Annotated in this window: 131 protein-coding genes, 1 tRNA gene and 2 pseudogenes (2 of these 134 only partly in view); 106 read left to right on the top strand and 28 right to left on the bottom strand. The window is 71.8% G+C overall.

Annotated elements, in window-relative coordinates; genetic code table 11:
• Both RI578_RS07140 and map read right to left on the bottom strand, forming a co-directional pair.
• Nucleotides 1-2232, bottom strand: the 5' portion of a protein-coding gene (locus RI578_RS07140; protein WP_310870294.1) for an ATP-dependent Clp protease ATP-binding subunit. It extends 297 nt beyond the left edge of the window; 2232 of the gene's 2529 nt are visible here — the first part of the coding sequence; the start codon lies at nucleotides 2230-2232; its stop codon lies beyond the left edge, outside the window.
• Nucleotides 2233-2363: 131 nt separating this feature from the next.
• Entirely contained in the window at nucleotides 2364-3140 is a 777-nt protein-coding gene (gene map, locus RI578_RS07135; RefSeq protein ID WP_310870293.1) for a type I methionyl aminopeptidase, read from the bottom strand.
• Nucleotides 3141-3218: 78 nt separating this feature from the next.
• Between map and RI578_RS07130 the strand changes: the two genes are divergently transcribed.
• The 9 genes from RI578_RS07130 to RI578_RS07090 all read left to right on the top strand — a co-directional run bounded on the left by RI578_RS07130 (nucleotide 3219) and on the right by RI578_RS07090 (nucleotide 14067).
• Nucleotides 3219-3470 carry a helix-turn-helix transcriptional regulator gene (locus RI578_RS07130; protein WP_310870292.1) on the top strand — a complete coding sequence of 84 codons (252 nt, stop codon included), beginning with the start codon at nucleotides 3219-3221 and terminating at the stop codon, nucleotides 3468-3470.
• A 125-nt stretch (nucleotides 3471-3595) separates the two neighbouring features.
• On the top strand, nucleotides 3596-4996 hold the full coding sequence (locus RI578_RS07125) for a hypothetical protein (RefSeq protein ID WP_310870291.1): 1401 nt from the start codon (nucleotides 3596-3598) through the stop codon (nucleotides 4994-4996).
• A 178-nt stretch (nucleotides 4997-5174) separates the two neighbouring features.
• Nucleotides 5175-6017, top strand: coding sequence for a nitrilase-related carbon-nitrogen hydrolase (locus RI578_RS07120; protein WP_310870290.1), 843 nt, complete (start codon nucleotides 5175-5177; stop codon nucleotides 6015-6017).
• A complete protein-coding gene (locus RI578_RS07115) occupies nucleotides 6014-7297 on the top strand; it encodes an aspartate aminotransferase family protein (protein WP_310870289.1) in 1284 nt (427 codons plus the stop codon). The genes RI578_RS07120 and RI578_RS07115 overlap by 4 nt, the downstream gene beginning before the upstream one ends.
• A 31-nt stretch (nucleotides 7298-7328) precedes the next feature.
• A complete protein-coding gene (locus RI578_RS07110; protein WP_310870288.1) occupies nucleotides 7329-8951 on the top strand; it encodes a PucR family transcriptional regulator in 1623 nt (540 codons plus the stop codon).
• A 102-nt stretch (nucleotides 8952-9053) separates the two neighbouring features.
• The gene (locus RI578_RS07105; RefSeq protein WP_310870287.1) at nucleotides 9054-9896 is read left to right on the top strand and encodes a nitrilase-related carbon-nitrogen hydrolase; all 843 of its coding nucleotides are present in this window, start codon (nucleotides 9054-9056) and stop codon (nucleotides 9894-9896) included.
• Nucleotides 9897-9971: 75 nt separating this feature from the next.
• Nucleotides 9972-11372: a dihydropyrimidinase gene (gene hydA / locus RI578_RS07100; protein ID WP_310870286.1), complete on the top strand. Its 1401-nt coding sequence runs from the start codon at nucleotides 9972-9974 to the stop codon at nucleotides 11370-11372.
• 11 nt (nucleotides 11373-11383) lie between these two features.
• Complete coding sequence (locus tag RI578_RS07095) at nucleotides 11384-12406, top strand: TIGR03842 family LLM class F420-dependent oxidoreductase (protein ID WP_310870285.1); 1023 nt, start codon at nucleotides 11384-11386, stop codon at nucleotides 12404-12406.
• Nucleotides 12407-12522: 116 nt separating this feature from the next.
• Nucleotides 12523-14067: an NCS1 family nucleobase:cation symporter-1 gene (locus RI578_RS07090; RefSeq protein ID WP_310870284.1), complete on the top strand. Its 1545-nt coding sequence runs from the start codon at nucleotides 12523-12525 to the stop codon at nucleotides 14065-14067.
• Here RI578_RS07090 and RI578_RS07085 read toward each other — a convergent pair.
• The 3 genes from RI578_RS07085 to RI578_RS07075 all read right to left on the bottom strand — a co-directional run bounded on the left by RI578_RS07085 (nucleotide 14058) and on the right by RI578_RS07075 (nucleotide 16725).
• Nucleotides 14058-14720, bottom strand: a complete 663-nt coding sequence (locus RI578_RS07085; RefSeq protein ID WP_310870283.1) for a hypothetical protein — start codon at nucleotides 14718-14720, stop codon at nucleotides 14058-14060. The two genes, RI578_RS07090 and RI578_RS07085, sit on opposite strands and share 10 nt — an antisense overlap.
• 152 nt (nucleotides 14721-14872) lie before the next feature.
• Nucleotides 14873-15715: a class I SAM-dependent methyltransferase gene (locus RI578_RS07080; protein WP_310870282.1), complete on the bottom strand. Its 843-nt coding sequence runs from the start codon at nucleotides 15713-15715 to the stop codon at nucleotides 14873-14875.
• Nucleotides 15712-16725, bottom strand: coding sequence for a carboxymuconolactone decarboxylase family protein (locus RI578_RS07075; protein ID WP_310870281.1), 1014 nt, complete (start codon nucleotides 16723-16725; stop codon nucleotides 15712-15714). Before RI578_RS07075 ends, RI578_RS07080 begins: the two co-directional genes overlap by 4 nt.
• Nucleotides 16726-16892: 167 nt before the next feature.
• Between RI578_RS07075 and RI578_RS07070 the strand changes: the two genes are divergently transcribed.
• Complete coding sequence (locus tag RI578_RS07070; RefSeq protein WP_310870280.1) at nucleotides 16893-18005, top strand: sensor histidine kinase; 1113 nt, start codon at nucleotides 16893-16895, stop codon at nucleotides 18003-18005.
• Nucleotides 18002-18673 carry a response regulator transcription factor gene (locus RI578_RS07065; protein ID WP_310870279.1) on the top strand — a complete coding sequence of 224 codons (672 nt, stop codon included), beginning with the start codon at nucleotides 18002-18004 and terminating at the stop codon, nucleotides 18671-18673. Before RI578_RS07070 ends, RI578_RS07065 begins: the two co-directional genes overlap by 4 nt.
• Here the strand turns inward: RI578_RS07065 and RI578_RS07060 are convergent.
• Nucleotides 18670-19734, bottom strand: a complete 1065-nt coding sequence (locus tag RI578_RS07060; protein ID WP_310870278.1) for a biotin/lipoate A/B protein ligase family protein — start codon at nucleotides 19732-19734, stop codon at nucleotides 18670-18672. The genes RI578_RS07065 and RI578_RS07060 overlap by 4 nt on opposite strands.
• 113 nt (nucleotides 19735-19847) lie before the next feature.
• On the opposite strand from RI578_RS07060, the gene RI578_RS07055 reads away from it, so the two are divergent.
• The 9 genes from RI578_RS07055 (at nucleotide 19848) to RI578_RS07010 (ending at nucleotide 30308) form a co-directional block, all read left to right on the top strand.
• Nucleotides 19848-20618, top strand: coding sequence for a helix-turn-helix transcriptional regulator (locus RI578_RS07055; RefSeq protein ID WP_310870277.1), 771 nt, complete (start codon nucleotides 19848-19850; stop codon nucleotides 20616-20618).
• A gap of 221 nt (nucleotides 20619-20839) precedes the next feature.
• On the top strand, nucleotides 20840-21880 hold the full coding sequence (locus tag RI578_RS07050; protein ID WP_310870276.1) for an iron-siderophore ABC transporter substrate-binding protein: 1041 nt from the start codon (nucleotides 20840-20842) through the stop codon (nucleotides 21878-21880).
• Entirely contained in the window at nucleotides 21877-22920 is a 1044-nt protein-coding gene (locus RI578_RS07045; RefSeq protein WP_310870275.1) for an iron ABC transporter permease, read from the top strand. Before RI578_RS07050 ends, RI578_RS07045 begins: the two co-directional genes overlap by 4 nt.
• Nucleotides 22917-23969 (top strand): iron ABC transporter permease, encoded by a 1053-nt coding sequence (locus RI578_RS07040; protein WP_310870274.1) that lies wholly within the window; start codon nucleotides 22917-22919, stop codon nucleotides 23967-23969. The genes RI578_RS07045 and RI578_RS07040 overlap by 4 nt, the downstream gene beginning before the upstream one ends.
• On the top strand, nucleotides 23966-24883 hold the full coding sequence (locus RI578_RS07035) for an ABC transporter ATP-binding protein (protein ID WP_310870273.1): 918 nt from the start codon (nucleotides 23966-23968) through the stop codon (nucleotides 24881-24883). Before RI578_RS07040 ends, RI578_RS07035 begins: the two co-directional genes overlap by 4 nt.
• A complete protein-coding gene (locus RI578_RS07030; protein WP_310870272.1) occupies nucleotides 24880-26184 on the top strand; it encodes an MFS transporter in 1305 nt (434 codons plus the stop codon). Before RI578_RS07035 ends, RI578_RS07030 begins: the two co-directional genes overlap by 4 nt.
• A 92-nt stretch (nucleotides 26185-26276) precedes the next feature.
• Complete coding sequence (locus RI578_RS07025; protein WP_310870271.1) at nucleotides 26277-26849, top strand: DM13 domain-containing protein; 573 nt, start codon at nucleotides 26277-26279, stop codon at nucleotides 26847-26849.
• Nucleotides 26850-27454: 605 nt separating this feature from the next.
• On the top strand, nucleotides 27455-29290 hold the full coding sequence (locus RI578_RS07015) for a gamma-glutamyltransferase family protein (RefSeq protein WP_399063045.1): 1836 nt from the start codon (nucleotides 27455-27457) through the stop codon (nucleotides 29288-29290).
• A 172-nt stretch (nucleotides 29291-29462) separates the two neighbouring features.
• Nucleotides 29463-30308, top strand: a complete 846-nt coding sequence (locus tag RI578_RS07010; protein ID WP_310870269.1) for an inositol monophosphatase family protein — start codon at nucleotides 29463-29465, stop codon at nucleotides 30306-30308.
• Here RI578_RS07010 and RI578_RS07005 read toward each other — a convergent pair.
• On the bottom strand, nucleotides 30244-30651 hold the full coding sequence (locus tag RI578_RS07005) for a hypothetical protein (protein WP_310870268.1): 408 nt from the start codon (nucleotides 30649-30651) through the stop codon (nucleotides 30244-30246). The genes RI578_RS07010 and RI578_RS07005 overlap by 65 nt on opposite strands.
• Nucleotides 30645-30917: a hypothetical protein gene (locus tag RI578_RS07000; protein ID WP_310870267.1), complete on the bottom strand. Its 273-nt coding sequence runs from the start codon at nucleotides 30915-30917 to the stop codon at nucleotides 30645-30647. The genes RI578_RS07005 and RI578_RS07000 overlap by 7 nt, the downstream gene beginning before the upstream one ends.
• Nucleotides 30918-31019: 102 nt before the next feature.
• Between RI578_RS07000 and RI578_RS06995 the strand changes: the two genes are divergently transcribed.
• Nucleotides 31020-32429, top strand: coding sequence for an NAD(P)/FAD-dependent oxidoreductase (locus tag RI578_RS06995; RefSeq protein WP_310870266.1), 1410 nt, complete (start codon nucleotides 31020-31022; stop codon nucleotides 32427-32429).
• 57 nt (nucleotides 32430-32486) lie between these two features.
• Entirely contained in the window at nucleotides 32487-32996 is a 510-nt protein-coding gene (locus RI578_RS06990; protein ID WP_310870265.1) for an O-acetyl-ADP-ribose deacetylase, read from the top strand.
• Nucleotides 32997-33007: 11 nt separating this feature from the next.
• Here the strand turns inward: RI578_RS06990 and betT are convergent, their stop codons facing one another.
• On the bottom strand, nucleotides 33008-35131 hold the full coding sequence (gene betT, locus RI578_RS06985; protein ID WP_310870264.1) for a choline BCCT transporter BetT: 2124 nt from the start codon (nucleotides 35129-35131) through the stop codon (nucleotides 33008-33010).
• Nucleotides 35132-35345: 214 nt separating this feature from the next.
• Here betT and RI578_RS06980 point away from each other — a divergent pair, with 214 nt between their 5' ends.
• The 8 genes from RI578_RS06980 (at nucleotide 35346) to RI578_RS06945 (ending at nucleotide 47252) form a co-directional block, all read left to right on the top strand.
• The gene (locus RI578_RS06980; RefSeq protein ID WP_310870263.1) at nucleotides 35346-36959 is read left to right on the top strand and encodes an ABC transporter substrate-binding protein; all 1614 of its coding nucleotides are present in this window, start codon (nucleotides 35346-35348) and stop codon (nucleotides 36957-36959) included.
• 32 nt (nucleotides 36960-36991) lie between these two features.
• Nucleotides 36992-37960: an ABC transporter permease gene (locus RI578_RS06975; RefSeq protein WP_310875691.1), complete on the top strand. Its 969-nt coding sequence runs from the start codon at nucleotides 36992-36994 to the stop codon at nucleotides 37958-37960.
• A 5-nt stretch (nucleotides 37961-37965) separates the two neighbouring features.
• Nucleotides 37966-38859, top strand: coding sequence for an ABC transporter permease (locus tag RI578_RS06970; RefSeq protein WP_310870262.1), 894 nt, complete (start codon nucleotides 37966-37968; stop codon nucleotides 38857-38859).
• A complete protein-coding gene (locus RI578_RS06965) occupies nucleotides 38856-39842 on the top strand; it encodes an ABC transporter ATP-binding protein (protein WP_310870261.1) in 987 nt (328 codons plus the stop codon). The genes RI578_RS06970 and RI578_RS06965 overlap by 4 nt, the downstream gene beginning before the upstream one ends.
• A complete protein-coding gene (locus tag RI578_RS06960; RefSeq protein WP_310870260.1) occupies nucleotides 39835-40494 on the top strand; it encodes an ATP-binding cassette domain-containing protein in 660 nt (219 codons plus the stop codon). The genes RI578_RS06965 and RI578_RS06960 overlap by 8 nt, the downstream gene beginning before the upstream one ends.
• A 149-nt stretch (nucleotides 40495-40643) precedes the next feature.
• A complete protein-coding gene (locus RI578_RS06955) occupies nucleotides 40644-42239 on the top strand; it encodes an alkaline phosphatase D family protein (protein WP_310870259.1) in 1596 nt (531 codons plus the stop codon).
• A gap of 179 nt (nucleotides 42240-42418) precedes the next feature.
• Entirely contained in the window at nucleotides 42419-46333 is a 3915-nt protein-coding gene (locus RI578_RS06950) for a glycoside hydrolase family 2 TIM barrel-domain containing protein (protein ID WP_310870258.1), read from the top strand.
• A 40-nt stretch (nucleotides 46334-46373) separates the two neighbouring features.
• Nucleotides 46374-47252 (top strand): DUF72 domain-containing protein, encoded by an 879-nt coding sequence (locus RI578_RS06945; protein ID WP_310870257.1) that lies wholly within the window; start codon nucleotides 46374-46376, stop codon nucleotides 47250-47252.
• On the opposite strand, the gene RI578_RS06940 is transcribed toward RI578_RS06945, so the two are convergent.
• The gene (locus tag RI578_RS06940) at nucleotides 47233-47595 is read right to left on the bottom strand and encodes a metalloregulator ArsR/SmtB family transcription factor (RefSeq protein WP_310870256.1); all 363 of its coding nucleotides are present in this window, start codon (nucleotides 47593-47595) and stop codon (nucleotides 47233-47235) included. The genes RI578_RS06945 and RI578_RS06940 overlap by 20 nt on opposite strands.
• A gap of 57 nt (nucleotides 47596-47652) precedes the next feature.
• Between RI578_RS06940 and RI578_RS06935 the strand changes: the two genes are divergently transcribed.
• The 3 genes from RI578_RS06935 (at nucleotide 47653) to RI578_RS06925 (ending at nucleotide 51682) form a co-directional block, all read left to right on the top strand.
• Entirely contained in the window at nucleotides 47653-49563 is a 1911-nt protein-coding gene (locus RI578_RS06935; RefSeq protein WP_310870255.1) for a heavy metal translocating P-type ATPase, read from the top strand.
• A gap of 133 nt (nucleotides 49564-49696) precedes the next feature.
• A complete protein-coding gene (locus tag RI578_RS06930) occupies nucleotides 49697-51181 on the top strand; it encodes an AlkA N-terminal domain-containing protein (protein WP_310870254.1) in 1485 nt (494 codons plus the stop codon).
• 18 nt (nucleotides 51182-51199) lie between these two features.
• On the top strand, nucleotides 51200-51682 hold the full coding sequence (locus RI578_RS06925; RefSeq protein WP_310875690.1) for a methylated-DNA--[protein]-cysteine S-methyltransferase: 483 nt from the start codon (nucleotides 51200-51202) through the stop codon (nucleotides 51680-51682).
• A 272-nt stretch (nucleotides 51683-51954) separates the two neighbouring features.
• Here RI578_RS06925 and RI578_RS06920 read toward each other — a convergent pair whose 3' ends face one another.
• The 3 genes from RI578_RS06920 to RI578_RS06910 are packed head-to-tail and all read right to left on the bottom strand — an operon-like array spanning nucleotide 51955 to nucleotide 53582.
• Nucleotides 51955-52293: a glyoxalase superfamily protein gene (locus RI578_RS06920; protein ID WP_310875689.1), complete on the bottom strand. Its 339-nt coding sequence runs from the start codon at nucleotides 52291-52293 to the stop codon at nucleotides 51955-51957.
• 4 nt (nucleotides 52294-52297) lie between these two features.
• Nucleotides 52298-53047, bottom strand: coding sequence for a Sir2 family NAD-dependent protein deacetylase (locus RI578_RS06915; protein ID WP_310870253.1), 750 nt, complete (start codon nucleotides 53045-53047; stop codon nucleotides 52298-52300).
• Nucleotides 53048-53087: 40 nt separating this feature from the next.
• A complete protein-coding gene (locus RI578_RS06910; RefSeq protein WP_310870252.1) occupies nucleotides 53088-53582 on the bottom strand; it encodes an NUDIX hydrolase in 495 nt (164 codons plus the stop codon).
• Nucleotides 53583-53746: 164 nt separating this feature from the next.
• Between RI578_RS06910 and RI578_RS06905 the strand changes: the two genes are divergently transcribed.
• Nucleotides 53747-54889 carry a glycerate kinase gene (locus tag RI578_RS06905; RefSeq protein WP_310875688.1) on the top strand — a complete coding sequence of 381 codons (1143 nt, stop codon included), beginning with the start codon at nucleotides 53747-53749 and terminating at the stop codon, nucleotides 54887-54889.
• A 232-nt stretch (nucleotides 54890-55121) separates the two neighbouring features.
• Here RI578_RS06905 and pssA read toward each other — a convergent pair whose 3' ends face one another.
• The 9 genes from pssA to RI578_RS06860 form a co-directional block, all read right to left on the bottom strand.
• Nucleotides 55122-55940 (bottom strand): CDP-diacylglycerol--serine O-phosphatidyltransferase, encoded by an 819-nt coding sequence (gene pssA, locus RI578_RS06900; RefSeq protein ID WP_310875687.1) that lies wholly within the window; start codon nucleotides 55938-55940, stop codon nucleotides 55122-55124.
• A 22-nt stretch (nucleotides 55941-55962) separates the two neighbouring features.
• Complete coding sequence (locus RI578_RS06895; RefSeq protein ID WP_310870251.1) at nucleotides 55963-56619, bottom strand: phosphatidylserine decarboxylase; 657 nt, start codon at nucleotides 56617-56619, stop codon at nucleotides 55963-55965.
• A gap of 170 nt (nucleotides 56620-56789) precedes the next feature.
• Nucleotides 56790-57995 (bottom strand): acyl-CoA dehydrogenase family protein, encoded by a 1206-nt coding sequence (locus tag RI578_RS06890; RefSeq protein ID WP_310870250.1) that lies wholly within the window; start codon nucleotides 57993-57995, stop codon nucleotides 56790-56792.
• Nucleotides 57996-58508: a MaoC family dehydratase gene (locus RI578_RS06885; protein ID WP_310870249.1), complete on the bottom strand. Its 513-nt coding sequence runs from the start codon at nucleotides 58506-58508 to the stop codon at nucleotides 57996-57998.
• 5 nt (nucleotides 58509-58513) lie between these two features.
• Entirely contained in the window at nucleotides 58514-59488 is a 975-nt protein-coding gene (locus tag RI578_RS06880) for a CoA ester lyase (protein WP_310870248.1), read from the bottom strand.
• Nucleotides 59485-61512: a protein meaA gene (locus tag RI578_RS06875; RefSeq protein WP_310870247.1), complete on the bottom strand. Its 2028-nt coding sequence runs from the start codon at nucleotides 61510-61512 to the stop codon at nucleotides 59485-59487. The genes RI578_RS06880 and RI578_RS06875 overlap by 4 nt, the downstream gene beginning before the upstream one ends.
• A gap of 18 nt (nucleotides 61513-61530) precedes the next feature.
• On the bottom strand, nucleotides 61531-62868 hold the full coding sequence (ccrA, locus tag RI578_RS06870; RefSeq protein ID WP_310875686.1) for a crotonyl-CoA carboxylase/reductase: 1338 nt from the start codon (nucleotides 62866-62868) through the stop codon (nucleotides 61531-61533).
• A 387-nt stretch (nucleotides 62869-63255) separates the two neighbouring features.
• Nucleotides 63256-64071, bottom strand: a complete 816-nt coding sequence (locus RI578_RS06865; RefSeq protein ID WP_310870246.1) for a TetR family transcriptional regulator — start codon at nucleotides 64069-64071, stop codon at nucleotides 63256-63258.
• Between the two features lie 139 nt (nucleotides 64072-64210).
• Nucleotides 64211-66016: a 3-hydroxybutyryl-CoA dehydrogenase gene (locus RI578_RS06860; RefSeq protein ID WP_310870245.1), complete on the bottom strand. Its 1806-nt coding sequence runs from the start codon at nucleotides 66014-66016 to the stop codon at nucleotides 64211-64213.
• Between the two features lie 385 nt (nucleotides 66017-66401).
• Here RI578_RS06860 and RI578_RS06855 point away from each other — a divergent pair, with 385 nt between their 5' ends.
• Nucleotides 66402-66995, top strand: a complete 594-nt coding sequence (locus tag RI578_RS06855; RefSeq protein WP_310870244.1) for an adenylosuccinate lyase — start codon at nucleotides 66402-66404, stop codon at nucleotides 66993-66995.
• 4 nt (nucleotides 66996-66999) lie between these two features.
• On the opposite strand, the gene RI578_RS06850 is transcribed toward RI578_RS06855, so the two are convergent.
• From RI578_RS06850 to RI578_RS06840, 3 genes are all read right to left on the bottom strand, one after another.
• Nucleotides 67000-67503, bottom strand: coding sequence for a GNAT family N-acetyltransferase (locus RI578_RS06850; RefSeq protein WP_310875685.1), 504 nt, complete (start codon nucleotides 67501-67503; stop codon nucleotides 67000-67002).
• 56 nt (nucleotides 67504-67559) lie between these two features.
• Nucleotides 67560-67958 (bottom strand): RidA family protein, encoded by a 399-nt coding sequence (locus RI578_RS06845; RefSeq protein WP_310870243.1) that lies wholly within the window; start codon nucleotides 67956-67958, stop codon nucleotides 67560-67562.
• A gap of 61 nt (nucleotides 67959-68019) precedes the next feature.
• Nucleotides 68020-69615, bottom strand: a complete 1596-nt coding sequence (locus RI578_RS06840) for an alpha/beta hydrolase (protein WP_310870242.1) — start codon at nucleotides 69613-69615, stop codon at nucleotides 68020-68022.
• Between the two features lie 356 nt (nucleotides 69616-69971).
• On the opposite strand from RI578_RS06840, the pseudogene RI578_RS06835 reads away from it, so the two are divergent.
• A pseudogene (locus RI578_RS06835) lies at nucleotides 69972-70544 on the top strand (N-acetylmuramoyl-L-alanine amidase); the annotation flags it as partial.
• Nucleotides 70545-71005: 461 nt separating this feature from the next.
• Here the strand turns inward: RI578_RS06835 and RI578_RS06830 are convergent.
• A pseudogene (locus tag RI578_RS06830) lies at nucleotides 71006-71839 on the bottom strand (radical SAM protein); the annotation flags it as partial.
• Nucleotides 71840-71848: 9 nt separating this feature from the next.
• Here RI578_RS06830 and RI578_RS06825 point away from each other — a divergent pair.
• On the top strand, nucleotides 71849-73291 hold the full coding sequence (locus RI578_RS06825; protein WP_310870241.1) for a recombinase family protein: 1443 nt from the start codon (nucleotides 71849-71851) through the stop codon (nucleotides 73289-73291).
• 37 nt (nucleotides 73292-73328) lie between these two features.
• Here the strand turns inward: RI578_RS06825 and RI578_RS06820 are convergent, their stop codons facing one another.
• Both RI578_RS06820 and RI578_RS06815 read right to left on the bottom strand, forming a co-directional pair.
• On the bottom strand, nucleotides 73329-74132 hold the full coding sequence (locus RI578_RS06820; RefSeq protein WP_310870240.1) for a hypothetical protein: 804 nt from the start codon (nucleotides 74130-74132) through the stop codon (nucleotides 73329-73331).
• 317 nt (nucleotides 74133-74449) lie between these two features.
• Nucleotides 74450-74950: a hypothetical protein gene (locus RI578_RS06815; RefSeq protein WP_310870239.1), complete on the bottom strand. Its 501-nt coding sequence runs from the start codon at nucleotides 74948-74950 to the stop codon at nucleotides 74450-74452.
• Between the two features lie 152 nt (nucleotides 74951-75102).
• On the opposite strand from RI578_RS06815, the gene RI578_RS06810 reads away from it, so the two are divergent.
• The 69 genes from RI578_RS06810 to RI578_RS06470 all read left to right on the top strand — a co-directional run.
• Nucleotides 75103-75342: a helix-turn-helix transcriptional regulator gene (locus RI578_RS06810; protein ID WP_310870238.1), complete on the top strand. Its 240-nt coding sequence runs from the start codon at nucleotides 75103-75105 to the stop codon at nucleotides 75340-75342.
• Between the two features lie 118 nt (nucleotides 75343-75460).
• Nucleotides 75461-75592 (top strand): hypothetical protein, encoded by a 132-nt coding sequence (locus tag RI578_RS06805; protein ID WP_310870237.1) that lies wholly within the window; start codon nucleotides 75461-75463, stop codon nucleotides 75590-75592.
• A gap of 74 nt (nucleotides 75593-75666) precedes the next feature.
• Entirely contained in the window at nucleotides 75667-75888 is a 222-nt protein-coding gene (locus RI578_RS06800; protein ID WP_310870236.1) for a hypothetical protein, read from the top strand.
• Nucleotides 75881-76189, top strand: a complete 309-nt coding sequence (locus RI578_RS06795; protein WP_310870235.1) for a hypothetical protein — start codon at nucleotides 75881-75883, stop codon at nucleotides 76187-76189. Before RI578_RS06800 ends, RI578_RS06795 begins: the two co-directional genes overlap by 8 nt.
• On the top strand, nucleotides 76179-76847 hold the full coding sequence (locus tag RI578_RS06790) for a LuxR C-terminal-related transcriptional regulator (RefSeq protein WP_310870234.1): 669 nt from the start codon (nucleotides 76179-76181) through the stop codon (nucleotides 76845-76847). Before RI578_RS06795 ends, RI578_RS06790 begins: the two co-directional genes overlap by 11 nt.
• On the top strand, nucleotides 76844-77212 hold the full coding sequence (locus RI578_RS06785; RefSeq protein WP_310870233.1) for a hypothetical protein: 369 nt from the start codon (nucleotides 76844-76846) through the stop codon (nucleotides 77210-77212). The genes RI578_RS06790 and RI578_RS06785 overlap by 4 nt, the downstream gene beginning before the upstream one ends.
• Nucleotides 77209-77658: a hypothetical protein gene (locus RI578_RS06780; protein ID WP_310870232.1), complete on the top strand. Its 450-nt coding sequence runs from the start codon at nucleotides 77209-77211 to the stop codon at nucleotides 77656-77658. The genes RI578_RS06785 and RI578_RS06780 overlap by 4 nt, the downstream gene beginning before the upstream one ends.
• A 404-nt stretch (nucleotides 77659-78062) precedes the next feature.
• Nucleotides 78063-78425 (top strand): hypothetical protein, encoded by a 363-nt coding sequence (locus RI578_RS06775; RefSeq protein ID WP_310870231.1) that lies wholly within the window; start codon nucleotides 78063-78065, stop codon nucleotides 78423-78425.
• Nucleotides 78422-78622, top strand: coding sequence for a hypothetical protein (locus RI578_RS06770; protein ID WP_310870230.1), 201 nt, complete (start codon nucleotides 78422-78424; stop codon nucleotides 78620-78622). Before RI578_RS06775 ends, RI578_RS06770 begins: the two co-directional genes overlap by 4 nt.
• Nucleotides 78619-79104, top strand: coding sequence for a RusA family crossover junction endodeoxyribonuclease (locus RI578_RS06765; RefSeq protein ID WP_310870229.1), 486 nt, complete (start codon nucleotides 78619-78621; stop codon nucleotides 79102-79104). Before RI578_RS06770 ends, RI578_RS06765 begins: the two co-directional genes overlap by 4 nt.
• Nucleotides 79101-79610: a hypothetical protein gene (locus RI578_RS06760; RefSeq protein ID WP_310870228.1), complete on the top strand. Its 510-nt coding sequence runs from the start codon at nucleotides 79101-79103 to the stop codon at nucleotides 79608-79610. The genes RI578_RS06765 and RI578_RS06760 overlap by 4 nt, the downstream gene beginning before the upstream one ends.
• A gap of 1 nt (nucleotide 79611) precedes the next feature.
• Nucleotides 79612-79767: a hypothetical protein gene (locus tag RI578_RS06755; protein ID WP_310870227.1), complete on the top strand. Its 156-nt coding sequence runs from the start codon at nucleotides 79612-79614 to the stop codon at nucleotides 79765-79767.
• Between the two features lie 38 nt (nucleotides 79768-79805).
• The gene (locus RI578_RS06750) at nucleotides 79806-80963 is read left to right on the top strand and encodes a hypothetical protein (RefSeq protein WP_310870226.1); all 1158 of its coding nucleotides are present in this window, start codon (nucleotides 79806-79808) and stop codon (nucleotides 80961-80963) included.
• On the top strand, nucleotides 80960-81268 hold the full coding sequence (locus tag RI578_RS06745) for a hypothetical protein (protein WP_310870225.1): 309 nt from the start codon (nucleotides 80960-80962) through the stop codon (nucleotides 81266-81268). The genes RI578_RS06750 and RI578_RS06745 overlap by 4 nt, the downstream gene beginning before the upstream one ends.
• A gap of 19 nt (nucleotides 81269-81287) precedes the next feature.
• Nucleotides 81288-81704 carry a hypothetical protein gene (locus RI578_RS06740; RefSeq protein ID WP_310870224.1) on the top strand — a complete coding sequence of 139 codons (417 nt, stop codon included), beginning with the start codon at nucleotides 81288-81290 and terminating at the stop codon, nucleotides 81702-81704.
• Nucleotides 81701-82036: a hypothetical protein gene (locus tag RI578_RS06735; protein WP_310870223.1), complete on the top strand. Its 336-nt coding sequence runs from the start codon at nucleotides 81701-81703 to the stop codon at nucleotides 82034-82036. The genes RI578_RS06740 and RI578_RS06735 overlap by 4 nt, the downstream gene beginning before the upstream one ends.
• Nucleotides 82033-82299 (top strand): hypothetical protein, encoded by a 267-nt coding sequence (locus tag RI578_RS06730; protein WP_310870222.1) that lies wholly within the window; start codon nucleotides 82033-82035, stop codon nucleotides 82297-82299. Before RI578_RS06735 ends, RI578_RS06730 begins: the two co-directional genes overlap by 4 nt.
• Nucleotides 82296-83528: a phage Gp37/Gp68 family protein gene (locus tag RI578_RS06725; RefSeq protein WP_310870221.1), complete on the top strand. Its 1233-nt coding sequence runs from the start codon at nucleotides 82296-82298 to the stop codon at nucleotides 83526-83528. Before RI578_RS06730 ends, RI578_RS06725 begins: the two co-directional genes overlap by 4 nt.
• Nucleotides 83525-83764: a hypothetical protein gene (locus RI578_RS06720; protein WP_310870220.1), complete on the top strand. Its 240-nt coding sequence runs from the start codon at nucleotides 83525-83527 to the stop codon at nucleotides 83762-83764. The genes RI578_RS06725 and RI578_RS06720 overlap by 4 nt, the downstream gene beginning before the upstream one ends.
• Nucleotides 83761-84204, top strand: coding sequence for a hypothetical protein (locus RI578_RS06715; protein ID WP_310870219.1), 444 nt, complete (start codon nucleotides 83761-83763; stop codon nucleotides 84202-84204). The genes RI578_RS06720 and RI578_RS06715 overlap by 4 nt, the downstream gene beginning before the upstream one ends.
• Nucleotides 84205-84278: 74 nt before the next feature.
• Nucleotides 84279-85025, top strand: coding sequence for a VWA domain-containing protein (locus RI578_RS06710; protein WP_310870218.1), 747 nt, complete (start codon nucleotides 84279-84281; stop codon nucleotides 85023-85025).
• The gene (locus RI578_RS06705; protein ID WP_310870217.1) at nucleotides 85022-85420 is read left to right on the top strand and encodes a hypothetical protein; all 399 of its coding nucleotides are present in this window, start codon (nucleotides 85022-85024) and stop codon (nucleotides 85418-85420) included. Before RI578_RS06710 ends, RI578_RS06705 begins: the two co-directional genes overlap by 4 nt.
• 3 nt (nucleotides 85421-85423) lie before the next feature.
• Entirely contained in the window at nucleotides 85424-86140 is a 717-nt protein-coding gene (locus RI578_RS06700) for a WhiB family transcriptional regulator (RefSeq protein WP_310870216.1), read from the top strand.
• A gap of 154 nt (nucleotides 86141-86294) precedes the next feature.
• On the top strand, nucleotides 86295-86540 hold the full coding sequence (locus RI578_RS06695; RefSeq protein ID WP_310870215.1) for a hypothetical protein: 246 nt from the start codon (nucleotides 86295-86297) through the stop codon (nucleotides 86538-86540).
• Entirely contained in the window at nucleotides 86540-86767 is a 228-nt protein-coding gene (locus tag RI578_RS06690; protein WP_310870214.1) for a hypothetical protein, read from the top strand. The genes RI578_RS06695 and RI578_RS06690 overlap by 1 nt, the downstream gene beginning before the upstream one ends.
• Complete coding sequence (locus tag RI578_RS06685; protein ID WP_310870213.1) at nucleotides 86764-88413, top strand: hypothetical protein; 1650 nt, start codon at nucleotides 86764-86766, stop codon at nucleotides 88411-88413. Before RI578_RS06690 ends, RI578_RS06685 begins: the two co-directional genes overlap by 4 nt.
• Nucleotides 88414-88416: 3 nt before the next feature.
• Entirely contained in the window at nucleotides 88417-88674 is a 258-nt protein-coding gene (locus RI578_RS06680) for a hypothetical protein (protein WP_310870212.1), read from the top strand.
• On the top strand, nucleotides 88671-88976 hold the full coding sequence (locus tag RI578_RS06675) for a hypothetical protein (protein ID WP_310870211.1): 306 nt from the start codon (nucleotides 88671-88673) through the stop codon (nucleotides 88974-88976). The genes RI578_RS06680 and RI578_RS06675 overlap by 4 nt, the downstream gene beginning before the upstream one ends.
• Nucleotides 88973-89290, top strand: coding sequence for a hypothetical protein (locus tag RI578_RS06670; protein WP_310870210.1), 318 nt, complete (start codon nucleotides 88973-88975; stop codon nucleotides 89288-89290). Before RI578_RS06675 ends, RI578_RS06670 begins: the two co-directional genes overlap by 4 nt.
• A complete protein-coding gene (locus RI578_RS06665) occupies nucleotides 89287-89622 on the top strand; it encodes a hypothetical protein (protein WP_310870209.1) in 336 nt (111 codons plus the stop codon). The genes RI578_RS06670 and RI578_RS06665 overlap by 4 nt, the downstream gene beginning before the upstream one ends.
• Nucleotides 89619-89921, top strand: a complete 303-nt coding sequence (locus RI578_RS06660) for a hypothetical protein (RefSeq protein WP_310870208.1) — start codon at nucleotides 89619-89621, stop codon at nucleotides 89919-89921. Before RI578_RS06665 ends, RI578_RS06660 begins: the two co-directional genes overlap by 4 nt.
• Nucleotides 89911-90159, top strand: a complete 249-nt coding sequence (locus RI578_RS06655; protein ID WP_310870207.1) for a hypothetical protein — start codon at nucleotides 89911-89913, stop codon at nucleotides 90157-90159. The genes RI578_RS06660 and RI578_RS06655 overlap by 11 nt, the downstream gene beginning before the upstream one ends.
• The gene (locus RI578_RS06650; protein ID WP_310870206.1) at nucleotides 90146-90724 is read left to right on the top strand and encodes a hypothetical protein; all 579 of its coding nucleotides are present in this window, start codon (nucleotides 90146-90148) and stop codon (nucleotides 90722-90724) included. Before RI578_RS06655 ends, RI578_RS06650 begins: the two co-directional genes overlap by 14 nt.
• Before the next feature lie 139 nt (nucleotides 90725-90863).
• Nucleotides 90864-91220, top strand: a complete 357-nt coding sequence (locus RI578_RS06645; RefSeq protein WP_310870205.1) for a hypothetical protein — start codon at nucleotides 90864-90866, stop codon at nucleotides 91218-91220.
• 30 nt (nucleotides 91221-91250) lie between these two features.
• Entirely contained in the window at nucleotides 91251-91493 is a 243-nt protein-coding gene (locus RI578_RS06640; RefSeq protein WP_310870204.1) for a hypothetical protein, read from the top strand.
• Nucleotides 91494-91522: 29 nt separating this feature from the next.
• Complete coding sequence (locus tag RI578_RS06635) at nucleotides 91523-92728, top strand: DUF932 domain-containing protein (RefSeq protein WP_310870203.1); 1206 nt, start codon at nucleotides 91523-91525, stop codon at nucleotides 92726-92728.
• A 109-nt stretch (nucleotides 92729-92837) separates the two neighbouring features.
• Nucleotides 92838-92909: transfer RNA gene (locus tag RI578_RS06630), tRNA-Ile, on the top strand.
• Nucleotides 92910-92941: 32 nt separating this feature from the next.
• Nucleotides 92942-93298, top strand: coding sequence for a hypothetical protein (locus tag RI578_RS06625; RefSeq protein WP_310870202.1), 357 nt, complete (start codon nucleotides 92942-92944; stop codon nucleotides 93296-93298).
• 94 nt (nucleotides 93299-93392) lie between these two features.
• A complete protein-coding gene (locus RI578_RS06620) occupies nucleotides 93393-93767 on the top strand; it encodes a hypothetical protein (RefSeq protein ID WP_310870201.1) in 375 nt (124 codons plus the stop codon).
• 5 nt (nucleotides 93768-93772) lie between these two features.
• Nucleotides 93773-93952, top strand: a complete 180-nt coding sequence (locus RI578_RS06615; protein ID WP_310870200.1) for a hypothetical protein — start codon at nucleotides 93773-93775, stop codon at nucleotides 93950-93952.
• On the top strand, nucleotides 93952-94524 hold the full coding sequence (locus RI578_RS06610) for a hypothetical protein (RefSeq protein WP_310870199.1): 573 nt from the start codon (nucleotides 93952-93954) through the stop codon (nucleotides 94522-94524). The genes RI578_RS06615 and RI578_RS06610 overlap by 1 nt, the downstream gene beginning before the upstream one ends.
• Nucleotides 94524-95126 carry a hypothetical protein gene (locus RI578_RS06605; protein WP_310870198.1) on the top strand — a complete coding sequence of 201 codons (603 nt, stop codon included), beginning with the start codon at nucleotides 94524-94526 and terminating at the stop codon, nucleotides 95124-95126. The genes RI578_RS06610 and RI578_RS06605 overlap by 1 nt, the downstream gene beginning before the upstream one ends.
• On the top strand, nucleotides 95126-95419 hold the full coding sequence (locus RI578_RS06600; RefSeq protein WP_310870197.1) for a hypothetical protein: 294 nt from the start codon (nucleotides 95126-95128) through the stop codon (nucleotides 95417-95419). The genes RI578_RS06605 and RI578_RS06600 overlap by 1 nt, the downstream gene beginning before the upstream one ends.
• A gap of 44 nt (nucleotides 95420-95463) precedes the next feature.
• Entirely contained in the window at nucleotides 95464-96204 is a 741-nt protein-coding gene (locus tag RI578_RS06595; protein WP_310870196.1) for a hypothetical protein, read from the top strand.
• On the top strand, nucleotides 96201-96572 hold the full coding sequence (locus tag RI578_RS06590) for an HTH domain-containing protein (protein ID WP_310870195.1): 372 nt from the start codon (nucleotides 96201-96203) through the stop codon (nucleotides 96570-96572). Before RI578_RS06595 ends, RI578_RS06590 begins: the two co-directional genes overlap by 4 nt.
• Nucleotides 96569-97375, top strand: a complete 807-nt coding sequence (locus tag RI578_RS06585) for a hypothetical protein (RefSeq protein WP_310870194.1) — start codon at nucleotides 96569-96571, stop codon at nucleotides 97373-97375. The genes RI578_RS06590 and RI578_RS06585 overlap by 4 nt, the downstream gene beginning before the upstream one ends.
• On the top strand, nucleotides 97372-98157 hold the full coding sequence (locus RI578_RS06580; protein ID WP_310870193.1) for a hypothetical protein: 786 nt from the start codon (nucleotides 97372-97374) through the stop codon (nucleotides 98155-98157). Before RI578_RS06585 ends, RI578_RS06580 begins: the two co-directional genes overlap by 4 nt.
• On the top strand, nucleotides 98154-98375 hold the full coding sequence (locus RI578_RS06575; RefSeq protein ID WP_310870192.1) for a hypothetical protein: 222 nt from the start codon (nucleotides 98154-98156) through the stop codon (nucleotides 98373-98375). Before RI578_RS06580 ends, RI578_RS06575 begins: the two co-directional genes overlap by 4 nt.
• Nucleotides 98372-98587 carry a hypothetical protein gene (locus RI578_RS06570; protein WP_310870191.1) on the top strand — a complete coding sequence of 72 codons (216 nt, stop codon included), beginning with the start codon at nucleotides 98372-98374 and terminating at the stop codon, nucleotides 98585-98587. Before RI578_RS06575 ends, RI578_RS06570 begins: the two co-directional genes overlap by 4 nt.
• Nucleotides 98577-98999: a DUF6221 family protein gene (locus RI578_RS06565; protein ID WP_310870190.1), complete on the top strand. Its 423-nt coding sequence runs from the start codon at nucleotides 98577-98579 to the stop codon at nucleotides 98997-98999. The genes RI578_RS06570 and RI578_RS06565 overlap by 11 nt, the downstream gene beginning before the upstream one ends.
• Nucleotides 98996-99193 (top strand): hypothetical protein, encoded by a 198-nt coding sequence (locus tag RI578_RS06560; RefSeq protein ID WP_310870189.1) that lies wholly within the window; start codon nucleotides 98996-98998, stop codon nucleotides 99191-99193. The genes RI578_RS06565 and RI578_RS06560 overlap by 4 nt, the downstream gene beginning before the upstream one ends.
• Nucleotides 99190-99405, top strand: coding sequence for a hypothetical protein (locus RI578_RS06555; RefSeq protein ID WP_310870188.1), 216 nt, complete (start codon nucleotides 99190-99192; stop codon nucleotides 99403-99405). Before RI578_RS06560 ends, RI578_RS06555 begins: the two co-directional genes overlap by 4 nt.
• Before the next feature lie 150 nt (nucleotides 99406-99555).
• Nucleotides 99556-99933, top strand: coding sequence for a hypothetical protein (locus RI578_RS06550; protein ID WP_310870187.1), 378 nt, complete (start codon nucleotides 99556-99558; stop codon nucleotides 99931-99933).
• Between the two features lie 140 nt (nucleotides 99934-100073).
• The gene (locus tag RI578_RS06545; protein ID WP_310870186.1) at nucleotides 100074-100490 is read left to right on the top strand and encodes a hypothetical protein; all 417 of its coding nucleotides are present in this window, start codon (nucleotides 100074-100076) and stop codon (nucleotides 100488-100490) included.
• Nucleotides 100491-100495: 5 nt separating this feature from the next.
• A complete protein-coding gene (locus RI578_RS06540) occupies nucleotides 100496-100780 on the top strand; it encodes a hypothetical protein (RefSeq protein WP_310870185.1) in 285 nt (94 codons plus the stop codon).
• 657 nt (nucleotides 100781-101437) lie between these two features.
• On the top strand, nucleotides 101438-101788 hold the full coding sequence (locus RI578_RS06535) for a hypothetical protein (RefSeq protein ID WP_310870184.1): 351 nt from the start codon (nucleotides 101438-101440) through the stop codon (nucleotides 101786-101788).
• Between the two features lie 84 nt (nucleotides 101789-101872).
• Nucleotides 101873-102103: a hypothetical protein gene (locus RI578_RS06530; protein ID WP_310870183.1), complete on the top strand. Its 231-nt coding sequence runs from the start codon at nucleotides 101873-101875 to the stop codon at nucleotides 102101-102103.
• Between the two features lie 11 nt (nucleotides 102104-102114).
• Nucleotides 102115-102879 carry a DUF5677 domain-containing protein gene (locus RI578_RS06525; RefSeq protein WP_310870182.1) on the top strand — a complete coding sequence of 255 codons (765 nt, stop codon included), beginning with the start codon at nucleotides 102115-102117 and terminating at the stop codon, nucleotides 102877-102879.
• Between the two features lie 13 nt (nucleotides 102880-102892).
• Nucleotides 102893-103108, top strand: a complete 216-nt coding sequence (locus RI578_RS06520; protein WP_310870181.1) for a hypothetical protein — start codon at nucleotides 102893-102895, stop codon at nucleotides 103106-103108.
• A gap of 173 nt (nucleotides 103109-103281) precedes the next feature.
• Nucleotides 103282-103557, top strand: coding sequence for a hypothetical protein (locus RI578_RS06515; RefSeq protein ID WP_310870180.1), 276 nt, complete (start codon nucleotides 103282-103284; stop codon nucleotides 103555-103557).
• A gap of 539 nt (nucleotides 103558-104096) precedes the next feature.
• A complete protein-coding gene (locus RI578_RS06510) occupies nucleotides 104097-104825 on the top strand; it encodes a hypothetical protein (protein ID WP_310870179.1) in 729 nt (242 codons plus the stop codon).
• Complete coding sequence (locus RI578_RS06505; protein WP_310870178.1) at nucleotides 104809-105090, top strand: hypothetical protein; 282 nt, start codon at nucleotides 104809-104811, stop codon at nucleotides 105088-105090. Before RI578_RS06510 ends, RI578_RS06505 begins: the two co-directional genes overlap by 17 nt.
• Before the next feature lie 13 nt (nucleotides 105091-105103).
• Nucleotides 105104-105571, top strand: a complete 468-nt coding sequence (locus tag RI578_RS06500; protein WP_310870177.1) for a P27 family phage terminase small subunit — start codon at nucleotides 105104-105106, stop codon at nucleotides 105569-105571.
• Nucleotides 105572-105638: 67 nt separating this feature from the next.
• A complete protein-coding gene (locus RI578_RS06495) occupies nucleotides 105639-107045 on the top strand; it encodes a terminase large subunit domain-containing protein (protein ID WP_310870176.1) in 1407 nt (468 codons plus the stop codon).
• Nucleotides 107027-107230, top strand: coding sequence for a hypothetical protein (locus tag RI578_RS06490; protein WP_310870175.1), 204 nt, complete (start codon nucleotides 107027-107029; stop codon nucleotides 107228-107230). The genes RI578_RS06495 and RI578_RS06490 overlap by 19 nt, the downstream gene beginning before the upstream one ends.
• The gene (locus tag RI578_RS06485; RefSeq protein WP_310870174.1) at nucleotides 107227-108624 is read left to right on the top strand and encodes a phage portal protein; all 1398 of its coding nucleotides are present in this window, start codon (nucleotides 107227-107229) and stop codon (nucleotides 108622-108624) included. The genes RI578_RS06490 and RI578_RS06485 overlap by 4 nt, the downstream gene beginning before the upstream one ends.
• A gap of 11 nt (nucleotides 108625-108635) precedes the next feature.
• Nucleotides 108636-109628, top strand: a complete 993-nt coding sequence (locus RI578_RS06480; protein WP_310870173.1) for an HK97 family phage prohead protease — start codon at nucleotides 108636-108638, stop codon at nucleotides 109626-109628.
• Nucleotides 109628-111115 carry a phage major capsid protein gene (locus RI578_RS06475; protein WP_310870172.1) on the top strand — a complete coding sequence of 496 codons (1488 nt, stop codon included), beginning with the start codon at nucleotides 109628-109630 and terminating at the stop codon, nucleotides 111113-111115. The genes RI578_RS06480 and RI578_RS06475 overlap by 1 nt, the downstream gene beginning before the upstream one ends.
• 70 nt (nucleotides 111116-111185) lie before the next feature.
• Nucleotides 111186-111321 carry the 5' portion of a hypothetical protein gene (locus tag RI578_RS06470; RefSeq protein WP_310870171.1) on the top strand. It continues 224 nt past the right edge of the window, so 136 of the gene's 360 nt are visible here — the first part of the coding sequence; its start codon is at nucleotides 111186-111188; its stop codon lies beyond the right edge, outside the window.

Here is a 111321-nt window from a genome sequence, read left to right as displayed (position 1 = left end):
GCTGAGCTGGCGGAAGACGACGATCTCGTCGATGCGGTTGAGGAACTCGGGCCGGAAGTGCTCGCGCAGCGGGCGCAGCACCTGCTCGCGCCGGGCCTCCTCGTCCGCCTCCGAGCCACCGGCGCCGAAGCCGATGCCCGCGCCGCGCCGGGTGATCACGTCGGACCCCAGGTTGCTGGTCATCACGACGACCGTGTTGGTGAAGTCGACCGTACGGCCCTGGGAGTCGGTCAGGCGCCCGTCGTCGAGCACCTGGAGGAGGATGTTGAAGACGTCCGGGTGCGCCTTCTCCACCTCGTCCAGCAGGAGCAGCGAGTACGGGTGACGGCGCACCACCTCGGTGAGCTGACCGGCCTCCTCGTGCCCGACGTAGCCGGGCGGGGCGCCGACCAGGCGGCTGACCGTGTGGCGCTCCTGGTACTCGCTCATGTCGAGCCGCACCATCCGGTCCTCGCTGCCGAACAGCGCCTCCGCCAGCGCCCGTGCCAGTTCGGTCTTGCCGACGCCGGTCGGGCCGAGGAAGAGGAAGCTGCCGATGGGCCGGTCGGGGCTGGAGAGTCCGGCGCGGGAGCGGAGTACGGCGTCGGAGACGACCCGTACGGCCTCGTCCTGGCCGACGACCCGTTCGTGCAGGTGGGACTCCAGGCCCAGCAGGCGGTCCTTCTCCTCCTGGGTGAGGCTGCTGACCGGGATGCCGGTCTGCCGGGACACCACCTCGGCGATGGACTCGGTGCCGACCACCAGATTCAGGCCCTCGTCGGCCTCGTCGCCGCCGTCGGCCTCGGTGATCCGCTGCTTCAGCTCGGTGATCCGGTCCCGCAGCTGCATGGCCTGCTCGTACTGCTCGTCCGTGACCGCCTGGTCCTTGTCCCGGATCAGCTGGTCGACCTCGCGCTCCATGGCGCGTACGTCCGTGCCCTTGGTGCGGGCCCGCAGCCGCACCCGGGCGCCGGCCTGGTCGATCAGGTCGATGGCCTTGTCCGGCAGCCGGCGGTCGGTGAGGTAGCGGTCGGACATCTCCACGGCCGCCACCAGCGCCTCGTCGGTGTAGCGGACCTGGTGGTGGGCCTCGTAGCGGTCGCGCAGGCCGCGCAGGATCTCGATCGCGTCCGCGGTGGTGGGCTCCGGGACCAGGATCGGCTGGAAGCGGCGGGCGAGGGCCGCGTCCTTCTCGATCCTGCGGTACTCCTCCAGCGTGGTGGCGCCCACGATGTGCAGCTCGCCGCGGGCCAGGGCCGGCTTGAGGATGTTCCCGGCGTCCATCGAGCCGCTCTCGCCGCCTCCGCCCGCGCCGACGACGGTGTGCAGCTCGTCGATGAAGATGATCAGCTGGTCGGAGTGGGCGCGGATCTCGCCCACGATGTTGTTCATCCGCTCCTCGAAGTCGCCCCGGTAGCGGGTGCCGGCGACCACGCCGGTCAGGTCCAGCGCGACCACCCGGCGTCCGACCAGGATGTCGGGCACGTCGCCGTCGGTGATGCGCTGGGCCAGCCCCTCCACGACGGCGGTCTTGCCGACGCCCGCGTCACCGATCAGCACCGGGTTGTTCTTGCCGCGGCGGGAGAGCACCTCGACGGTCTGCTCGATCTCCTCCTCGCGCCCGATCACCGGGTCGATCCGGCCCTGCTGGGCCAGGTCGGTGAGGTCGCGGCCGTACTTGTCCAGGGTCGGCGTGTTCGTGGACCGCGGCCCCTCCGTGCGGGCCTTCGCGGCGTCCGGCGGCTCCGTCGGGAGACCCGAGGGCGCGAACCGGGCGGCGTTCAGGATGTGTCCGGCGGCCGAGTCGGGGTTGGCGGCGAGGGCGCTGAGCACGTGCTCCGGGCCGATGTACCCGGTGCCGGTCGACCGGGCCAGCTCGTGCGCGTCCAGCAGGGCGCGCTTGACGGCCGGGGTCAGGGAGAGCGAGGTCGGCGGCGGGACCTCGCCCGGCGGATGCTGCACCGGGCCGGTCCGCTCGTCGATCTGCGACGCCATCGCGTCGGGGTCGGCACCGGCCCGGCTGAGCAGGCCCCGGGTCGGTTCGGTGGCGAGCGCGGCCCGCAGCAGGTGCTCGGTGTCCAGGTCCCGGCTGCCGTGCTCGGCGGCGTACTGGGCGGCACCGCGCACCAGCTCCCGGGCGGGCTGGCTGAGCAGCCGCCCGATGTCGATCTGCCTCGGCCTGGGCCCGCCGAAGAAGCGTGCCAGGAATTCCGCGAACGGGTCACCCTCCGGGCCCATGAAGCCGCTGCTCATCGTTTCCGGTCCTCCGCTGCTTCGCTGATCGACGTGCCGGGGCCGGGTAACCCGGGCGGGGTGCGCTCATGCCCAACATGACACGTTCTGTTCCTGCGGGCATGTGCGGCGACCCCGTTCCCCGGACCGCCTCAGAGGCCGTCCCGCGAGGTCAGGACGCGCGGACCGGCCTCCGTGATCGCCACCGTGTGCTCCACGTGCGCCGCCCGGGAGCCGTCGTTCGTGCGCAGGGTCCAGCCGTCCGGTGCGCAGTGGTAGTCGTCCCGGCCGCCGCCGATCAGCATGGGCTCGATGGCGATGACCATGCCGTGGCGCAGGGGCAGTCCGCGCCCCGGCCGGCCCTCGTTGGGGACCCCGGGGTCCTCGTGCATGTGCCGGCCGATGCCGTGGCCGCCGAAGTCCTCCATGATCCCGTAGCCGGCCGTCCGGCACACCGAGCCGATGGCGTGCGCGATGTCGCCGATGCGGTTGCCGACGACGGCCGCGTCGATGCCCGCCGCCAGGGCCCGCTCCGCGGTCTCGATCAGCGTCACGTCCGCCGCCCGCGGGGTGCCCACGGTGAAGCTGACCGCCGAGTCGCCGGCCCAGCCTTCCAGGATCGCGCCGCAGTCGATGGAGACGAGGTCGCCGTCGCGCAACCGGTAGCCGTCCGGGATGCCGTGCACGATCGCGTCGTTCACGGACGCGCAGATGACGGCCGGGAAGGGCGTCGGGGCGAAGGAGGGCCGGTAGCCGAGGAACGGTGAGGCCGCCCCCGCCTCCCGCAGCACCTCGTGCGCCACCGCGTCCAGCTCCAGCAGGGACACCCCCACGTCCGCGGCCTGCCGTACGGCGGTCAGGGCGCGTGCGACGACCTGGCCGGCCTCGTACATGGCATCGATCGACGTGTCTGTCTTCAGTTCCACCATGCCAATTACTATACCGGTATTTTAATTGGCCTCGACTCGGCCCGGTCCGGTACGGGAGACCGGTATTAGAATGACGGCATGGTACGCACCCCCCTGACCCCCGAAGAGCGTGAACGCGGCGAGCGGCTCGGACGGCTGCTGCGTGCCGCCCGCGGCGACCGGAGCATGACGGTGGTCGCGGCCGAGGCGGGCGTCTCCGCCGAGACCCTGCGCAAGATCGAGACCGGCCGCGCGCCGACCCCGGCGTTCTTCACGGTGGCCGCGCTGGCCCGTGTGCTGGGGCTGTCCATGGACGAGCTGGCGGGGCTGTGCGCACTGGCGCCGGTGTGAGGGTGGTGTGACGACACTCCCCGAAAACTCGCTGTAGCGGCGTCGTAACACGGCTGGTGTTCCCTACGTGACCGATGGACCGGATGGACCGGACCGGAGTCCTCCAGTGGGGCGGGAGCCGAGCGATGGCCGTGGAACAACTGCCGGGTCGGGTGCGGCGGTTCGCCCGGTACCTGACCGACCTGCTGACGCGCCTGGACCAGGAGAGCGGCTGGTGCGGGGTGTTCCGGCAGCGCGACCCCGACGGCATGCGGGCCTGTCTCGACGGGCGTGAGGTGCCGCCCTGGGACGTGGTAGAGGCTCTGCTCCAGGACTTCGCCGGCCGGTACGGCGTCCCCGCCGCCACGGCGGAGACGGACCGGGCCCGTGCTCTCCACGCCGCCGCGCTCACCGCGTACGACTCCCTTCCCGACGCCCGGGACGCCCTCGCTGACCGGCTCGACGTGATGCTCCGCGAGCAGCGGTACGCCGCCGACCGCCAAATGGAACTGGGACGCCTGCTCGCTTCGGCCACCGACCGGCAGGCGGCCGACGCCCTCCGCCTCGACCTGGCCTGGGCCCGCGACGACCACGCCCGGGCAACGGCCCGGTGCGCCGAGATCCGGGCCCGGACGGCGGAGCTGGACCGCCGCACGGAGGCCGTCCGGCCGGGAGAGGCCGAGGACGGCACCGCGATCCGCGCGGGCGTTCCCGAAGGGCTTGCCGGGCCCGCGGGGGAGGGGCGAGTGCGCGGGTCGGCAGGATCGGTGCGCGGGGCGGCCGGTTCCGAAGGTGCGGGGTCACGCAGACGCCGTCGGGGTGGCGCGCGTTTCGCCGGGGTCTTCGACGAGGACGCCGTCCCTGCCTCCGTAGCGCCGGACGACGTACCGAGCCCCGTCGCCGCACCGGCGGGCAGACGCACCCCGCGCGGCGCGCGTTTCGCCGGCACCGCGGAGACCGCGGAGACCGCGGAGACCGCTGAGCAGCGGGCACCACGGCCCGAGCCGCCGATCGCGGCGGCGGACCGCGCGGCGGCCGGCCGGCTCGTCGAGGCGCTGACGCGGCTGCGCGCCGAGGGGCGCAGTGGGGAGGCGCACGCCCTGCTGGCCGAGGCCGCGCACGGGCCCGCCACCCGCTTCCCGCTGCTCGCCGCGCGGCTGGCACAGGCCGGACTCGGCGCCGACTGGACGACCCTGCTGTGGGAGACCGCCTCCCTGCCCGCCGAGAGCCTGGTCGCCGCCGCCGACGCGCTGACCGCGGCCGGACGCGGGGCCGACGGGGAGCAGGTCCTGCGGCAGGGCGTGGTACGTCCCGCCGCCGAGATCGGCACGGCCGTCCTCGGCCTGGTCGCCGCGGGCCGGCACCGCGAGGGCCGCGCGCTCCTCGACGCCTGCGTCCGCGCCCGCACCCCGGAAGAGGCCGCCCGCAGTGTCGAACCCGCCCCGCCGGTCCTCGTACCGCTGCTGCTGGCGGCGGCCCACGAAGTCTCCGACGAACGCCACTGGGACCTCGTCCACGCCCTCCGCGTCGCCGGATTCGCCACCTGAAGCCCGCCCCGGCCACCCCACCAGCCCCACCACTCACCCACAGGAGTGCGAATCACGATCGACACCACGGCTTGGCGACGATGGTCTTGGCAAGCCCGTCCGGCCAGGCTTACGTTCGTCCCTCTACTGCCTGCTCTACGGGCGTAGAGGCTCTGACGTCGTGTCGAAGGAGCAGCTCATGGCCAACGTCGTACGTGCCGCTCTCGTCCAGGCCACCTGGACCGGCGACACCGAGTCCATGGTGGCGAAACACGAGGAGCACGCCCGCGAGGCGGCCCGGCAGGGGGCCAAGGTCATCGGCTTCCAGGAAGTCTTCAACGCCCCCTACTTCTGCCAGGTCCAGGACCCCGAGCACTACCGCTGGGCCGAGCCCGTGCCCGACGGCCCGACCACCCGCCGCATGCAGGCCCTCGCGCGCGAGACCGGCATGGTGATCGTCGTCCCCGTCTTCGAGGTCGAGCAGTCCGGCTTCTACTACAACACCGCGGCCGTGATCGACGCCGACGGCACCGTCCTCGGGACGTACCGCAAGCACCACATCCCGCAGGTGAAGGGCTTCTGGGAGAAGTTCTACTTCCGTCCCGGAAACCTCGGCTGGCCCGTCTTCGACACCGCCGTCGGCAAGGTCGGCGTCTACATCTGCTACGACCGGCACTTTCCCGAGGGCTGGCGGCAACTCGGCCTCGGCGGCGCCCAGCTGGTCTACAACCCCTCCGCCACCCACCGCGGCCTCTCCGCCCACCTGTGGCGGCTCGAACAGCCCGCCGCGGCCGTCGCCAACGAGTACTTCGTCGCCGCGATCAACCGGGTCGGACAGGAGGAGTACGGGGACAACGACTTCTACGGGACGTCGTACTTCGTCGACCCCCGCGGGCAGCTCGTCGGCGAGACCGCCAGCGACACCAAGGAGGAACTCGTCGTCCGCGACCTCGACTTCGACCTCATCGACGAGGTGCGGCAGCAGTGGGCCTTCTACCGCGACCGCCGCCCCGACGCCTACGAAGGGCTGGTACAGCCGTGACCAAGGACCTGTTCGGCCGACACCGCGCCGTCCTGCCCGACTGGCTCGCCCTGTACTACGAGGACCCGCTGGAGATCACCCACGGCGAGGGCCGCCACGTCTGGGACGCCGCCGGCAACAAGTACCTCGACTTCTTCGGCGGCATCCTCACCACGATGACCGCGCACGCCCTGCCCGAGGTGACCAAGGCGGTGAGCGAGCAGGCCGGGCGGATCATCCACTCGTCCACGCTCTACCTCAACCGGCCCATGGTCGAACTCGCCGAGCGCGTCGCCCACGTCTCCGCCATCCCGGACGCCCGCGTCTTCTTCACCACCTCCGGCACCGAGGCCAACGACACGGCTCTGCTGCTCGCCACCGCCCACCGGCGCAGCAACACCGTCCTGGCGATGCGCAACAGCTACCACGGCCGCTCCTTCGGCTCGGTCGGCATCACCGGCAACCGCGGCTGGTCCCCGACCTCCCTCTCCCCGCTCCAGACGCTCTACGTCCACGGCGGCGTCCGCACCCGCGGTCCCTACGCCCACCTGGACGACCGCGACTTCATCGACGCCTGCGTCGAGGACCTCAAGGACCTCCTCGGCCACACCCGTCCGCCCGCCGCGCTGATCGCCGAACCCGTCCAGGGCGTCGGCGGCTTCACCTCCCCGCCGGACGGCCTGTACGCCGCGTTCCGCGAGGTGCTGCACGAGCGGGGCATCCTGTGGATCGCCGACGAGGTGCAGACCGGCTGGGGCCGCACCGGCGAGCACTTCTGGGGCTGGCAGGCCCACGGGCGCAGCGGCCCGCCGGACATCGTGACCTTCGCCAAGGGCATCGGCAACGGCATGTCCGTCGGCGGCGTGATCGCCCGCGCCGAGATCATGAACTGCCTGGACGCCAACAGCATCTCCACCTTCGGCGGCACCCAGGTCACCATGGCGGCCGGCCTCGCCAACCTCACGTACCTGCTGGAGCACGACCTCCAGGGCAACGCCCGGCGCGTCGGCGGCATGCTCATCGAACGGCTGCGGGCCGTCGCCGCCCAGGTGCCGCACGTACGGGAGGTGCGCGGGCGCGGGTTGATGATCGGCATCGAGCTGGCCCGGCCCGGCACCGACGAGGCCGCCCCCGAGGCCGCGTCCACCGTGCTGGAGGAGGCCCGCGCGGGCGGGTTGCTCATCGGCAAGGGCGGCGGCCACAGCACCAGCGTCCTGCGCGTCGCCCCGCCGATGTCCCTCACCGTCGCGGAGGCCGAGGAGGGCGCCGCGATCCTCGAACGCGCTCTGCGGAGCATCTGACGGCCGCGTCCCCAGCGGAGGAGGCGCCGCCATGACCACCACCTGGGACCAGGACCAGCAGCCTTGGGAGCCCGCTCTGTCGGTCCGTCAGGTCCTCACTCTGGAGCGGGTGCTCGCCGGGCAGCCCGAGGTGGTGGCCGGTGCGCACCGGCTCGACCGGCCGGTGCGCTGGGTGCACGTCGCCGAGGCCGCCGACGTCGGCGTGATGCTCAGCGGCGGCGAGATGGTGCTCACCACCGGGGTGCTGCTCGCCGGCGACGAGGACAAGCAGGGCGACTACATCCGCTCCCTGCACCGCGCGGAGGCCGCCGCCGTCGTACTCGGTCTCGGCCGCGCCTTCCCGGCCCCGCCGGACGTGATGCGCCGGGTGGCCGAGCGGTGCGGGCTGCCCCTGGTCGTCCTGCACCGGCCCTTCCCCTTCGCCGAACTGACCGAGGAGGTGCAATCCCGGCTGCTGCGGCGCAAGTTCGCCGCCGTCAGCCTCTCCGAGGCCGTACGCACCGAACTGACCGGGCTGATCACCGCGGGCGCCCCCGTGCAGCGCCTCCTCGACGAGGTGGCCCGGCACGGCGGCTGCCCGGTCGTCGTCACCAACCTCGCCCACCGCGTCCTCGCCACGGCGGGGGAGCGGCCCGCGGTCGACGACGTGCTCCGGGACTGGGAACGCATCGCCCGCCAGGCCGGCGCCGGAACCGCCGACGGCTGGATCCGCGCCGAGCTGAGCGGCCGCGGGGAACGCTGGGGGCGGCTGGTGCTGTGCGGCTACCGCGGTGACCGGGCCGCCGGACGGCTGCTCGCCGATCGCGCCGCCGAGGCCCTCGTCCTGCACCGCATGCTCGGCGGCGACGGCACCCACGCGGGAGGCCCCGGGACCCCTGGCGGCTCCTGGGACTCCTGGGACTCCTGGGAGGCGCAGTCCGCGCGGAGCCTGCTCACCGACCTGGTCAGCGGTGCCGTACCGGCACGGCAACTCCTGCCCCGGGCCCGCGCCGCCGGACTGCCGGTCAACCGGCGCGTCTTCGTCCCGCTCGTCGTCCGCGACCAGGAGCCCGCCCGGCTGAACCGCGTGCTGCGGCTGCTGGGCCTGCCCGGGATCGTGGCGGAACTCGCCGACGGTGCCGGCGCCGTCCTGCTCAGCCTCGCCCCCGACCAGGACGCCAGGGCGCTGACCGCCCACTTCGCGGCCCGGCTGCGGTCGGAGCCGGAGTCCGCCCACGCCGTGGTGGCGGCGGCCGACGCCCGCGCCGCCTGGGACGACGTACCGGCCGGCCTGCGCGAGGCCCAGCACGTCGCCGACGCCGTGGCCGACTCCGCGACCGCCCTCGACCCGCCGCCCGTCGTGCGGCTGCGCGACATCCACCTGCGCGGACTGGTCCGGCTGCTGCGCGACGACCCCCACGTGCAGTCCTTCGCCGAGCGGGAGCTGGACGGGCTGCTGCGCGGCCCCGACGAGGACCTGCTGTCCGTACTGCGCACCTACCTCGCCACCGGCCGCAACAAGTCCCGCACCGCCCAGCTCCACCACGTCTCCCGGCCCGCCCTCTACCGCCGTCTGGAAGCCATACAGGGCCGCCTCGGCGTCGACCTCGACGACTTCGAGCAGGCCGCCTCCGTCCACATCGCGCTCCTCGCCCACGACGCACAACAGGGGTGACACCGTGCAATGCCCGACCCCCGCAAACGTGACACCGTGCCACTCAATTCGGCCACCCGCCCTTCCTAGGCTCGCAGCACACCGAGCGAGTGGAGGCCGAAGATGAGCCGAGTGATCCGTGCCGCGCTCTTCCAGACCGCCTGGACGGGCGACAAGGAATCGATGATCCAGGTCCACGAGCAGGCGGTGCGTGACGCCGCCGCGCAGGGGGCACAGATCATGTGCTTCCAGGAGCTGTTCTACGGACCGTACTTCTGCCAGGTCCAGGACCCCGAGTTCTACGCCTACGCCGAGCGCGTCCCCGACGGCCCCGTAGTCGAGCGCTTCCAGCGGCTCGCCCGCGAGCACGGCATCGTCCTGGTGCTCCCGATGTACGAGGAGGAGCAGCCCGGCGTCCTCTACAACACGGCCGCCGTCATCGACGCCGACGGCTCCTACCTCGGCAAGTACCGCAAGACGCACATCCCGCAGGTGCGCGGCTTCTGGGAGAAGTTCTACTTCCGTCCCGGCAACTCCGGCTGGCCGGTCTTCGACACGGCGGTCGGCAAGGTCGGCGTCTACATCTGCTACGACCGGCACTTCCCGGAGGGCTGGCGGGCGCTGGGCCTGGAAGGCGCGGAGCTCGTCTTCAACCCGTCGGCCACCTCGCGCGGCCTGTCCGGCTACCTGTGGCAGCTGGAGCAGCCGGCGGCGGCCGTCGCCAACGAGTACTTCGTCGGCGCCATCAACCGCGTCGGCGTGGAGGAGTACGGCGACAACGACTTCTACGGCACCTCGTACTTCGTCGACCCCGAGGCGCGGTTCGTCGGCGAGGTCGCGAGCGACAAGGAGACCGAGTTGGTAGTCCGGGACCTGGATATGGCCAAGCTGCGAGAAGTGCGAGACCGCTGGCAGTTCTACCGTGACCGCGCGCCGGCGTCGTATGCACCACTGACGGCTCCATAGACGACTTGAGGGGCGCGGGGAACTGCGCGACCAGCCACCCACAACCGTCACTTACCCACAACGAGGAGCGACCCCATGAGCCGTACGGCAATCCGCGGCGGCCTCGTCGTCACCGCGTCCGACGAGATCCACGCCGACGTCCTGATCGAGGACGGCCGGATCGCCGCCCTCGCCGCGACCGGAACCCCGGCCGCCCAGGCCTTCACGGCCGAGCAGGTCATCGACGCGAGCGGCAAGTACGTCATCCCGGGCGGCGTCGACGGCCACACCCACATGGAGATGCCCTTCGGCGGCACCTACGCCGCCGACACCTTCGAGACCGGCACCCGGGCCGCCGCCTGGGGCGGCACGACCACCATCGTCGACTTCGCCATCCAGAGCGTCGGACACTCCCTGCGTTCCGGCCTGGACGCCTGGCACGCCAAGGCCGAGGGCAACTGCGCGATCGACTACGCCTTCCACATGATCGTCTCCGACGTGAACCAGAAGACGCTCAAGGAGATGGACCTGCTGGTGGAGGAGGGCGTCACCTCCTTCAAGCAGTTCATGGCCTACCCCGGTGTCTTCTACTCCGACGACGGCCAGATCCTGCGCGCCATGCAGCGCGCCGCCGACAACGGCGGCCTGATCATGATGCACGCCGAGAACGGCATCGCGATCGACGTCCTGGTCGAGCAGGCCCTCGCCCGCGGCGAGACCGACCCGCGCTTCCACGGCGAGGTCCGCAAGGCCCTCCTGGAGGCCGAGGCGACCCACCGCGCCATCAAGCTCGCCCAGGTCGCCGGCGCGCCCCTGTACGTCGTGCACGTCTCCGCGACGGAGGCGGTCGCGGAGCTGACCCGGGCCCGCGACGAGGGCCTGAACGTCTTCGGCGAGACCTGCCCGCAGTACCTCTTCCTGTCCACCGACAACCTCGCCGAGCCCGACTTCGAGGGCGCCAAGTACGTGTGCAGCACCCCGCTGCGCCCGCGCGAGCACCAGGCGGCCCTGTGGCGGGGCCTGCGGACCAACGACCTCCAGGTGGTCTCCACCGACCACTGCCCCTTCTGCTTCAGCGGCCAGAAGGAGCTGGGCCGGGGCGACTTCTCCAAGATCCCCAACGGCATGCCGGGTGTCGAGAACCGCATGGACCTGCTCCACCAGGCCGTCGTCGACGGGCACATCACCCGGCGCCGCTGGATCGAGATCGCCTGCGCCACCCCGGCCCGCATGTTCGGCCTCTACCCGAAGAAGGGCACCATCGCCCCGGGCGCCGACGCCGACGTGGTCGTCTACGACCCGCACGCCGAGCAGGTCATCTCCGCCGAGACCCACCACATGAACGTCGACTACTCGGCGTACGAGGGCAAGCGGATCACCGGCCGCGTGGAGACCGTGCTCTCGCGCGGCGTGCCGGTCGTCACCGAGCGGGAGTACACCGGGCGCAAGGGCCACGGCGTCTACACCCCGCGCGCCACCTGCCAGTACCTGAACTAGGAGCCGCGCCCATGGACTTCGGACTCGTCCTGCAGACCGACCCACCCGCCTCCCGCGTGGTCGACCTGATGAAGCGGGCGGAGAGCAACGGCTTCAGCCACGGCTGGACCTTCGACTCCGCCGTGCTCTGGCAGGAGCCGTTCGTGATCTACAGCCAGATCCTGGCCAACACCACGACACTGAAGGTCGGCCCGATGGTCACCAACCCGGGCACCCGCACCTGGGAGGTGACCGCCTCCACCTTCGCCACCCTCAACGACATGTTCGGCAACCGCACCGTCTGCGGCATCGGCCGCGGCGACTCCGCGATGCGCGTCGCCGGCCGCAAGCCCAACACCCTGGCCCGCATCAGCGAGGCCATGAAGGTCATCCGGGCGCTGGGCCGGGGAGAGGAGGCCGACCTCGGCGGCGGCACCGTCGTCAGGTTCCCCTGGATCAAGCCGGGCGCCGAAGTGCCCGTGTGGATGGCGGCGTACGGACCGAAGGCGCTGAGGATGACCGGCGAGGAGGCCGACGGCTTCATCCTCCAGCTCGCCGACCTCTACCTGACCGAGTACATGGTCAAGGCCGTCAAGGACGCCGCCGTCGCCGCGGGGCGCGACCCGTCCGAGGTGCGGATCTGCGTCGCCGCCCCGGCCTACGTCACCGCCGACGACTCGCCCGAGGCGCTCGCCCACGCGCGCGAGCAGTGCCGCTGGTTCGGCGGCATGGTCGGCAACCACGTGGCCGACCTCGTCGACAAGTACGGCGTCCACTCCGCCGCCGTACCCGACGAACTCACCGACTACATCAAGGCCCGCGAGGGCTACGACTACTCCCACCACGGGCGCAGCGGCAACCCGGACACCCGGTTCGTGCCGGACGAGATCGTCGACCGGTTCTGCCTGATCGGGCCGGCCGAGAAGCACATCGAGAAGCTGAACGCCCTGCGCGCCCTCGGCGTCGACCAGTTCGCGCTCTACGACATGCACGACGCGCAGGAAGCCGTGATCGACGCGTACGGCACCCAGGTGATCCCGGCCGTCAACGGCTGACCCCACCCCACCACGCCCCCCTTCCCGCTCGGGAAGGGGGCCCAGGGCGCACCCGCGCACCCCCCTCGGCACCGCCCGCACGGCCTCTCCCGTCCCACCGCACGATTGGCCTGCCCATGACCGACACCGCGCCCACGGCGATACCGCCGTCCGCCCAAGTCACCCTCCCCGACGGGCGCGTGGAGCTCGCCCCCGGCTCCCCGCCGCCGAGCGGCCCCTACGCTAACGAGGACCTGCTGCCCGTCCCCGTCGGGGGACGCACCTGGACCACGTACAACTTCTCCGCCCTGTGGGTCGGCATGGCCCACAACACGGCCTCCTGGACCCTGGCCTCCGGTCTGATCGCCGTCGGCATGGACTGGAAGCAGGCGGTGTTCACCATCGCCCTGGCCAACGTGATCGTGCTCCTGCCGATGCTGCTCACCGGACACGCGGGACCCAAGTACGGCATCCCCTTCCCGGTGTTCGCCCGCGCCTCCTTCGGCATCCGCGGCGCCAACCTGCCCGCCGTGGTGCGGGCGCTGGTGGCGTGCGGCTGGTTCGGCATCCAGACCTGGATCGGCGGCGAGGCGATCTACTACCTGGCCGGCAAGCTGATCGGCGACGGCTGGACGAACGCGGCGACGTTCGGCGGCCACGCCTGGACGATGTGGCTGTCGTTCGCCATCTTCTGGGCGATCCAGGTCGCCATCATCTACCGGGGCATGGAGACGATCCGCCGCTTCGAGAACTGGGCGGCGCCCTTCGTGCTGGTCGGCGCGTTCGTGATGCTGTGGTGGATGGCCGACAAGGCGGGCGGCTTCGGCCCGCTCTTCGACCAGCCGTCGAAGCTGGGCTGGGGCGGCGACTTCTGGAGACTGTTCTGGCCCTCCCTCATGGGCATGATCGGCTTCTGGTCCACGCTGTCCCTCAACATCCCCGACTTCACCCGCTACGGAAAGAGCCAGAAGGCGCAGACGCGCGGCCAGGCCCTCGGACTGCCGACCACCATGACGCTGTTCGCCTTCCTCTCCGTGATGGTCACCTCCGGTTCGCAGGCGGTGTACGGGGAGGCCATCTGGGACCCGGTGAAGCTCGCCGCGAAGACGGACAACGTGGTGGGACTGCTCTTCGCCCTCGTCACCGTCCTGGTGGCGACCCTGTCCGTGAACATCGCCGCCAACCTGGTCTCACCGGCCTTCGACTTCTCCAACGTCGCCCCGCGCAAGGTGAGTTTCCGGGCCGGCGCGCTCATCACCTGCGTCCTCGCCGTGCTGATCTTCCCGTGGAAGCTGTACTCCGACCCGCAGGGCTACATCTTCACCTGGCTCGGCCTGGTCGGCGGGCTGCTCGGCACGGTCGCCGGCATCCTCATCGCGGACTACTGGATCCTGCGCCGCGCCCGTCTCGACCTCGTCGACCTGTACCGCACGGGCGGACGCTACTGGTACGACCGGGGCTGGAACTGGCGGGCGGTCGTCGCCTTCCTCGCCGGCGGCGTCCTGGCCATCGGGGGCGCCGACTTCCACCCGCTGATCGACGGCCGTCCCGTGCCGTTCCTGGAACCGCTGGCCGACTACGGCTGGGCGGTGGGCCTCGGCACCTCCACGGTGCTCTACCTGGCGCTGATGCTGCTGCCCGCCACCCGGCCCCGTACGGCGGCCGGCCCGGCTCAGCCCTGACCGCCCTCCAAGGCGGCCACCGCCTCCTTGGCCGCCTTGATGGCGCCCTTGTTGATCGTCTCCGTACTCGGTGCCTTCTTCGACTCGAAGTCACTGCCGTTGTACGTGATCATCACCAGGGCGTTGGACGCGCGGACCAGCACGGTGCCCTCGCGCGTCTGCTGCTTGTCCTCGGTGGTGAGGTTCACGACGGAGTACGCCGCGTCGCCGAGCCCCGGGACCTCGCCACCGCCGCTCCGGTCGGCGACCCGCTCCTCGTACGACTTCAGCGCCGCCTCGTCCGACTTCATCACCTCGTAGGAGACGTCGAGCCACCGGTAGTCGTACCCCTTGAGCGCGTTCCAGGAACAGGTGCGGCGCACACCGGTGTCCGTCGAGGGGATCTCCTTGCCGGCCGCCTCGGCACCCGGCACCAGTGAGGTGACCGTCTTCCGGGCCAGGCTCTCGCAGGGTGCCGGAGCGGCGGCGTACGTCTTCGTCACCGCCTCGGTCGCCGGTGCGGAGGCGGACCGTTCGGTGGTGTCGGGCGGCGTCTTGTCCTTCGCGGCCGGTGACGTGTCCGGCCCGGACGACAGCGCCCAGCCCGCCGTGGCGAGCACGGCGACCGGCGCCAGACGCGCGGTCAGGGCGAGCGGCAGGGGAAGAGAACGCACGGCGCACTTCTCGTGGGGGACGGTGCGGAGAGGGTCCGCACTGCGGACGGGACGCCAGTGTCACACGACTCCCCGTGGGGCGGAAGGGCGAACTCGGTGCGTGGCCGCGCGGTGACGCAGACGAACGGGAGCACCTGGTCCGGGCGGGGGCGTCAGGGCCGGACCGCCGTCACCAGCCACACGTCGGCCCGCATCCGCACGCCGGTGCCGGTGTGGAACGGGCGCAGGGCCTCCTCCAGACCGGCGAGCCGAGAGGCGGGGAGCGCGCCGCCCGGTACGCGCGACAGGAGGAACTCGGCGGCATCGCGCACGTCCCGGCCCCAGACCGTCTCGACGGTGACCGGGGCGACCGTCACCCCCTCGTACCCGGCCAGTGCCTCCCGGACGCGCGCCGGATCCGACAACGAGGCCATCGCCGTGCGCGCGGCGACCCGGTCCGGGCCCGTCCTCTCGTCGACGAGCCGGGCGAGCGCCCGGCCCTGCTCCGACTCGGGTCCCGGCGGCCGGGGGCAGACGAACGCGAGCCGGCCGCCCGGCCGCAGGGCGCGCGCCAGGTTCCGGAAGGCGGCGGCACGGTCGGCGAAGAACCTCACCCCGCCCCGGCTGACGACCACGTCGTACCCACCGGCCGCGAACGCGTGCGCCTGAGTGTCCGCGCACTCGTACGTCGCGTTCGCGATGCCCTCGGCCGCCGTGCTCGCGCGTGCCCGTGCCAGCAGAGGCGCCGAGACGTCGACGCCGACGGCGTACCCGGGGGCGGCGAGCCGCGCCGCGATCCGGGTCGTCGCGCCGGCCCCGCAGCCGACGTCGAGGACACGGTCGCCGGGGGCGATGGCCGCCGCGCCGAACAAGGCGTCGTCCACGCCCGCCGGCATCGCGTCGTAGCGCCGGGCGTCGCAGCGCAGGGCGTCGTAGCGGTCCTGGTGGCCGGCCCGGTGCGCGCCGGCGGGGCCGTTCCAGGCCTCGGCCCGGCGGGGGTCGGCGACGAGGGTCATGAGGTCTCCTGGATGGTGGGCGGGGTGACGGGTGTGCTCAGGGCGGTCTCGATGCGGTCCACGGCGGCGAACGCGCCGTACGCGACGAGGTGCACCAGGCAGTGGTCGGTGTGCTCGGGCCGGCGCCATGCCGCGACGTCCGCGTCCGTGATCCCGCCCGGCGCGAGCGCGGCCAGCAGCGCCAGCCGTGCGCCGGGCCGCTCCCGCCGGTCGGGGAAGGGGCCTCGGGCGAGGGGAGGGTGAGACCCGTCCCAGTCACGCAGGGCGGCGCGTACGAGGGCCTGGTCGTCGGCGTCGAGGAGCCCGGCGCCCATGGTGGCGGTGGTGCTCAGCGCCGCGTACGCGGGGCCGACCGGTGTGCCCGCCGCCCACGCCGGTCCCGGGCCGGGGTCGTCGAGCAGGGACAGGGCGGCACCGGGGACGGCCGGGCGGCGTACGGTCCGGGACAGCGACCGGCCCGCCAGGCTCCGCACCGGACGCAGCCGCTGCGCGTCGGCCGGGAGCAGGTTCTCGGTCACCAGGGCCGACATGACGCGGTTGATGAAGTGGAAGGCCAGCGCGGTGCCGAGATAGCCGGGGGCCTCCTCGCGCGGGAACGGATACGGCTCCCGCGCGGCCCCCGGGACACGGGTGCGCCGCGCCCAGTCGAGCACGCGCGCGTGCTGCTCGTCGGCCGGTTCCTGGCCCCGGGCCAGCCGCTCGGCGAGGGCGTGGTCGCCGGTGGCGTGCAGCAGCATGGTGTGCGCGTCCACGCAGAACCGGCACTTGTTGGCCTGCGACACCCCGAAGGCGGCGACCTCCTTGCCGGTCCGGCCGCCGGGCCCGGCGATCAGGGACTCGCGCATCAGCGCCCAGGCCGGGGCGACGAGTGCGGGCGCGGAGGAGAGGACCACGAACGGGGCGGGCTCGGGGATGCCGAAGTCCCGCGCCGCCTGGGCGTAGACCTCGGCGACGCGGCCGGTGGCCGCCTTCGGCGGAAGGGGTTCGGTGTGACGGAAGGGTGTGGGCATGGACAGCAGCGTGTGCCACCGGGGTGCCCGCGGTCGTCGTACGGCCGGATGCGGTCGGCGCTGCGCCCCGCGGTCCGGTCCCGAGGGGCAACTACTTCGCCGGGAGTACTCCGCAAGCCGTCCACAGGGCCGACGCGACCGCCGTCGGGGCCGTCTAGGGTGCGGGTATGAGTGAGCGTCAGGCCGAACGCAGGTGGCTCGCCGACGCGGTCCTCGCGGTCGTGGTCGGTGCCCTCGGCATGACCGTGGCCGCCTTCGACGACGACACCACGGCTCTCGACCACGCGCTGATCGCCCTCGCCTCGGCGGCGCTCGCCTTCCACCGTGCCGCCCCGCGCGCGGTGCTCGCCGTCGCCACCGTGCTCGGTACGGCCTACGTCCTGCACGCCCACCCCGGGCCGCTCTCCGCGCTGCCCGTCCTGGGCGCCGTGCACACCGCGGCCCGGGTCGGCCACCGGGGCGTCGCCGCGGCCGGCGGCGCGGTGTTCCTGGCCGGGTACGTGGCGACGGGCCCCGGGACCCAGGAGGTGGCCGAGCGGGCCGGGTTGCTCGCCGGCTGGTTCCTGTGCGCGGTGGTGACCGGGCTCGCCGACCGGAACTGGCAGGCGTACCTGCGCCAGACCGAGCAGCGCGCCCTGGAGGCGGAGCGCACCCGGGAGGAGGCGGCCCTGCGCCGCGCCGGTGAGGAACGCCTGCGCATCGCCCGGGAGTTGCACGACTCGCTCACGCACAGCATCTCCATCGTCAAGCTCCAGGCCGGCGTCGCCGTCCACCTGGCCCGCAAGCGCGGCGAGGAGGTGCCGCCGGCGCTGCTCGCCATCCAGGAGGCCAGTGGCGAGGCGATGCGCGAGCTGCGCTCCGCCCTCCAGGTGCTGCGCGCCGACGAACCCACCGGCACCCCGGCCCTGCTCGTGGAGCGGGCCCGCGCCGCCGGTCTCGCCGTCGACCTGACGGTCACCGGCGACGAACGCCCGCTGCCGCAGGCCGTCGACCGGGCCGCCTACCGCATCGTCCAGGAGGCCCTCACCAACGCGGCGCGGCACGCGGGACCGGCGAAGGTGACGGTCCTCATCGACTACGGCAGGGGGAGCGAGGGGCGGTTGGCGATCGACGTGGACGACGACGGAGCCGCCGATCCGGCCCGCCCGCCGACGCCTGGCACCGGCCTGACCGGCATGCGGGAACGCGTGACGGCTCTCGGCGGCACCCTGGGCGCCGCCCCGCGCGCGGAGGGCGGCTTCTCGGTGCGGGCCCGGCTGCCGCTGGGGGAGACGGTATGAGCGAGGTCCTGCGGGTGGTGCTCGTCGACGACCAGGCGCTGATGCGCGCCGGCTTCCGGGCCCTTCTCGACGCCGAGGAAGGCATCGAGGTGGTCGGCGAGGCGGCCGACGGTGAGCAGGGCGTGGCACTGGTGCGGGACCGGGTGCCCGACGTGGCGCTGGTCGACGTGCAGATGCCCGTGATGTCGGGCATCGAGGCGACCCGCCGCATCGCCGCCGACCCGGCCCTCGCCGCCGTCCGCGTGGTCATCCTCACCAACTACGGCCTGGACGAGTACGTCTTCGAGGCGCTGCGGGCGGGAGCGAGCGGCTTCCTGCTGAAGGACACCGAGCCCGCCGACCTGCTCCAGGCCATCGAGGTGGTGGCCCGCGGTGAGGCGCTGCTCTCCCCTTCGGTCACCCGCACCCTGATCGGCGAGTTCGTCTCCCGGCCCCCGGACCGTGCCACCGCCCCCGGCCTGGACCGCCTCACCCGCCGCGAACGCGAGGTCACCGCGCTCGCCGCCCGCGGCCTGAGCAACGAGGAGATCGCCGTGCACATGGTGATCAGCCCGTTGACCGCCAAGACGCACATCAGCCGCGCGATGACCAAGCTGGGCGCCCGGGACCGGGCCCAACTCGTGGTGTTCGCCTACGAGTCGGGCCTGGTGGAGGCGCGTCTCCGTTAGGGGACGCGCGCCGTCCACCCGTCGGAGCCGAACTTGGTGTCGGCCAGCTCCCGCGCCCGGGCCAGCTCCTCGTCGGTCACCTTCCCCTGGGCGAGCCTGTACCGGCCGGCGAACGACTCGATCATCCGCTCGATGACGGCCTCCCGCGCCAGCCCGGTCTGCCGGCGCAGCGGGTCCACCCGCTTCCTCGCGCTCTTGATGCCCTTGTCGGACATCTTCTCCCGCCCGATGCGCAGCACTTCCAGCATCTTGTCGGCGTCGATGTCGTACGACATGGTCACGTGGTGCAGCACGGCGCCGGGACCGCCGCCCGGCCCCACGACGCGCTTCTGGGCGGCTCCCGCGATCTTGCCCTGGTCGGTGGCGATGTCGTTCAGCGGCTGGTACCAGGCGCGGATCCCCAGCTCGCCGAGGGCGCCGAGCACCCAGTCGTCGAGGTAGGCGTAGCTGTCCTGGAAGGAGAGCCCCTGTACCAGGGCCTCCGGCACGGACAGCGAGTAGGTGATGGTGTTGCCGGGCTCCACGAACATCGCGCCGCCGCCGGAGATCCGGCGCACCACCTCGATGCCGTGGCGGGCGGCGCCCTCGGCGTCCACCTCGTTGCGCAGCGACTGGAAGCTGCCGATGATCACCGCCGGGGCGCCCCACTCCCACACCCGCAGTGTCGGCGGGCGCCGGCCCGCGGCGACCTCGGCGGTCAGCACCTCGTCAAGGGCCATGTGCAGCGTCGGGGCCTGGGGGCCCTCGTGGATCAGCTGCCAGTCGTAGTCCGTCCAGTCCGTGGCGTGCGCCAGGGCCCGGCGCACGGCGATGCCGACGCCCTCCGAGGTCAGCCCGTACATCACGGTGCCCTCGGGCAGCGCCGCGTCGATCCGCGCGGCGAGTCCGGCGGCGTCGGTGTCCGCGGGGGCGCCCTCCAGCGCGCGGTTCACGGCGTCCAGCGCGTCGTCCGGTTCCAGGAAGAAGTCGCCCGCCACGCGCACGTGCCGCAGCACACCGCCGTCGGCCTCCACGTCCACGACGACCAGCTTGCCGCCGGGGATCTTGTATTCACCGTGCACCGATCCGCCTCCGTTTCCGCACATGAGGGGCAACAGCGGAGCCGATCACGGTGTTCCCGGGGCCGTCCCACCCGCGTACGGGGCGGGCGGCCGGTGCCGGTTAGCCTGACCGCATGCGGGTCACCAGGGAGCTGCCGGCGCTCGCCGCCGGCGAGGTGGACGTGCCCTTCGTGATCAAGGGGTACGAGGAGGTCGTCGCCGACGACACGGCCTGGAACGAGCACTCGCACCCGTGGCACGAACTCCTCTGGAACGAGCACGGCGCGTCCACGGTCGTGGTGGGCTCCCGGGTGTGGTGCGTCACGCCGACGCTGGGACTGTGGATGCCGGCGGGGCAGTTGCACTCCGCCTCCGCGGTCGCGGGCACCGCGTACCGGGCCCACTTCTTCCGGCACGGCACGGTGTCGGCGCTGCCCGACGTACCGGTCGCCGTGGACATCACCCCGCTGCTCCGGCTCCTGCTGGAGCGGCTGGAGGAGGAGGACCTGACGTCGCGGTCCCGGGCCGTGACCGAGACGATGGTCCTCGACGTCCTGCGGCCGTCGCCCCGGGCGCTGCTGGTGCAGCTGCCCACGTCCCCGTTGCTGCGGCCGATCGTGGACGCGGTACGGGCCGATCCAGCCCACCAGCGGACGCTGGCCGGCTGGGCGTCCTCCCTCGGGTGCAGCGCCCGCACCCTGACCCGGGCGTTCCGGACCGAGACGGGCACGAGTTTCGCCCGTTGGGTCGCCGCGGTACGGGCCCAGCACGCCGTGCAGCTCCTCTCCCGCGGATTCGAGGTCGACGTGGTGGCCGACGCGGTCGGCTACCGCTCGGCGAGCGCCTTCGGGGCGGCTTTCCGGCGGACCACCGGGACCACTCCGGGCAGCTTCCGGACCCGCTGACGGACCCGCTGGCAGACCCGCTGACGGACCAAGGATGTCCCGATCGCTACACGGCCTGTCCAAAAGACTCGATTGATGCGCGCGCGCCGACTCCATAACCTGTGCAGGTAAGCCTTACCTAACTAGCTGGCGCGCGTGCTGTGCCCTGCTTCCCGGCCGCCGAGTCCGCGTGCCGGAGCCTGGGCCCCGGCACCGCCGACCGAAAGTGACACCACGGGTCGATGAGAACTCCACGCCTTCGTGTGCTCGCCCTCGCGGCGGCCCTCCTGTTCGGCCTCACCGCCTGCGGCGGCCAGGACGGTGACCAGGACGACAGCGGCGCCGCCGGCGCCGACGGCTCCGGCTTCCCCGTGACGGTGAGGCACGCGCTCGGGACCACCGTCATCGACTCCGAGCCCAAGCGCGTCGCCACCGTGAACTGGGCCAACGAGGAAGTACCGCTCGCTCTCGGCGTCGTCCCCGTCGGCATGGCCAAGGCCACCTTCGGCGACGACGACGGGGACGGCGTGCTGCCCTGGACCGAGAAGCGGCTCAAGGAACTCGACGCCAAGACGCCGGTCCTGTTCGACGAGACCGACGGCATCGACTTCGAGGCCGTCGCCGACACCAGGCCCGACGTCATCCTCGCCGCGTACTCCGGACTGACCGAGCAGGACTACGAGACCCTCAGCCGGATCGCCCCCGTCGTGGCCTACCCCGAGGCCGCCTGGGCCACCCCGTGGCGCGACATCATCCGCCTGAACAGCAAGGCCATCGGACTCGCCGACGAGGGCGACAAGCTGATCGGCGACCTGGAGGGGCGGATCGACGAGACGGTCGCCAAGTACCCCCAGCTCAAGGGCAAGTCGGCGATGTTCATGACGCACGTGTCCTCCAAGGACGTCAGCCAGGTCGGCTTCTACACGACCCACGACACTCGCACGCAGTTCTTCACCGACCTCGGCATGAAGATCCCCGTGAGCATCTCCGAGCCGTCCGAGTCGACGAAGAAGTTCGTCCTCACCAAGAGCGCCGAGCGCATCGACGACTTCAACGACGTCGACATCATCACCGGCTACGGAGACTCCACGGGCGAACTGCTCAAGGCGCTCAAGGCCGACCCGCTCACCTCGAAGCTGGCCGCGGTCAAGCGGGGTTCCATCTACCTGCTGCCCGACAGCACCCCACTGGCCACCGCCGCCAACCCCACCCCGCTGTCGATCCCGTACGTCCTGAACGACTACCTGGCTGCGCTCGCCAAGGCCGCGGACAAGGTCAAGTGACCGTCACCGACACCCCGGTCGCGCCGGACGCCGTCCTGGTACGGCGTCCGGCGCGCGCCCACGTCTGCCGGCTCCTCGTCCTCGCCGCGGTCCTGATCGCCGTCATGGCGGCCTCCCTCGCCTTCGGCTCCCGCGCCGTCGCCTGGTCCGACGTGTGGGCGGCGCTCGGCGGGGCGGAGTCCACCCTGGAGGAGGCGGCGGTCGCCAAACGAATACCCCGTACCCTCCTCGCCGTCGTCGTGGGCGCCGCCCTCGGACTCTCCGGCGCGGTCATGCAGGGCGTCACCCGCAACCCGCTGGCCGACCCCGGCATCCTCGGCGTGAACATGGGCGCCTCCCTGGCCGTGGTCACCGGCATCGCCCACTTCGGCCTCGCGTCGGCGTCCGGCTACATCTGGACGGCGATGCTCGGGGCGGCGCTGACCGCCGCCTTCGTGTACTCCGTCGGCTCGCTGGGCCGCGGCGGCGCCACCCCGCTGAAGCTGGCCCTCGCCGGCGCCGCCATCTCGGCCGCGCTCGCCTCGCTGGTCAGCGCCGTCGTACTGCCCCGCAACGACATCTCCGACACCTTCCGGCTGTGGCAGATCGGCGGCGTCGGAGGCGCCTCCTACGACCAGCTCGGCAGCGTCCTGCCGTTCCTCGGCGCCGGGTTCGTCATCTGCCTGGCCGCCGCCCGTGCCCTCAACTCGCTTGCACTGGGCGACGACCTGGCCGCCGGTCTCGGTGAGCGGGTCGCCCTCGTCCGGGCCGGCGCGGCGCTCGGCGCGGTCGTGCTGTGCGGCGCGTCCACCGCCGTCGCCGGACCGATCGTCTTCGTCGGTCTCGTCGTACCGCACACCTGCCGGCTCCTGGTGGGCGTCGACCACCGCTGGCTGCTGCCGTTCTCCGCGCTGGGCGGCGCGACCCTCCTGACGGCCGCGGACGTGCTGGGGCGGATCGTGGCCCGGCCGGCCGAGATCGACGTGGGCATCCTGACCGCGATCATCGGCGCCCCCTTCTTCATCCACATCGTCCGCCGGCAGAAGGTCAGGTCCCTGTGAGCGCCCCAGCCGTCCGCGCCCCGTCCACGACGGCGGCCGTCACCCGGGCGCGGGTCCGCGGCGCGTACCGGCGCCGGCTCCTCGCCCTGACGCTCCTGCTGCTGGTCGTCGCCGCGTTCGTCACGACCCTCATGGCCGGCCACACCTTCTACCCGGCCGGCGACGTGCTGCGCGTGGTCATGGGCGAGCAGGTGCCGGGCGCCTCCTTCACCGTGGGCACGCTGCGGCTGCCGCGGGCGGTGCTGGCCCTGACCGCCGGGTTCAGCTTCGGCATGGCCGGCGTCACCTTCCAGACGATGCTCCGCAACCCGCTCGCCAGCCCCGACGTCATCGGCATCAGCGCGGGAGCGAGCGCGGCGGCCGCCATCGCCATCGTGACCTTCTCGCTGGGCGGGACCGAGGTGTCGGTCGTGGCGATCGCCGCCGCCCTCGGCGTGGCGCTGCTCATCTACACCCTCGCGTTCCGCGACGGGGTCGCCGGCACCCGGCTCATCCTGATCGGCATCGGCGTCGCCGCGCTGCTCGACAGCGTCACCTCCTACGTCCTGTCGCAGGCCGGTGAATGGGACCTCCAGGAGGCGATGCGCTGGCTCACCGGCAGCCTCAACGGCACCACCTGGGAAGAGACCGTGCCCGCCGTCGTCGCCGGACTCGTGTGCGGCCCGGTACTGCTGTGCCGCGCCCGCGACCTGAGCGCGCTGAGCCTGGGCGACGACATGGCGTCCGCGCTCGGCGTCCGCGTCGAACGCACCCGCGTCACGGTGATCGTCGCGGCCGTCGGGCTGATCGCGTTCGCGACGGCGGCCGCCGGACCGATCGCGTTCGTCGCGTTCCTCTCCGGGCCGATCGCCGCCCGCCTGGTGGGGCCCGGCGGATCCCTGCTGGTGCCCGCGGGGCTGGTCGGCGCCCTGCTCGTCCTGGTCGCCGACTTCACCGGCCAGTACGCCTTCGACACCCGCTACCCCGTGGGCATCGTCACCGGCGTCCTGGGCGCGCCCTACCTCGTCTACCTGATCGTCCGCACCAACCGGGCCGGAGGCTCACTGTGACCGCGTCCCACACCCTCGCCACCGAGGACCTCACGCTCGGCTACGGCGACCGTGCCGTCATCGAGGGCCTGGACCTGACCCTGGCGGCCGGGCGGATCACGGTGATCGTCGGCGCCAACGCCTGTGGCAAGTCGACGCTGCTGCGCGCCATGTCCCGGCTGCTCGTCCCGCGCACCGGCCGCGTCGTCCTGGACGGCAGGGAGGTCCACCGCACCCCCGCCAAGGAACTGGCCCGCACCCTGGGCCTGTTGCCCCAGTCACCGGTCACCCCCGAGGGCATCACGGTGCTGGACCTGGTCGGCCGGGGCCGCCACCCCCACCAGCGTGCCTTCGCGCGCTGGACGGCGAAGGACGACGCGGCGGTGGCCGCCGCGCTGGAGGCCACACAGACGACCGACCTGATGGACCGGTCGGTCGACGAACTCTCCGGCGGCCAGCGCCAGCGGGTGTGGATCGCGATGGCGCTGGCCCAGCAGACCGACCTGCTGCTGCTCGACGAGCCCACCACGTTCCTCGACATCAGCCACCAGATCGAGGTCCTCGACCTGCTGACCGACCTGAACCGGACCCGCGGCACCACGATCGTCATGGTGCTGCACGACCTCAACCTGGCCGCCCGCTACGCGGACCGGCTCATCGCCCTGGCGTCCGGACGGCTGCACGCCGCCGGGACGACCGAGGACGTGATGACCGAGGACACGGTCCGGGCCCTGTACGGAATGGAGAGCCGCGTCATCGAGGACCCGGTCTCCGGCAAGCCCCTCGTCCTGCCGATCGGCCGCCACCACACGACGGACGCCGCGGAGACCCTCCGGACCACCGCGTCGGACGCCTCCCGCACCGGCACCGAGGCCCGGACCACCGTCTCGGACACCTCCCGCGAGGGCACCCCGAAGTCCGGAGCGAGGCCGTGACCCCGAGACTCGCGGCGCTGCTGCCCGACCTCGCGCCCTGGCGCTCCTCCCGCGACTTCCGCCTGCTGTGGACGCAGGGCCTGGTCACCTACCTCGGCAGCGTGATGGCGCTGATCGCGCTGCCGCTCCAGATCAAGGACCTGACCGGCTCCCCGCTCGCGGTCGGTGTGATGGGCGCCGTCGAACTCGTCCCGCTGGTGGTCTTCGGACTGTACGGCGGTGCGCTCGCGGACGCGGTGGACCGGCGCAAGGTCATCGTGCTGACCGAGGCGGGACTGGGGCTGCTGGCGGCCGTCCTGCTCGTGAACGCGCTGCTGCCGACGCCGTTGCTCTGGCCGCTGTACGTGGTGGCGGCCGGGGTGGCGGCACTCGCCGGACTCCAACGACCCGCGCTCGACTCCCTGCTGGCCCGCATCGTCCCGCACGACCAGCTCGCCGCCGCGGCCGCCCTGAACGCCCTGCGCTGGCAGGCCGGCGCCATCGCCGGCCCCGCGCTGGCCGGCCTCGTCGTCGCCTACGCCGGCAACGTCCCCGCGTACGCCACCACGGTGGTCTGCTTCTGCCTGTCGGTCCTGATGTGCCGTCGGCTCTCGTCCGTGCCGCCCGTCGAGCACGCGACCAAGCCGTCGTTGCGCGGCATCGCCGAAGGGGCCCGGTACGCCTGGTCGAGGCCGGTACTGCTGGGCACCTACGCGATCGACCTGGCGGCGATGTTCTTCGCCTTCCCGAACACCGTCTTCCCCTTCCTCGCCGACGAACTCGACGCCGACTGGTCGCTGGGGCTGATGTACTCGGCGGGCGCCGTCGGGTCGCTGCTGGTCAGCCTGACCAGCGGCTGGGTGTCCAGAACGCGGCGGCACGGCCTGCTGGTGGTGTTCGGCGCCGCCGGCTGGGGCCTGGCCATGGCGGCGGCCGGCTGGACGTCGCACGTCTGGCTGGTGCTGGGGTGCCTGGCGCTGGCCGGAGCGGGGGACATGCTGAGCGGGCTGGGCCGCTCGACCATCTGGAACCAGACCATTCCCGACCGCCTGCGCGGCAGGCTCGCCGGCATCGAGGTCCTGTCCTACAGCATCGGTCCGCAACTCGGCCAGGTCCGCGCCGGAGCGATGGCCGGCTGGACCGGCGCCCGCCCGGCGATCTGGACCGGCGGACTCGCCTGCGTCGCCGCGGTGGGCCTGCTCACCACGGCGCTGCCCAAGCTGCTCAGCTACGACGCCCGAACCGACGAGGACGCCGCACGCCGCCGAGCCGCCGCGGGCGGCCCCGTGGACCCGGGCCCGGTCGTGGGCGACGCGGCGTAAGAGATCCGTCATTCTTTTCGGCCCCTGTGCGCGCCACCGGCCGCGTTGAATGGGGGTGTCGACGGAGGATCATCGAAAGGCGGGGCGGGACAATGGCGCGTGGGCTGAGGAGACCGGGCAGGCGGCTGGTCGTCGCGGTACTGGCGGTGGTCGTCGCCGGGGCGGGCCTGGGGCTGTACTGGTTCCAGCCGTGGAAGCTGTGGCAGGACGAGACCGTGGACGAGGCGCTGCCGGCCGTGCAACCGGCGACGTCCTCCCCTCCGGCCGCCCCCGCCACCGGCCCGGCCCCGTCGCCGAGCGTGGCCGCGGGGCCCCGGACACTGGCGGGCGGCGAGCTGATCAGCCACGAGCACAGCACCTCCGGCACGGTCGGGCTGGTGCGGCTCGCCGACGGCTCCCATGTCGTACGGCTGGAGAACCTGGACACCAGCAACGGCCCGGACCTGCGGGTGTGGCTGACCGACGCGCCGGTGAGGGAAGGCCGGGCCGGCTGGCACCTCTTCGACGACGGTGAGTACGTCAGCCTCGGCAAGCTCAAGGGCAACAAGGGCAGCCAGAACTACGTCGTACCCGACGACGTCGACCTGTCCCGATACACCAGCGTGAGCATCTGGTGCGACCGCTTCGACGTCTCCTTCGGCGCCGCGGAACTCGCCCGCGTCTGATGCCTGCCGCCGGGCGCGGGCGGCGTAAGGGGAGCCGGGCGGCCAGGACGGCGGCGTCGCGCACCAAGGGCGTGGCCATGATCCCGGCCACGCTGGTGCGGCCGGCGATGTAGGCGTCGAGTCGGCGCCATGCCGGAGGCAAACGGACCTCCCGTGCGTGTAGTGGCCGGCGGCGGTGTCCGCCTCCGCCTCGCCGGCGGCGGTGACGAGACGGGCGCAGGCGCGGCCCGCGAGGTCTCCCGAGCACAGCGCGTAGGAAATGCCCTCCCGGGACCAGTGGTCGAGGAGAGCGGCGGCGTCACCGGCGACGAGGACGCCGCCGCGGGCCAGCTCGGCGAAGAAAGCGGTGCGGCAGGTGGCCGGGCCCGGACCAAGGACGTACGGGGGCCGAGTGGTAGCGCGTCGCGGGCTGCCAACGCTCCAACGCATCGGGTTCAGCAGCTTGGACGGGTGCTTAAAAGATCATCCTGTGACGGGCGATAGTCTGCCGGGGGAGCGGATGGGGAGGCTCCGGCCCGAACTCCCCGGACTCTCCCCGGGACCCGTCTCGCGCGCTGACGACCGGTCCTCCCTTTCCGGCACGCGGACACAGCGAGGTGAGAGGCATCTTCACCACCCGGCCCACGCTCCAAGGAACCTTCGGCATGGTGTCGTCCACCCACTGGCTGGCCTCGCAGTCGGCCATGGCGGTGCTGGAGGACGGGGGCAACGCCTACGACGCCGCCGTGGCCGGTGCCTTCGTGCTGCACGTCGTCGAGCCGCACCTCAACGGGCCCGCCGGAGAGGTGCCGATCCTGCTCGCGCCGGCGGGCGGCGAGGTGCGGGTGCTGTGCGGACAGGGAGTGGCACCGGCCGGGGCGACGGTCGCGCACTACCAGGGGCTCGGTCTGGACCTCGTCCCCGGCACCGGGCCACTCGCCGCCGCCGTGCCCGGTGCCTTCGACGCCTGGCTGCTCCTGCTGCGCGACCACGGCACCAAACCGCTGGCCGACGTCCTGAAGTACGCCATCGGCTACGCCGAGCACGGACACGCGCCCGTGGAGCGCTTCACGGAGACCGTCGAGACCGTGCGGGCGCTGTTCGAGACCGAGTGGACGTCCTCGGCCGAGGTCTACCTGCCGGACGGACACCCGCCGCGCCCCGGCGAGCTGTTCCGCAATCCCGCCCTCGCCGCCACCTGGAAGCGGCTGCTCGCCGAGGCCACCGGAGCGGGGGACCGGGTGGCGGAGATCGACGCGGCGCGGGAGGTCTGGCGCACCGGGTTCGTCGCCGAGGCCCTCGTACGGCAGGCCGGGCGGCCCACCCTGGACACCAGCGGCGAGCGCCACACCGGCACCCTCACCGCCGCCGACCTCGCCGGCTGGTCCGCGTCCTACGAGGCTCCCGCGACGTACGACTGGAACGGCTGGACCGTGTGCAAGGCGGGCCCTTGGAGCCAGGGCCCCGTCCTGCTCCAGCAACTCGCGCTGCTCCCGCCCGAGCTGCCCCGCTACGGTTCCGCCGACTACGTCCACCTGCTGGTCGAGGGCTGCAAGCTCGCCATGGCCGACCGGGAGGCCTGGTACGGGGACGCGGACGGCGCGGCCGGGGTGCCGCTCGACGACCTGCTGTCGCCGGAGTACAACGCGGCACGGCGGGCGCTCGTCGGTGACAAGGCCTCCTTCGAGCTGCGGCCCGGCAGCCCGGGCGGACGCGCCCCGCGGCTGAGCGCCCACGCGCGCGGGGCGGCCGTGGAGGGCGAGGGCTTCGACGCCCTGGGGGTCGGCGAGCCGACGGTCGCCAAGAGCCCGACGTCACCGGTGCCGGGTGAACCGGACGTCACCGCCGACGGGGGCACCCGCGGCGACACCTGCCACCTCGACATCGTGGACCGCTGGGGCAACCTGGTCTCGGCCACGCCCAGCGGCGGCTGGCTCCAGTCCAACCCCGTCGTGCCCGAGCTGGGCTTCCCGCTCGGCACCCGGCTCCAGATGACCTGGCTGGAGGAGGGCCTGCCCAACTCGCTCACCCCGGGCCGTCGGCCGCGCACCACGCTCACGCCCTCCATCGCCCTGCGCGACGGGGTGCCCGTCATGGCGTTCGGGACGCCCGGCGGCGACCAGCAGGACCAGTGGCAGCTGCACTTCCTGCTGGCGGTCGCGCTGCGCGCCCCGGTGCGCGGCGGCCTCGACCTCCAGGGCGCGATCGACGCGCCGAACTGGCACAACGACAGCTTCCCCGGGTCGTTCTTCCCGCGCGGCATGCGGGCCGGGAGCGTCACTGTGGAGTCCCGCGTGCCGACGGAGGTGGTCGAGGAGCTGCGGCGCCGCGGGCACGACGTGACGGTCGGCGAGGCCTGGTCGGAGGGGCGGCTGTGCGCCGTCGCGCGGAACCCGGAGACGGGCGTGCTGTCGGCGGCGGCGAACCCGCGCGGGATGCAGGGCTACGCGGTCGGCCGCTGACCTCCGAGCCTCAGCTCGTGGACCCCGCCCTTCAGCTCGTCGACCTCCGCGCTTCAGCTCGTCACCCCCGTGCCTCGTGTCCGCGGACACCGGCACCCCATGTTCGTGCCGATTCCACCCGGAGCACACCACCCGGGTGGGGATTGTCAGTGGGGCGTGCTCTCATGGAGGCATGATCGAGAACAACGAAACCATCGACGAGTTTCTCGCCCGGCACGCCGACGAGGTGGAGGAGGCCGTCCGCAAGGCGGCCGCCCTGGAGATCATGCCGCGCTGGCGCCGGCTCGCGGCACACGAGGTCGACGAGAAGGCCGGCCCGCACGACCTGGTGACGGACGCCGACCGCAAGGCCGAGCTGTACCTCACCGACGTCCTGTCCGCCCTGCTGCCCGGCTCGGCCGTGGTCGGCGAGGAGGCGGTGCACGCCAACCCCGCGTCGTACGAGGCGATACGCGGCGAGGCACCGGTGTGGATCATCGACCCCGTGGACGGGACACGGCAGTTCGTGCACGGCGACCCGGGCTTCTGCACACTGGTCGCGCTCGCCCACCACGGCGTCGTGCACGCCTCCTGGACCTACGCCCCCGCCGACGACCGGCTCGCCACGGCCGTGCGCGGCCGGGGCGCCTTCCTGGACGGCGAGCGGCTGTACGCCGGCCCGCCCGAGCCCGGCCGCGACCTACGGGTCGCCACGTCCCACCCGGACTACACCACCGACGAGCAGAAGCACGCCCTGCTCGGCCTGCGCACCCCGGGCGTGGCACCCCGCGCCTGCGGCTCGGCCGGACTGGAGTACCTCGCCGTCGCCCGGGGCGAGTCCGACGCCACGGCCTTCTCCTGGGAGGCCGCCTGGGACCACGCCGCGGGGCTCCTCCTGGTGGAGGAGGCGGGCGGGACCCACCTGACCCGCACGGGCGAGCCCTTCCGGATCACGGGCGACAACGACCTGCCGTTCACCGCGGCCCGCGACGCGGCCACGGCCCGCCAGGTGGTGGCACTGCTGTCGGGCGAAGCCTGATCTCCAGGTCGGGGCGCTCCGGCCGGACGTCGAAGTGGATCCGGACGACCTCGAACTCGGTCACGGTCCCGACGGGCGGCCGGTCCTCGCCGCGCGGGGGCAGCTGTCCGATGTCCACGAAGGCCCGTCCGGGCCGGTCGATGTCCACCACCAGCCCCGTCAGGCCGGGACCCCACGGCAGGGCGGTGACCGTGCCCGTGACCAGCGACCCCTCGGGCACCGGGCCCGTGCGGCGGCGCGTGAAACGCCGGTGCCGCCTCGCCGTCTCCCAGGCCCGCTCGAACTCGGCCCCGGTGACGTCCTCCGCGCCGGGCGGCACCTCGACCGGGCCGTCCGTCAGCACGCCGTACACGGTCTCGTAGAACCGCAGGCCGTCCGGCCGAACTGATCCAGCGTCGAGCGGAGATCGTCGCGAGAGGCCGCCACCGAGGCGCCGCCGCCGGCGATCCCGCCCGTGCGGCAGTCCGTGCGGTACAGGGGACCCCCGGCGGGCGGGACCGGCAGTGACCGGTCGAAGGCCGCCTGCCGCAGCGCATGCCCGTCCTCGCCGATCTCGTACCAGAGCCAGAGCCCCTCCCGGGGGCCGGGGAAGCGTGTGCGACGCGTCATCCGTCGGACCCTGTCCCGCCGCCCCGTCCGTCCGGCCTGCTGCCGGGCATATCCTGATCCTCAGTGGCCATCGGCTGACGAAGGGGTCCGAAGGTGCCGTCGATGCTCGATGCGGTCGTAGTGGGTGCGGGGCCGAACGGACTGACCGCTGCCGTGGAGCTGGCCCGGCGCGGCTTCTCGGTCGCCGTGTTCGAGGCGCGGGGCACCGTGGGCGGCGGGGCCCGCACGGAGGAGCTGACCCTGCCGGGCTTCCGGCACGACCCGTGCTCCGCCGCACACCCGCTGGGCATCAACTCGCCGGCGTTCCGTGCCCTGCCCCTGGAGCGGTACGGGCTGGAGTGGCTGCACGCCGGGCTGCCCATGGCGCATCCGTTCCCGGACGGCTCGGCCGCCGTCCTGTCCCGGTCGGTCGGTGAGACGGCCGCCTCCTTCGGAGCGCGCGACGCGGGCGCGTACCGCAGGCTGGTCCAGCCCTTTCTCCCCAGGTGGGACACGCTCGCCCGCGACTTCATGTCCCTCCCGCTCACCGCGCTGCCGCGCGACCCGGTCACCCTCGCCCGGTTCGGCCTGACCGGCCTGCCCCCGTCGACGTGGCTGATGCGCCGCTTCCGCGACGACAAGGCCAAGACCCTCTTCGCCGGGCTCGTCGCGCACGTCATGGCCCCGCTCGGCGGCTTCGCCACCGGCGCCATAGGCCTGGTCTTCGCCCTCGCCGCGCACGCCCGCGGCTGGCCCGTGGCCCGCGGCGGCTCACAGGGCATTTCCGACGCCCTCGCCGCCTACCTCAAGGATCTCGGCGGCACCGTCCACACCGACTACGAGGTGAAGCGCCTCGACGACCTGCCGCCCGCGCGCGCCTACGTCTTCGACACCTCGCCCACGGCCCTGGCCCGCATCGCCGGCCTCGGCAACCACTACGCCGACTACCGGTACGGCCCCGGCGTCTTCAAGATCGACTACGCGCTGGACGGCCCCGTCCCGTGGACCGCCAAGGAGCCCCGCACCGCCGGCACCGTGCAGATCGGCGCCGACAGCGCGGAGATCGGCGCGGCACTGCACGCGGCCGCCCGCCAGGGCCGGGCACCCGACGCACCGTTCCTCATCACCGTGCAGCCGAGCGTCGCCGACCCCACCCGGGCACCGGAGGGCAAGCACGTCTTCTGGGCGTACGGACACGTCCCCAACGGCTGGACCGGCGACCTCACCGACGCCATCGAGCGTCAACTGGAGCGCTTCGCCCCCGGCTTCCGCGACCGCGTCCTCGCCCGCGCCACCGCGGGCCCGCCCGAACTCGCCGCCCGCAACGCCAACTACGTCGGCGGCGACATCGCCTCCGGCGCGGTCTCCGGCCTCCAGCTCCTGCTCCGTCCCAAGCTGTCCCTCTTCCCGTACGCCACCCCGCACCCGGCCGTCTTCATCTGCTCGTCGGCAACCCCGCCGGGCCCCGGAGTGCACGGCATGTCGGGGCACAACGCGGCAAAGGCCGTCTGGCGCAGGCTGCGGCAGACGTGACCGGCGTGACCGGGTAGCAGGCGTGACGACGAAACCGCACCGATCGGGGGAACAGCCATGACCACCATCACGCTCGTCCAGGGCGACATCACCCGCGAGAGCGCCGACGCGATCGTCAACGCGGCCAACTCCTCCCTGCTCGGCGGAGGCGGCGTGGACGGCGCCATCCACCGGCGCGGCGGCCCCGAGATCCTCGCGGAGTGCCGCAAGCTCCGCGCGGGGCACCTCGGCAAGGGCCTGGCCACCGGCCGGGCCGTCGCCACCACGGCCGGTGCCCTGGACGCGCGCTGGGTGATCCACACGGTGGGCCCGGTGCACAGTGAGACCGAGGACCGTTCCGAACTCCTCGCCTCCTGCTACCGCGAGTCACTCCGGGTCGCCGACGAGCTGGGCGCCCGCACGGTCGCCTTCCCGGCGATCTCCACCGGTGTCTACCGCTGGCCGATGGACGACGCGGCCCGTATCGCCGTGACGGCCGTACGGGAGGCGGACACCGAAGTCGAGGAGGTCAGGTTCGTGCTCTTCGACGACCGGGCACACGCGGCGTTCGCCGCGCAGCTCGGCTGACCGTCGGGTGCCTACTCCGGCAGGTGTGCCTCCGGCGCGTCCGGGCGGTGGTCGGGCAGAGCGGACCGGTCGGCCGCCTCGCGGTGCATGCGCAGGAACTCCAGATGCCGCTCGTACTGGTCGAGGCTGTCGCCGATGAGCTGCTCCTTGGTGTACCCCATCACGTCGTAGCCCTGGTCGCCCTCGGCGAGCCGGACCTCGAAGCGCACGTAGGTGTCGTGGGTGGTGACCGACCTGGTCGCGAAGCCCGGGGTCGGCTTCTCGACGGGCCAGACCTCGTACACGAACGTGTCGCTCGGACCGATCGGCACGCTGAGACCGACGTGCGCCAGTCCGTTCTCCTCGTTGACCCCTTCCAGGAGTTCCGCCTCCGTTCCCTGTTCCCGCAGCGCCTGGCCGACCTCCTGGAAGGCGGGGCGGCACACGTCCTCGACGAACCTGGCGGCGGCCCGCCTGCCCGGGAACGCCATCGCCCGCGCCAGCCGCTGTCGCCAGTTCCGTGCTCCCGTGGGGCCCTGCTGCGTCGTACGTCCGGACAGCGACGCCGGCAGCGTGATGGCCAGCGCTTCCTCCCGCATGTACTCGGTACGCAGCGCCAGATAGAGCCCCACCATGATCAGGAACATCACGAAGGAGAAGGGCAGGCCCATGATGATGGTGGCGTCGGTGAGTGCCTGCACGCCGCCCACGATGAGCATGGCGAGCGTGAGCAGCCCTGTCGTCAGGGCCCAGAAGATGCGCAGCCACGGGGCCGCGTCGGTCACCGGGGTGGGCAGATGGGAGCTGAGGTTGCCCATGACCAGGGCTCCGGAGTCGGCCGAGGTGACGTAGAGCAGGAGCCCGACGAACGTGGCGAGTCCGGCGCTGAACAGTGCGCCCGGGTACTGCTCCAGCAGGCCGTAGAAGCCTTGCTCGGGGACGTTCATCGCGGTCTGGCCGAACTCGGAGTTGCCGTCGCGGACCACGAACAGCGCACTGTTGCCGAAGACGGCCAGGAAGAGACCGGTGAAGATGAACGGGATGATCAGCGTCGCCGCGACGAACTGGCGCAGGGTGCGGCCGCGGGAGATCCGGGCCAGGAACAGCCCGACGAACGGCGCCCAGGCGATCCACCAGGCCCAGAAGAACAGCGTCCACGCGTCCAGCCACTCGGTGGGCTGGTCGTAGGCGAAGGTGTTCAGAGTCATCGAGGGGAAGCGGCTGACGTAGTCGCCGACGTTCTGGACGAGGGAGTTGAGCAGCCGGAACGGTTCGCCCACGACCAGGATGAAGAGCATCAGCAGCACGGCGAGCAGGACGTTGAGCTGGGACAGCCGGCGGATGCCCTTGTCCACACCGGCCACCGCGGACACCGTGGCCATCACCACCGCCACGGCGATCAGGCCGATCTGGGCGGGGAGCCCTTCCGGTACGTCGAAGAGCACCCTCAGTCCGTAGTTCAGCTGCACGACACCGATGCCGAGCGACACGGAGATGCCGAACACGGTGCCGATGATGGCCGCCAGGTCGACGGCGTCACCGATCCGCCCGTGGATCCGGCGCCCGATGATCGGGTAGAGCGCGGAACGGATCGCGAGCGGCAGCCGGTACCGGAAGGCGAAGAAGCCGAGTGCCATGCCCATCAGCGCGTACATGGCCCAGCCGGTGATGCCGTAGTGGAAGAGTGTCCACACCACGGCCTGCCGGGCCGCCTCCACCGTCTCCGGGTCGCCCTCCGGCGGCGCGAGGTAGTGGCTGACGGGACCGGAGACGGAGAAGAACATCAGATCGATACCGATGCCCGCCGCGAACAGCATCGCCGCCCACGCGAAGAGCCCGTAGTCGGGCTTGTAGTGCTTGGGACCCAGCTTGATCGTGCCGTACTTGGACACGCCGATGAAGACGACGAACCCCAGGTAGACGGTCGCGGCGAGGAAGTAGTACCAGCCGAACCAGGACGAGATCCTGTCGACCGCCACCCCGATGGCGGATTCGGCACCGGAGGGCGTGACGATCGCCCAGATCGAGATCGCCAGGATCAGCGCGGCCGATCCGAAGAAGACCGCGCGTTTGAGCGTGCCCGTACCCGTCGGTCCGGTGTCCGCCGACGCCCCTTCCGGCTCGGTTCCGGCGCTTTCGTCTCCTGCGGTCGACACGGCCGTTTCCTCCTGGTCGGTGCCCACATGTGCTGGGGCTCAGGCGATAAGGCAGTGTGCTGCTGATCACACGCTCCGTCCAGTACCGGCCGGTCGTGTCGGCCCCGAGCGCCAGTGGTGAGCCGGTGGGCGGGCGCGCCTCGATCACCTGGCTTGACCTTCTATTGCGACTGATGTGCAATAACCACGCATCAATAACAAGCGTGGGGGAGACATGACAACCCGTCGGATCCGTCCGATACGAAGCGCCGCCGCCGCGGCGGCGTTCGCCGCCGGCGTCACCGCCGGCGTCACCGCCTGCTCCGCACCCGGGGACGGAACGGGCGGCGACGACGCCAAGGCCGCCGAGTCCGTCGTGATCGGTGTGGCCTCCGAGCCGGACACGCTGAGCCCGCTGCTCGGCTACGGCAAGGACGGGAACTCCAAGATCTTCGACGGGCTGCTCGCCCGCGACACCGACCTGAAGCTGAAGCCCGCGCTCGCGACCGCGCTGCCGAAGGTCGCCGACGGCGGCAAGACGTACACGTACACCCTGCGCGACGGCGTGAAGTTCAGCGACGGCGAACCGCTGACGGCCCAGGACGTGGTCTACACGTACCGCACCGTCCTCGACGCGAAGACCAACAACACCGCCCGCAGTGAACTGGACGCCGTCAAGAACGTCCGCGCGAGCGGCGACGACACCGTCGTCTTCACCCTCAAGTACCCGTACGCGGCCTTCGCGGCCCGCACGGTGCTGCCCATCGTCCCCGAGCACATCGCGGGCGAGCAGGACCCCAACACCGGCGCCTTCAACACCGAGCCCGTCGGCACCGGCCCGTACGTGCTCGCCGGCTGGAGCAAGGGCGAGAAGCTCACCTTCAAGGCCAACCCGCACTACTGGGGCGGCGAGCCCGCGGTGAAGTCGTTCACCATGGCGATCATCGCCGACGACAACGTCCGCGCCACCCGGCTGCGCTCCGGCGACCTCGACGGCGCCGTCCTGCCGCCCAACCTCGCCACGACCTTCAAGAAGGACGACGGCAGGCGCACGTACCAGGCCAGGTCCTACGACTTCCGGGCCGTCACCCTGCCCACCACGGGCAAGGTCACCGGTGACCGCGCCATCCGGCAGGCGCTGGACGCCGCCGTGGACCGCCAGGCCATGGTCGACAAGATCCTCGACGGCGCGGGCCGGCCGGCGTACGGGCCGCTGCCCGCCGACGACCCCTGGTACGCGCGCGGCATCGAGCGCCCGCACGACCTCGACAAGGCCGAGCGCATCCTGGACGAGGCGGGCTGGACGGCGGGCTCCGGCGGCGTCCGTGCCAAGGACGGACAGCGCGCCTCGTTCACCCTGTACTACCCCTCCGGCGACAAGGTCCGCCAGGACCACGCGCTCGCCTACGCCTCCGACGCCAAGAAGGCCGGCATCGAGGTGAAGGTGGAGGGCGCCACCTGGGAGGTCATCGAGCCGCGGATGAAGCACGACGCGGTCCTGGCGGGCTTCGGCAGCGTCGGCGACCCGGACTTCGGCCTCTACACCCTGCTGCACTCCTCCCTCGCGGGCGACGGCTTCAACAACATGGCCGGCTACGACAACAAGGCGGTCGACGAGGCACTCGACGCCGGCCGCCGCAGCCAGGACCCGAAGAAGCGCGAGGCCGCCTACGACGAGATCCAGCGGGCCCTGGTCGAGGACCCCGGCTACACCTTCCTCACCCACATCGACCACCTCTACGTCCTCGCCGACCGCTGGGACGGGCTGACCACGCAGCTGGAGCCGCACGAGCACGGCTTCGCCAGCGGGCCCTGGTGGAACATCGAGGACTGGCAGCCGAAGAAATGACCCGATCTCCCGGGCGGCTGCCCTGGGGAGCGATGGCACGCCTGGCGGGACGGCGGGCGCTGTTCGCCGTCCCCGTCGTCCTCGTCGTCACCTTCGGCGTGTTCGCCATCGCCGCCGCCTCCCCGTTCGACCCCGTCAAGGCCTACGCCGGCACCGCCGCGCTCGGCGCCGACCAGGAGACCCTGGACCGGCTGCGGGACAACCTCGGCGTGGACCAGTCCTTCGTCGTCCGCTGGTGGAACTGGCTGACCTCGGCGCTCACCGGCGACCTCGGCCACTCCGGGGTGATGCGCCAGCCGGTGGCGCAGGTCATCGGGGAACGCCTCGTGTGGTCCGCGCTGCTGTGCGCCGTCGCCTTCGCCGTGGCCGTCCTGGTCGGCACGCTCCTCGGTGTGCTGGCCGCCCGCCGCCCCGGATCGATGCTCGACCGGGCCGTCACCTCGCTCGCCTACACCCTGGAGGCGGCGCCGGTCTTCTGGATCGCGCTGCTCGCCGTGTGGCTGTTCGCCCTCCAGTGGGACGTCCTGCCGGCCGGCGGCCTGACGGACACCGCCAGCGAACAGGTCACCCTCGGACAGGTCGCGAGCCACATCGTGCTGCCCGCCGGCGTGCTCGCCGTCTCCCAGCTGCCCTGGTTCACCCTCTACGTGCGTCAGGGCGTCGGCGACGCCCTCGCCGAGGACCCGGTGCGCGGCGCGCGGGCCCGGGGAATCGGGGAGGGCACCGTCCTGTTCGGGCACGCCCTGCGCTCGGGGCTGCTGCCGGTGCTCACGCTGATCGGCTCCCGCGTTCCCGAACTCATCACCGGCGCCCTGCTGGTGGAGAGCGTCTTCAGCTGGCCGGGCATCGCCGCGGCCACCGTCGAGGCGGCCACCGCCGTCGACTTCCCGCTGCTGGCCGCCCTGACCACCCTCGCCACCGCCGCCGTACTCGCCGGCAACCTGCTCGCCGATCTGCTCTACGGACTGTTCGACCCGAGGGTGAAACTCAGTGAAATGTGAGTCCCATGGCTGAGATCACAGCCGAGAAGGCGGAACGGCCCACCGTGTGGCGGTCCCACGGCACGGACCGCCGCTCCACCCGCACCCTGCGCCTGCGCACCTCCGCGGCACTGCTGACCGTGACCGTCCTCGCCGTGCTGCTCGTGCCGCCGCTGGTCCAGCTCGACCAGCAGGCCGTCGACCTGGCCGCAAAGCTGCGACCGCCCAGCTGGGAGCACCCGTTCGGCACCGACGACGTCGGCCGCGACCTGCTGCTGCGCTGCGTGTACGGCCTGCGCGTCTCCCTGCTCGTCGGGGTGGCGGCGGCGCTGACGGCCACCGTGGTCGGCACCGCCGTGGGCGCCACCGCCGGAGCGCTGGGCGGCTGGGTCGACCGGGCCGTCATGCGGGTCGTCGACACCATCGCCTCCGTCCCCCACCTGCTGCTGGGCATCTTCATCGTCGCGATGTTCCGGCCGGGCGTCTGGCCGGTGGTGATCTCCGTCGCGCTCACCCACTGGCTGTCCACCGCGCGCATCGTCCGCGCCGAGGTGCTGTCGCTGCGCTCGCGCCCCTACATCGACGCGGCCGTCTCCGGCGGTGCGTCCCGGTGGCGGGTGGCCGTACGGCATCTGCTGCCGGGCGTGCTGCCCCAGGCGGCGCTGGCCGCCGTACTGATGGTGCCGCACGCCATGTGGCACGAGTCGGCGCTGTCCTTCCTCGGGCTCGGGCTGCCCACCCACACCGCGAGTCTCGGCAACCTGATCCAGGAGGCGCGGGGATCGCTGCTCGCCGGGCAGTGGTGGCCGACCCTCTTCCCCGGCCTGTTCCTCATCGTCCCCACCCTCGCCGTCGCCGGTCTCGCGGGTGCCTGGCGGGAGCGGATCAACCCCCGCCGCCGATCGGAGCTGATGCTGTGACCGAGCGAGCCCCCGTGCTGTCGGTACGCGGTCTGTCGGTGCGCTTCCTGATGCCGGGCGGGCGCCGCGTCGCCGCCGTCACCGACGCCCACTTCGACGTGGCGGCCGGCGAGTGCCTGGCCCTGATCGGCGAGAGCGGCTGCGGCAAGTCCGTCCTCGCCTCCGCCCTGCTCGGACTGCTGCCCGGCAACGCGCGGACCGCGGGCAGCGCGCTCCTCGGCGAGCTGGACCTGCTCGCCGCCGACGAGCGGACCTTCGCCCGCACCGTGCGCGGCAGGCTGATCGGCCTCGTCCCGCAGAGTCCGGCCGCTCACCTCACCCCGGTCCGCACCGTCCGCTCCCAGTTGGAGGAGACGGTCGCGGCACACACCGCGGTCCGCGGCCGTGCGGCCCTGCGCGAGGCCGCGGCAGCCGCCGCCGAGCGCGCCGCGTTCCCGGTGGACCACCTCGACCACCACCCGCACGAGCTCTCCGGCGGTCTCGCCCAGCGCGCCGCCACCGCCCTCGCCCTGGTCGGTGACGCCCCACTGCTGCTCGCCGACGAACCGACCACCGGACTCGACCGGGACCTGGTGGACCGCACCGTCGACGAACTGAGGCGACATGTCGACAACAAGGCTGGTGACGAGAGCCGGGCCCTGCTGATGATCACCCACGACCTGGCCGCCGCCGAGCGCATCGCCGACCGGATCGCCGTGATGTACGCCGGCCGCATCGTCGAACTCGCCGACGCCCGTGAGTTCTTCGGCACCCCCGGCCCCCGCCACCCCTACAGCCGGGGCCTGCTCGACGCCCTGCCCGACCGCGCCTTCACCCCCATCCCCGGCCTGCCGCCCGAACTCGGCGCCCTCCCCGGCGGCTGCGCCTTCGCCGCCCGCTGCGAGCGGGCGACCGACGCCTGCGCCACGCTGCCGCCGCTGACCGGCACGGTCGCCTGCCACCACCCGCACGCAGCGCTCACGGAGGCCGCCGACCGTGCTTGAACTGAGCGACATCACCGCCGGATACGCCGGGAACGCGCCCGTCATCCGGGGCATATCCCTGTCGATCACGCCGGGCGAGGCGGTCGGGCTGCTCGGCCCGAGCGGCTGCGGCAAGTCCACCCTCGCGCGCGTCGCGGCCCTGCTGCACCACCCCGACGCAGGCACCTTGGTGGTCGACGGCACGCCCGTACGGCGCTGGCGCCACCGCGCCCCGCGCGAGCAGCGCACCGCCTTCGGTGTCGTCTTCCAGCAGGCCCGGCTCTCCGCCGACCCCCGGCTGGCGCTCACCGACCTGATCGCCGAACCGCTGCGCGCCACCGGCCGGCGCGAGGGCATCGCCGACCGGGTCGCCGAACTGGCCACCACCGTCGGGCTGACCACCGACCTGCTGAGCAGGCGCCCGCACGAGGTCAGTGACGGCCAGTTGCATCGCGCCTGCCTGGCCCGCGCCCTCGTGCTGCGCCCGCGCTGGCTGGTGTGCGACGAGATGACGGCGATGCTCGACGCCTCGACCACCGCCGCCCTGGTCCGCGTGGTGGAGGAGTACCGGGCCGCCACCGGCGCGGGCTTGCTGGCCGTCGGCCACGACCGCGTCCTGCTCGACCGCTGGTGCGACCGCACCGTCGAATGGGCCACTCTGACCCGCTCCTGACCGCGCATCCGACCGCGCCCTGACCCCGGCCCCGCCGGGCCCCTTCGTCGACATGTATCGGTCAAGCGCGGTCCACGAGCGCAGCAGTCGGGGTTCACCCCGTGCCGTTTGCCTGGTTGTCGTCCGACCATCCGTCCTCTGGAGGTTCGATGACCCCGCCGCGCACCAGCTCCCCGAACTCCCTGAAGAGAAGGGGGTTCCTCGGCATCGCGGGCGCCGCCGGCGCCGGTGCGGTGCTGCTCGGCACCGGTGCCGCACCCGTCGCGTCCGCCGCACCGGGCCGCGTCCCGGGCGATCCCTTCCAGCTCGGTGTCGCGTCCGGCGACCCGCTCCCCGACGGCGTCGTGCTCTGGACCCGCCTGGCGCCGAAGCCGCTCGACGACGACGGCGGCATGCCCCGGCGTCCCGTCGCCGTGCGGTGGGAGGTCGCCCTCGACCAGCGGTTCCGGAAGGTCGTCAAGCGCGGCGTGGAGCACGCCGTGCCCGCCGAGGCGCACACCGTCCACGCCGACGTACGCGGCTTGCGGCCCCACCACGAGTACTACTACCGCTTCCGCGCCGGCGACGCGATCTCCCCGGTCGGCCGCACCCGCACCGCCCCGGCCCCCGGCACCGCCCCCACCGTCGACTTCGCGTTCGCCTCCTGCGCCAACTGGGAGCAGGGCCACTTCACGGCGTACCGGCACATGGCGGCCGACCGGCCGGACGTCGTCTTCCACCTCGGCGACTACCTCTACGAGTACGCCGCCGGTGTCAACGGCAAGGTGCGCACGCACCACGGCGACGAGATGAACACCCTCGCCGAGTACCGCGCCCGGCACGCCCAGTACAAGACCGACCCCGACCTGCGGCTGCTGCACGCCACGGCGCCGTTCGTCGTCACCTGGGACGACCACGAGACCGACAACAACTACGCCGACCTGAGCCCCGAGAACAGCGACGCCGGCCAGGGCAACGACACCACCGCCCGCTTCGCCGCCCGCCGCCGGGCCGCCTACCAGGCGTACTGGGAGCACATGCCGCTGCGCCGCTTGCGCAAGCCGGTGGACACGGCACTGCCGCTGTACCGGCGCCTCGAGTTCGGCGCCACCGCGACCTTCAGCGTCCTGGACACCCGCCAGTACCGCACCAACCAGCCCTACGGCGACAAGTGGCAGGTCTCCGGCCCGGAGCAGTGGGACCCGAAGGCCACCATCCTCGGCGACGAGCAGCACGCCTGGCTGGAACGCAGCCTCTCCCGCTCACGCTCCACCTGGAACGTGCTCCCGCAGCAGATCTATTTCGCCAACTGGGACGCCGTAGCCGGCCCGGACGACGGCGGCTACAACGACGGCTGGGACGGCTACCGCGTCTCCCGCGACCGGGTGCTCGGCTACGTCGAACAGCGCCGCGTCGACAACTTCGTGGTGCTCACCGGCGACGTCCACAACAACTGGACCAACGACCTGCGCCGCGACTTCGAACGCCCCGAGACGCGGCTGCTGGGCAGCGAGTTCGTCACCACGTCGATCACCTCGGGCGGCGACGGTTCGGCCACCCACGACCCCGGCCAGGTGTACTGGGACGAGAACCCGCACACCAAGTACTACAGCAGCCGCCGAGGCTACGTCCGCTGCTCGGCGTCCAGGGACCGGTACACCGCCGACTACCGCGTGGTCGACTACGTCACCCGGCCCGGCGCCCCGGTCCGCACCGACAAGTCGTTCGTCATCGAGGCGGGCGTGCCGGGAGTCCAGGACGCCTGAGACCTCCATCAGGAACCAACAAAGTCCGACGGGGTAATTGATTCGGTTGTGTTCGGGTTCTAGGGTGTGCCTGACTCAGTAGTCGCTGCGTCACCGGCAGTTGCGATCCACCCCCACCTCAACTGCTCTCACAGCACCGTGCGTTGAGCCGCCCCCGAAGCCCACGGAAGGCCACGGTCATGCCGCACTCGCCCGTGTCACCCGCCGGATCCCCGGCCCGCCCGTCCCGCCCGGTCGTCAGCCGCCGCCGTCTCCTGGAGGGGAGCGCCGCGGTCCTCGGCGCCCTCGCCCTGTCCGCGTCGCCCGTCGCGGCGCACGCGGCAGGCCGGCGGGCGGCGGCCGACGAGCCCCCGGAGTGGAACGACTTCGGTGTCTTCCGGCTCGGCACCGAGCCACCGCACACCACGCTCATGCCGTACGCCGACGTGAGTGCGGCCCTCGCCGGCGACCGCACCCGCTCGCCCTACCGGCAGAGCCTCGACGGCACCTGGAAGTTCGCCTACGCCGACCGCCCCGAGGACCGGGACGCCGACTTCCACCGCACCGACACCGACGACGGCGACTGGGAGACCATCCCGGTACCGTCCGTGTGGCAGCTGCACGGCCACGACTACCCGATCTACCTGAACATCACCTACCCCTACTGGGGCCCCAACGGCCGCGGCGAGGACCCGCAGCCACCCACCGCGCCGACCCGCTACAACCCGGTCGGCCAGTACCGGCGCACCTTCACCGTCCCGCGCGACTGGACGGGCCGCCGCACCTTCCTGCACTTCGAGGGCGTCAAGTCCGCGCACTACGTGTGGATCAACGGCCAACTGGTCGGCTACGACGAGGACTCCTTCACCCCGTCCGAGTACGACATCACCGACCACCTGAAGCCCGGCACCAACCAGATCGCCGTGGAGGTGTACCGCTACTCCGACGGGGACTGGCTGGAGGACCAGGACATGATCCGGCTGAGCGGCATCTTCCGCTCGGTCTACCTGTACTCCACGCCGGCCGTGCACCTGCGCGACTTCAAGCTGGACACCCCGCTGAACGACACGTACACGGACGCCGAGCTGGCCGTCACCGCGAGCGTGCGGGCGTACGGCGACGGCGGTGACGCGGGCAAGTACACCGTCGAGACCCAGCTGTACGACGCGCGCGGCCACGCGGTCTGGTCCCGCCCGCTGAACCAGTCCGCCGACCTCGGCACGGTCGGCGCCGGCCAGGACGTCACCGTACGGGCCACGAAGGCCGTACCGAGGCCCAGGCTGTGGTCGGCCGAGCACCCGGACCTCTACACGGCCGTACTGCGCCTGCGGGACCCGGCGGGCAAGGTGGTCGAGACCCTGTCCCACCGGGTCGGCTTCCGGGAGTTCGCGCTCAAGGACGGGCTGATGCGCATCAACGGCAAGCCCGTCTCCTTCCGGGGCACCAACCGCCACGAGATGCACCCGGACCGCGGCACGGCCCTCACCCGCGACGACCTGGTCGAGGACATCGAGATCATCAAGCGGATGAACATGAACAGCGTCCGCACCTCGCACTACCCGAACAACCCGCTGTGGTACGAACTCGCCGACGAGTACGGCCTCTACCTCGTCGACGAGACCAACCTGGAGACCCACGGCATCCGCGAGGAGTACCCCGGCGACCACCCCGACTGGACCGAGGCCTGCGTGGTCCGCGCCCAGAACATGGTGCACCGCGACAAGAACCACGCCTCGGTCGTCATCTGGTCGCTCGGCAACGAGGCGGGCGGCGGCAGCACCTTCACCGCCATGCACGACTGGATCCGCTCCTACGACCCCACCCGCGTCATCCAGTACGAGGGCGACGACCGGCCGGGCATCAGCGACATCCGCTCGGAGATGTACGACACCCCGCAGCGCGTCGAGCAGCGGGCGAAGGACACTTCGGACACCCGGCCGTACGTGATGATCGAGTACGCCCACGCGATGGGGAACTCCAACGGCAACTTCAAGAAGTACTGGGACGTCGTGCGCGCCCACGACGTGCTCCAGGGCGGCTGGATCTGGGACTTCGTCGACCAGTCGCTGACCTGGCCGGTGCCGCGTCGCACGCTGCTGACCGAGGAGGGGCCCGCCGGGCTGCGCGGTGAGATCCTCGCCGCCTCCGGCACCTTCGAGCGCGGCAAGGGATTGTCCGGCGGCACGGTCTTCGCCCGCGACGAGGGCCTGGACCTCACCGGCTCGCTGACCCTGGAGGCCTGGGTCACCCCGGACGTGACCGGCTACCACCAGCCGATCCTCGCCAAGGGCGACACCCAGTACGCGCTGAAGCAGAACAACCGCACGCTGGAGTTCTTCATCCACTCCGGCGGTCAGTGGATCACCGCCACCTGGACGGTGCCGGAGGACTGGACCGGCCGCGAGCACCACATCGCGGGCGTCTTCGACGCGGAGGCCGGCACCCTCACCCTGTACGTCGACGGCGAGCGCCGGGCAACCCGCACCACCGACCGGCGGCCCACCAACAACACGGCCTCCCTGGCCCTGGCCACCGACGCCGACAACCAGACCCGCGAGTTCAGCGGCACGATCCGCCGCGCCCGCGTCTACGCCCGCGCCCTCGGCGCCGCCGAACTGGCCGGGGGCGACCGCGGCCCCGGCGACGACGGCGTGCGCTTCTGGTTCGACGCGGAGTCCGTCGGGGTCGACAGGGAGCGGCCGAAGGAGAAGACCTTCTTGGCGTACGGCGGCGACTGGGGCGACAACCCCAACGACGGCTGCTTCGTCGCCGACGGCATCGTCCTCGCCGACCGCGGCCACACCGGCAAGGCCGCCGAGGTCAAGCGGGTCTACCAGGCGGTCGGCGTCGAGCAGCGGTCCGGTGGCGCGGGCGCGGTCACGCTCGTCAACGAGTACCTGTTCACCAACCTCCGCGAGTTCGACGCCCGCTGGGAACTGGTCGCCGACGGCGAAACGGTGCGGCGCGGACGGCTCGACCGCCGCCAGCTGGACGTGGAGCCGCTGTCCAGGAAGGACATCACCGTGCCCGTACGGCTGCCGAGCGATCCGGCACCGGGCACGGAGTACTTCCTCCAGCTGTCCTTCACCACCAAGGAGGCCACCCCCTGGGCGAAGGCGGGCTTCGAGGTCGCCCGGGCGCAGCTCGCCCTCGACACGGACGTCCGCGCGGTGACCCCCATGCCCTTGGACCGGGTGCCGTCCCTGCGCCACCGGGACGGTGCCGACGAGGTCACGGTCGACGGCCGGGGCTTCTCGGTCACCGTCGACAAGCGCGCCGGCACCATCACCTCGTACGAGGCGAAGGGCAGGCGGCTGCTCACCTCCGGGCCGGTGCCCAACTTCTGGCGCGCGCCCACCGACAACGACCACGGCAACGGCCAGCACACCCGCAACCAGACCTGGCGCGACGCGGGCGCCCGGCGGAAGGTCACGGACGTCGCCGTGCGGGACCTGGGCGACCGGGCCGTCGAGATCAAGGTCAGCGGCACCCTGCCCACCACCGTGGAGTCGGCGTACACCACCACGTACACCGTGTTCGGCAACGGCGAGATCAAGGTCGACAACACCCTGCACCCGGGGGCCGCGAACCTGCCGTACATCCCCGAGGTCGGCACGATGCTGTTCCTGCCGCGCGGCCTGGACCGCCTGCACTACTACGGCCGCGGCCCGGAGGAGAACCACTGGGACCGCAACACCGGCACCGACGTCGGCCTGTACTCCGGGACCGTCGCCGAGCAGTGGACGCCGTACATCCGCCCGCAGGAGAACGGCAACAAGACCGACGTCCGGTGGATCGCCCTCACCGACGGCGACGGGGTGGGCCTGCTCGCCTCGGGGGAGCCCCTGCTGGAGGCCAACGCCTCCCACTTCACGCCGGAGGACCTGTCGGCCGGGGTGCGGCACGACTACCAGCTCACGCCGCGGGACGCCGTCGTCCTCCGGCTGAGCCACCGCCAGATGGGCGTCGGCGGCGACAACAGCTGGGGCGCGCACACGCACGACGAGTTCAAGCTCTTCGCCGACCGGGACTACTCCTACAGCTACCGGCTGCGCCCGCTGACGGACGTGAAGGAGGCGATGGCGGCCGCGCGCAGGCCCACGGCGACCGGGTGACCGAGGGATGAACGGGGAGTCCGGGGCAACCCGGGCTCCCATGGGTGACGTACTGGTCGGAGCATGCTCCTGGACGGACCGCCAACTCCTCGCAAGCGGCTGGTATCCGCGCGGGCGACGGGACGCCGAGGGGCGGCTGCGGCACTACGCCTCGCGGCTGCCCGTCGTCGAAGTGGACGCCGGGTACTATGCGTTGCCGAGCCGGCGCAACAGCGAGCTGTGGGTGGAGCGTACGCCGGAGGGCTTCCGGTTCGACGTCAAGGCCTTCTCCCTGCTGACCGGCCACCCCACGCGCGCGGCGGCCCTGCCCGCGGACCTGCGCGGAGCCGACCCGGGCCCGCTGAGGCGCGGGCAGGCGAGTGAGGGCCTGCTGGACGAGGTGTGGGGGCGCTTCGCCGAGGCGGTCGAGCCGCTGCGCAAGGCCGGGCGGCTCGGCACCGTGCTGTTCCAGTTCCCGCCGTGGTTCGCACCGGGTGCCCCGGCCGAGGCGACGCTCGAAGCGTGCGCCCTGCGCACGGAGGGCTGGCCGCTCGCCGTGGAGTTCCGCCATCCGGGGTGGTGGGAGCCGCGACGGGCGGACGCCACCCACGCGCTGCTGTCCGGCCTGGGCGCGTCGGCCGTCGGCACCGACATGGCCCAGGGCATGCCCGCGTCGCTGCCGCCCATCGCCCCGGTGACCCGTCCCGGCCTCGCCGTCGTACGGTTCCACGGCCGCAGCACGGCCTGGGGGAGGGGCAGCAAGGAGGACCGCTTCCGGTACGACTACGACGTCGCCGAACTCGCCGCCTGGGTGCCCCGGTTGCGGCGCGCCGCCCGGCGGACGGACGAGCTGCACGTGCTGTTCAACAACTGCTGCGCGGACGCCGCCGTACGCGCCGCCGAGACCATGCGCGGGCTGCTCACTCCGCCGCGTCGCTGATCCCCAGCCGCAGGTGCTCCACGTGGTACACGGCCTGGTCGAGCAGCCCGGCCACATGGTCGTCGTGCAGCGCGTACACCACCGACCGGCCCCGCCGCTCACCCACCACCAGGCCCAGATTGCGCAGCAGCCGCAGCTGGTGCGAGCAGGCCGACTGCTCCATGCCGACCTCCGCCGCCAACTCGGTCGCGGGCAGCGGGCCTTCGCGCAGCCGGGCCAGGATCAGCAGTCGGGAGGGGGTGGACAGGGCCTGGAGCGTGGTGGCGACCTTGGCGACGTTGTCCGCGTCCAGACGCAGGCGTGCGGCGGCGTCCTGCGCGGTGGTGGCGGCTCCGTGACCCATACGGTTCATCCTACTCACCACACATGAACGCATGAATGAGTCTTCATCTGTTCCTGTATGGTGTGCCGCGTGTCCACCACGCTTGCCCCCACCCCGGTCCCCGCGCCCGTCCACCGGGCGCCCCGCAGCCGAACCCGCGTCCTCGCCCTGCCCGAGGCCCGCTGGGCGCTGGCGTCCCTCGTCGCGTTCCTGCTGGCGTTCCCCCTCGACCTCGGCGGCGCCCCCGCCTGGACGTACGGCCCGCTCTACGCGGTCGCCTACGCCGCCGGCGGCTGGGAGCCCGCGCTGGAGGGCCTGCGGGCGCTGCGCGAGAAGACCCTGGACGTCGACCTGCTGATGATCGTCGCGGCCCTCGGCGCCGCGTCCATCGGGCAGGTCCTCGACGGCGCCCTGCTGATCGTCATCTTCGCCACCTCCGGCGCCCTGGAGGCCCTGGCCACCGCCCGCACCGCCGACTCCGTGCGCGGCCTGCTCGACCTCGCGCCCACCACCGCGACCCGCGTGCGAGGGGACCGCGAGGAGACCGTCCCGACCGCCGACCTCGCCGTCGGCGACCTGCTCCTGGTCCGGCCGGGGGAGCGGATCGGCGCCGACGGCTCGGTCGTCGACGGCGCCGGCGAGGTCGACCAGGCCACCATCACCGGCGAGTCCGTCCCCGTCCTCAAGCGCCCCGGCGACGACGTCTTCGCCGGCACCCTCAACGGCACCGGAGCCCTGCGCGTCCGCGTCGAACGCGACCCCGCCGACTCGGTCATCGCCCGCATCGTCACCCTCGTCGAGGAGGCGTCCCGCACCAAGGCGCCCACGCAGCTGTTCATCGAGAAGATCGAGCAGCGCTACGCGGTCGGCATCGTCGTCGCCACCCTCGCGGTCTTCGGCATCCCGCTCGCCTTCGGCGCCGACCTCACGGACGCCCTGCTGCGCGCCATGACCTTCATGATCGTCGCCTCGCCCTGCGCGGTCGTCCTCGCGACGATGCCGCCCCTGCTGTCCGCCATCGCCAACGCCGGCCGGCACGGCGTCCTGGTGAAGTCGGCGGTCGCGATGGAACGCCTCGGCGAGATCGACGCCGTCGCCCTCGACAAGACCGGCACCCTCACCGAGGGCACCCCCGAGGTGACCGCCGTACGCCCGCTGCCCGGCTCCGGCCTCGACGAGGACGCCCTCCTCGCACTCGCCGCCGCCGCCGAGCACCCCAGCGAGCACCCGCTGGCCCGCGCGATCGTGGCCGCCGCCCGCGCACGCGGACTGCGCATCGCGCCCGCCGAGGACTTCACCGCGACTCCCGGGCTCGGCGTCACCGCGGTCGTCGACGGCCACGAGGTGCACGTCGGCCGCGCCCAGCAGCCCGAGGGCGCCGAGACCACCGTCCGGGTCACCCGCGACGGCACCCCTGTCGGCACCCTCGCCCTCACCGACCGCCTCCGCGCCGACGCCGCCCCGGCCGCCGCCGCGCTCACCGCCCTCACCGGCACCGCCGCCACCCTGCTCACCGGCGACAACGCGCCCGCCGCGGCCCGCGTGGCCACCGCGACCGGCATCACCGACGTCCGCGCGGACCTGCTGCCGGAGGGCAAGGTCGAGGCCGTACGGGAACTGGAGCGGGCCGGCCGCAAGGTGCTCTTCGTCGGCGACGGCGTCAACGACGCCCCCGCGCTCGCCGCCGCCCACGCCGGTGTCGCCATGGGCCGCGCCGGCTCCGACCTGGCCCTGGAGACGGCCGACGCGATCGTGGTGCGCGACGAGCTGGCGGCCGTACCCGCCGTCGTACGGCTGTCCCGGCGCGCGCGCCGACTGGTGCTGCAGAACCTGGTCATCGCCGGTACGTTCATCACGGTCCTCGTCCTGTGGGACCTGATCGGACACCTCCCGCTGCCGCTCGGCGTCGCCGGGCACGAGGGCTCGACCGTACTGGTCGGCCTCAACGGCCTGCGGCTGCTGCGCGAGTCGGCATGGCGATCCGGGTGATCAGGGCGATCAGGGCGATCGGGGCGCTCGGGGCGCTCGGGGCGACTAAGGCGATCCGGCGGAGCCCAGGAAGCGCGACGTCCATGTCGGATTTCCGCCAGCCCCGGATCGGCAGGTGGACCATCCTGGACACATGCAGACGGGAATGCACACCGACACCGAGCGCTGCGCGCGCGCCGTCCGGTCGAAGGACGCGCGCTTCGACGGCTGGTTCTTCACGGCCGTCCTGACGACCCGCATCTACTGCCGGCCCAGCTGCCCGGTGGTGCCGCCCAAGCCCGAGAACATGACCTTCCTCCCGAGCGCGGCGGCCTGCCAGCAGGCCGGGTTCCGGGCGTGCAAACGCTGCCGCCCGGACACCAGCCCCGGCTCACCGGAGTGGAACCAGCGCGCCGACCTCACGGCCCGCGCCATGCGGCTGATCGCCGACGGCGTCGTGGACCGCGAGGGCGTGCCCGGTCTCGCCGCCCGGCTCGGCTACAGCACCCGGCAGGTCGAACGCCAGCTCCTCGCCGAGCTGGGCGCCGGTCCGCTCGCGCTCGCCCGCGCCCAGCGCGCCCAGACCGCCCGGCTGCTCATCGAGACGACCCCGCTGCCGATGGCGGAGGTCGCCTTCGCGGCCGGCTTCTCCTCCATCCGCGCCTTCAACGACACGGTCCGCGAGGTCTACGCGCTCTCCCCGAGCGAGCTGCGCACCCGCGCCCCGAAGCACCCCCTTGCCGCCACCACTCCCGGCGCCCTCTCCCTCCGCCTCCCGTTCCGCACCCCGCTCAACCCCGACAACCTCTTCGGCCACCTCGCCGCCACCGCCGTACCCGGCGTGGAGGAGTGGCGGGACGGCGCGTACCGGCGCACCCTGCGCCTCCCGTACGGTCACGGCATCGTGGCCCTCACTCCCAACTCCGACCACATCGCCTGCCGCCTCACCCTCAGCGACCTGCGCGACCTGACCGTCGCCATCAGCCGCTGCCGGCGCCTGCTCGACCTGGACGCCGACCCGGCGGCCATCGACGACCAGCTGCGCGCCGACGCGCTGCTCGCGCCGCTGGTCGACAAGGCACCCGGCCGGCGCGTCCCGCGCACGGTCGACGAGGCGGAGTTCGCCGTACGGGCCGTGCTCGGCCAGCAGGTCTCCACCGCCGCCGCCCGCACCCACGCCGCCCGCCTGGTCACGGCACACGGCGACACGGTCGACGACCCCGAGGGCGGCCTCACCCACCTCTTCCCGTCGGCGGCGGCGCTGGCGGCGGTGGACCCCGAAACCCTGGCGATGCCCCGCACCCGCCGCACGACCTTCACCACCCTGGTCTCCCACCTGGCCGACGGCTCGCTCAACCTCGGCGTCGAGTGCGACTGGGCCGAGACCCGCGCCCGGCTCCTCGCCCTCCCCGGCTTCGGCCCCTGGACCGCCGACGTCATCGCGATGCGGGCCCTCGGCGACCCCGACGCCTTCCTCCCCACCGACCTCGGCATCCGCCGGGCCGCCGGGGAGCTGGGTCTGCCCTCGACACCGGCGGCGCTCACCGCCCGCGCGGCGGCCTGGCGGCCCTGGCGGGCGTACGCCGTCCAGTACCTGTGGGCCACCGACAGCCATCCGATCAACTTCCTGCCCGTGTGAGGAAACGCCGTGGTAACCCTGAAACAGCACACCGTCATCGACAGCCCGTACGGACTTCTCACGCTCGTCGCCGAGGACGGCGTCCTGTGCGGCCTCTACATGACCGACCAGCGCCACCGCCCGGCCGAAGAGACCTTCGGAGCGGCCGACGACGGTCCGTTCGCCGAGACGGAGGAGCAACTCACGGCGTACTTCGCCGGTGAACTGAAGGACTTCACCCTCGACCTGCGCCTGAACGGCACCCCGTTCCAACGCACGGTCTGGGACCAGCTGCGCGAGATCCCGTACGGCGAGACCCGCACCTACGGGGAACTCGCCGACGCCCTCGGCAACCCGGCCGCCTCCCGCGCCGTCGGCCTCGCCAACGGCCGCAACCCGATCGGCATCATCGTCCCCTGCCACCGCGTCATCGGCGCGAGCGGCGGCCTCACCGGCTACGGCGGCGGCCTGGAACGCAAGCAGCGCCTGCTGGACTTCGAACGGGGCTCGGCGCTCTTCTAGTCACCGGGCATCACCGGGAATCCCCGGGGGAGAGCGGGATCTCGCGCAAGGGCCGGCCGCCGTCCACGAACAGCCGGCCGCCCGGCGCCGGCGCGGCGGCCGTCGAGGGCGCCGACGCCAGCCGCGAAGACCGGGTCGAAGGGCCCCTCACCGGCTTCCGGACGAAGTCCTCCGCCGCGACGCACCGCACGCTCATACGACCCGAGGCGATCTACCGGGCCGAGCCGGCGAGTCGGGGCGAGAGCTCTCCTGCCCCGGACCGGTCGCCTCACTCACTCGGTGTGCCGAGGTGTGCCGACCCGGAGGCGGTTGCCGTCCGGGTCGCGCAGCTCGACCTCCCGCGCCCAGGGCGCCTCCTCGACCCGCACGCCGAACTCGGCGGCGACCGCGTCGACGTCGGCCACCCGCAGATACACCAGGGTGTCCGGCCGGGCGTCCCCGGTGTGCTCCGACAGGAACAGCCGCACCCGTCCGCGCGCGACCTCCACGAACGCCGGCAGGCCCGGCTCGAAGCGGTGCTCCCACCGCGCGGCGAAGCCCAGCCGCGCGTACCACCGCACGGCCGCGGCGGCGTCGGCCACGCGCAGGATCGGAATGACCTCCTCGTCCACCCGCTCAGTCACCTTCTCCGTCCTCCCCGGCGCCCAGCCCGCGCAGCAGCTCGGGCAGGGCGGTCCCGATCGGCTCCCGGACGACCTCGTCGGCGAGCTCGTCGTACGGGGTCGGTTCGGCGTTGACGACGACCAGACGGGCGCCGTGGTCGGCGGCCACGCCGGCCAGTCCGGCCGCGGGCTGCACCTGGAGGCTGCTGCCGACGGCGACGAACACCTGGCACGCCTTGCTGATGGCGGCCGCCTCGCCGAGCACCACCGGGTCGAGCCGCTCGCCGAACATCACGGTCGCCGGCTTCAGGATGCCGCCGCACTCCAGGCACGGCGGGTCGTCCTCGCCGGCCTCGACCCGGGCGAGCGCGTCCTCCATCGGCATCCGGGCGTGACAGCCGGTGCACACGCAACTCCGCGCGGTGCCGTGCAGTTCGAGGACCTTGCGGGCGGAGAACCCGGCGAGCTGGTGCAGACCGTCCACGTTCTGCGTGATCACCCGGACCGGCACCCCGGACCGTTCCAGCTCCGCCACCGCCCGGTGCGCCGCGTTCGGCCGGGCCCGCAGCGCCCCGGTCTCGCGCCGCATCCGCCAGGAGCGGCGCCGGATCTCCGGATCGCCCATGTAGTACTCGTACGTGACGAGTTTCTCGGCCTCCGGATCGCGCCGCCACAGTCCGTTCGGTCCGCGGTAGTCGGGGATGCCGGAGTCCGTCGAGATGCCGGCGCCGCTCAGAATGGCGACGAGGGGCTTGCTGGTCATGCGGTCGAGGGTAGGACACCGGGGTGCGCCCGGCGAAGGGTTATCGGTCGACCCGGAGGCCGTTCTCCAGCTCGGCCGTACCCGAGCCGTCCGCCAGGACGTCCAGGGCCGCGAGGACCCGGCCGTGCAGGGCGCCGAGCAGGTGATCGCCCAGTTCCCCGCGCGGCACCAGCCGCCAGGACAGCAGCTCCTCCTCCTGCAACCGGATCGCCTTGAGGTCGTCCTCGGTCAGGATCCCGCCGTCGTACAGGTACGCCACGATCGGCGGACGGCCCGGCCCGCTCACCCAGTCCACCGCGAGCAGCCGGCCGAGCCGCATGTCCAGCCCGATCTCCTCGACGGTCTCCCGCCACGCGCCCTGCCGCGGGGTCTCCCCGTCCTCCGACTCGATGGTCCCGCCGGGCAGCGCCCACCCTTCGCGGTAGTTGGGCTCGACGAGCAGCACCCGTCCCTCGGCGTCGCGGAAGAGAGCGGCGGCACCGGCGAGGACCCGGGGAAGCCCGGCGATGTAGGTGGCGTAGTCAGGAGTGGTCATCCCGAAAGCGTAACGAGGCCCGGCCACGCCCCGCCCCGGCCGTTCCAGGGTGCGGGCAGGGCATGACGGCGCGGCCGTCCTCCGGTTAAGGTCGCAGCGGCGCGACTGCCTTGACGTGCGCAAGGCTCGAAGAGCAAGGGGAGAGCAAGGTGGCTGACGCTGCAGTGGACGGGACCCGCCGGGTGCTCGTCGCCGCGGACAAGTTCAAGGGGTCGCTGACGGCCGTCGAGGTGGCCGAGCGGGTGACGGCCGGACTGCGCCGCATCGTGCCGGACCTCGCCGTCGAGGCGCTGCCCGTGGCCGACGGCGGCGACGGCACCGTGGCCGCGGCGGTCGCGGCCGGGTTCGAGCGCCGGGAGGTACGGGTCGCCGGGCCCCTCGGCGACGAGGTGACGGCCGCGTTCGCGCTGCGCGGCGACACCGCGGTGGTGGAGATGGCCGAGGCCAGTGGCCTCCAGCAACTGCCGGCCGGCGTCCTCGCGCCGCTGACCGCGTCCACGCACGGCTCGGGCGAGCTGCTGCGGGCCGCGCTGGACGCGGGGGCGCGGACGATCGTGTTCGGAGTGGGCGGCAGCGCGACCACCGACGGCGGCGCCGGGATGCTGGCGGCGCTGGGCGCGCGGTTCGTGCGCGGTGACGGGGAGCCGGTCGCGCCGGGCGGAGGCGGCCTCGCCGACCTGGCCTCGGCCGACCTGTCCGGGCTGGACCCGCGGCTCGCCGCCGTCGAGCTGGTGCTGGCGAGCGATGTCGACAATCCGCTGACCGGCCCGAAGGGCGCCCCGGCGGTCTACGGCCCGCAGAAGGGGGCCTCTGAGGAGGACGTGGAGGCCCTGGACGCGGCCCTCGCGCACTTCGCGAAGGTGCTGGAGGAGACGGCGACCGTCGGCGCGCGGGCGGCCGAGTACGCCGCCTCGCCGGGCGCGGGCGCGGCGGGCGGCATCGGGTTCGGCGCGATGCTCCTCGGGGCGCGGTTCCGGCCCGGCATCGAGGTGATGCTGGACGTGCTCGGCTTCGCGCCGGCGCTGGAGCGGGCGGACCTGGTGATCACGGGCGAGGGCTCGCTGGACGAGCAGACCCTGCACGGGAAGGCCCCGGCTGGTGTCGCCGCGGCGGCACGGGCGGCGGGCAAGGAGGTCGTCGCGGTGTGCGGGCGGCTGGCGCTGCCGGCGGAGGCGCTGGGGCGGGCCGGGATCCGGCGGGCGTATCCGCTGACGGATGTGGAGCCGGACGTGGCGAAGTGCATCGCCGAGGCGGGGCCGATCCTGGAACGGGTCGCGGAGCGCATCGCGCGGGACTTCCTGGCCTAGGGGCGTTCCGCCCCCGGACCCCCGCTTCGGCCCTGAACGGGCCTCGTCCTCAAACGCCGGACGGGCTGAGCGGCCTGGTGTGGCCGCCTTTGTCCCAACCGAGTCGGGCGGTGGGTGGGCATGCCGGGGGTCTGGGGGCGGAGCCCCCAGCAAGGCCCACACCAGCGCCGGGCGTGCACAAACAGCAGGACCCCGGACCCAACCCGGGTCCGGGGCCCCACTCAGCGGAGCGCTACGGCAACTGCGCCGCCCGCGCCTCCCGCCGGTTGTCCCTGAAGTTGTTCACCCTGCGAGCCGTGGCGAACAGGGGAATCACCGCGCCCATCACCAGCTGCAGCGCACACCCCGTCTGCAACAGCAGCTGTCCGCTCGGCGCGTCGAAGGCCCAGCCGGCCAGCAGACCCATCGACAGGACGATCCACGCCAGCATCGCCACCGCGAGGCGCCCCCGCGGCTTCGGGTACTCGACCCGGCTCACCATCAGCCATGCCGTGCCGAGGATGGCCAGCAGCGTCGCCACGAAGGGCAGCTCCAGCAGCACGATCGACACCACCGTCAGCGCCCCGAACGGCGACGGCATGCCCTGGAAGGTGCCGTCCTTGACGGTGACGCAGGAGAACCGCGCAAGCCGCAGCACCACCGCCAGCAGCACCACGATCGCCCCCACCGCCGCCACCCGCTGGTAGGCGTCGTCCGCGACCATGCCGTAGACGAGGACGAAGTACGCCGGCGCCAGCCCGAAGCTGATCAGGTCGGAGAGGTTGTCCAGCTCCGCGCCCATCGGCGAGCTGCGCAGCTTGCGCGCGACCAGGCCGTCGCACAGGTCGAAGATCGCCGCGCACAGCATCAGGATGACCGCGGTGGCCGCGCTGTGCCGGGCCATGCCCGACTCGTCGCTGCCCATGAGGTGCGGGATCAGGATGCCGGTGGTGGTGAAGTACACCGCCATGAAGCCGCACGTGGCGTTGCCGAGCGTGAGCGTGTCCGCTATCGACAGGCGGAGCGAGAGGGGCATCTCCTCCTCGTCGTCCACCTCGTCGGCCTCGGGCACCCACCCGGCCTGGGTCTGTGGATCAATCACGGTCAATGCGAGTCACCCCAGCCACCGTCTTCTGACCCACCTCGACATCCACCTCGACGCCCTCCGGCAGGTAGAGGTCGACGCGCGAGCCGAAGCGGATCAGCCCGACCCTCTCGCCCTGCTCGACCTTCGTGCCCTGCGGCACGTAGGGCACGATGCGGCGGGCCACCGCGCCGGCGATCTGGATCATCTCGATGTCGCCGAGCTCGGTGTCGAAGTGCCACACCACCCGCTCGTTGTTCTCGCTCTCCTTGTTGAAGGCGGGAACGAAGCCACCGGGGATGTGCTCGACGGACGTCACCGTGCCCGACAGGGGTGCACGGTTGACGTGGACGTTGAGCGGGCTCATGAAGATCGCGACGCGGGTGCGGCCGTCCTTCCACGGCATGATGCTCTGCACCACACCGTCGGCGGGCGAGATGACCCGGCCCTGGGTGATCTCGCGCTCGGGGTCGCGGAAGAACCACAGCATCCCCGCCGCGAGCGCGGTGGCGGGGACGGCGACGGCCTTGGCGGCGCCGGAGCGGCGGGCACGGAGGAGGCTGACGGCTGCGGTGGCGACGGTCGGCAGAAGCCACGGCGATGCTCCGCGCGCGAGGCGTACGCCGGCCAGGCTGTCGCGAGATGCAGAGGTTTGGCTGTGGGGCATGGATGACCTTCGTAGCGGATGATGCCGCACACTGACGGGGGACGGCGGCTTTCCGGCGATCGTAGCGGCTCTCCGCCGCAACTGGGTAAGCCAGGAAGCCGAGTCGGCGGCCGAACACTGCCTACGGGGTGTGACCTTCTTCTCCAAGAAAACACCCCGTATCCGGACATTTAACCCTGGAATCGATACTCTTCGAGCAGTCGGCGGCCGATGATCATTTTCTGGATCTCGGCGGTGCCTTCACCGATCAGGAGCATCGGGGCCTCTCGGTAGAGGCGCTCGATCTCGTACTCCTTGGAGAAGCCGTAACCGCCGTGGATCCGGAAGGCGTCCTCCACGACCTCTTTGCAGTACTCGGAGGCGAGGTACTTGGCCATCCCCGCTTCCAGGTCGTTTCGTTCGCCCGAGTCCTTTTTGCGTGCAGCGTTCACCATCATCGCATGCGCCGCCTCCACCTTGGTAGCCATCTCCGCGAGCTTGAACTGAATGGCCTGGTGCTGGGCGATCTGCTTGCCGAAAGTGTGACGCTGCTGGGCGTACTGGACACCCAGCTCGAAGGCACGCTGGGCGACACCGCAGCCACGGGCCGCGACGTTGACGCGGCCGACCTCGACGCCGTCCATCATTTCGTAAAAACCTCGGCCGGTGACGCCGCCGAGCACCCGATCGGCCGGAATGCGCAGGCCGTCCATGATGAGCTCGGTGGTGTCGACGCCCTTGTAGCCCATCTTGTCGATCTTGCCGGGGATGGTGAGGCCGGGGCGGACCTCGCCGAAACCGGGCTCCTTCTCCACCAGGAAGGTCGTCATCGACTTGTGCGGGGCCGTGCCGTCCGGGTGACCCTCGTCACTCTTCACCAGAACGGCCACCAGCGACGACGTACCGCCGTTCGTCAGCCACATCTTCTGGCCGTTCAGGACGTACTCGTCGCCGTCCTTCACCGCCTTCGACGTGATCGCCGAGACGTCCGAGCCCAGCGCCGGCTCCGACATCGAGAAGGCGCCCCGGATGTCCCCCGCGGCCATGCGGGGCAGGAAGTGGTCCCTCTGCTCCTGCGTGCCGTGCTGCTTGAGCATGTACGCCACGATGAAGTGCGTGTTGATGATGCCGGACACCGACATCCAGCCGCGGGCGATCTCCTCCACGCAGAGCGCGTAGGTGAGGAGCGACTCGCCCAGGCCCCCGTACTCCTCCGGGATCATCAGACCGAACAGGCCCAGTTCCTTCAGCCCGTCGACGATGTCCTGCGGGTACTCGTCCCGGTGCTCCAGCTCCGTCGCGACCGGGATGATCTCCTTGTCCACGAAGTCCCGGACGGTGGAGAGGATCTCCCGCTGGATGTCCGTGAGGCCGTGGGTCTGGGCGAGGCGGCTCATCTACTTCCCCTGTTCCTTCAGCTCGGGGCGGCCCGGCTGCTCGCCGCCGCGCTCCTTGATGTACGTCTCGGTGGGCACCATCACCTTGCGGCGGAAGACGCAGACCAGCGTGCCGTCCTGCTTGTAGCCCTTGGTCTCCACGTGGACGATGCCGCGGTCGCTCTTCGACTTCGACGGCCACTTGTCGAGCACGGTCGTCTGGCCGTAGATCGTGTCGCCGTGGAAGGTCGGCGCCACGTGCTTGAGCGACTCGATCTCCAGGTTGGCGATCGCCTTGCCGGAGACGTCCGGGACGGACATGCCGAGCAGGAGCGAGTAGATGTAGTTGCCCACCACCACGTTCTTGCCGAAGTCCGTCGTCTTCTCGGCGTAGTTGGTGTCCATGTGGAGCGGGTGGTGGTTCATGGTGAGGAGACAGAACAGGTGGTCGTCGTACTCCGTGACCGTCTTGCCCGGCCAGTGCTTGTACGTCGCCCCGACCTCGAACTCCTCGTAGGTGCGTCCGAACTGCATGGCCGTCACGCCTCCGGGATCTCGAACTTGCTGGTGCGCCGCATACCGGCGGCGCGTCCCTTGCCCGCGACGACCAGGGCCATCTTGCGGCTGGCCTCGTCGATCATCTCGTCGCCGAGCATCGCGGAGCCCTTCTTGCCGCCCGCCTCGGACGTGCAGTACTCGTACGCGTCCAGGATCAGCTCGGCGTGGTCGTAGTCCTCCTGGGACGGCGAGAAGATCTCGTTCGACGCCTCGACCTGCCCCGGGTGCAGCACCCACTTGCCGTCGAAGCCGAGCGCGGCGGCGCGCTGCGCGACCTCCCGGTAGCCGTCGACGTTGCGGATCTGGAGGTAGGGGCCGTCGATCGCCTGGAGGTTGTTGGCGCGGGCGGCCATCAGGATCTTCATCAGGATGTAGTGGTAGGCGTCCGCCGGGTAACCGGGCGGCTGCTCGCCCACGACCAGCGACTTCATGTTGATGGACGCCATGAAGTCGGCCGGGCCGAAGATGATGGTCTCGACGCGCGGGGAGGCCTGTGCGATCCCGTTGACGTTGTTCAGGCCCTGCGCGTTCTCGATCTGCGCCTCGATGCCGATGCGGCCGACCTCGAAGCCCATCGTCTTCTCGATCTGGGTGAGGAGGAGGTCGAGGGCCACCACCTGCTGGGCGTCCTGGACCTTCGGCAGCATGATGCAGTCGAGGTTCGGGCCGGCGCCCTCGACCACCGTCACCACGTCCCGGTACGTCCACTCGGTCGTCCAGTCGTTGACGCGCACGACGCGGGTCTTGCCGGTCCAGTCGCCCTCGTTGAGGAACTTGACGATGGTGTGCCGCGCCTCCGGCTTGGCGAGCGGCGCGCAGGCGTCCTCCAGGTCGAGGAAGACCTGGTCGGCCGGGAGGCCCTGGGCCTTCTCCAGGAAGCGGGGGTTGCTTCCGGGCACCGCCAGGCAGGAACGCCGGGGTCGCAGGCGGTTGACCTGGGGAGCGGGGCTGGTCATGCGGGGACCTCCAGGGGGTCGAGCTTGTTCGCTTTGCGGATCTCGTCGACGATGCGGCCGATGATCCCGGTGATGTCGAAGTCCTTCGGTGTGAAGACCGCGGCCACTCCGGCGGCCCGCAGTGCTTCGGCGTCTCCGTTCGGGATGATGCCACCGGCGATCACCGGAATATCTGTGGCACCGGCCACATGCAGCCGTTCCAGGACGTCCGGCACCAGTTGGGCGTGCGAGCCGGAGAGGATGGACAGGCCCACCGCGTGCACGTCCTCGGCCAGGGCGGCGTCCACGATCTGCTCCGGGGTGAGCCGGATGCCCTGGTAGACCACCTCGAACCCGGCGTCGCGGGCCCGCACCGCGATCTGCTCGGCGCCGTTGGAGTGGCCGTCCAGACCGGGCTTGCCGACCAGGAAGCGCAGCTTGCCGACGCCGAGGTCCTTGGCGGTCAGGTCCACCTTGCGGCGCACCTGGGACAGTGCCGAACCCTCCTCCGCGGGGATCGCGACCGGCGCCGACGAGACACCGGTCGGCGCCCGGAACTCACCGAACACCTCACGCAGCGCCCCGGCCCACTCCCCGGTCGTGACGCCGGCACGGGCGCACTCCAGGGTGGCCTCCATGAGGTTGTCGGTGCCCTTGGCGGCCTCCTTCAGCCTCTCCAGCGCCTTGCAGGGGCGCGGGTGGTTGAAGGGCGGCTGGTAGCGGGTGTCGCGCCAGTTCTGGAGCGAGGCGATGACGCGGGCCTCCACCGCCGGGTCGACCGTCTGGATCGCGGTGTCCAGGTCGGCGGTCAGCGGGTTCGGCTCGGTGCCCTCGAAGGCGTTGACACCGATGATCTTCTCCTGGCCGGACTCGATCCGGGCCCGGCGCTCGGCGTGCGAGGCGACCAGCTGCGACTTGAGGTAGCCGGACTCGACGGCCGCCATCGCGCCGCCCATCTCCTGGATGCGCTCGATCTCGGCGAGCGACGCCTCGACCAGCTCGTCGACCTTCGCCTCGACCACCTTCGAGCCCTCGAAGAGGTCGCCGTACTCCAGCAGGTCGCTCTCGTACGCCAGCACCTGCTGGATGCGCAGCGACCACTGCTGGTCCCAGGGCCGGGGCAGGCCCAGCGCCTCGTTCCAGGCCGGCAGCTGCACGGCACGCGCGCGTGCGTCCTTGGAGAGGGTGACGGCCAGCATCTCCAGCACGATCCGCTGGACGTTGTTCTCCGGCTGGGCCTCCGTCAGTCCCAGGGAGTTGACCTGGACGCCGTAGCGGAAGCGGCGGTGCTTGGGGTCCTCGATGCCGTACCGCTCGCGGGTGACGCGGTCCCAGATGCGGCCGAAGGCGCGCATCTTGCACATCTCCTCGACGAAGCGGACGCCCGCGTTCACGAAGAAGGAGATACGGCCGACCACGTCGCCCATCCGCTCCTGCGGCACCTGGCCGGAGTCGCGCACCGCGTCCAGCACGGCGATCGCGGTGGACATCGCGTACGCGATCTCCTGCACCGGCGTGGCGCCCGCCTCCTGCAGGTGGTAGCTGCAGATGTTGATCGGGTTCCACTTCGGGAGGTGGGAGACCGTGTACGCGATCATGTCCGTCGTCAGGCGGAGGGACGGCCCCGGCGGGAAGACGTGCGTCCCCCTGGACAGGTACTCCTTGACGATGTCGTTCTGGGTCGTGCCCTGGAGCCTGGTGACGTCCGCGCCCTGCTCCTCGGCGACGACCTGGTAGAGCGCCAGCAGCCACATGGCCGTGGCGTTGATGGTCATCGAGGTGTTCATCTGCTCCAGGGGGATGTCCTGGAACAGCCGGCGCATGTCGCCGACGTGCGCGACCGGCACCCCGACCCGGCCCACCTCGCCGCGGGCGAGGATGTGGTCGGAGTCGTAGCCGGTCTGGGTCGGCAGGTCGAACGCGACCGACAGACCCGTCTGGCCCTTGGCGAGGTTGCGCCGGTACAGCTCGTTGGACGCCTCGGCCGTGGAGTGACCGGCGTAGGTGCGCATGAGCCACGGCCGGTCCTTCTGACGCTCAGTCATGTGTGGCCTCCGCCGTCCTCAGATGTTCCGGAAGCGGTTGATGGCGTCGACGTGCTGGGCGCGCTTCTCCTGGTCGCGCACGCCCAGGCCCTCCTCGGGTGCCAGGCACAGCACGCCGACCTTGCCCTGGTGGGCGTTGCGGTGGACGTCGTGGGCGGCCTGGCCGGTGTCCTCCAGGGAGTACACCTTGGAGAGAGTCGGGTGGATCTTGCCCTTGGCGATGAGGCGGTTGGCCTCCCATGCCTCGCGGTAGTTGGCGAAGTGGGAGCCGATGATGCGCTTCAGGGACATCCACAGGTAGCGGTTGTCGTACTCGTGCATGTAGCCCGAGGTCGAGGCGCAGGTGGTGATGGTGCCGCCCTTGCGGGTGACGTAGACGGACGCGCCGAAGGTCTCCCGGCCGGGGTGCTCGAAGACGATGTCGATGTCCTCGCCGCCGGTGAGTTCGCGGATGCGCTTGCCGAAGCGCTTCCACTCCTTCGGGTCCTGGGTGTGCTCGTCCTTCCAGAACCTGTAGCCCTCGGCGTTGCGGTCGATGATCGCGTCGGCGCCCATCGAGCGGCAGATGTCCGCCTTCTGCTCGCTGGAGACGACACAGATCGGGTTGGCGCCGCCGGCCAGGGCGAACTGCGTGGCGTACGAGCCGAGGCCGCCGCTCGCGCCCCAGATGAGCACGTTGTCACCCTGCTTCATGCCGGCGCCGTTGCGGGAGACCAGCTGGCGGTACGCGGTGGAGTTGACCAGGCCCGGGGCGGCGGCCTCCTCCCAGCTGAGGTGGTCCGGCTTGGGCATCAGCTGGTTGGACTTGACGAGGGCGATCTCCGCCAGGCCGCCGAAGTTGGTCTCGAAGCCCCAGATGCGCTGCTCGGGGTCGAGCATCGTGTCGTTGTGGCCGTCGGACGACTCCAGCTCGACGGAGAGGCAGTGCGCGACGACCTCGTCGCCGGTCTGCCAGGCGTTGACGCCCGGGCCGGTGCGCAGGACGACGCCGGCCAGGTCGGAACCGATGACGTGGTACGGCAGGTCGTGGCGCTTGGCGAGCTCGCTGACCCTGCCGTAGCGCTCCAGGAAGCCGAAGGTCGACAGGGGCTCGAAGATCGAGGTCCACACCGAGTTGTAGTTGACCGAGGAGGCCATGACGGCGACCAGGGCCTCGCCGGGGCCCAGCTCGGGCAGCGGCACCTCGTCCAGGTGGAGCGACTTGCGCGGGTCCTTGTCGCGGGTTTCGAGGCCCGCGAACATCTCGGTCTCGTCCTTGTGCACGGTGATCGCGCGGTACGACTCGGGGAGCGGCAGGGCGGCGATGTCGGCCGGCGTGGAGTCGGTCGCCTGGATCGCGGCCAGGATGTCCTTCATGGTCACGGTGTTGCCTCCGGCGTCGAGCGCCCGTGAGGGAGGGGCGCTTGAGGGTTGCGTCGGTGCTGCTGAGGGTCGGTGAGGAGGTGCCGTCGGTTCGGCGGTGGTGCTGTTCGGCGGCGCTTTGTGGCGCGGAGGGTGCCTGTGACGCAGGCGCCGGGCACGCAGGCGATCGCTTGCGGGGACAGCCCGGACACCTTCAACGTATGACACCGCGTGTCACCCCGCAAGGCACTGAGTGCCAGAACCTGCTCTCAGATGAAATCTTTACCCGACAGATGAGCGATGATCGATCGAACGGGGGACGCGAGGACCGCTAAAAGGGGCATTGACATGCGAAAACGGCCACCCGGAGGGTGGCCGTCGTCACATGCGGGACAGGGTCGGTCAGCGCTCCTTGAGCGCCTGCTCGATGGTGCGCATGACCTCGTGCAGCGGCGCGTCGGTACGCGCGACCGTCACCAGCACCTCACCCTGCACGGAGGCCGAGGAGGCGCCGGCCCGCGCGGAGGACGCCGTGTCGCGCCCGGCGCCGATGCCCGTGCCGAAGGTCTTCCGTACGATCGCGAAGGCGTGGTCGAGCTGGGTCTCCACGTCCCCCTGCCCGCCCGCCCGCAGCCAGCGCCGCAGCACGTGGTTGTGTGCGGTGACCACGGCCGACGCGGCGACCTCCGCCAGCAGCGGGTCGTCGTTGGCGTCGTCGTCGTGCGCGTGCTCGTCGAAGTGGCCGAGCAGGTAGCGGGTGAAGAGGCGCTCGTAGCGGGCCACCGACGCGATCTCCGCCTCACGCAGGGTGGGCACCTCGCGCGTCAGCTTGTAGCGGGCGACCGAGATCTCCGGCCGGGCCGCGTACATCTTCATGACTTCCTTGATGCCCCGGCACACGGTGTCGAGCGGATGCTCGTGCGCGGGCGCCGCGTTGAGCACCGCCTCGGCGCGCACCAGGGTGTCGTCGTGGTCCGGGAAGATCGCCTCTTCCTTGGAGCGGAAGTGCCGGAAGAAGGTCCGGCGGGCGACCCCGGCGCGGGCCGCGATCTCGTCGACGGTGGTCGCCTCGTACCCCTTGGTCGCGAACAGCTCCATCGCGGCTGCCGCCAGCTCCCGGCGCATTTTGAGCCGCTGGGCGGCGGCTCGGCCGCCGGCCGCGCTCTCCGGCGCGTCGGGCGTAGCTGGTGTACGTGAGGACTTGGCGGGCTGGGACATGACCCGAACGTACTGCATGTGCGCGCAATCATGCGCGTGACCGGGGATTCCCCCGCCCGCGGAGGGCGGGGGAGACCCGGCGGGATCGAGCAGTCCGCCCCAGTCCTCCTCGGACCGGAACCAGTCGCCGGGACCCGACTCAGCGGCGGGCATACTCGCGGAAGCCGCGGCCCGTCTTGCGGCCGAGGCAGCCCGCGGCGACCAGGTGCTCCAGAAGCGGCGCCGGGGCCAGGCCCGGGTCGCGGAACTCGCGGTGCAGGACCTTCTCGATGGCGAGCGAGACGTCGAGACCGACCACGTCCAGCAGCTCGAAGGGCCCCATCGGGTAGCCGCCGCCCAGCTTCATCGCCGCGTCGATGTCGTCGAGCGTCGCGTAGTGCTCCTGCACCATCTTCACGGCGTTGTTGAGGTACGGGAACAGCAGCGCGTTCACGATGAACCCGGCCCGGTCGCCGCAGTCCACCGCGTGCTTGCCGACCTTGGCGCAGACCTCGCGGACGGTGGCGTGCACGTCGCCCGCCGTCAGCACCGTACGCACCACCTCGACCAGCTTCATGGCCGGCGCCGGGTTGAAGAAGTGCATGCCGATCACGTCCTGCGGACGCGAGGTGGCGCGGGCGCAGGCGACGACGGGCAAAGAGGAGGTGGTGGTGGCCAGCACCGCGCCCGGCTTGCAGACCTTGTCCAGCGTGGCGAACAGCTGCCGCTTCACCTCCAGGTCCTCGGCGACCGCCTCCACCGCCAGATCGACGTCGGCGAAGTCGTCGTACGTACCCGTAGGCGTGATCCGCTCCAGCGTCCGCGCGGCGGCCTCGGCGGTCAGCCTGCCCTTGTCGACGCCGCGCGCCAGGGACTTGCCGATCCGGGCCTTGGCCGTCTGCGCCTTCTCCGCGCTGCGGGCGGCGAGCACGACCTCGTACCCGGCCTTGGCGAACACCTCGGCGATGCCGGACGCCATGGTGCCCGACCCGGCGACGCCCACCGCGCGGACGGCACGGCCGGCCACCGGGCTGTCACCCGCGCTCGGGGTCAGCGCGTCCGGCACGACGACCGCGCTGCCCGGCGCCTCGTAGGTGTAGAAGCCGCGCCCGGCCTTGCGGCCCGTCAGGCCCGCCTCGCTGAGCTGCCGCAGAATCGGCGCCGGGGCGTGCAGACGGTCGTGGGAGGCGGTGTACATGGCCTCCAGGACCGTGCGCGCGGTGTCCACGCCGATCAGGTCCAGCAGGGCCAGCGGGCCCATCGGCAGGCCGCAGCCGAGCCGCATCGCGGCGTCGATGTCCTCGCGGGAGGCGTAGTTCGCCTCGTACATCGCCGCGGCCTGGTTGAGGTAGCCGAACAGCAGGCCGTCGGCGACGAAGCCGGGCCGGTCGCCGACCGCGACGGGCTCCTTGCCGAGGTCGAGCGCGAGGTTGGTGACCGCCGTGACGGCGCCCGGCGCGGTCAGCACGGAGGAGACCACCTCCACCAGCTTCATCGCCGGAGCCGGGTTGAAGAAGTGCAGGCCGAGCACCCGCTCCGGACGGGACGATTCGGCGGCCAGTCGCGTGACCGACAGGGCGTTGGTGCCGGTCGCCAGGATCGTCTCGGGGCGCACGATCCCGTCCAGCTCCCGGAAGACCTGCTGCTTGATCTCGTACGACTCCGGGGTCACCTCGATCACCAGGTCGGCGTCGGCCGCAGTCCGCAGGTCGGTGGAGGTGCGGACGCGGGCGAGGGCGTCGGCGCGCTCCTGCTCGGTGAGGCGCCCGCGCTCGACGGCACGGGCGGTGGAGGACTCCAGCGCGGCGACGGCCGTCGCGGCCTGCGCCTCGCTGATGTCGATGCCGACGACGTCGCGGCCGGCCCTGGCGAGGACCTCGGCGATGCCGGTGCCCATGGTGCCGAGGCCGACGACGGCGATGGTCCGGAGCGGGGACAGAGGGGTGTCGGACAGGGGAGTGGCCATCGCGGGACTCCAGGAATGAGGGTGACGACGGGAACACGCCCGGATGCGCCTGGGGCGCACCGGGTGCGTGAGGAATGGAGTGCGGGTGTTGCCGGGCTGACTCGCGCACACGCCCGGTGCCGTCGCTCAGGGCGTGCACACGCCCGCACGGCGGCGGTCTCCGACCGGCCCTGTCCCGAGGCCGAGTCGTACTGCGGTACCTGAATCCGGTACCGAACCGACTGCTCTCTGCTCTCACGACGGCCGCGTCACCAGACCGCCGCGAGGAGTACCGCGAGTGGGTAACTCGCTCGTCTGAGATTAACTCGCGGGTAACGAGCGCGCCAGCCCCCGGTGTTCGTGATGTACGTCCCACCCGGCCCGTGACGCACCTAACCTCGGTGTCATGGACGAAGAGTTGCGAACGCTCACGGAGCGTTTACGGGCCGAGTCGGCGGCGTCGGGCACGCCGGGGGCCCCGGCGGCGTACGACCGTCTCGTGGCGACCGGGGACCCGGACGAGCTGGCCGCGGTGCTCACCGAGCCCGGGCACCCGCTCTGGGCCCGGGAACTGGCCGCGTTCCGGCTCGGCGTGGCGGGCGACCGGCGGGCCTTCGAGTCCCTCGTGCTGCTGCTGAACCACCGCGACCCGCCGCGCTGCGCCTCCGCCGCCCACGCCCTCGCCCGGCTCGGCGACCCCCGCACCGCCCGCGCCGCGGCCGCCCTCGCCACCAACGAGCTACGGGTCGCCTACGCCCTGCACCCGGTGCGCCTGCTGGTCGAACTGAGGGCGCCCGAGGCCGTACCCGCGCTGATCACCACGCTGGAGCGGCGGCTGCGCCCGCACGACCCCTACCGGCGGGTGGCACTCGCCTGCGTGGACGGGCTGGGCACGTTGGGCGACGACCGTGCCGCTCCCGTCCTGAACGACGCCCTGGCCCACCCCGCCCTGGCGGAGGCGGCGGTGCGGGCGCTGGCGCGGATCCCGGGGCAGCGGTGAGCGGTCAGCCGGCGAGGCGCCCGGCGTACCTCACCTCCGGCACCGCCACCCCGTCCACCTCGAACGGCTCCTCGGCCCCGTCGGCGCGGAATCCCGACCGTTCGTAGAAGCGCCGGGCGCGGGCGTTGCCCTCGAGCACCCACAGGAGCATGCGCGCGTGCCCGGCGGCCGTGCACCGGCGCACCGACTCCCCGAGCAGGGCCTGCCCGACGCCGGTGCCGAACCACCCGGCGTCCACATAGAGGGCGTACAACTCGGCGTCGGCGGTGAGCTGTTCACCGTCGCGGTACGGGCCGTGGCAGGCCCAGCCGACGACCTCGCCGCCGGCGTCCTCGGCGACCAGGTTCACCACGTGGTCCGGGGCGCGGGCGAACGAGTCACGGCGCCGTGCGGCGTCCTCGCTCACGTCGAGCCGGTCCAGGTACGGCTGCGGCACGAGGCCCCGGTACGCCGTCTGCCACCCCCGGACGCGGATCGCGGACACGCGGTCGCAGTCGGCGAGCGACATCTCCCGCACCCGCACCCGCGGACCGCTCGCCGGACCGAGACTCGCAGGGCCGCGACTCACGGGGACACGACCGCGAACGCCTCGATCTCCATCAGGAACTCGGGCCGGACCAGCGCGGCGACCTGTACCGCCGACGCGGCCGGCAGCCGGTCGTCGGGTATGTGCTCGGCGCGGGCCGCGCGGATCGCGGGCATGTGCGCCATGTCCGTGACGAAGAAGGTCAGTTTCACCACGTCGTCGAAGGACGCCCCGGCCGCCGCCAGACACCGGCGCAGGTTCTCGAACACCTGGCGGGCCTGGGCCGCCGCGTCGCCCTCGCCGACCAGCCCGCCGTCCTCGTCCAGGGCGAGCTGACCGGAGACGGCCACGAACCGCCCGGTGCCGAGGACGACATGCGTGTACTGGGCGGCGGGCGCGACGCCGTCGGGGGCGGCGATCCTGGTCAGCTCACTCATGCGTCCATGGTGGACCATGGGACTGACAGCGCCCTCGACGGGCCTCCGAGCGGGTAGTCGGTCAGCCCCGGAAGCCGAGCAGCCCGTGCAGCGTCGAACCGCGTGAGGACGTCGACGCCGCCTTGGACTCCAGCGGCTTCGGCGCGGGCAGCGCGGGACACACCGCGTCCGCCTCGCCGTCGCCGCGCGGCACGGTGCCGTCGGCCAGGTAGGCGGCCAGGTGCTTGTCCAGGCAGGTGTTCCCGCTCAGTGTGATGCCGTGGTTCCCGCCGCCCTCCTCGACCACCATGCTGGAACCGCGCAGCAGCCGGTGCACGGTGACGCCGCCCTCGTACGGGGTGGCCGCGTCGCCGGTCGCCTGGAACAGCAGCGCCGGCGGCAGTTCGTGGTTGGTGACGTCCACGGGCTGCCGCGAGTCCGTGGGCCAGAACGCGCACGGCGCGTTGTACCAGGCGTTGTTCCAGGCCATGAAGGGAGCCTTCTCGTACACGTCCCAGTTGTCGTCACGCCAGTCGTCCCAGTCGCGCGGCCAGCCGGCGTCGCGGCACTCCACCGCGGTGTAGACGCTGTAGCCGTTGTCGCCGGAGGCGCCCACGGCCCCGAAGTTCTCGTACGCCTCGACGAGCGGGTCGGTGTTCCCGTCGTTCACGTACCCGGCGAACGACTCCGCCAGATAGGGCCAGTAGCCGTTGTAGTAGCCGCCGGGGATGAAGGTGTCCTCCAGCTCCGAGGCCCCGACCTTCCCGCCCGCGGGCTTCTTCGCCAGTGCCGTCCGCATGGCGTACCAGGCGGCCTCGATCCGCTCGGGGTCGGTGCCCAGCCCGTACGTCGCGTCGTGCTCGGCGATCCAGGCGAGGAAGGCCCGGTGACGGTCGTTGAAGGCGAGGTCCTGATGGAGGTTGGCGTCGTACCAGACGTCGGTCGGGCCGACGACGGAGTCCAGGACCAGGCGCCGCACCCGGTCCGGGTGGAGCTTGGCGTAGACGGCGCCCAGGTAGGTGCCGTACGAGTAGCCGAAGTAGTTGATGCGCTCGGCGCCGAGCGCCCGGCGGATCACGTCCATGTCCCGTGCGGCGCTGACCGTGTCGATGTACGGCAGCACGTCCGCGTGCTTCTCGCCGCAGGCCTCGGCGAACGACTTCGCGCGCGCGAGGTTGGCCTTCTCGACGGCCGGGGTGGCGGGCAGGGAGTCGGGGCGCACCGGGTCGAAGTGGCCCGGCCGGCAGTTCAGGGCGGGCTTGCTCTTGCCCACGCCGCGCGGGTCGAAGCCGATGACGTCGTACTGGGCGGCCACCTCCGCGGGCAGCGAGGACGCCACGAACCCGGCGAGCGTCAGCCCGCTGCCACCGGGGCCGCCCGGGTTCACCAGCAACGGTCCCTGGTACTTCTCGGCGGTGTGCGGGACGCGGGACAGCGCCAGCGTGATCCGCTTCCCGTCCGGACGCGCGTGGTCGAGCGGCACCGGGAGGGACGCGCACTGGAGCGTCGGGTAGTCGGCGGTGCCGCACTTCTCCCAGCTGAGCTGCGCGGCCCGCGGGGTGCTCGCGGGAGGCGGTGTACTCGTGAGGTGCGGTGCGCTCGCCTCGGCGGGGACGGCCGTGACGGTCCCGGCGGCGATGACGGCGGCGCCGCACAGCACGGCTGCGCGTTGTCTCATGGCGTCCTCCCGGACGGAGAGGCTGCGGTCCGCGCGGGTCGCGGTCCTCGCCGCATCGTCCCGGGGAGCGCCCCCGGAGGAACGCGATCTGACCGGACTTGACCCAATTGCTTCGGAAGATGCCCTCGACTGGACGGCCCGATGGACGGCCCGATGGACGGCCCGATGGATGGCCTGATCCATGCGGTGGCCCCCATCGGCCCGGCCGTCGGCGCGGACCGGGCGCGCACACCGGGTACCTACCAAAGACGGGTCCTCCCCCCACGATCGGAGGCTGACATGCCCCAACCACCCAGCCCGAGCGGAAGTTCCGCGCCCCCATGGTCGTGGCCGGAGCACGTGTGATGGCCGCGCCGATGGGAGCGCGGAGCTTCCTGCGGGCCCTCCGGCAAGAAGGCCTCGTCGTCGTCGAGGTCGGCGAATGGGAGGGACACAACCGCAACCACACGGGCCCCTGGGGGCCCGTGCACGGGGTGATGATCCACCACACCGTGACCCGGGGCAGCGCCCGCACGGTGGAGATCTGCCGCCAGGGCTACGCGGGACTGCCGGGCCCCCTGTGCCACGGCGTCATCACCAAGGACGGCAGGGTCCACCTGGTCGGCTACGGGCGGGCCAACCACGCGGGCCTGGGGGACGACGACGTGCTGCGCGCCGTCATCGACGAAGCGCGGCCGCCGGCGGACAACGAGGCGAACACCGACGGAAACCGGCACTTCTACGGCTTCGAGTGCGAGAACCTCGGAGACGGCGACGACCCCTGGCCCACCGCCCAACTGGACGCCATCGAACGCGCCGCGGCAGCCGTCTGCCGCCACCACGGCTGGAACGAGCGCTCCGTGATCGGCCACCTCGAATGGCAGCCGGGAAAGGTCGACCCGCGCGGCTTCACCATGGCGTCGATGCGCGCCCGGATCGAAGAACGCCTCACCCACCCCGCCGGCTGGACCCCCGGCGATCCCGAGGAGGACGACATGCCGCGAGCGATCGGCCGCTACGACAGCGACGACCAGCGGATCACGCCCCGCAAGTGGACCACGCTCAACGTCGACGGGGTGGACCTGCTCACCCGCGCGTCCCACTACCAGGCCATGGCCCAGATCCAGGCGGAAGTCCCGCCGGGCTCCACCCTCCAGGGCCGCTTCTACCACCTGCGTCCAGGCGGCTCCCGCTGGAACGGCCCGATCACCGAACGAACGGGCACCGACGGCAGCAGCTTCGCCGACTTCCACAACAGCGGGTCCATCGTCGCCGACGAGCGGCTGCGGTTCGAGTTCATGTACTACCCGGCCGACAGCGCCGACCAGCAGCCGATCACCATCACGGCCGCGTACGTACGCGGCCTGTACTGGGAGGCCTGACGAAGGATCACGCTACGGGAAGACAGCGCTCAGAGAAGGGAGAGCTGGACCGGCTCGGTCGCCGCGAGCTGATCCGGCTCCGGCGGTGCCGGCTCCGCGATCCGCCGCGGCATCCCCGCGCGCGTGGGACCGATGCCGTACTCCTGGGCCAAGTCGTGCACCTGGCGTGTGATCCGGCGCTGGTACCACTTCGGGGCGTAGGCGCCCTCCGTGTACAGCCGCTCGTACCGGCGCACCAGGTGGGGGTGATGCCGCCCGAGCCAGGCCATGAACCACTCCCGGGCGCCCGGCCGCAGATGCAGCACGAGGGGAGTCACCGACGTGGCGCCGGCGGCGGCGATCGCCCGTACAGTCGCTCGCAGTTGGGCCGGTTCGTCGCTGAGGAACGGGATGACCGGTGCCATCAGCACGCCGCAGCCGATGCCGTGCTCACCCAGGATCCGTACGACCTCCAGGCGGCGCTCCGGCGCGGGAGTCCCCGGCTCCACGGTGCGCCACAGCTCGGGGTCGGTGAAGCCGACCGAGACCGAGATGCCGACGTCCGTCACCCGGGCCGCCCGCGTCAGCAGGTCCAGGTCGCGCAGGATCAGCGTGCCCTTGGTCAGGATCGAGAAGGGGTTGGCCCGCTCGGTGAGGGCCGCGATGATGCCCGGCATCAGGCGGTAGCGGCCTTCGGCGCGCTGGTAGCAGTCGACGTTGGTGCCCATCGCGACGTGCTCGCCCTGCCAGCGGCGCGAGGCCAGCTGGCGGCGGAGCAGCTCGGGGGCGTTCACCTTGACGACGATCTGTGAGTCGAAGCCCAGTCCCGTGTCGAGGTCCAGGTAGCTGTGCGTCTTCCTCGCGAAACAGTAGACGCACCTATACTTCTGTCTGTGACTCTGTTTCAGCGGGGCGGGACCTACGAGCGGATCTCCAAGGCCGACGCGGGTGATGAGGACGGCGTCGAACGCCAGGGCGAAGACACGGTCGAACTCGCCGAGCGCCGCGGCATCCCCATTGAGGGCCGCCGCTTCCGGGACAACGACAAGTCCGCCACTCACGGCAAGCACCGCCCCGACTACGAGCGGCTCATGGCCGCCGTTCAGCGTGGCGAGATCGACGTCATCATCGTCTACATGCTCGGTCGGCTGTGGCGGAACCGGCGCGAACGGGCGGAAGGCATCGAGATCCTCCGCCAGCACGGCGTGAGCGTGCTATGCGTCAAGGGCCCCGAGCTGGACCTCACAACTGCCGCTGGGCGTCTCCTCGCCGGCCTCCTGGGGGAGGTCGACACCTTCGAGGTGGAGCAGATGTCCGAGCGGGAGCAGCGGGAGATGCGGCAGCGCGTCGAACGCGGGGAAGTCCCGACCGGGCCCCGGTGCTTTGGCTACACCGCCGATGGCACCGAGGTGATCGACAGCGAGGCGGCAGAGGTCCGCAAGATGTATGAGGCTGTCGCCGCGGGCGCCTCCCTGTCCGGGATAGCCGCCGACCTGAATAAGCGTCGGGTCCTCAACCGCAACGGCAAGCCGTGGCTCCACAACACGGTCCGGTACCTGCTCCTGAACGAGCGGTACGCCGGGCTGCGCGAGTACAACGGCGTCACGTACTCGGGGAAGTGGCCCACCATCGTCAGCGAGGACCAGTGGCGCCAGTCGGTTGCCCTGCTCACTGATCCTTCCAGGAAGACGTCGCCGGGACCGACACGCAAGTGGCTGGGCTCGGGGCTGTTTCTCTGCGGTATCTGCGATGACGGACGTACTACGGTCACCAGTGCGCAGCGTGGCTACAAGGTGGTCAAAGGCGTGCGTTACGAGGGGGCGCGTACCTACAAGTGCCGGGGATCGGTGAAGCACCTCATGCGTACTGCTGAGCCGATCGACCAGTTGGTTGCAGGTACGGAGCCCGGCAAGCCGCTTGGCCTTGTCCCGCAGCTGCTGCTGCGCGAGGACGCTGCCCAGCTGCTCATGGACGCCGAACGTCCCGACATGGACGAGCTGAACGCGAAGGCGGCCACGCTGCGGGCGCGCCTGAAGAATATGACCGACGCCTTCGCTGACGACGACGAAGCCGACGCTCTGGAGTTCAAAAGGGCTGTGCGGCGCGTGAAGGAGCGACTGGCGCAGATCGAGCAGCAGATGACCAGTCCCGCGCGGGCGGCTGTCTTGGGCGAGCTGGTGCGCTCCGAGGACGTCGTGGCCGCCTGGGAAGCACTGCCGCTGGACCGGAAGAGGGCCGTCATCGACATGCTGATGACCGTGACCATCCTCAAGGGGCGGCCGGGCCGCGCACCGTTCGATCCAGAGACGGTGCTGATCGTTCCGAAGGCCACGTGAGGCTGGGCGTAGCGATCGCTGCGCCCAGCCACACCGATCACCTGGTCAGGAGGCAGGTGTTCGTATCCACGAGTGGCGGGAGGGACAGGTCCAAGCACAGTCCCGAGTCGGCAGGTTCCTCAGCCACGGGAGGCGGATTGGCCGGCGGGTCTGCGGGCGGCTGCGACGGCTCAGGCGAAGGGCTCGCGCCCGAGTCGGGGGCTGGGGGCTCATCGCTGGCCTCGCCGCTGGTGTCGTCTGCTGTGCCGCCGTCCGGCGCCGCAGGTGAGGCACCGGCTGCGGGCGACGCGTCCCTGGCTGGGGCGATCGGTACGGCGGTGAACTCTGGAGTGGAGCCCGGCCGGGCGCCGGGCTCGCTTGCGGACGGCGAGGGGCTGCCGGTGGGCCCGGAAGCGGTCGCCGACGGTGAGGCGCTGGGTGTGGGGGGCTTGGTGCCTGGCGGCCGTGGTGGATCGATGTCCGGCGGTGCGTAGGTGGGGGGAGCGGAGACCGGGGGTTCGGCGTGTGGCGCCTCGTACCCGGAGTCGTGGCTCCAGGGCTGCACCGTGACCACGGTGACGGTGGCGGCCGTGACGGCGGCTCCGGTGACGGCGCCGATGAACTGGGCGCGGTGGCCGCGCGCTGCCTCACGGGCGGCTCCGCTGATGGCGGCGAGGGCCGCGGCGGCGCCGCCGATGTAGAGGCCCAGGTGCCGTTTACGCCGGACGGGTTCGCTCTCGTGGCGGGGCGCGGAGGCGTTGGGCGCATTTCCGTTGACGACGGCGGCCTGTGGGGGCGGGCTGCTGTCGTCGTTGTCGTTGGGCTCGCCGTCGTCGGCGAGCATCTGTCTGATGAGTGTCACGTGGGCTCGCTGGGCGCGCATCTGCCTGTCGATCCCTGTGATCTGTCGCCCTTGCTCGGTGAGTTGACCGCGAAGCTTGGCCAACTCACCGAGGAGGCGCCGCAAGAACAGACCCCCAGTGATGATGATGACTACGCCGAGCGCACCCGCGACGATGAGCCATGTCATGGCACGTCACGTCCCCTGTTGCTTGTGCGCGCGGTGTTCCTCTTTGTTGCTGGTTGTACGAGGAATCGATCGTGCGTCCGAACGGGGGCGGCGTCACGCATATTCACATGGAACGTGACTGTTCTGTTACGGAGTGTTGGCCAGGGGTTTCATCCCGCGTGACGAGGGCGGTGCGGTTGTCCGGCATTTCGGGCGCGGCGCTTGGTGACGCCCTCGTAGTCGGCCGCCAGCTCCCGCAGTAGTTCGGCGCGGTCCTCGGGGTCGACGTCTTCCAACGCGGCGTCAATCATGCGGCGCACGTGGGGCGGTGCTGAGCGCAGCGCCTCCGGCATGGCCGGCTGCTGTTGCGTCTCCTGGCGCTCGATCTCCCGCAGAATCTCGGCAGCTTCCGAGTTGTACTGCTCCAGTCGTTCGGCGCTCACCCCGACGGTGTGCGCCATGTTTGCGACGGTGGCCGGCTTTCCGGGTACCGGTGTGCGCTTCGCGCCGGCGCCGCGGTAGCCGGCTTCGACTTGGCGCCAGCTTGCGCCCGAGAACTTGAAGGGCATGCGCGCGGCCGCGGTCTCGGGGCTGATGCCCTGAGCTTCGCGGGCGAGCCTGATGAGGGCGCCGTGGCCGGGCGGGCTGTGGTCTTGATCTTCCATCTTCATTGCCTTCCCCCTCGTAGTGGTCAGTCGTACTTTCTCGAACTTTATTGAAGGTCACCAGGTAGCGCGAGGGCGTGCACGAGTCCTTCACAAGCGCCAGCGCATTTCAGGACTAGGCACTTGTGAAGAGTGGTGAAGAGTCGTACAGTCGTTTCATGAACGAAGACCCGAGAGCCTTCCGCCGTCGGCGGATAGACGCCGGTCTCAGTCAGACCGACCTCGCAGAGAAGGCAGGGGTCAGCAAGTCCCACGTCTCCGACGTCGAGAACGGGCGCGCCGGGTTCTCCCCCAAGAACCTCAAGGCGATCGCGGACATCCTCGGCTGCACGATCCGTGACCTGCTGCTCCCCGAAACCGACGACGAGCCCGTCACCGCCGGCCGGGGCGTGGGCTGATGCGCGCCCGCATCGACGCCGTGTGCCGGTGGGTGTGCAGCTGCGGACACCGCAATCCCGTCTGGCGCGCTCAGTGCCGGGTCTGCAATGCGGACCGCGAATTCAAAGCCGGTGCCCGGTGACCAGCGAGGAGTACCTCCGTCGTCTGGTCGACGACTGGCCGCCGCTCACGCCCGGACAGCGCGACTCGCTGCGGGTCCTGCTGCGGACCGACTCGCGCCGGGAGAAGCGGACCGTCAAAGCCGCCTGACAGAAGTGAGGGCCCGCCGTGTCCCCGGCGAGCCCTCGGCCCAACCACCAGTTGGAAGGAACGAGGTGGGCCCGATGCAGTCCAGCATCGCATACACCGACCGGCTCCTGGCCCTGCCGCCGGTCAACCCGCCCCTCGGCATCGCCGTCGCCCACGCCCGCGACGTCCTCGACCGCGCCCTCGCCGTGGACATGGAGCTGGCCGACTCCTGCACCGTCGCCCGCGAGTTCGGCGGCGTCTGCGAGTCCCTGCGCCAGGTCCTCGCCGCGCTCGATGCGGAGGACGGCCATGCCTGAGCCGATATCCCCCGAGTACCTGCGTGAGACGCAGGCCTTCGTCGCAGCCGTGCCGCCCGGCCCGTGGGAGCCCGTCAGCAACGACTACGGCACCCCGGACGCGGTCGGACCGGTCTCCTATCTGGAGTGCTTCGACGGCACCGTGCAGGTGCCGGTCGTCCTGTTCGTACAGCACGCCCGCGAGGCCCTGCCCCGCTACGTCGGCGAAGTCTCCCGGCAGCGCAACAAGATCAAGATGCTCGAGCAGCAGATCGAGCAACTGCGACAGGGCGCGGACGGAGGTGTCCGCCGTGGCCGATGACTCCCTGGCATTCCCGTGGGCCCGAGACTACGACGCCGACCAGCTCGCCGCCTTCATCGAAGACCTGTGGGGCGCTGCCTCCGGCGACAACACCCGCGCCACCCTGGACGCCATCGAGCGCGTCATCGCCGAACGCGCGCCGGGCGACAACCACTCGCCGCGCTGCCCGCTCACCCCCCGGCAGATCGACGTCCTCACCGAACTCGCCAGCGGCGAGACATGCGCCAGCGCAGGCGAAAACCTCGGTGTCAGCGTGCACACGATCAAAACGATCACTGCGGACGTCGTGGCTCGACTGCACGCACGTAGCACCACCCACGCCTGCACCATCGCCGTGCACTACGGCTGGCTGACTGGACATCGGGTCCCGCCACCCGCCCCCCTCCCGAGGCGCCGCGGACCCGTCGCGAACGCCGGCCGACACGCGGAGCGTGCCGCCCAGCTACGCAAGACGCCCGGAGTCGAAGCCGTGGTCGGTGACTACGGCTCACGCAACACCGCGTACCGGGCTGCCCGCCAGATCCCCCGTGGCGGCTTCAGCGCATACGAGCCCGCCGGGGACTTCCAGGCGCGCGCCTACCTCACCAAGGGCAGCCGCTGGGTCGTCGCCGCCCGCTACGTCGGCACCCCCACCACCGCAGAAAGGGCAGCGTCATGACCGCCCGCACGCTCGGCTACCGAGGCCACGTCGTCGAACCCGGCTGGCTCACCAAAACGGCCACACAGCAGCTGCGGGAGCTGGCCGACCAGTTCCCCGTCGGAGCCCGCGTCACCCACGCCTGCGGCCGGGGCGGCACCGTCGCCCTGGACCAGCCCGCTCACGTCCCCGGCCTGGGCAGCGGCCAGCCGACCACCGTCTGCCTCGGTGGCCCCTGGCACAACGAGCCCATGGTGTTCGCCACCTGGGACAACGAGGCCGACCTCATCTGGCGTGTCTGGGTGCCCGTGGCCAAGCTCCGGCGCGGCCACGCCCTGGTCGTCAACCGGCCCGGCAACAAGGCCCGGAAGGGCGGCCGGCGATGAACTACGCAGTCATCGCCCCCGACGGCGAACTCACTCACCACGACGGTCAGCCGGACTGGGACACGGTCATCGGTCCGGAGGGCAAGGCCCGCGTGCCGCTGCCCGGCGCGGCCGTCGCCGGGTGGGTCAACGACATCGGCCTCCTGGACCCCAAGCGGTACCCGCGCAACGTCGTCGGCTCCTGTGTGCTTGCCACGCTCGGAGCCCGGGTGCAGCCGTACGCCGGGCCCGTCGTGTTCACCGGCTGGAACCCGCTGATCGAGTTCGGTCCGCTGCCGGACCCGGGATTCCTCGACATGGTCCACGGCGACGTCCTCAAGGCCCTGGAGGGTCAGACCCCGCGCGCCATGTCTCCGTCGTGGGCTGAGCACATGCGGGAGATCGCCGACCACGCCCGCACCGCCCCCACCCCCGGCTTCACCACTCGGACGGTGAGGCTGCCGTGAAGACCACCCGTCCGGCGTTCACGTCATCCGCCGCCGCCGTTGGCACCGAGGCCGCCGCGGAAGCGAAGGCGAAGGAGGAGCGCCTCCGTACCGCTCCTGTGACACCGCCTGCGCCGGACGGGTTCCCGACCGCTCGCCCGGAGTCAACGTCACCCGCTGACGGTTCGCGCATGACCGCAGCGGGAGCCAAGGCAGGGGAGGAGCGCGAAGCAGCTCCGATGACGCTGCCTGCTCCGGGCGAGCCCCACACCACCCGTACGGCGTCAAAGCCACCCGCCGGCTCGTGCGCGGCCGCAGCGGGAGCCAAGGCCGGAGAGGGGCTGTCACGACTGACCCTCGCCCCGAAGACCCGGCCTGCGTCGTACGGGCCCCTCGTCATCCCACCCCGAGACAGGCGAGCACAGATGAACGAAGACCAGGCTGAAGAGGCCGTCGTCCGGGCGTTCACCGCCCGTGGGCTGCGGGCTGTGACCAGCGCGCAGTGGACCCGTCAGGGCGCCCTTGACGTGGTGCGCGAGAACCGGCGCCGCTACGCCGACCACCCGCGCATGAAGGGCTTGGAGCAGTTCGCCTCCGACCTGGCCGACCGGCTCTCCACCCACACCGACGTACCGGCGCAGGACATCGCCACCGTCCTGCTCGCGGCCGGGGCCACGGCCGGTGCCTTCGCGCTCATGCACGACCTGTCCGGCCCCGTGGTCACGGAGATCATGCAGATCGCCGCCGACGACCTGGACCGGCGGACAGACGGCGGTGAGGCGTCGTGAAGACCGCGATCCGTAACTTCAACGGACACCCGCAGCAGCTGGCAGTCGGCCGCTGTCCGGACTGCGGCAAGGCGACGTACCTGTCCCGCCGGGACGCCAAGCGTGCAGCGCGCGGCATGTTCCCGGGCGTCCACCACCGACCCGTCCAGTGCGGCGACCGCTGGCACATCCAGCGCGTGAGCGGTGAGTCCGGATGACTGCTCCCGCACTTCAACTCACGGTGTACGGCACCCCGGGCCCGCAGGGCTCGAAGAACCGCAACGCCGCCGGGGCTCTCTACGAGTCGTCGGCGAAGGTGAAGCCGTGGCGGGAGGCCGTGAAGACGGCCGCCCTCGATGCGCTGCACCACGACGGAGCGTGGACGGCACTGACCTGCCCGGTGCTGCTGGAGGTGCGGTTCGCGCTGGCCCGCCCGAAGCACCACTTCGGCACCGGCCGCAACGCAGGCCGGCTGAAGGCTTCCGCGCCGCACTTCCCGTCGTCCAAGCCCGACCTGGACAAGTTGGTCCGCTCCACCCAGGACGCCCTGAAGGACGCCGGGGTCCTCGCCGACGACAGCGTCGTCGCCCACCTCTTCGCCCGCAAGGAGTTCGTGCTCTGGGGCGACGCACTCCGCACGCCTGGCGCCGTCGTCAAGGTCTGGCGCCTCTCTGATCTGCACAAGGAGCCCACCCCGTGACCCAGCTGAAGTTCGACGCCAAGGTCAGCGCGTCGGCGCAGGAAGCACTGGAGCCGCACATCCGGCCCGTGTATGACGTCCCCGCCGCCGGCCGTCTGTTCATCGGCGAGTTCCGCGCGATCGAGCGCACCGAGCCCGCACCGGGCACGGAGAAGGAAGCGTCCGTCAAGGTCCGCATCATCTCCCTGGAGATCCCCAACGAGGGCCAGGAAGGCTACGTCCGCGAGGCCCTCCGCTTCCTCCACCTCCAGCGGACCGCCCGCGGAACCCTGGACGACGACGGCCAGCTGGAGCTGGACGAATCCACGCTGCGCCTCACGGGCGGCCAGCTCGCCTACCTGGAGACCGCACGCCTGCGCGCTGGCCTGAACCACTGGGAGTCCTACGCCCGCCGCGTGCTCCACACCCCGAACATCACGGTCACCGAGGCGATGCACGAGCTGAAGACCGTTGCCGATGGCCTTCACGCCGTCCGCGACGGTGCGCGCGGCGACGGGGGCGAGTGACGTGCCCGTCTTCCTCGCAGGCCTGCTCCTGGGCGGCGCCTCCGGCGGCGTCACGTACGGGATGACCGCCGACGACCAGCTCGCCGTCATCGCTGGCGTCATCGCAACCGTCCTCACGTGGCTCGGCTGCGCCTTCCTGATCTTCATCGACGACTGACCCTCCACCCCATCGAGCCCTGAAGGGAGGTGACCCCAATGCCTCAGCGAGTCCGCGTACCGCTGCGTGTGATCGTCGGTGCGTACGCCGACGCCACCGTGTCCGTGTACGTGAAGGTGGCCGCGCTGGACCGGCGCGACACCGGCTGTGAGGCGGGGGTCGCCTACCTGTCTGGACTCCTCGGGCTGGCGCGCTCCACCGTGGAACGGGCGCTGACTCAGCTGATGAGGCCGGACCCGGCCGACGACGTCGTGGAGCTCATCAGCCACCGGCGCACCCGCGAGGGCGGCACCGGGCAGACAGCGGTGCGCCGCATCCGCGCCACCAACCACCGCCGTGAGCACGGTGCATGGGTGCCGTCGCGCGCCGCCGAATCCCTCTCCCCGCGCCAGCTGCGCGCCTACTCCGCACTGGCGTACGCCACGGCGACCGGCCAGCACATCACCCTCACCGACCTGGCGCGCGTCCTGCGCCATCGCTCCGGTAAGAAGGCCGGTCAGCCGCTGGACGTCCGATCGGTGCGGCGCATCCTCCGGGAGCTGGAGCATCTCGGGTGGATCAGTGTGGAGCGCCGGGCCGGATACCGCGGCCGCCACCGCTACACCGTCCACGACGAGCCGACCAGCCCGGTGCTCACTGCGGACACTGGTGAGGGATCGGGTGGGGATCATGGAGAGGGATCCCTCGCGTCTAAGGAACACCACCCGACTGACTCACCGGAGGAACCACCGGCCGGTGGTTCTATCCGCCGGAGGCGAACTACCGGTAGTGGCGCGCTCGAGGCCGCTTCCGTTCCGCCGACGTTCCAGCGTCCGGCCCGCCTCCCGCAGCTGACGCTCGCTCCGCGGATCTGGCGAGTCCTCGAGCCGGTGAAAGCTCTGCTTCCGGGCCTGTCGCCGTACGTGGTCCGCGAGGCCGCGCGGCACGTCGGCCGCCAACTCGATGCCGGGACGAGCGGCGAAGAGCTGCGCGCCCGCCTGGAGTTCCGGTTCGCCTGCACCGACGACATCCGCGACCCGGGCCGCTGGCTGCTCGGTCCCGCACTGAGACCACCCGCCCGAACCTGGCGCCCTCCCGGCCACCTGCACGAGTGCGAGGCCTGCCGCGCACCGTCCCGCCGGCCGTGGCCCGACGGCGTCTGTCGCACCTGCCGACCACCCGACGTGGCCGTGCTGGCGAGGAGGTGGCAGTCGTGACCGACGTACCGCAGCCCGCCACCCCGCAGCTGCTCGCCCTCGCCGCCGCCGCCCGCCCCGACTGGTCCCCGGACCTGCTGGGGGACGTCGTCGCCCAGCTCCGCTGCCGCGAGGACATGAGCTTCGGCCGCCTGGTCGTCGCCGTCGCACAGCTGATCGCCGACCCCGAGGCCGAACCCCCCGACCTCCTCGCCGCCGTATCCGAGCCGTGGCGCCAACGCCGGCGCCCGCCCACCCCAGAGACCGCAACCCGCGGGGCCGCCGCCGTACGCGCGGCCCTGCACCATCAACCACCCACCACCTGACCGAAGGGACGTGATGGCGATGACCGCAACGATGCACATCGGCCGTCGCACCACCCCGCACCGCCCCCGACTCACCTGGCGCGCCCGCTGGGACGCGTTCGCCCTGCGGCACTTCCGCCGCGTCCAGGCAGCCGAGTTCCGGCGCCTGCACGACGCGCTGCCCCTGGCTGCACCCGAGCGGCACGACATGGACGCGCCCGCCCTCGAAGCCGCGTTCATGCGCCTGGCAGTCGACCACCCCGCCGCGGTCACCCCGTCCGACGGCGGCCCCGCCGCCCGCGACGCCGACCGGGAGACTGGCCTGCTCGCCGCCTGCGACGTCTGGTTCCGCGACATCCACGGACCCCAGCACCGCTGGCAGCCGGGCACCGTCGCCGCCTACCACCGGCTCATGGACGACGTCCGCCACGCCTTCCACCCCGGCGGTGACCGATGAGCACCACGCCCACCGAGTTCCAGGCCGACGCCGGCGCTCGCCGCGCCCTGGAAGTGCAGCTCTACACCCTCGTCGGCCGGCCCGTCGCAGAGATCCGCATCACCCGGGTCAAGTGGCCGGAGGGAAAGCGCTGGGTCGCCCTGGCCCTCGCCCCCAACCGGCGAGAGATCCCCATGCGCGAGGGCGGCCTCCACCACCAGGCCGCGGTCATCCTGCGCCACGCCTTCCCCAGCGCCAACTGGGCAGTCGCCCAGGACTACGACGTCGCAACCGGCACCCTGCGCCAGCACGTCACCCCAGTCCCCGCCAGCCTGCGGCGTGGTCGGCGATGAGCGGCGTCAAAGGCGCACGGCACGCCAACCACCAGCTCGCGGCGGACCAGGCCCGTCAGGTGCCCGGTCAGTGGGTGCTCGCCGCCACCTACAACTCCTCGTACAGCGCGAAGAGCGCCGCCCGCTCCATCCGCCGGGGCGACGAACTCCTGCGTTTCTACAGCCCGGTCGGCGCGTTCGACGCCCGCACCGAACTCACGCAGGACGGGGCGGACCTCTTCGTCCGGTTCCTCGCCGACCAGCCCGAGGGAGCGTCGGCATGACCACCACGAAGATCGAGTGGACCGACCGGGTCTGGAACCCCGTCACCGGCTGCACCAAGGTCAGCCCCGGATGCGACAACTGCTACGCGGAGAACATCGCGCACCGCTTCGCAGGCTCGAAGGCGTTCCCACAGGGCTTCAACGTGATGCTGCACGAGGACCGCATCGACGCCCCGTACCGCTGGAAGAAGCCCGCCAGGGTCTTCGTCAACAGCATGTCCGACCTGTTCCACGACGACGTGTCCGACCTGTACATCACCCGGGTCTTCGACGTCATGGAAGCCCAGGTGAACCAGCGGCACACCTTCCAGATCCTCACCAAGCGGCACGCCCGGATGCGGTCGTTCATGCAGGCCCGGCAGAAGGCGAAGCAGGCGTACGCCGCCAAGTTCGACGACTGCCCCACCGAGGCCATGCGGAACAGCCCCGCCGCCAGGTTCGCGCGTGCTCGCGCCGCCCGGCCGCCGGCGAACATCTGGCTGGGCGTCTCCGTGGAGACCCAGCGGTGGGCGGACATCCGTATCCCGGCGCTCCTGGACACCCCGGCCGCAGTCCGGTTCGTCAGCTGCGAGCCCCTGCTCGGGCCGGTCGACCTCAGTCGCTGGCTGCGCCCCGTCCCCGACTGTGGGCACGTCACCCCCGAGGACGGCACCTGCGGGCACCCGGTCGCCCTCACGCCCGAGTGCCACCGATGGGCGGACTGCCCGGCCCGGCGGCGGCCGGAGGATTGGCACGGCTTGGACTGGGTCATCGCTGGTGGCGAGTCCGGCCCTCGCGCCCGCCCCATGCACCCGGACTGGGCACGGCAACTCCGCGACGCCTGTGACGTCGCCGGCGTGCCGTTCTTCTTCAAGCAGCACGGCGAGTACCTGTGCGCCCGCGTGGAGGACGACCCCGCCTTCGCGGGCGGCCGCGCCTACAACCACCCGCTGCACGGCGCTCGCAGTTCCGCCACGCTGCGGGAGCGCGGTCCATCCGGGACCTTCCGAGGCGCCCAAGACGGGCTCATGCGCCCCGGCGACCGCACCCGCTCCGCCTGGATGCTCGACACGGACACCGTCGCCGTCCGCGTCGGTAAAGGCGCGGCAGGCAGGCTGCTGGACGGCCGCACGCACGACGCCTTCCCCCGCGACGACTTCCGCGACTCGATCACCTCCGGCCTCCACGAGGACCTGGACGCCTTCTCCCGCCGCATGGACACGGCCCGCACCGACCGGAGTACGACATGACCGCCCCCGCCTTCATACGCCGCTGGCGCACCCGCCTGGGCGACGCCCAGACCAACCGGCTCCGCATCCAGCTGGCCAAGGAACAGGACCGCAACCGTGCCCTGGAACAGCGGCTCGCCGACCTTCAGCACGCCAACGAGGCGGCTTACCACGAACTGTCGCTGGAGCGCGGCGCCGTCTGCCTGAAGGCGAAGTGCCCGTGGTGCCCGGCCCCGGTAGAGGCCGGTGCCGCGTGATCGAGTACCTGTTCCTCAGCGCCGGGGCAGGAGGCGCGGCCTCCGTGCTCTGGTACGTGGCCCCGGCCGGGCGCGGCCTGCACCGGTACGTCGTCCCCCGGGCCCGGCTGCGCGCCGACGTCGTCCGCCTGGAGCGCGAGGCCGACGACCTGACGTGCGCGCTCTTGCGGGTGACGACCGAGAACACCGCCCTGAGCAAGGACCGCGACACAGCGCGCGACGCCCTGAAGGCGGCCCGGGCCCGGATCACCGACCTCGCGGAGCAGCTCGTCACCTTCGACTCGCTGTGCGCGGAGAACACCAGGTTGCGCGCCGACCTGGAGAACGCCCGCGCGATCCGGCCGCTACCAGCCGCCGACGACGCGCCCACGCTGCCGCAGGGCATCCCCGTCCTCCCGCTGTCCGAAGCCCCGCTCGCGCAGCCACCGACGTCGGACTGAGCCCTCTCGAACCCGTCCGCCGCCCGGATGTCACCGGCCGGGCGGCGGGCGCCCAACCAGGAGAAGAGCCGCAGATGTTCAACCGCAACAAGAAGCCCGCCACCCCGGCTACCCCGCACACCCCGGCGATCAGCCTCGACAAGGTGCCCGCTGGCCTCGTGTCCCTGGCGAAGACGGCCACCGTGTCGCTGGAGAAGAACGGCCTGTCCGGGCTGCGCGCCGCCGTGTACCTGGTCGTCGACCGGTCCGCGTCCATGCACCAGTACTTCGCGGACGGCAGCGTGCAGCACCTCGCGGACCAGGCGCTGGGTCTGTCCGTGACCGTCGACGACGACGGCGTTGTGCCGCTGGTCATGTTCGACAGCCGCCCGTACCCCGTGGTCGACGTGCGCCTGGACCAGTACCAGGGAGTGGTCGCGCAGCAGCACCAGCTGCACGGCGGAACGCGCACGATGGGCGGCACCATGTACGCGATCGCGATGCGCGCGGTCGTCGACCACTACCTCGCCTCCCGGGCCACCGACCCGGCACTGGTCATCTTCCAGACCGACGGCGCCCCGCAGGACCAGGAGGACGTCCGCCTCCAGCTCAAGGTGACCAGCAAGCTGCCGATCTTCTGGGCCTTCGTCGGGTTCGGCCCGGCCAAGGTCCGGTTCCTCACCGAGCTGGACACCATGCGCGGCCGACTCCTCGACAACGCCTCGTACTTCCACGCCGGAGCCGACCCGCGCCATGTCGCCGACAGCGACCTGTACGACGGCATCACCCGCCAGTTCGGCCAGTGGGAGCCGAAGGCCCGCAAGAAGGGACTGCTGCCTTGATCCCCGTCTGCCACCGCTGCCACCGCGTGCGCTGCATCTGCCAGTCCCGCGCCGTCACCGCAGTCATCGCCGTCTTGGCCGCTGTCGCCCTCCTGGCCGGCTGCGGCGGGTTGGCGGGCCCGCAGGGCACCGTCACCGGCAAGGAGCACGACGACGCCCGCACCACGTGGCGCACAGAGCCGAAGACCCGGCAGGACTGCACCCTCAAGACCCGCCGTATCGGCAAGTCGACAACGACGTACCGGGACTGCCGCACCGTCCCGGACGGCACCCGCCGCGTCCACGAGGTTCACCCCGAGTGCTGGGAGCTGGAACTCGACACCGGCGACGAGGTCTGCGTCAGCGAGGACGTCTGGAACGCCACGGCCATCGGCGACGAGTACGGCACGAGGTGACCCATGGCCTACACCGGCGCGATCCCCGACACCGCGGCCCGCCGCCTGGACTGGCAGGACAGCGCCCTGTGCCGCACCGGCGACCCCGACGTGTTCTTCGACGGGCCCGAGCGGGAGGCGAAGCGCACCTGCTTCGCCTGCCCCGTGCTCCTCGACTGCCAGTCGTGGGTCATGGGCCGCGAGCGCGGCATGACCCTGTACCAGCGCGACGACGCCGTCGTCGCCGGCCTCACCGCGAAGGAGCGGTTGGACCTGGACCCGGCCGCCCCAAAGGCCCCGGCGGAAGCCGGCCAGCGCAAACCGCGGGCGAAGCGGCGGTTGCCGCAGCACGGTGAGCGCGCCAAGTACAAGGCGGGCTGCCGCTGCGACCCCTGCAAGGCCGCGAACCGGCAGTACAGCCAGGACCTGAAGCGGCGCAAGGAGTCGGGAGAGAAGCCCCCGCCGAAGCCGGCCGACGTCCCACCCTGCGGTACCTCCCGCGGCTACAAGCGGCACGTCCGGCATGGCGAGCCCATCGACGAACCGTGCCGCCAGGCGCACGCCCAGAAGCGGGCTGTGAACAAGGCCCGCAAGCGCGAGCGCGACGTCTACGAGCTGTGGGTGAAGGGCTTGCCCGACGGGGAGATCGCCGCGCAGCTGGGCATCGGCCCCCGCGGGGTCCGGCTCGTCCGTGAACGCCGCGGGCTGATCGAGAACATCCGCACGAACGGGCGACTGTGACCGCCCCGCTCGTCTGGCGCTGCCCGTTCGGTGGCTGCGGCCCGTACGGCTACTGCCCGTGCGCTGAGGCCGCCGACGACCGCGAGTTCCTGCGCCGCGCCCGCATCACCACCCTCCCGCCCATCGACACCTACGAACCCCGAGAAGAGACCCGATGTCCCCGCTCAACCTGGTCGGCATAGCCATCGGACTGCTGGCCGTCCTGCTGCTCTGCTTCGGCCTGCCCGACAGCTGGTTCTTCGGCCTGCTCTGCCTGGCCTGCCTGTCCGGATCCATGGGCGAGGCGTACCGCGAGAACAAGCTGGGCGCCGTCCTGTTCCTGGCCGTCGCCGCCGTGTTCGCCGCGTCCTCGCTCCGCTTCGCCCTCCGCGACGCACGCCAGCCCCGAGGCGGCAGCTGATGGCCGTCCTCACCACCTGGCAGGTCTTCACCGTCGGAGCCATCGGCGGCCTCGCCGCCATCGGCGGACTGATCCTCGCCATCGTCCTGGCCCTCGTGCTGTACGCCCTGGTCGCCCGCGCCTACGACGCCGCCGCCGACCACCGGCAGAAGCGCCGCACCCTGCGCGCCGGCCGCCGCCAGCTCGCCACCATCACCACCCCCGACGACCTCAAGGACCGGCCGTGAACTCCGCAGAACCCCAACTCCGTACCTTCGTCGTCCAGCGCGACCGCGACGTCTCCGGCATCTCCGGTGAGGGCACTGTGGCCGAAGGCGTGCAGTTTTCCGACGGCTGGGTGGTGACCCACTGGCTGGACCAACCGCCCATGCACGAGCCGAAGACCGACGTCTGGCACAACAAGGGGACCCACCCGGTCACCAAGATCCACGGCCACGGTGGTGCCACCCGCATCGTCTGGCTGGACGAACAGCAGGCGCAGCGAGCCCGCACCGCCGCCCACATCGCGCAGGCCTTCGGCGTACCACTGAACGTCGTCGACCCCGCCGCCGAACGACAGCACCTTCAGGACCGGATCGGGCGGGCCCTGGCCACCGCAGCCCAGTCGTCCACCTGGGGCGAGGGGGGCGAACCCAGGTGGACGCACCTGAGCGGTGACCACGGCGACTTCGTCAACGCCGTCATGGAAACCGTCGACCAGCTCGTGGAACAGCGGACCCGCGCGCAGCGCACCGCGGGTCGCGCGTACCAGCTCGCCGACCGCTGGGAGGCCGCGCACGGGCTGTCGATGTTCCTCGTGCGGGCCGCCGGCGCTGAACTGCGGGACGAGTTGGACGGCACGGAAGAGTGCGACCACCGGCTGAAGCCGATGCTGTCTGGCATCGTCAACGGCGGCCAGTGCGTCAAGCGCGGGCTGCACGACGAGCACGAGACCGCTGACGGAACCAAGTTCAGCCCGATCCGCCCTGAGCGTCCGCAGCCCCAGCCGGCTATCCCGTGGACCGGCCCCGCACCGGACTGGGCGGACGGCCTGCGCGCTGCGCTGGCTGGCAGCTGCTCGAACCCCGACCACGCCTGCATCACCTGCGGCGACTGCGTCTACGAGCACCCGAGGGAGGACAGCTGCACCGTCGGCCAGCTGCCGCCCAGCGACGTGCCTATCCCCACCATGCGATGCGTTCCCCCAGGCGAACTCACCGCCACCGTAGGGCGCGTCCTCGGCATCGACACCACCGCACGCCCGGCCAACGTGGGCGCCTGGTTGATGACCGCCTGCCGCGAGCTGGACAAGTCGGAGACCGCACGAGAGCGGCTCAATGCCGAGCGGTCCCAAGCAGCCGCCCTCAGCCACACGTACCGCAACCGCGCCGAGCGGTCTGAGGCGACGATCGGGCGTGTGCGCGACCTCGTGGGCTTGTGGGCACCGCGGTTGCTCCCGCGCTCCGAGGCTCACCACCTACTCACCGACCTGCGCCGTGCTCTCAAGGCCCCGGCAGCCGAGCCGTGCGCGACGCACCGCGGCCGGGAGGAACGCCAGCGGTACGGCTGCAACGGTCCCGACCCCGCCGACCAGGACCCGCCGAACCAGGGCCCGTTGACCGGCATCGAGGTCCGGGATCCGTGCCCGTTCTGCGAGGGCTGCCCGCTCATCCCGCGCACGCTCATGGACTACCACGTGCGCGAGCACCACCCCGAGGTACGCGAGGGCGGGCCCGGCATCCCCGTTCACCCGGCCGACGACGGCGAGGTGGAGCTTGCCCGCGCGGCCCTGATCGCCCACGTCGGTGACGACCAGGCCGACGTCGTCGACCGGCTGATTCGCGCCGTGGAACGCCGCAACTACTGCGACCTGCCGCACGAGATGGAGGCGTGACCTATGGCCCGCATCGTCCGCCGTATCGGCAGCACCCCGGCTGAGCGCGGCAGCACCAGCGGGGCGAGCTGCCCCGACGTCCTCGAACTCGACTCCGGTGACTACCTGGTGATCGGAAAGCTGCCCGGCATCGGCACCTTCGTGAGCGAGGCCCTGGACTTCCACGGCGCCAGCATCGGCACCGACGAACGCGCCGTCCTCCTGCCCCGCCAGTGCCTCATCGACGCCGCCCGCGGCCTGAAGAGCGAGGGCCAGCTGTGACCAATCCCGACCGGCCGTGCCCGCACGAAGACTTCGAGGCGTACGTGGACGTCGCCCGGCTCACGAGTAGCGACACCGACCCGACCGTGGTCGGCTACACCGCCAACATCAAGGTTCGCTGCGCCGGCTGCAAGGAGCAGTTCCGGTGGACCGGCGTCCCCGCCGGCTCCTCGCCCCGGCAGCCCATGTGCAGCATCGACGAGACCGAGCTGCGGGCCCCGCTGCGCCCGGCCTCCGCAGACCCGGACTTCGGCATGGGCCTGCCGGGCTTCGCCGTGCAGTACCGGGAAGGCCGCCCGTGAGCGAGCGTCTCGTGATCGACTGCCACCAGCTGTGGGAGCGGGAGTACCGCACGCCGGACGGCATGCGCGCGGTGCAGGCGTGGCTGCGCGTCAACGGCATCGATCCGAACGCCGTGCCGGCATGGTCCGAGATGGTCATCGAGGACAGCGCCTTCGGCATGGTCATCCGCTACGAGGCCTACCGGTGGAACGCGGACGGCCGCCCCTTCGCCGACCCCGACAACCCGGACCTGGTGGCCACGGAGGACCGCACCGCGCTCCTGGTGCTCCCGCCGCAGACCGACTGGGTGCAGGCGACTGGGGGTGTGCGATGAGCACCGCCGGCCTGGAGGCCGAGCTGCGCACCGCCGCCGCCCGGCTCCGTGACGACCGCGGCACCAGGGGCCGCGTCGACTCCAACAGCCGGGAGCTGCTGGAGACGATCCGTGTCCTGCTGGCGGCCCGGGAGCCGTTGGCCCGGTGGCTGGAAGAGCAGGCGCAGTACGTCGCCCGCTCCGGCATGTACGACGTGCTGGCCGTCGACGTCGCCCGCGTCATCAACGGCACCGGCGAGCCCGGCCCCGGCCAAGACGGGCACATCGAGGACCGGCGCAGCGGCACCGCCCTGTACGAGCAAGTAATGCGCGCGGCGGGTGAGGCGCCGTGACCGCGCACCCCGGTGACGCCGTCGCGCACCCGGGCGTCCTGGAGGTCGCGCTCGCCATCGCGGACGCCGACCTCCGGGACCGGCACGGCCCCGAGAACGCCGTAGAGCCCTGGTACCTCGCCCCCATGGGAGCGACGGACCACATCTACCCGGACTGTCCCCACCTGCGCCGCTCACTGCGCGGCGCCGAACCGCAGCAGGGCGAGGGCGCCCTGTACCCCGACGCCGGCGACGTGTGCGGCTGGTGCTGCCGCGTCTGGCGAGCACGACGAAGCAAGGAGACCACCGATGGACGCTGAAGAGCGCCGCGTCACGATCGACCGGCACGAGTGGGTACTGAAGAGCCCCGCGCACCACACCGAGCTGGAGAAGACCGTCGCAGTCGCCGAGCGGAAGCGTGCCGAGCTCGCCACGCGGCGGGTCCGCACCGGCGACGTCCACGTCTCCGCGGCCGACGACGAGGTGATCGTCTCCTTCGAGGCGCAGAGGCCCAAGGTCGCCACGCGAGGACGCGAGGGCGACCGTGCAGACGCTTGACGGCCTGGTCGCCGACCTCGTGGACCGGTACCGCGGCGACGACCAGCACCCCGGCGACGGCGGTCTCGGCCTCCTCGACCGGCTCGATCACCTCCCGCTCCGCACGAGGCCGGCGCCGGACGGCGGGCACGCCCCGCCCGGCTCGCGGCCGCCGACGTCGCTGGAGGCCGTGTCCTGGTCCCAGAGGATCAAGTCGGAGGCCGTGGTGCTCGATGCCGACCTGCGGCAGTCGCAGCACACGCAGCCGTGGCACCGGGCGCTGCGCGCGATCCCGCCGGGTGCGGAGGCCGCGGACCGTGTGGGGGAGGTGGTGCGGACGGTGGGCCGGTGGCACGGCACGGTGCTGACGGTGCTCGGGCTGCGCGGGCCGTCGGTGCACTTCCGGCATGCGCTGTGCCTGGCGTGCGGGCAGCGCACCGTGTACGGCCGCGCGGACGACGACCGGCCGCGGGCCTGGTGCATCAACGACTCATGCGACGACGACGAGACCGGGCAGCCGGCCCGGTACGAGGGTCGCCGCCTGTACCTGCTGACGGCGAACCGTACGGCCGGGCCGGTGGTGTAGGGGCGGGGGCCGGGCGGGCGGCTGTGACCTGAGTTGTCAAAGAAAGTACGAGCTAGGCATTGTGGTGACTAGTACGTTCTCGTACAATTTACTACATGGGGCAGGGTCACCGGCCCCGGTAGGCCACTCAGGGGGTGCCATGAACCGCAGGATCACCGTCGCAGAGTTCCTGGTCAGGCGCGGCCTTCCCGCCGACTGGGCGTACGGCTCCCCGCTCGGACGCGTCGCCGCCCGGATCTACCGCGCCACCTACGGCCGCGAGCCCGCCCGCGCCTTCCAGTTCATCAACGGCCACTTCCGGCCGGTCATGACCTACGCGCCCGACGAGGAGCACGTGCTCGCCCAGGCGTGGGAGCAGTACGGGTGCACGGCCGGACGGTACGTGTACCGGCCCCGCCCGGCGACCCGCGCGCCCCGTACCGGCCCGGTCTGGCACGGCAGCGGCGACGCCATGCGGTGGACGCCGCCCACCGGCCCCCTGCGCAGCCACCCGTAACCCCGCACCACCGACCGTGAGAGGACGGCCATGGACACACTGTTCCGCTCCCTGGACCTGATCGAGCCCGGCGACCTGGTGATCTACCACGGCACCCTGACGGACTGCCACGGCCTGTGGCTCGCCGTCCCGTGCCCGTGCGACCTGTGCCGGGCCATGGACCGCATGGGCTTCGCGGACGTCCGCTTCGCGCTGGTCGACCCGTGGGGCGAGCTGTCCGGCCCCGTTCACGCCCGCCGCGCGTCCATCACCCGCTCCGCCGCCAGCGCCTGACACCCGATCACCCAGAGGGGAAGACCATCGTGACCATCACCGACGTCAACACCGCGTTCGCCGCAGAGAAGACCACGCAGCTCGCCGCCGCCCGCGAGCAGGAGCGGGCGTTCCAGGCCCGCGTCGACCGGGGCGAGATCCGCATGATCAGCCCCGACCGGTACGAGGTGCTCACCGGCTGGGACCGGGGCGAAGTCTTCACCGTCTCCCGCAACGCCCAGGGGCAGATCGCCGCGATCATCGCTCAGCACGGGCTCGACACCCGCGCCGACGGCACGATCGCCCTGTACGCGTCGTCACCCGCCTGGCACGGCCTGGGACAGATCATCCCCGACGGCACCACGGACATCGACACCGTGCTCGCCCTGTCCGGCCTCGACTTCGACGTGACCACCGTCCCCGCCCTGTACCTGTGGGACGGGCAGCTGCGGGAGCACGCCGACCAGCAGCACACCGTCCGCACCGACACCGGCGCCGCCCTCGGAGCCGTCGGCGCCCGCTACACCCCTATCCAGAACCGGCAGGGCTTCGAGTTCCTGCAAGAGCTGGTGGGCCGCTACGACGTCGTCTGGGAGTCGGCCGGGCTGCTGCGCGGCGGCCGCCGGGTGTTCATCTCCATCCGCCTCCCCGAAGCGGTCCGGGTCGACGCCGACGGCATCAACGACATCGTGGTCCCGTACGTGGCCGTGATGAACGACCACACCGGGAACGGCCAGTTCCAGTGCGTGGTGACCCCGTGGCGGCCGGTCTGCGCCAACACCGAACGCTTCGCCGTCCGCGACGCCGTCACCCGCTGGGCAGTCCGCCACACCATCGGCGCCACCTCACAGATCAAGGAAGCCCGCCGCACCCTCGGACTGTCCGCCCAGTACTTCGAGCAGTTCAGCGCCGAAGAGACCGCCCTCGCCCGCACGGACATCGCCCTGGACGACTTCCAGCGCGTGATCGCCGACCTGTGGCCCCTGGACGACGACGCCACCCGCCGCACCCGCACCAACCACGCCCACCGCAACGACGCCCTCACCGAGCGGTTCACCACGGAGACTGCCCGCGTCGGCCGCACCGCCTACGCCGCAGAGCGCGCGATCACCGGCTACCTCGATCACGTCGCTCCCCGCCGCCCCGGCAAGACCATGACCGAGGAGATCGCCCGCGCGACTGCCGCCATCGAGGGCGCCGACGACGACACGAAGACCAAGGCCCACAAGCGGCTCCTGCTCCTGCGCCAGACCTGAGCCCACAGACCGGCGGCCGGGCTTCCTCCCCCCCCGGCCCGGCCGCCCTCCCAGGGCCGCGCCCCGCCCCTCCCCCCGCCGGGGCGCGGCCCGAACAACTCAACACCGAGCCTCCGTAGCTCAGCGGTAGAGCAGCCCTCTTATAAGGGGAAGCGCGCCGGTTCGAATCCGGCCGGAGGTACTCCAATCACCTGTCCCGCGACTGGAGATGCCATGACCGAGACCACGGTCACCCCGTACCCCGACACCCCCGCCGCCGTAGCGGCCGCCGTCCTGGACGCCATTGAGGCCGAACCGGGCGCTTTCGACATGTCCACCTGGTTCTGGAGCTCCAACGCCACCTCCCTGCCCCCGCAGCAGACCCCCGACTGCGGCACCACGATGTGCGCCGCCGGATGGGCCGCCCACCTCACCGGCTGGACCCTGCGCGGCACCGTGGCGACCAAGGACGGCCAGGTGCGTGAGATCGAGGACGTCGCCCGCAAGGCCCTCGGACTCAAGACCGACAGCCTCTTCTACACGAACGCCGACGACGCCATCGAGACGCTCCGCACCATCGCCGGTCGCTGACCGCCCACAGACCGCCCGGCGGCCGGACACGCGACCGCGCCCCCAGCGCCAGACTCGCTTCCCGCCGCCGGGCCCCAACCACCCGGAGCACTTCATGACGACGCCCGACCGGATCGCCTCCCAGGCCGCCGAACGCGTCCGCCAGTTCAACCACGCCACCATCGTGACCGGCGACAGCTGGCAGTACCCGCCGCACGCGTACGCCGCGATCGGCCAGCTCGCCCACCTCGCCCGCATGCTGCCGCAGGCCATCGAGCAGACCGCCCTCCCCGTGGAGCACACCCACAAGGCGGGCCGGGTCCTCATCGACGGGGGCAGCGACCCGGCCCCTGCCGTGGAGCACCTGCGCGAGGCGGTGAAGACCGCCTCGGACATCGCCGGCCTCCTCGCCCAGGCTCTCGATCACGTGCACTCCGCCTCCCGCTCCATGGGCCTGGACACCCGCGGCCTGCCCGAGTTCGAGGACTGAACGTCGTGACCGGCCGCGCCTGCCACCACGTCATCGCCCACTGGACCGACCAGGAGGAGCGGAAGCAGATCACCGACGCCATCGCCTACGCCCGCCAGGTCGGCGACCTCCAGGCGCTGCCGCTGCTCCTCGCCCGCCTCACCCAACCCTGCGACGCTCGCAACACCCCGAAGGACACCGACTGATGACCAGCCGCCGACCTCTGCTGCTCCTGGACGTGGACGGTCCCCTGAACCCGTTCGCCGCGCCGCCACACCGGCGCCCGGCCGGGTACGGGACGCACCGACTGAAGCCGGACACGTGGATCGCCCAGCACGACCGCTTGCCCGAGCACCGCGTGAAGCCCCTCCGGGTGTGGCTCAACCCCGCCCACGGGCCCGCCCTCCAGGCCCTGCCGTTCGACCTCGTGTGGGCCACCACGTGGGAGCACGACGCCAACGAGTGGATCGGCTGGCGCATCGGCCTCCCACGCACCGAGGACCTCCCGGTGATCGAGTTCGGCGACCAGTTCGTCAGCCGCCCCGACGGCACGTACGTGAAGACGTGGCGGGTCGTGGAGTACTCGGCCGGCCGCCCGTTCGCGTGGGTCGACGACCAGATCACCGCCGTCGACCAGGCGTACGTCGACCGGCACCACGACGGGCCCGCGCTCCTGCACTGGGTCGACCCCGCCAAGGGCCTCACCGACGACGACTTCGCCGCGCTCACCGCCTGGGCTGCGCGGCTCGACACCGACACCCCGAAGGAGAACGCCTGATGGCCACCGCGCGCCAGACTGACCCGCGCCTACAGATCATGACGGAGACCATCGAGGGCCTCATCCCCAGAGCAACGCCGGCGGCCCTCTCCGTCGCCGTGACCGAGGCCCTGCCGGGTCTGGGCGAGCGCAGCAACACCTGGACCGGCAGCCCGGCCGGGCATGCCGAGAGGCTGTTCACCGCCCTGTACGGACGCCCGGCCGCCGGTGACCCGCTGAGCCCGCTCGCCCAGGCTGAGGACGCCAAGCGCGCCCGCGACATCGTCGGGGAGATGGCGGCTCTCCAGCGGGGACACGCCGACCTGACGGCCGCGCCTTGGTACCCGGCCCGCCCCGGGGACCTGGTCCACGTCCACTACGAGGCCGGTGGCCTGTCGGACGCCTTCGGCGAGACCTACCTCATCACGGCCGGCACCGACGGCTTCCTGTCCATGCAGCTGCTGTGCCACACCCTGTCCGCGACCGAGGACGCGGAGGGCATGGTCGGTTGCTTCGCCGTCGACGACGACCCGGACCCGCTGATGGAGCTGTGGTTCGAGGCCGGGCCGCACCGGCTGACCATCGTCCGTGACGGCCGTCCCGTCCACTCCGGAGGTGCCTGATGGCCACGGGCCCGGATCACTACCGCGAGGCTGAGCGCCTCCAGCAGCAGGCCGACACCTGGGAGAACGCCGACACCGGCTGGAAGGCCCACCTGTCCACCGACGAGCGGCTCGCCCGCCGCAACGCTGACCTCCTCGCCGGGCTGGTGCATGCCGTCCTCGCCAACGCGGCCGCCACCGCCCTCAACGACCACGCCACCGACGGCGGGGGCATGCCGCTGGAGGACTACAACGCGTGGGTCGACGCGGCCGCAGTGTGGAAGCCGAAGCGCCGGGGCGGTGAGACCCCGTGAGCACGCCGACGACACCTCGCGAGAGGTTGACGGCCATCGTATCGATGGAGGTCGGGGACGCGATCTGTGACGAGCAGCTGGACGCCTACCGCCAGGAGAACCGCGCGGAAGCGATCCACGAGGCCGCCGACGACATCGACGTGGACGACTACTGCGGCTGCGGCGGTTGCAGCAGCTGCGTGATGCAGGCGGCCGCCGCTCTCCTGCGGGAGAAGGCCGGTCAACCGGCCACGCCGCTGGTCGTGTCCCGCTTCGACGTGGCCATGGAGCCCGCCCCAGAGGAAGAGCCGGTCCTGACGATCGGAGCCATCGCCGCGAACGGCCGCCCGGTGGCGCTGCTCCTCGATGAGGAGACCCGCCGGAAGGTCGCCGGGTGGGTCGCGCCGACGGAGGCCGGGGGGAAGAGCAGCCACGAGGCCGACGCCACTCCCCAGCCGTACCGAGAGGTGTGGGACCCGAGCCTGCCGCCCGGCGGCCGTGTTTGCTCGATCTGTGGGCAGCCCGTGGAGTCCGAGCCGTGCCCCGAGCATGCGCCGGACTTCTTCCAGGTGAACCACACGTACCGGCACAGCCGTTGGTCGTTCCGCGTGGACGCCGTCACTACCCACCCGGACACCGGCGCGCGAGCCGCCCTCGGCTGGTGGAAGTTCGCTCGGGGGGAGTGGACGTCGTTCACCGCGAGCGAAGCCCACTGGCGCGACGGCTGGCGCGACATCACCGAACCGGCGCGCGCCAGTGAGCCGCCGTCGTGCGCCACCGACGACTCTCCGGGGGAGGGGACGTGAGCCAGCCGCCCGCCATGACGGTAGACGTGCGCCAGTCGCTCGTGCGCCAGCTCATCGAGCAGGACCCGACCTTGAGCGCCAGGAAGATCGCAGGTCAGATCGGAGTCGGGAAGGACACCGTGCGCCGCGACCTCGAAGCGATCCGCCGCGAGGACGCCGCCGCCGCGCCACAGCCGGCCCCCAGCGAGCCGGAGCCCGCGCCAGACGATGACCGCCTGGTCCTCGTGCTCGATGAGCCCCTGCGCCAGGCCCTCGCCGTCCTCCGCGCCAGCCGCGCCAGGCCCGACACCCACCGCGAGAACGTCGCCGCCGCGCGCGCCGCCATCCGCGCCATGGCCGACACGATCACGGAGCAGACCCGGCCATGACCCGCCCGCACGGCTACGCCCGCTACCGGCTCGACGGCTGCCGCTGCTACACCTGCGGCTGGGCAGTCGCCCAGTACAACGACGCCCGCGAGCACGCCATGCGACGTGGTACCTGGCAGCCGTGGACGGACGCGGAACCCGTCCGCGTCCACATCCGGAACCTCCAGGACTGCGAGATGGGCCTGCGCACCATCGCGGCCCACGCCGGCGTCAACCGGAAGCGGCTCCAGGCCGTGCTGCACGGCCGGCCCGAGCGCGGGACGCCACCGCAGCGCCAAGTGCGCCCCGCCTTCGCTGCCGCCGTCCTCGCCGTCGAACCCGCCCTGGAGAACCTCGCCCCTCACACGCCGATCAGCCCGCTGGGGACCCGCCGCCGCGCCCACGCCCTGGTCGCCGTCGGCTGGCCCCAGCAGCACCTTGCCGCGCATCTCGGCATGAACCCCGGCAACTTCGGCACGATGCTGGTCCGCGATCACGTCCTGGTGCGCCGCGCCCTCGCCGTACGCGCCATGTACGACGCCCTGTGGCGCGCGGACCCGGCAGACCACGGCGCCACCCCGGGCGGCATCACCCGCGCCCGGAAGTACGCCGCCGACCGCGACTGGGCGCCGCCCGGCGCGTGGGACGACGACACCATCGACGACCCCGACGCCTGGCCCGACTGGACCGGGAAGTGCGGCACCGTCGAAGGGTTCTGGGCGCACCGCTACATCACCGCACCCCCGTGCCAGCCGTGCCGCGACGCCTTCAACGCCGACGGCCGCGCCCGCAAGGCAGCTGCCAAGGAAGGAACGACCGCATGAACTACCGCCCGTACCCCAGTGTCGACCGCGCCCTCGCCCAGCTGGAGCGCGGACGCGTGCCTGCACTTGTCACGACGCTGCGCATCGACACCAGCACCCTGGAGGCCGCCCTCAGCCGCTTCAGGGAGGGCGCCGCGCCCCGGTCGTCGGTCGTCGGATGGATCGATGAGCACCTGGCCGCCGACCTCCAGCTGACCGACTGGCAGCGCCGGGTCCTCACCACTGTCGCCGGGCCTACCCCAGCGCCGGCCGTGCTGCCCGCGCCCGTCGACCGCCGCGCCGTCCTCCGCGAAGCCGCCGACCGGATCGACAACGAGGAACTGCCGCCGGACTACGTGGACATGTTCGACAACGGCGCGCGGTGGGCCGCGAAGCTGCTGCGTCGTGTGGCCGACGAGACGGCAGCCACCGAGACGCAGGCCGACGCCATGGCCGCACTCAGGACCATCCGCCGCGACATGGACACCGCCCGCAGCGGCGGCGACGAGTGGGCCTCGGAGTGGTTCGGCGACGTCTGGTCCCAGTTCCCCCTGGCGCTGCGCGCCGCTGCTGGCGACGAGGACGCTGCCACCGAGCTGGCCGCCGCCGCGCGGCAGCACGCGGCATTGCCCGCTACCGCAGACCTCTTCACCGGGCCTCAGTGGGATACCTACGACCCCGAGGCCGAAGAGATCGAGCGCGACATCCAGCGGGACGCACATATCCCAGCCCGCGCCGACAACCCCGGCTCGATGACTCCGTTGCCCGACGACGCTGCGCGGCAGGACGGGGCGCAGCCGTGACCGCGCCCCTCCAGATACGCTCCGCCAGCTTCCCGCCGGCCGGGTTCAGCACCGCCCCGCCCGTACGCGCCTGGGCGGCCTGGTGCGGCCCGTGCGGGCACGGCGAGCACTCCCTACTCATCGGCCGGTCCGCACGCCTGGACAGGGCAGGATGGGACACCTGCATGGCCGCCGCGCACGCCCACGCCACCCAGCACACGAACGGAGGACGACTGTGATCGACTCCCGTGACCGCGTCGACGTGGTCCTGGACGTCTACGTGGAGGAGGACGCGTACCGCGTCCGCATGGTCGGCGTCTTCCAGCCCGGCCAGCCCGTGCCGCCCGTCCCGGCCGGGGCCACCCGGAACACCGTCCAGACGTTCCTGGACGTGAAGATCGACGTCCGCGCCTTCGCCCTCGGAAGGACGGTGGGCAACGGTGACCGCTGACCTGGTGGCGTTCCTACGCGCTCGCCTGGACGCAGACGAGCAGGCCGCCCAGGACGCCGGCGGCAAGGCGTGGAAGTGGGAGCAGCACTACGGCGACATGTGCAACGACCCCACGTGCGAGTACGGCGAGCTGGCCACCGACGACACCGTCCTGATGAACGTCCACGGCTACGACATCCGCTCACCGTGGCAGGGCGCCGCGCACATCGAGCGGCACCACCCGGCGCGCGTGCTCGCCGACATCGAAGCCACGCGGAAGATCGTGGACGGATTGGCTGAGCTGGACGCCAACCCAGCGCTTCTTACGGACGCCGCACTCCACCTCCAGCGGCACGTCCTGCTCTCGGTCGTTCTCCAGTTGGCCGCTGTCCACGCCGGTCACCCCGACTACCGGCCGGAGTGGCGGCCGTGAGTGCCCCGGACGACCCCCGCTTCGAGTGGATCGAATGCCCCACGGCTAGCGGTCCCACCGAGTGGGTCCGCGGCGCCTGCAACCACCTGGTGCCAGTGGAGGTCCGCGGCACCGTCGACGGCGAGCTGCTCGCCTACCTGTGCACCGACTGCGACCACCAGCTGCCCGCCAACCAGAAGGGAATCCCGTCATGAGTGACCGTGTGACCGTCCGCGTCCTGCTGCTCTTCGGCGACCAGGCCGAAGTCGTCGCCGACGTCCCGCCCCAGGAGCGCGCCGCGCCAGAGCGCTACCCGGCCGCGATGATCGCCGAGGAGGCCGGCCTGGAGGTCTCCGAGCTGCCCGGCGCGCGGCTGACGGCGACCGTCGGCGTGGATGATCGGCTGTCCGACTGGCGCCGCGCCTGATCGTCAACGGCCCTTCCCCTGCTCGGGTTTGGGCCGTTTTCTTCGGCCCAAAGTGTTGCAAAGCGATGCGTGAGCCATCATACTGGAAGCAGAGGGAAGGGGCCGCAATCCCCGACCTTCGCCACCACAACTCCAGAGAGGACGGACATCATGTCTGACGAGTTCGAGCGGGAGACCCAGAACCTGGGCAACGCGCTCCTCGGGATCTACACCACGATCATGCGAGTGTGCGGGTTCCTCCCGATCCCGATCAGCCTCCCGACCTTCGAAGAGGACGTGCTCCACGGCGAGCAGATGATCGAGGGCGTCACCCGAGTCATCGACCTCATCGAAGACGAACCGATCGACGAGATCATCCAGGCAGGGATCTGGGGAGGGTGCCTCCACTGGCTCTCCGCAGCCCACCTCTACAGCAGGTGGATGGAACACCACGAGCACCTGGTGAGCCTGGAGATCCGGATCAACCTCGTGACCGCCGGTGACACGCTCCACGCCGTAGCCCACGAGCTGATCGACCCCCAGGAGTGACCAAGAGGGCCCCCGGCAACCAGCCGGGGGCCCTCCCGTAAGACCAACGACCGACAGGGGCCGGGCCGAAACCCACGGGCGCGAACGCCCGGCGCAATGCCCCTGCCGGTCACCACCATCCACAAGGGACGGACACCCCCATGGTAGACACCCCGCCCGGCGAGACGTACGCGCAGATCGCCGCCCGCCACGGCCGCAGCCTCGCCCGCGTCCGCAACGTCTGGGCACGCCACCCCGCCTGGCCCGCCCCCATCGGCAAGGACGGCAAGCAGCTGCTCTTCGACCCCGCCGCCGTCGACCAGGCCGTACGCGAGCACCTCGAACGCCCCCCGGCCGACCTGGAGCCCACCCGCCTCTACACCGCGAAGGAGATCGAGCAGCTGACCGGCATCACGGCCGCCACCATCCGCGCCGAACGCACCAAGACCCGCCCCGACGGCACGCCACGCTGGCCCGCCCCCGACGACACCCAGGGCCGTGCCCACCGCTGGACCGGCGCCACCGTCGCCCAGGCCCTCGCAGGGCGCCGCACCTACCGCAAGACCGAGGAAGGATGACCCCCATGGCCAAGGACCGCCCCTGGAACCGGCAACCCGAGCCGCGCCCAACTCCAGAGCCCGCCAGCGAGTCGGACAGCCAGTTCGTCCGCGAGCCGATGCCGGAGCTCCACCACCCCGGGATCGCCGGCCTTCAGATCCACGACATGACTGACGCTGAGGTCCGGGCCTACTGCCTGGCCTGGGCTCGGATGTGCCTCGCACGCTACGACATCACCCTCCACCGCTCCGAAGACCTGGAGCTGGCCGCCCGGTACGCGCAGATCGCCCAGGCGTTCCGGACTGACTGACGGCACGCCGAGCTTTGCGAAGCCCACCATTGAAAGTGCTCCGCAATTGATTCGAGACATCAGATTGACGAAAGAGCTGCGCGCCCCAATTGGTGGGCGCTAATCTCGTGTCACACGCCTAATGCATCTAGATGTGCATTGGGCGGGGCCGGCGTCGGGTCAGTGTCCCGTAGTCGGCCTGTAAGGAAGGTGACAGAAGAGAGGGGCCGAAGTCGATCATCACTCGACTCCGGCCCATCCACGCACGCCGCCGGATCAGGCGTGACCTGCGCTGGCCATATCAGCGAGCAGCTGAAGTAGCGCTACGACAAAGCACAGGAAGCCCCAGTCCGGCGGCTCTTCCTCATTAGGCATGCCATCACCTCCTTCCATGATCATCGGAAAGGAGATGACGCCCATCGGTGCGTCACGGATGAACCTAAACCGGCTGCACGGGGCCGGTGGCGGCATGCGAGAAAGCTTCCTTAACTGATCAATAGCTGACCGCAATTGACGGCTCTACTGGTCGAACACAGTGTCGTACGCTGATATGCGAGCCCTTGATAGGGCAGGCGTGCCGGGCGTCCGTACACCGCCCGCGTCACGGGTGGGCCGCGCGAACCCGTGCGCCCGGGAGGGGTAGAACCCCGGCCCACCCACAAGCCTCCGGAGGACCGCATGCGCATCGAGTTCGAGCAGCACGCCGACCCCGGCGCCACGTTCGCCCCCGACGCGTTCGCCAGCGCCATCGGCGACCACCAGACCGTGAGGGTCGGCGGGGCGTGGCACGAGGCTCCGCTCCTGGCCGCCAAGGTCGCCGACGACGGCACCTTCGTGCGGCTCACGATAGAACTCCCTGACGGCGCCCTGCCCCAGCCACCCGCCGCGCCCGGCTCCTTCGGCTTCCGCAGCGACCAGCAGTCCGCGACTCTCTCGCCGGGATCGGTGCCGCCAGAGATGGCCCGCCGCTACCCGCCGGTGCTCCTTGAGCAGGTCAACCAGCCGCGCGGCGTGAGGAAGCCCCGGTAGCTGGCCGACGGCCAGGCGGCACGTACGTCACAACCCCGTCACACCCCCTGCACGTGCGCTCCACGGCACGCCACAATGCGGCGCATGTCCGACCTCGCCGCCAGATCCTGGCGCCCCTCCCGTACGCAGAAGATCATCGCTGCCCTTGTCCTGCTCCTCATCTGGACGGCGATCGCCGACACCTGGACCGACAAGGGCTGCACGCTGCCCCAGGGCTACCGGTTCGTCATCACCCACGGCGGCAGCCCCGACCGCGACCAGGGCTGCGAAGACGAACCCGGCGGGCCCGAGTACACCGACACCTACTACGGATAGGTACACAGCCCGTGGCAGACGACCCACCGGAGGAGATCGAGCTCGCGTACAGCGGGCTGGAGGCCCTCGCACAGCTCGCCGACAGCGCCACCGACATCACCCCGGCGGACAGCGATGCACGACCGCTGTTCGTCGCTTGGGGACTGCTGGCCACCGTGCACCGCCAGGGCGCCGCAGTCGTCCTCCTGCACCGCCACGGCCTCGGTCACGAGACAGCTCCCAACCGGCGCAGCATGCTCGAACATGCCGCCCAAATATGGTGGTTGGCCGAAGACGGCTCAGACGCCGTGGACAGCATGAACCATGCGCTGAAGCACACGCAGCAGAAACTGCGCGAGGCAGCCGACGGTGCAGGCATCGCATACGACGCCAGCGTCGCCGATGCCGTCCAAGCGGCGGTCCTACCCCCGAGCGCGGCTCAGACGTACAACAACATCGGCCACCTGCTCAAGCGGATCGGCCCCCCACTGCACGCCATCTATGTGGGAGAGAGCATGCTCGCCCACGCCTCGCTCACATCGGCGGAACGCTTCTACTCCGGCCCGGAGACGGACACCGTGGAACTGCTGAGCGATCCACGCTACCCGGAGGACGCCCCGGGCCCAGACGTCCGGGCCCCGTACATCGCTCTGGTGCTGGTCTGGTTTGCGATGTCGTCGTTCAACCGGCTGCTGGCAGGGCAGCCGTGGACGAATGCCCTGCAACGCATCGCTGCTGACGCTGGCATCGAGGACCACGCGACCCCTACCGCCCAGGGCGGGCACCCAATGACGTAGGCACACTGGAGGCGTGAGCACCACGCGTACCGGACGTGACGGCCGGCCCCTCGTCACCACCGCCCAGGCCGCCTACTCCCTCGGCATGCGCCCCGCCCAGTTCCGCAGCTGGGCACGCCGCCGCACCATCACCCCGGCCGGCTCCACGCCCAACCCCAGCCGTGGCCAGGCCCTCGCACTGTGGGACCTCGCCGACATCACCGACGCCGCACAGCAGCAGGCAGCCTGACCGCCACGTGTCAAGGCCCTTGACCAGGCACTACTTGACAGGACATCAGCGCGCACTCATTCTGTGAGACGGTGGCACCGCTGTCGGTAAGGTCTCAACGCCCCACCTGCCACCCTCACAGCCTCACGAGCCCGGCCACCGCGCCGGGCTCGCTGCGTTCCAAGGGGGCAGGCATGGAGCAACTCGCCGCCTTCAACCCCCGGGCCTCCCTCGCCGAACTCCACCGCCTCCGCATCCAGGCGCAGGTGTTCGGGGAGGAGACGGACTGCTGGCTCTGCCACCGCCACGCCGACCCGACATACGACGGCACCACACACCCGTGGTCACGCACGGTGGACCAGACCCGCCCCCTCTGGCTGGGCGGCAACCCGTACGAGCGGAGCAACAGCCACCTCGCTCACCGCATCTGCCGAGACATGCGGGCAGCAGCACTCCGGGGCCAGGCGTAGGGGCCAGACCGGGCAGGGCCCCGCCCCACCCGGTCGGCCCCCACCCCCCTGCCCGGCACGGGCAAGGGCAGGCACCCACCCCCTGCATACCCGCCATGCATGGCACCGCATAGTGGATCACCACCTGCATACAGCTCCGCATACTCATGCATCGCATATCCATGCATCGCTATGCACTCACCACCCATCACCGCCCCCAGAACCGTGCGAAACGGACATAGGGTGCGATGAGTGGGCAGGGGAGGGGGGCCTACCCCACGCGAGAACAGGAGCACCCCCGGCGACCCCGCTCCGCTACCCGCCGAGATCCAGTACGGGTCTGGCTGTTCACGCGAACTCAGTTCAGGGTGATTATCCGCATGAGTATGCGCCGTATATTCATGCATGCTTATGCGGTCATCTTCACCGCGAACTGAGTTGGGACCTCTTATCGAGGCGGGGGGGGGATCATGGCCCGTCCGCCGTCGATCTGTCCGGGGTGCCGCCTGCCGGTTCGGGGCCGGTGCCCGCGCTGCGGCTCGGGTGATCAGCGCCGGGTCGTGGCCGGGCCGCGGGCGCGCCAGGGGTACACCCGGCGGGAGCGGATCCGGCGGGCGGACATGGTCCGGGCGCACGTGGAACAGTTCGGGTGGGTTTGTCCCGGCTGGCAGCGTGACTCCCATCCCGCGGAGAACCTCACCGCGGACCACGTCGTCGCCGTCGGCGCCGGCGGCCGCGAGGACGGTGAGCTGCGCGTCCTGTGCCGCGCCTGCAACTCGGCTCGCGGCTCCTCGATGGCCGACACCCGGGCCCCCGGCTTGGACATCGTGCTCGTGGCCGGGCCGCCGTGCGCGGGCAAGAACCGCTACATCAGCGAGCACGCCGACCCGGACGACCTGATCCTGGACCTGGACGCGCTCTCCGAGGCCATGTCGCTGGCGGGGACGTACGAGTTCATCGAAGCGCACCTGCCGATCGTCACCGAGGCCCGGGACGCTGCGCTGGAGCGGCTCCTGCTCGGGAGCCACAAGGTGCGCCGGTGCTGGGTCATCTCGACTGCGCCGGAGCGGAAGCGGCGGGCGTACTACCGGGACCGGTACGGGGCCCGGTCGGTGGTCCTGTGGTGGCCCGAAGAGACGTGCCTGCTGAGGGCGATGAACGAGCGGCCGCCGCAGTGGCAGGAGTACGTGCGCCGCTGGTTCGACCGGTACGAGCAGGACCCGGCAGATGAGGTGCTGCGCAGCTGGCAGCCCGCGGGCGAAGGGAGCGGCAGTGGCGAGGACGCCTGAGCAGGTCACCGTCCGCGTGGACTTCGAGGCGCAGCTGTCCGTGATCCGGCCCGGTGACACGGTCCTGGTGCGCGTGGCCCGCGACACGCCGCCGGTGCAGCTGGAGCGGCTCGCCGACAGGCTGCGCGAGCGGCTGCCCAGCGTGGAAGTGCTCCTGCTGGCCGGGGTCGACGGCATCGACGTGTATCGGCCGGGCGAGGCGGGAGGTCCTGATGGCTGGGACGGGGCCTACTCGGAAGGATCCGGAGAAGCGCCAGCGCCGTAACCGGGCGCAGGGCTTGGAGGCCATCCCCGGGAACGCCGGCGTTGCGGAGCGGCCGGCGCCACCGGCCGGGCTGTCGAAGAGCGTCCGGGACCGGTGGGCGGCGTACTGGGAGTCGCCGGTGGCGCAGTTGGCCGACCGCGTGTCGGATCTGCCCGCGCTGGAGCGCTTGTACCGGCTGTACGACGACTTGGAGAGGTCGCACGCCACGGTGCGGAAGCAGGGGCACATGGTGCGCGGCTACCGGGACCAGACGGTGATGAACCCGCTGCTGAAGCACATGCAGCTGGTGCAGGCCGAAGTGCGGCAGCTGGAGGACCGGTTCGGCCTCAGCCCGCGGGCCCGGCTGTCGCTCGGGGTGACCCTCGGTGAAGCCGCCAAGGGCCTCGCGGACCTCAACGCAGAGTTCATGGCGGGGGGCGAGGACGACGATGACCCCCGCGACGACCCGCGCTTCGACGTCATCGACGGCGAAACCGCTTAGCGCTCCTCGCTCGCTGGGCTGGCCGACGCACGGGCCGATCGTCTGCCGGTGGATCCAGAAGCACTGCGTGTACGGGGAGGGCGACTACTTCGGCAAGCCCGTACGGCTGCTGCGGTTCCAGAAGCAGTTCCTGTACTGGCTGTACGAGTACAACCCCACGACCGGGGAGCGCCGGTTCCGTGAGGCGCTCCTGGAGGTCCCCAAGGGCAACGGGAAGACCCCGCTGTCGGCGTGGGTGATGCTGTTCGAGCTGCTGGGACCCGCCTTGTTCGGGCCGAAGGGTTCGCCGGTCATCCCCGTCGGTGCCGCCTCGTTCGACCAGGCCGACCTGCTGTTCGGCGACATGCGGAACGCCGTCAACGAGTCGCCCACGCTGAGGCACTACGTCGACGCGTTCGACACCGAGATCCTCGTGAAGTCCGGGCCGGGCCGCGCATACAAGATCGCGGCAGCGGCCGGCACGAACGACGGGCCGCGACCGTCGATGTTCGCGGCCGACGAGATCCACGAGTGGGTGGGCAACAAGGAACGCGTGCACCTGGTCATCGCGGGCGGACTTGTCAAGCGGGCCAACTCCCTGGTGCTGAACACGACCACCCCGGGCAGCAACCTCGACTCCCTCGCCGGCCGGAAGCACCTGTACGGCTACCAGGTCAACGCCGGGAAGATCGACGACCCGCACTTCCTGTTCGTGCACTACGGCGTCCAGGACGGCGAGTACAACCTTGAGGACCCCGAGCAGCTGCGCGCCGCTGTCTTCGCGGCGAACCCGGCGGCCGGTGCGTTCGTACGGGTCGACGACACGGTGGCCCGCTACTACAAGATCCCCGAGTTCGAGTACCGCCGGTACAACCTCGGGCAGTGGACGCGTGCGGATGAGTCGTGGCTGCCGCCCGGCGCGTGGGAAGCCTGCCACGGGGACGTCGACCTGGACCCGGACGCTCCGGCGTACGCGGCCGTCGACATGGCCTACAAGCACGACTCCGTGGCTGTCGTCGTCGCGCAGCTCGGGGACGACGGCAAGGTCTGTGTGCAGGCGACTGTGTGGACGCCGACGAAGGCCTCCACGATCGACACGGCGGCCGTGGAGGCGCACCTGCGCGAGCGGCACCGGACGCTGAACCTGGTCACCGTCGCCTACGACCCCGCCTACTTCCAGCGGTCGGCTGAAGTCCTCCTGGACGAAGGCCTGCCGATGGCTGAGTTCCCGCAGTCGGCCTCCCACATGGTGCCGGCCTGCCAGGACGCCTACCGGACCATCGCCGAAGGCGCGCTCGTGCACGGCGACGACCCGATCCTCACCGACCACGTACTCGCTGCCGCGACCCGGGAGACCGACCGCGGCTGGCGCCTGTCCAAGGGCAAGTCCAAGCGCCACATCGACGCCTGCATCGCCATGGTCATGGCCGTCTTCCTCGCCCTGCCGCGCATCGACACCGAGGAGGAGATCGAACCGTGGGTCGCCTACGGCTGAAGCGTCCCGGCCGCCTCGCGCAAGCCCGGGCCGGCACCTGGAGCGGCGGCGGCCTGGTCGCCGTCGGCGCCGGCCTCGCCTGGGGCGCCGGCATCGGACTCATCGCCGCCGGTGCCCTGCTCATCGCCTACTGCCTGCTGATCGCCGACGTCGCCACTCCTGGCGCTGATGACGGGAGGCCGTGACTGTGGTGAGCCTGTGGCGGGCGGCCCGCCGATCGATCACGACCATCGACGACTACGTGCAGGCCGTGCAGTACGCGGGCAACACCTACACCGTCCCGCAGATGGCCGTGCAGCAGACTATGCCCGGCCAGGCGAAGGAGAAGGCGCCCGCCGACTTCACCGGCTACGCCATCCAGGCCGCCACGAACGGCGTGCTCTTCGCGTGCCTGGCCGTGCGCCAGGACGTGTTCTCCGCGACCCGGTTTCAGTGGCAGCGCCTGAACAACGGCCGGCCGTCCGAGATGTTCGGCAACACCGACCTGCGGCCCCTGGAAGAGCCGTGGACGGGCGGCACCACCCAAGACCTCCTTGTCCGGATGATCCAAGACGCTGATCTGGTCGGGAACAGCTACTGGACTGCCCTGGACGGCGAGCTCGTACGGATGCGCCCGGACTGGGTGGACATCGTCCTCGAACCGCGGATGCTGCGCGGTGGGGTCCTCGGCTGGCGGCGCATCGGCTACCTGTACACGGAGCCCGGCGGCGACCCTGTCCCGCTGCTGCCCGACGAGGTGTGCCACTTCGCGCCGCGCGCCGACCCGCTCGCCTCCTACCGCGGCATGTCGTGGATGACGCCACTGGTGCGGGACATCCGCAACGACAACCTGATGACCTCGCACAAGGAAGCCCACTTCGAGAACCGGGCCACCCCGAACGTCATCGTCGCCTTCGACCGCGAGGTCAAGCCCGACGCGCTCGCCAAGTTCCAGGCCCGCATGGACGCCGACCACAAGGGCCCCCGCAACGCCGGTAAGACCATGTACATCGGCGGCGGCGCGGACATCACGGTCGTCGGCTCCAGCATGAAAGAGCTGGACTTCGCGCAGGTCCAGGGCGCCGGGGAGACCCGCATCGCCGCGGCCGCCGGCGTACCCCCGGTCATCGTCGGCCTGTCCGAGGGCCTGGCCGCCGCCACCTACTCGAACTACAGCCAGGCCAGGCGCCGGTTCGCTGACGGAACGATTCACCCGCTGTGGCAGAACGCGGCCGGCTCGCTGGCCCGCCTCGTACGCGCGCAGTCCACATCCGGGGCGGTTCGCCTCTGGTACGACAGCCGCGACGTGCCGTTCCTGCGTGAGGACCGCAAGGACGCAGCCGAGATCAGCTTCCGGCAGGCACAGACGATCCGCACCCTCGTGGACGCCGGCTTCACCCCCCTGTCCGTGCAGCGCGCCGTCGACGCAGAGGACTGGTCGCTGCTGGAGCACACCGGCCTCTTCAGCGTCCAGCTCCAGCCGCCCGGCACCAGCCAGACCGACACCGGCGCCCTCCGCGCCCTGGCCACCGCGCTGGCCCCCCACCTGCAAACCGAGGGCCCCGACGAGCCCGCCTACCCCCACGCCGTAGAGAGCTAGGAGACGACCTCATGGACCCGATGGACGCCATGCGGCGCCAGGCCCTCGAACGCTCAGTGCCGTTCACCTTCCGCGCGGAGCAGGACGACGACGCGGGTGACGGGCTGACGCTGGAAGGCTACGCGGCGGTCTGGGACCAGCCCACCCAGATCGACTCCTGGGAAGGCGAGTTCACCGAGCAGATCCGCAAGGGCGCCTTCCGGAAGTCGCTGCGGGAGAAGACACCGGTCCTCCAGTTCGATCACGGTTACCACCGGCTGATCGGGTCCATCCCGATCGGTGCCTTCGAGGAACTCACCGAGGACGACCAGGGCCTTTACGTCCGCTCCCGGCTCTCCGACAACTGGCTGATCGAGCCGGTACGGGACGCCATCCGCGACCGCGCGGTGACCGGGATGAGCTTCCGCTTCAACGTCATCCGTGACGAGTGGCGCGACAAGGACAACAAGGTCCTCAGCCCCGTCGAAGTGTCCAAGCTCCTGTGGAAGCCCGGCGACCGCGGCCCCCTCCAGCGGACCCTCGTGGAAGTCCGCCTCCACGAGCTGGGACCCGTCGTCTTCCCCGCCTACGCCGGCACCTCCGTGGACGTACGGGCCGCCAGCCTCGCCCAGGAGATCACCGGCGACCGGAACCTGGCCCGCGAGCTGCGCCACAGCCTCGCCCAGAACCTCACCGTCCAGCGGGGCCTCGAAGACCCGGCCACGCGCCGCGAGGTCGCCCGCGCCCTGCTCTTCGGTGACCCCGAGCACGGGCAGGAGCAGCCGCCCGCGGCCCCGCCTGCCCCCACTGCGGACACGCCGCCCACCGGGCACCTGTCCGCCCGCACCACCGCAACACCTGGCGCGCCGCTCACGGAAGAGCACCCGCCCACCGTTTCCGACGCGCCGCTCGCCCCAGAGCACCCGTCCCCGTCTGCGCTCACCACTCGCCTGCGATCCGAGATCCGAGAGATCGCGGACCTCATGGGCGAGCAGTTGGAGCGCATCACCGTCAAGGACGACTGATGGAGCTCAGCCACTCGCAGGCGGTCATCCGCCTGAAGGACATCAAGGAAGAGCTGGAGCGGCTCGGTGACAAGACCGAGCTGACGGCCGAGGACGAGCAGTCCTTCGACGAACTCACCCGCGAGTTCGCCGAGGTCGACAACCACCGCCGGCAGCTGGAGCGGAAGTCCGCTCTGGAGCGGGTCCGCAGCGCCACGAAGGCGACCGAGCGGGGCCCGGCCGCGACGAAGGTGGAGGGCGGCACCCCGCTGTCCTCCCGCGACTCCTACGACCTGGACCCGATCCTGCACCCCGACTCGGTGGAGGACCACCGGTTCCGCAACCCCTGGGACCTCAGCGAGGTCCGCACGTTCGGCCGGTCGAAGGAGGACGTCGGCACCGAGCTGCGGGCCCGGGCGCTGTCCGCGATCGAGAAGATGCGGGGCTGCAACGACAGCATCCGTGGCACGGCGACGGACATCCTGGAGCGCTGGGACGACGACGAGGCCACCATCGCCAAGCTGTGCCTGGCGACGTCCTCGCCGGAGTACCTGCGCGCCTGGTCGAAGATGGCCCGCGGCCACTCCCACCTCATCTCCAGCGACGAGCAGCGGGCCCTGGAGCGGGCCATGTCCCTCACGGACACCCAGGGCGGCTACCTGGTCCCGTTCCAGCTGGACCCGACGATCATCCTCACGTCGGACGGGTCGAAGTCCGACATCCGCATGGCCGCACGGAAGGTCGTCGCCACCGGCGACGTCTGGAACGGTGTGTCCGCCGGCGCCGTGTCGTGGCGCTGGTCCGCGGAAGGGTCGGAGGCTGGGGACAACTCCCCGGGCTTCGAGCAGCCGTCCGTGCCGGTCCACAAGGCCGACGGCTTCGTCCCGATCAGCATCGAGGCGCTGATGGACGAAGCGAACGTCACCACCGAGGTCGGCCGGCTTCTGGCGGAGGGCAAGGACATCCTCGAAGCCGCCGCCTTCGCCACCGGCACCGGCTCCGGCCAGCCCACCGGCCTCATCACCGCCCTCGCCGGTACCGCCTCCGAGGTCGCCGTCGCCACGGCGGAGACGTTCGCTTCGGCGGACATCTACGGCATGGAGGAAGCCCTCCCGGCCCGCTACCGCCGCAACGCCTCCTGGGTCGCGAACAAGCGGATCTACAACCTGGTCCGCCAGTTCGACACCAACGGCGGCGCCGACCTGTGGGAGCGGATCGGCAACGGCCAGCCGAACGAGCTGCTCGGCTACCCGGCGCTGGAGTCCGAGGACATGGACGGCTCGTGGAACACGGCCGTCGCCGCGGACAACTACATCGCCGTCTTCGGCGACCTGACCAACTACGTGATCGCCGACCGGCTCGGGATGACGATCGAGTTCATCCCGCACCTGGTCGGCTCCAACCGCAGGCCCACCGGCCAGCGCGGCTGGTACGCGTACTACCGGGTCGGCGCCGACTCGGTGAACGACGCCGGCATGCGTGTGCTGAACCTCGCCACCAGCGTCTGAGACGACCACCCGATGCGGAGCCCGGAAGCCGTCCGCTTCCGGGCTCCGCGCTCCAGAAAGGAGACACGCTGTGGCGATCAAGCGGTGCAAGTCGTCGTTCGCGACGTCGGTGCGCGGCGTGCCGCGCGTGATGAAGGTCGGGGCGCTCGTCAACGACGACGACCCGGTCCTGAAGGGCCGCGAGCACCTCTTCGAGGACGTCGAAG

The organism is Streptomyces sp. BB1-1-1, from assembly GCF_031597775.1.
GTDB lineage: Bacteria > Actinomycetota > Actinomycetes > Streptomycetales > Streptomycetaceae > Streptomyces > Streptomyces thinghirensis.
Note: the sequence above shows the minus strand (reverse complement) of the source record. Positions and strands in the feature narration are given on the sequence as shown.

Coding starts and splice junctions, on each gene's coding strand:
- map (WP_310870293.1), bottom strand. CDS start 3,140: ATGGTGGAACTGAAGACAGACACGTCGATCGATGCCATGTACGAGGCC.
- RI578_RS07130 (WP_310870292.1), top strand. CDS start 3,219: ATGGTACGCACCCCCCTGACCCCCGAAGAGCGTGAACGCGGCGAGCGG.
- RI578_RS07125 (WP_310870291.1), top strand. CDS start 3,596: ATGGCCGTGGAACAACTGCCGGGTCGGGTGCGGCGGTTCGCCCGGTAC.
- RI578_RS07120 (WP_310870290.1), top strand. CDS start 5,175: ATGGCCAACGTCGTACGTGCCGCTCTCGTCCAGGCCACCTGGACCGGC.
- RI578_RS07110 (WP_310870288.1), top strand. CDS start 7,329: ATGACCACCACCTGGGACCAGGACCAGCAGCCTTGGGAGCCCGCTCTG.
- RI578_RS07105 (WP_310870287.1), top strand. CDS start 9,054: ATGAGCCGAGTGATCCGTGCCGCGCTCTTCCAGACCGCCTGGACGGGC.
- hydA (WP_310870286.1), top strand. CDS start 9,972: ATGAGCCGTACGGCAATCCGCGGCGGCCTCGTCGTCACCGCGTCCGAC.
- RI578_RS07095 (WP_310870285.1), top strand. CDS start 11,384: ATGGACTTCGGACTCGTCCTGCAGACCGACCCACCCGCCTCCCGCGTG.
- RI578_RS07090 (WP_310870284.1), top strand. CDS start 12,523: ATGACCGACACCGCGCCCACGGCGATACCGCCGTCCGCCCAAGTCACC.
- RI578_RS07080 (WP_310870282.1), bottom strand. CDS start 15,715: ATGACCCTCGTCGCCGACCCCCGCCGGGCCGAGGCCTGGAACGGCCCC.
- RI578_RS07075 (WP_310870281.1), bottom strand. CDS start 16,725: ATGCCCACACCCTTCCGTCACACCGAACCCCTTCCGCCGAAGGCGGCC.
- RI578_RS07070 (WP_310870280.1), top strand. CDS start 16,893: ATGAGTGAGCGTCAGGCCGAACGCAGGTGGCTCGCCGACGCGGTCCTC.
- RI578_RS07065 (WP_310870279.1), top strand. CDS start 18,002: ATGAGCGAGGTCCTGCGGGTGGTGCTCGTCGACGACCAGGCGCTGATG.
- RI578_RS07055 (WP_310870277.1), top strand. CDS start 19,848: ATGCGGGTCACCAGGGAGCTGCCGGCGCTCGCCGCCGGCGAGGTGGAC.
- RI578_RS07050 (WP_310870276.1), top strand. CDS start 20,840: ATGAGAACTCCACGCCTTCGTGTGCTCGCCCTCGCGGCGGCCCTCCTG.
- RI578_RS07025 (WP_310870271.1), top strand. CDS start 26,277: ATGGCGCGTGGGCTGAGGAGACCGGGCAGGCGGCTGGTCGTCGCGGTA.
- RI578_RS07010 (WP_310870269.1), top strand. CDS start 29,463: ATGATCGAGAACAACGAAACCATCGACGAGTTTCTCGCCCGGCACGCC.
- RI578_RS07000 (WP_310870267.1), bottom strand. CDS start 30,917: ATGACGCGTCGCACACGCTTCCCCGGCCCCCGGGAGGGGCTCTGGCTC.
- RI578_RS06995 (WP_310870266.1), top strand. CDS start 31,020: ATGCTCGATGCGGTCGTAGTGGGTGCGGGGCCGAACGGACTGACCGCT.
- RI578_RS06990 (WP_310870265.1), top strand. CDS start 32,487: ATGACCACCATCACGCTCGTCCAGGGCGACATCACCCGCGAGAGCGCC.
- RI578_RS06980 (WP_310870263.1), top strand. CDS start 35,346: ATGACAACCCGTCGGATCCGTCCGATACGAAGCGCCGCCGCCGCGGCG.
- RI578_RS06975 (WP_310875691.1), top strand. CDS start 36,992: ATGGCACGCCTGGCGGGACGGCGGGCGCTGTTCGCCGTCCCCGTCGTC.
- RI578_RS06970 (WP_310870262.1), top strand. CDS start 37,966: ATGGCTGAGATCACAGCCGAGAAGGCGGAACGGCCCACCGTGTGGCGG.
- RI578_RS06955 (WP_310870259.1), top strand. CDS start 40,644: ATGACCCCGCCGCGCACCAGCTCCCCGAACTCCCTGAAGAGAAGGGGG.
- RI578_RS06950 (WP_310870258.1), top strand. CDS start 42,419: ATGCCGCACTCGCCCGTGTCACCCGCCGGATCCCCGGCCCGCCCGTCC.
- RI578_RS06945 (WP_310870257.1), top strand. CDS start 46,374: ATGGGTGACGTACTGGTCGGAGCATGCTCCTGGACGGACCGCCAACTC.
- RI578_RS06940 (WP_310870256.1), bottom strand. CDS start 47,595: ATGGGTCACGGAGCCGCCACCACCGCGCAGGACGCCGCCGCACGCCTG.
- RI578_RS06935 (WP_310870255.1), top strand. CDS start 47,653: ATGGTGTGCCGCGTGTCCACCACGCTTGCCCCCACCCCGGTCCCCGCG.
- RI578_RS06930 (WP_310870254.1), top strand. CDS start 49,697: ATGCAGACGGGAATGCACACCGACACCGAGCGCTGCGCGCGCGCCGTC.
- RI578_RS06915 (WP_310870253.1), bottom strand. CDS start 53,047: ATGACCAGCAAGCCCCTCGTCGCCATTCTGAGCGGCGCCGGCATCTCG.
- RI578_RS06910 (WP_310870252.1), bottom strand. CDS start 53,582: ATGACCACTCCTGACTACGCCACCTACATCGCCGGGCTTCCCCGGGTC.
- RI578_RS06895 (WP_310870251.1), bottom strand. CDS start 56,619: ATGCCCCACAGCCAAACCTCTGCATCTCGCGACAGCCTGGCCGGCGTA.
- RI578_RS06890 (WP_310870250.1), bottom strand. CDS start 57,995: ATGAGCCGCCTCGCCCAGACCCACGGCCTCACGGACATCCAGCGGGAG.
- RI578_RS06885 (WP_310870249.1), bottom strand. CDS start 58,508: ATGCAGTTCGGACGCACCTACGAGGAGTTCGAGGTCGGGGCGACGTAC.
- RI578_RS06880 (WP_310870248.1), bottom strand. CDS start 59,488: ATGACCAGCCCCGCTCCCCAGGTCAACCGCCTGCGACCCCGGCGTTCC.
- RI578_RS06875 (WP_310870247.1), bottom strand. CDS start 61,512: ATGACTGAGCGTCAGAAGGACCGGCCGTGGCTCATGCGCACCTACGCC.
- ccrA (WP_310875686.1), bottom strand. CDS start 62,868: ATGAAGGACATCCTGGCCGCGATCCAGGCGACCGACTCCACGCCGGCC.
- RI578_RS06865 (WP_310870246.1), bottom strand. CDS start 64,071: ATGTCCCAGCCCGCCAAGTCCTCACGTACACCAGCTACGCCCGACGCG.
- RI578_RS06860 (WP_310870245.1), bottom strand. CDS start 66,016: ATGGCCACTCCCCTGTCCGACACCCCTCTGTCCCCGCTCCGGACCATC.
- RI578_RS06855 (WP_310870244.1), top strand. CDS start 66,402: ATGGACGAAGAGTTGCGAACGCTCACGGAGCGTTTACGGGCCGAGTCG.
- RI578_RS06850 (WP_310875685.1), bottom strand. CDS start 67,503: ATGTCGCTCGCCGACTGCGACCGCGTGTCCGCGATCCGCGTCCGGGGG.
- RI578_RS06845 (WP_310870243.1), bottom strand. CDS start 67,958: ATGAGTGAGCTGACCAGGATCGCCGCCCCCGACGGCGTCGCGCCCGCC.
- RI578_RS06840 (WP_310870242.1), bottom strand. CDS start 69,615: ATGAGACAACGCGCAGCCGTGCTGTGCGGCGCCGCCGTCATCGCCGCC.
- RI578_RS06815 (WP_310870239.1), bottom strand. CDS start 74,950: ATGAAGATGGAAGATCAAGACCACAGCCCGCCCGGCCACGGCGCCCTC.
- RI578_RS06810 (WP_310870238.1), top strand. CDS start 75,103: ATGAACGAAGACCCGAGAGCCTTCCGCCGTCGGCGGATAGACGCCGGT.
- RI578_RS06800 (WP_310870236.1), top strand. CDS start 75,667: ATGCAGTCCAGCATCGCATACACCGACCGGCTCCTGGCCCTGCCGCCG.
- RI578_RS06795 (WP_310870235.1), top strand. CDS start 75,881: ATGCCTGAGCCGATATCCCCCGAGTACCTGCGTGAGACGCAGGCCTTC.
- RI578_RS06785 (WP_310870233.1), top strand. CDS start 76,844: ATGACCGCCCGCACGCTCGGCTACCGAGGCCACGTCGTCGAACCCGGC.
- RI578_RS06780 (WP_310870232.1), top strand. CDS start 77,209: ATGAACTACGCAGTCATCGCCCCCGACGGCGAACTCACTCACCACGAC.
- RI578_RS06775 (WP_310870231.1), top strand. CDS start 78,063: ATGAACGAAGACCAGGCTGAAGAGGCCGTCGTCCGGGCGTTCACCGCC.
- RI578_RS06765 (WP_310870229.1), top strand. CDS start 78,619: ATGACTGCTCCCGCACTTCAACTCACGGTGTACGGCACCCCGGGCCCG.
- RI578_RS06750 (WP_310870226.1), top strand. CDS start 79,806: ATGCCTCAGCGAGTCCGCGTACCGCTGCGTGTGATCGTCGGTGCGTAC.
- RI578_RS06740 (WP_310870224.1), top strand. CDS start 81,288: ATGACCGCAACGATGCACATCGGCCGTCGCACCACCCCGCACCGCCCC.
- RI578_RS06735 (WP_310870223.1), top strand. CDS start 81,701: ATGAGCACCACGCCCACCGAGTTCCAGGCCGACGCCGGCGCTCGCCGC.
- RI578_RS06730 (WP_310870222.1), top strand. CDS start 82,033: ATGAGCGGCGTCAAAGGCGCACGGCACGCCAACCACCAGCTCGCGGCG.
- RI578_RS06725 (WP_310870221.1), top strand. CDS start 82,296: ATGACCACCACGAAGATCGAGTGGACCGACCGGGTCTGGAACCCCGTC.
- RI578_RS06720 (WP_310870220.1), top strand. CDS start 83,525: ATGACCGCCCCCGCCTTCATACGCCGCTGGCGCACCCGCCTGGGCGAC.
- RI578_RS06710 (WP_310870218.1), top strand. CDS start 84,279: ATGTTCAACCGCAACAAGAAGCCCGCCACCCCGGCTACCCCGCACACC.
- RI578_RS06700 (WP_310870216.1), top strand. CDS start 85,424: ATGGCCTACACCGGCGCGATCCCCGACACCGCGGCCCGCCGCCTGGAC.
- RI578_RS06695 (WP_310870215.1), top strand. CDS start 86,295: ATGTCCCCGCTCAACCTGGTCGGCATAGCCATCGGACTGCTGGCCGTC.
- RI578_RS06690 (WP_310870214.1), top strand. CDS start 86,540: ATGGCCGTCCTCACCACCTGGCAGGTCTTCACCGTCGGAGCCATCGGC.
- RI578_RS06680 (WP_310870212.1), top strand. CDS start 88,417: ATGGCCCGCATCGTCCGCCGTATCGGCAGCACCCCGGCTGAGCGCGGC.
- RI578_RS06665 (WP_310870209.1), top strand. CDS start 89,287: ATGAGCACCGCCGGCCTGGAGGCCGAGCTGCGCACCGCCGCCGCCCGG.
- RI578_RS06655 (WP_310870207.1), top strand. CDS start 89,911: ATGGACGCTGAAGAGCGCCGCGTCACGATCGACCGGCACGAGTGGGTA.
- RI578_RS06645 (WP_310870205.1), top strand. CDS start 90,864: ATGAACCGCAGGATCACCGTCGCAGAGTTCCTGGTCAGGCGCGGCCTT.
- RI578_RS06640 (WP_310870204.1), top strand. CDS start 91,251: ATGGACACACTGTTCCGCTCCCTGGACCTGATCGAGCCCGGCGACCTG.
- RI578_RS06625 (WP_310870202.1), top strand. CDS start 92,942: ATGACCGAGACCACGGTCACCCCGTACCCCGACACCCCCGCCGCCGTA.
- RI578_RS06620 (WP_310870201.1), top strand. CDS start 93,393: ATGACGACGCCCGACCGGATCGCCTCCCAGGCCGCCGAACGCGTCCGC.
- RI578_RS06610 (WP_310870199.1), top strand. CDS start 93,952: ATGACCAGCCGCCGACCTCTGCTGCTCCTGGACGTGGACGGTCCCCTG.
- RI578_RS06605 (WP_310870198.1), top strand. CDS start 94,524: ATGGCCACCGCGCGCCAGACTGACCCGCGCCTACAGATCATGACGGAG.
- RI578_RS06600 (WP_310870197.1), top strand. CDS start 95,126: ATGGCCACGGGCCCGGATCACTACCGCGAGGCTGAGCGCCTCCAGCAG.
- RI578_RS06595 (WP_310870196.1), top strand. CDS start 95,464: ATGGAGGTCGGGGACGCGATCTGTGACGAGCAGCTGGACGCCTACCGC.
- RI578_RS06585 (WP_310870194.1), top strand. CDS start 96,569: ATGACCCGCCCGCACGGCTACGCCCGCTACCGGCTCGACGGCTGCCGC.
- RI578_RS06580 (WP_310870193.1), top strand. CDS start 97,372: ATGAACTACCGCCCGTACCCCAGTGTCGACCGCGCCCTCGCCCAGCTG.
- RI578_RS06555 (WP_310870188.1), top strand. CDS start 99,190: ATGAGTGACCGTGTGACCGTCCGCGTCCTGCTGCTCTTCGGCGACCAG.
- RI578_RS06550 (WP_310870187.1), top strand. CDS start 99,556: ATGTCTGACGAGTTCGAGCGGGAGACCCAGAACCTGGGCAACGCGCTC.
- RI578_RS06545 (WP_310870186.1), top strand. CDS start 100,074: ATGGTAGACACCCCGCCCGGCGAGACGTACGCGCAGATCGCCGCCCGC.
- RI578_RS06540 (WP_310870185.1), top strand. CDS start 100,496: ATGGCCAAGGACCGCCCCTGGAACCGGCAACCCGAGCCGCGCCCAACT.
- RI578_RS06535 (WP_310870184.1), top strand. CDS start 101,438: ATGCGCATCGAGTTCGAGCAGCACGCCGACCCCGGCGCCACGTTCGCC.
- RI578_RS06530 (WP_310870183.1), top strand. CDS start 101,873: ATGTCCGACCTCGCCGCCAGATCCTGGCGCCCCTCCCGTACGCAGAAG.
- RI578_RS06515 (WP_310870180.1), top strand. CDS start 103,282: ATGGAGCAACTCGCCGCCTTCAACCCCCGGGCCTCCCTCGCCGAACTC.
- RI578_RS06480 (WP_310870173.1), top strand. CDS start 108,636: ATGGACCCGATGGACGCCATGCGGCGCCAGGCCCTCGAACGCTCAGTG.
- RI578_RS06475 (WP_310870172.1), top strand. CDS start 109,628: ATGGAGCTCAGCCACTCGCAGGCGGTCATCCGCCTGAAGGACATCAAG.